The 106,695-nt window shown below is 61.5% G+C and carries 90 protein-coding genes and 2 pseudogenes; 49 read left to right on the forward strand and 43 right to left on the reverse strand.

Annotated features, from left to right (window positions below; translation table 11 throughout):
* Window positions 1-465: 465 nt before the first annotated feature.
* The gene (locus AC6H42_RS00695; RefSeq protein WP_497547144.1) at window positions 466-1,662 is read right to left on the reverse strand and encodes an IS256 family transposase; all 1,197 of its coding nucleotides are present in this window, start codon (window positions 1,660-1,662) and stop codon (window positions 466-468) included.
* Window positions 1,663-1,772: 110 nt separating this feature from the next.
* On the reverse strand, window positions 1,773-2,216 hold the full coding sequence (locus tag AC6H42_RS00700; RefSeq protein WP_497547145.1) for a hypothetical protein: 444 nt from the start codon (window positions 2,214-2,216) through the stop codon (window positions 1,773-1,775).
* A 161-nt stretch (window positions 2,217-2,377) separates the two neighbouring features.
* On the opposite strand from AC6H42_RS00700, the pseudogene AC6H42_RS00705 reads away from it, so the two are divergent.
* Window positions 2,378-3,945 (forward strand): annotated as a pseudogene (locus tag AC6H42_RS00705) (IS3 family transposase).
* 82 nt (window positions 3,946-4,027) lie between these two features.
* Here AC6H42_RS00705 and AC6H42_RS00710 read toward each other — a convergent pair.
* From AC6H42_RS00710 to AC6H42_RS00775, 14 genes are all read right to left on the reverse strand, one after another.
* On the reverse strand, window positions 4,028-4,603 hold the full coding sequence (locus AC6H42_RS00710; protein WP_497547146.1) for an Imm42 family immunity protein: 576 nt from the start codon (window positions 4,601-4,603) through the stop codon (window positions 4,028-4,030).
* A 301-nt stretch (window positions 4,604-4,904) separates the two neighbouring features.
* Window positions 4,905-5,390 (reverse strand): hypothetical protein, encoded by a 486-nt coding sequence (locus tag AC6H42_RS00715; protein WP_497547147.1) that lies wholly within the window; start codon window positions 5,388-5,390, stop codon window positions 4,905-4,907.
* Window positions 5,387-15,859: an LCCL domain-containing protein gene (locus AC6H42_RS00720; protein WP_497547148.1), complete on the reverse strand. Its 10,473-nt coding sequence runs from the start codon at window positions 15,857-15,859 to the stop codon at window positions 5,387-5,389. The genes AC6H42_RS00715 and AC6H42_RS00720 overlap by 4 nt, the downstream gene beginning before the upstream one ends.
* A gap of 89 nt (window positions 15,860-15,948) precedes the next feature.
* Window positions 15,949-16,461: a PilN domain-containing protein gene (locus AC6H42_RS00725; protein ID WP_497547149.1), complete on the reverse strand. Its 513-nt coding sequence runs from the start codon at window positions 16,459-16,461 to the stop codon at window positions 15,949-15,951.
* 87 nt (window positions 16,462-16,548) lie between these two features.
* Entirely contained in the window at window positions 16,549-17,307 is a 759-nt protein-coding gene (locus AC6H42_RS00730; protein ID WP_497547150.1) for a hypothetical protein, read from the reverse strand.
* Window positions 17,288-18,934: a GspE/PulE family protein gene (locus AC6H42_RS00735; protein ID WP_497547151.1), complete on the reverse strand. Its 1,647-nt coding sequence runs from the start codon at window positions 18,932-18,934 to the stop codon at window positions 17,288-17,290. The genes AC6H42_RS00730 and AC6H42_RS00735 overlap by 20 nt, the downstream gene beginning before the upstream one ends.
* A 12-nt stretch (window positions 18,935-18,946) precedes the next feature.
* Window positions 18,947-20,083 (reverse strand): type II secretion system F family protein, encoded by a 1,137-nt coding sequence (locus AC6H42_RS00740; protein WP_497547152.1) that lies wholly within the window; start codon window positions 20,081-20,083, stop codon window positions 18,947-18,949.
* Between the two features lie 57 nt (window positions 20,084-20,140).
* Complete coding sequence (gspG, locus tag AC6H42_RS00745) at window positions 20,141-20,554, reverse strand: type II secretion system major pseudopilin GspG (RefSeq protein ID WP_497547153.1); 414 nt, start codon at window positions 20,552-20,554, stop codon at window positions 20,141-20,143.
* 17 nt (window positions 20,555-20,571) lie between these two features.
* Window positions 20,572-21,060: a type II secretion system protein gene (locus AC6H42_RS00750; RefSeq protein WP_497547154.1), complete on the reverse strand. Its 489-nt coding sequence runs from the start codon at window positions 21,058-21,060 to the stop codon at window positions 20,572-20,574.
* Window positions 21,061-21,073: 13 nt separating this feature from the next.
* Window positions 21,074-21,451 carry a type II secretion system protein gene (locus AC6H42_RS00755; protein WP_497547155.1) on the reverse strand — a complete coding sequence of 126 codons (378 nt, stop codon included), beginning with the start codon at window positions 21,449-21,451 and terminating at the stop codon, window positions 21,074-21,076.
* Window positions 21,445-21,936, reverse strand: a complete 492-nt coding sequence (locus AC6H42_RS00760; protein WP_497547156.1) for a type II secretion system protein — start codon at window positions 21,934-21,936, stop codon at window positions 21,445-21,447. Before AC6H42_RS00760 ends, AC6H42_RS00755 begins: the two co-directional genes overlap by 7 nt.
* Window positions 21,933-24,242 (reverse strand): secretin GspD/PilQ domain-containing protein, encoded by a 2,310-nt coding sequence (locus AC6H42_RS00765; RefSeq protein WP_497547157.1) that lies wholly within the window; start codon window positions 24,240-24,242, stop codon window positions 21,933-21,935. Before AC6H42_RS00765 ends, AC6H42_RS00760 begins: the two co-directional genes overlap by 4 nt.
* A gap of 3 nt (window positions 24,243-24,245) precedes the next feature.
* Window positions 24,246-24,764 carry a hypothetical protein gene (locus AC6H42_RS00770; protein WP_497547158.1) on the reverse strand — a complete coding sequence of 173 codons (519 nt, stop codon included), beginning with the start codon at window positions 24,762-24,764 and terminating at the stop codon, window positions 24,246-24,248.
* Window positions 24,757-25,299: a hypothetical protein gene (locus tag AC6H42_RS00775; RefSeq protein WP_497547159.1), complete on the reverse strand. Its 543-nt coding sequence runs from the start codon at window positions 25,297-25,299 to the stop codon at window positions 24,757-24,759. Before AC6H42_RS00775 ends, AC6H42_RS00770 begins: the two co-directional genes overlap by 8 nt.
* Window positions 25,300-25,526: 227 nt before the next feature.
* Here AC6H42_RS00775 and AC6H42_RS00780 point away from each other — a divergent pair.
* Window positions 25,527-26,156, forward strand: a pseudogene (locus AC6H42_RS00780) (IS256 family transposase); the annotation flags it as partial.
* 232 nt (window positions 26,157-26,388) lie between these two features.
* Here the strand turns inward: AC6H42_RS00780 and AC6H42_RS00785 are convergent.
* Window positions 26,389-26,562, reverse strand: a complete 174-nt coding sequence (locus AC6H42_RS00785; protein WP_497547160.1) for a DUF3606 domain-containing protein — start codon at window positions 26,560-26,562, stop codon at window positions 26,389-26,391.
* Between the two features lie 110 nt (window positions 26,563-26,672).
* Entirely contained in the window at window positions 26,673-27,338 is a 666-nt protein-coding gene (locus AC6H42_RS00790) for an SOS response-associated peptidase (protein WP_497547161.1), read from the reverse strand.
* A 161-nt stretch (window positions 27,339-27,499) separates the two neighbouring features.
* On the opposite strand from AC6H42_RS00790, the gene imuA reads away from it, so the two are divergent.
* The 5 genes from imuA (at window position 27,500) to AC6H42_RS00815 (ending at window position 34,194) form a co-directional block, all read left to right on the forward strand.
* Entirely contained in the window at window positions 27,500-28,246 is a 747-nt protein-coding gene (gene imuA, locus AC6H42_RS00795) for a translesion DNA synthesis-associated protein ImuA (protein WP_497547162.1), read from the forward strand.
* Entirely contained in the window at window positions 28,179-29,648 is a 1,470-nt protein-coding gene (locus tag AC6H42_RS00800) for a Y-family DNA polymerase (protein WP_497547163.1), read from the forward strand. The genes imuA and AC6H42_RS00800 overlap by 68 nt, the downstream gene beginning before the upstream one ends.
* Window positions 29,649-29,650: 2 nt before the next feature.
* Complete coding sequence (locus AC6H42_RS00805) at window positions 29,651-32,797, forward strand: error-prone DNA polymerase (protein WP_497547164.1); 3,147 nt, start codon at window positions 29,651-29,653, stop codon at window positions 32,795-32,797.
* Between the two features lie 81 nt (window positions 32,798-32,878).
* Entirely contained in the window at window positions 32,879-33,703 is an 825-nt protein-coding gene (locus AC6H42_RS00810) for a hypothetical protein (RefSeq protein WP_497547165.1), read from the forward strand.
* A gap of 233 nt (window positions 33,704-33,936) precedes the next feature.
* The gene (locus tag AC6H42_RS00815; protein WP_497547166.1) at window positions 33,937-34,194 is read left to right on the forward strand and encodes a hypothetical protein; all 258 of its coding nucleotides are present in this window, start codon (window positions 33,937-33,939) and stop codon (window positions 34,192-34,194) included.
* Between the two features lie 196 nt (window positions 34,195-34,390).
* Here AC6H42_RS00815 and AC6H42_RS00820 read toward each other — a convergent pair whose 3' ends face one another.
* Window positions 34,391-34,603 carry a hypothetical protein gene (locus AC6H42_RS00820; protein WP_497547167.1) on the reverse strand — a complete coding sequence of 71 codons (213 nt, stop codon included), beginning with the start codon at window positions 34,601-34,603 and terminating at the stop codon, window positions 34,391-34,393.
* A 340-nt stretch (window positions 34,604-34,943) separates the two neighbouring features.
* On the opposite strand from AC6H42_RS00820, the gene AC6H42_RS00825 reads away from it, so the two are divergent.
* From AC6H42_RS00825 to AC6H42_RS00865, 9 genes are all read left to right on the forward strand, one after another.
* Window positions 34,944-35,930 carry a DNA/RNA non-specific endonuclease gene (locus tag AC6H42_RS00825; RefSeq protein ID WP_497547168.1) on the forward strand — a complete coding sequence of 329 codons (987 nt, stop codon included), beginning with the start codon at window positions 34,944-34,946 and terminating at the stop codon, window positions 35,928-35,930.
* A 4-nt stretch (window positions 35,931-35,934) separates the two neighbouring features.
* Window positions 35,935-37,143, forward strand: coding sequence for a trypsin-like serine peptidase (locus AC6H42_RS00830; protein ID WP_497547169.1), 1,209 nt, complete (start codon window positions 35,935-35,937; stop codon window positions 37,141-37,143).
* Window positions 37,144-37,249: 106 nt separating this feature from the next.
* A complete protein-coding gene (locus AC6H42_RS00835) occupies window positions 37,250-38,209 on the forward strand; it encodes a hypothetical protein (protein WP_497547170.1) in 960 nt (319 codons plus the stop codon).
* Window positions 38,210-38,417: 208 nt separating this feature from the next.
* Window positions 38,418-41,777, forward strand: coding sequence for a LodA/GoxA family CTQ-dependent oxidase (locus AC6H42_RS00840; protein WP_497547171.1), 3,360 nt, complete (start codon window positions 38,418-38,420; stop codon window positions 41,775-41,777).
* Entirely contained in the window at window positions 41,767-42,783 is a 1,017-nt protein-coding gene (locus AC6H42_RS00845) for an NAD(P)/FAD-dependent oxidoreductase (protein ID WP_497547172.1), read from the forward strand. Before AC6H42_RS00840 ends, AC6H42_RS00845 begins: the two co-directional genes overlap by 11 nt.
* Window positions 42,784-43,372: 589 nt before the next feature.
* Complete coding sequence (locus AC6H42_RS00850; RefSeq protein ID WP_497547173.1) at window positions 43,373-44,368, forward strand: tyrosine-type recombinase/integrase; 996 nt, start codon at window positions 43,373-43,375, stop codon at window positions 44,366-44,368.
* Window positions 44,365-45,699: a recombination directionality factor gene (locus AC6H42_RS00855; RefSeq protein ID WP_497547174.1), complete on the forward strand. Its 1,335-nt coding sequence runs from the start codon at window positions 44,365-44,367 to the stop codon at window positions 45,697-45,699. The genes AC6H42_RS00850 and AC6H42_RS00855 overlap by 4 nt, the downstream gene beginning before the upstream one ends.
* 9 nt (window positions 45,700-45,708) lie before the next feature.
* Window positions 45,709-47,004, forward strand: a complete 1,296-nt coding sequence (locus AC6H42_RS00860) for a metallophosphoesterase family protein (RefSeq protein WP_497547175.1) — start codon at window positions 45,709-45,711, stop codon at window positions 47,002-47,004.
* Window positions 47,005-47,015: 11 nt separating this feature from the next.
* Window positions 47,016-49,442: a DNA repair protein gene (locus AC6H42_RS00865; RefSeq protein WP_497547176.1), complete on the forward strand. Its 2,427-nt coding sequence runs from the start codon at window positions 47,016-47,018 to the stop codon at window positions 49,440-49,442.
* A 342-nt stretch (window positions 49,443-49,784) separates the two neighbouring features.
* Here the strand turns inward: AC6H42_RS00865 and AC6H42_RS00870 are convergent, their stop codons facing one another.
* Entirely contained in the window at window positions 49,785-50,264 is a 480-nt protein-coding gene (locus tag AC6H42_RS00870; protein WP_497547177.1) for a hypothetical protein, read from the reverse strand.
* Window positions 50,265-50,505: 241 nt separating this feature from the next.
* On the opposite strand from AC6H42_RS00870, the gene AC6H42_RS00875 reads away from it, so the two are divergent.
* Genes AC6H42_RS00875 through AC6H42_RS00900 form a run of 6 tightly spaced genes read left to right on the forward strand, consistent with a single transcriptional unit; the run spans window position 50,506 to window position 54,572 of the window.
* Complete coding sequence (locus AC6H42_RS00875) at window positions 50,506-50,952, forward strand: PRTRC system protein E (protein WP_497547178.1); 447 nt, start codon at window positions 50,506-50,508, stop codon at window positions 50,950-50,952.
* Between the two features lie 11 nt (window positions 50,953-50,963).
* The gene (locus tag AC6H42_RS00880) at window positions 50,964-51,389 is read left to right on the forward strand and encodes a PRTRC system protein C (protein ID WP_497547179.1); all 426 of its coding nucleotides are present in this window, start codon (window positions 50,964-50,966) and stop codon (window positions 51,387-51,389) included.
* The gene (locus AC6H42_RS00885) at window positions 51,368-52,405 is read left to right on the forward strand and encodes a PRTRC system protein F (RefSeq protein ID WP_497547180.1); all 1,038 of its coding nucleotides are present in this window, start codon (window positions 51,368-51,370) and stop codon (window positions 52,403-52,405) included. The genes AC6H42_RS00880 and AC6H42_RS00885 overlap by 22 nt, the downstream gene beginning before the upstream one ends.
* A 19-nt stretch (window positions 52,406-52,424) precedes the next feature.
* Window positions 52,425-53,156 (forward strand): PRTRC system protein B, encoded by a 732-nt coding sequence (locus AC6H42_RS00890; RefSeq protein WP_497547181.1) that lies wholly within the window; start codon window positions 52,425-52,427, stop codon window positions 53,154-53,156.
* Window positions 53,149-53,775 carry a PRTRC system protein A gene (locus AC6H42_RS00895; protein ID WP_497547182.1) on the forward strand — a complete coding sequence of 209 codons (627 nt, stop codon included), beginning with the start codon at window positions 53,149-53,151 and terminating at the stop codon, window positions 53,773-53,775. The genes AC6H42_RS00890 and AC6H42_RS00895 overlap by 8 nt, the downstream gene beginning before the upstream one ends.
* A gap of 11 nt (window positions 53,776-53,786) precedes the next feature.
* Window positions 53,787-54,572, forward strand: a complete 786-nt coding sequence (locus AC6H42_RS00900) for a PRTRC system ThiF family protein (protein ID WP_497547183.1) — start codon at window positions 53,787-53,789, stop codon at window positions 54,570-54,572.
* A gap of 516 nt (window positions 54,573-55,088) precedes the next feature.
* Here the strand turns inward: AC6H42_RS00900 and AC6H42_RS00905 are convergent.
* The 4 genes from AC6H42_RS00905 to AC6H42_RS00920 form a co-directional block, all read right to left on the reverse strand.
* Window positions 55,089-56,069 carry an HNH endonuclease gene (locus AC6H42_RS00905; RefSeq protein ID WP_497547184.1) on the reverse strand — a complete coding sequence of 327 codons (981 nt, stop codon included), beginning with the start codon at window positions 56,067-56,069 and terminating at the stop codon, window positions 55,089-55,091.
* A gap of 121 nt (window positions 56,070-56,190) precedes the next feature.
* Window positions 56,191-57,999, reverse strand: a complete 1,809-nt coding sequence (locus tag AC6H42_RS00910; protein ID WP_497547185.1) for an AAA family ATPase — start codon at window positions 57,997-57,999, stop codon at window positions 56,191-56,193.
* A gap of 312 nt (window positions 58,000-58,311) precedes the next feature.
* Entirely contained in the window at window positions 58,312-58,641 is a 330-nt protein-coding gene (locus AC6H42_RS00915; protein WP_497547186.1) for a hypothetical protein, read from the reverse strand.
* Window positions 58,625-58,906, reverse strand: a complete 282-nt coding sequence (locus AC6H42_RS00920; protein ID WP_497547187.1) for a hypothetical protein — start codon at window positions 58,904-58,906, stop codon at window positions 58,625-58,627. Before AC6H42_RS00920 ends, AC6H42_RS00915 begins: the two co-directional genes overlap by 17 nt.
* Before the next feature lie 165 nt (window positions 58,907-59,071).
* On the opposite strand from AC6H42_RS00920, the gene AC6H42_RS00925 reads away from it, so the two are divergent.
* On the forward strand, window positions 59,072-59,302 hold the full coding sequence (locus AC6H42_RS00925) for a hypothetical protein (RefSeq protein WP_497547188.1): 231 nt from the start codon (window positions 59,072-59,074) through the stop codon (window positions 59,300-59,302).
* Here AC6H42_RS00925 and AC6H42_RS00930 read toward each other — a convergent pair.
* Together AC6H42_RS00930 and AC6H42_RS00935 are read right to left on the reverse strand one after the other, a co-directional pair.
* The gene (locus tag AC6H42_RS00930) at window positions 59,288-59,740 is read right to left on the reverse strand and encodes a hypothetical protein (protein WP_497547189.1); all 453 of its coding nucleotides are present in this window, start codon (window positions 59,738-59,740) and stop codon (window positions 59,288-59,290) included. The two genes, AC6H42_RS00925 and AC6H42_RS00930, sit on opposite strands and share 15 nt — an antisense overlap.
* 115 nt (window positions 59,741-59,855) lie before the next feature.
* On the reverse strand, window positions 59,856-60,227 hold the full coding sequence (locus AC6H42_RS00935; RefSeq protein WP_497547190.1) for a hypothetical protein: 372 nt from the start codon (window positions 60,225-60,227) through the stop codon (window positions 59,856-59,858).
* A 563-nt stretch (window positions 60,228-60,790) separates the two neighbouring features.
* Between AC6H42_RS00935 and AC6H42_RS00940 the strand changes: the two genes are divergently transcribed.
* Window positions 60,791-60,967: a DUF3606 domain-containing protein gene (locus tag AC6H42_RS00940; RefSeq protein ID WP_497547191.1), complete on the forward strand. Its 177-nt coding sequence runs from the start codon at window positions 60,791-60,793 to the stop codon at window positions 60,965-60,967.
* Between the two features lie 297 nt (window positions 60,968-61,264).
* Here the strand turns inward: AC6H42_RS00940 and AC6H42_RS00945 are convergent, their stop codons facing one another.
* From AC6H42_RS00945 to AC6H42_RS00965, 5 genes are all read right to left on the reverse strand, one after another.
* A complete protein-coding gene (locus AC6H42_RS00945) occupies window positions 61,265-61,465 on the reverse strand; it encodes a hypothetical protein (protein WP_497547192.1) in 201 nt (66 codons plus the stop codon).
* Between the two features lie 56 nt (window positions 61,466-61,521).
* Window positions 61,522-62,247 (reverse strand): ABC transporter ATP-binding protein, encoded by a 726-nt coding sequence (locus AC6H42_RS00950; RefSeq protein ID WP_497547193.1) that lies wholly within the window; start codon window positions 62,245-62,247, stop codon window positions 61,522-61,524.
* Complete coding sequence (locus AC6H42_RS00955) at window positions 62,244-64,088, reverse strand: branched-chain amino acid ABC transporter ATP-binding protein/permease (RefSeq protein ID WP_497547194.1); 1,845 nt, start codon at window positions 64,086-64,088, stop codon at window positions 62,244-62,246. Before AC6H42_RS00955 ends, AC6H42_RS00950 begins: the two co-directional genes overlap by 4 nt.
* On the reverse strand, window positions 64,085-65,143 hold the full coding sequence (locus tag AC6H42_RS00960; RefSeq protein WP_497547195.1) for a branched-chain amino acid ABC transporter permease: 1,059 nt from the start codon (window positions 65,141-65,143) through the stop codon (window positions 64,085-64,087). Before AC6H42_RS00960 ends, AC6H42_RS00955 begins: the two co-directional genes overlap by 4 nt.
* 79 nt (window positions 65,144-65,222) lie before the next feature.
* A complete protein-coding gene (locus AC6H42_RS00965; protein WP_497547196.1) occupies window positions 65,223-65,633 on the reverse strand; it encodes a tautomerase family protein in 411 nt (136 codons plus the stop codon).
* A gap of 346 nt (window positions 65,634-65,979) precedes the next feature.
* On the opposite strand from AC6H42_RS00965, the gene AC6H42_RS00970 reads away from it, so the two are divergent.
* Complete coding sequence (locus tag AC6H42_RS00970) at window positions 65,980-67,035, forward strand: porin (protein ID WP_497547197.1); 1,056 nt, start codon at window positions 65,980-65,982, stop codon at window positions 67,033-67,035.
* Between the two features lie 21 nt (window positions 67,036-67,056).
* On the opposite strand, the gene AC6H42_RS00975 is transcribed toward AC6H42_RS00970, so the two are convergent.
* Window positions 67,057-67,980: a LysR family transcriptional regulator gene (locus tag AC6H42_RS00975; RefSeq protein ID WP_056390694.1), complete on the reverse strand. Its 924-nt coding sequence runs from the start codon at window positions 67,978-67,980 to the stop codon at window positions 67,057-67,059.
* A 126-nt stretch (window positions 67,981-68,106) separates the two neighbouring features.
* Here AC6H42_RS00975 and AC6H42_RS00980 point away from each other — a divergent pair, with 126 nt between their 5' ends.
* From AC6H42_RS00980 to pcaF, 13 genes are all read left to right on the forward strand, one after another.
* On the forward strand, window positions 68,107-69,066 hold the full coding sequence (locus AC6H42_RS00980; RefSeq protein ID WP_497547198.1) for a PDR/VanB family oxidoreductase: 960 nt from the start codon (window positions 68,107-68,109) through the stop codon (window positions 69,064-69,066).
* 33 nt (window positions 69,067-69,099) lie between these two features.
* A complete protein-coding gene (locus tag AC6H42_RS00985; protein ID WP_497547199.1) occupies window positions 69,100-70,242 on the forward strand; it encodes a muconate/chloromuconate family cycloisomerase in 1,143 nt (380 codons plus the stop codon).
* Between the two features lie 27 nt (window positions 70,243-70,269).
* Window positions 70,270-70,560 carry a muconolactone Delta-isomerase gene (catC, locus tag AC6H42_RS00990; protein WP_056390701.1) on the forward strand — a complete coding sequence of 97 codons (291 nt, stop codon included), beginning with the start codon at window positions 70,270-70,272 and terminating at the stop codon, window positions 70,558-70,560.
* A 43-nt stretch (window positions 70,561-70,603) separates the two neighbouring features.
* On the forward strand, window positions 70,604-71,515 hold the full coding sequence (catA, locus tag AC6H42_RS00995; RefSeq protein WP_497547200.1) for a catechol 1,2-dioxygenase: 912 nt from the start codon (window positions 70,604-70,606) through the stop codon (window positions 71,513-71,515).
* Window positions 71,505-72,329 carry a 3-oxoadipate enol-lactonase gene (gene pcaD, locus AC6H42_RS01000; RefSeq protein ID WP_497547201.1) on the forward strand — a complete coding sequence of 275 codons (825 nt, stop codon included), beginning with the start codon at window positions 71,505-71,507 and terminating at the stop codon, window positions 72,327-72,329. The genes catA and pcaD overlap by 11 nt, the downstream gene beginning before the upstream one ends.
* A gap of 99 nt (window positions 72,330-72,428) precedes the next feature.
* A complete protein-coding gene (locus AC6H42_RS01005; RefSeq protein ID WP_497547202.1) occupies window positions 72,429-72,950 on the forward strand; it encodes a nuclear transport factor 2 family protein in 522 nt (173 codons plus the stop codon).
* Window positions 72,947-74,104 carry an amidase gene (locus AC6H42_RS01010; protein ID WP_497547203.1) on the forward strand — a complete coding sequence of 386 codons (1,158 nt, stop codon included), beginning with the start codon at window positions 72,947-72,949 and terminating at the stop codon, window positions 74,102-74,104. The genes AC6H42_RS01005 and AC6H42_RS01010 overlap by 4 nt, the downstream gene beginning before the upstream one ends.
* A gap of 22 nt (window positions 74,105-74,126) precedes the next feature.
* Window positions 74,127-75,416, forward strand: coding sequence for an aromatic ring-hydroxylating oxygenase subunit alpha (locus tag AC6H42_RS01015; RefSeq protein WP_497547204.1), 1,290 nt, complete (start codon window positions 74,127-74,129; stop codon window positions 75,414-75,416).
* Window positions 75,409-75,912, forward strand: coding sequence for an aromatic-ring-hydroxylating dioxygenase subunit beta (locus AC6H42_RS01020; RefSeq protein ID WP_497547205.1), 504 nt, complete (start codon window positions 75,409-75,411; stop codon window positions 75,910-75,912). Before AC6H42_RS01015 ends, AC6H42_RS01020 begins: the two co-directional genes overlap by 8 nt.
* A 157-nt stretch (window positions 75,913-76,069) precedes the next feature.
* Entirely contained in the window at window positions 76,070-77,665 is a 1,596-nt protein-coding gene (locus tag AC6H42_RS01025) for a carboxylesterase/lipase family protein (RefSeq protein WP_497547206.1), read from the forward strand.
* A gap of 263 nt (window positions 77,666-77,928) precedes the next feature.
* On the forward strand, window positions 77,929-78,597 hold the full coding sequence (locus AC6H42_RS01030; RefSeq protein WP_497547207.1) for a 3-oxoacid CoA-transferase subunit A: 669 nt from the start codon (window positions 77,929-77,931) through the stop codon (window positions 78,595-78,597).
* Window positions 78,594-79,247 carry a 3-oxoacid CoA-transferase subunit B gene (locus tag AC6H42_RS01035; RefSeq protein WP_497547208.1) on the forward strand — a complete coding sequence of 218 codons (654 nt, stop codon included), beginning with the start codon at window positions 78,594-78,596 and terminating at the stop codon, window positions 79,245-79,247. The genes AC6H42_RS01030 and AC6H42_RS01035 overlap by 4 nt, the downstream gene beginning before the upstream one ends.
* Before the next feature lie 77 nt (window positions 79,248-79,324).
* Window positions 79,325-80,575, forward strand: coding sequence for a 3-oxoadipyl-CoA thiolase (pcaF, locus tag AC6H42_RS01040; protein ID WP_497547209.1), 1,251 nt, complete (start codon window positions 79,325-79,327; stop codon window positions 80,573-80,575).
* Between the two features lie 273 nt (window positions 80,576-80,848).
* Here the strand turns inward: pcaF and AC6H42_RS01045 are convergent, their stop codons facing one another.
* Entirely contained in the window at window positions 80,849-81,778 is a 930-nt protein-coding gene (locus AC6H42_RS01045; RefSeq protein WP_497547210.1) for a LysR family transcriptional regulator, read from the reverse strand.
* 152 nt (window positions 81,779-81,930) lie between these two features.
* On the opposite strand from AC6H42_RS01045, the gene AC6H42_RS01050 reads away from it, so the two are divergent.
* The 5 genes from AC6H42_RS01050 (at window position 81,931) to trpC (ending at window position 86,390) form a co-directional block, all read left to right on the forward strand.
* On the forward strand, window positions 81,931-82,443 hold the full coding sequence (locus AC6H42_RS01050) for a V4R domain-containing protein (protein ID WP_497547211.1): 513 nt from the start codon (window positions 81,931-81,933) through the stop codon (window positions 82,441-82,443).
* A 58-nt stretch (window positions 82,444-82,501) separates the two neighbouring features.
* Complete coding sequence (locus tag AC6H42_RS01055) at window positions 82,502-83,686, forward strand: acyl-CoA dehydrogenase family protein (RefSeq protein WP_497547212.1); 1,185 nt, start codon at window positions 82,502-82,504, stop codon at window positions 83,684-83,686.
* 7 nt (window positions 83,687-83,693) lie between these two features.
* The gene (gene hpaC / locus AC6H42_RS01060) at window positions 83,694-84,245 is read left to right on the forward strand and encodes a 4-hydroxyphenylacetate 3-monooxygenase, reductase component (RefSeq protein WP_497547213.1); all 552 of its coding nucleotides are present in this window, start codon (window positions 83,694-83,696) and stop codon (window positions 84,243-84,245) included.
* Between the two features lie 71 nt (window positions 84,246-84,316).
* On the forward strand, window positions 84,317-85,471 hold the full coding sequence (locus AC6H42_RS01065) for an ABC transporter substrate-binding protein (protein WP_497547214.1): 1,155 nt from the start codon (window positions 84,317-84,319) through the stop codon (window positions 85,469-85,471).
* A gap of 70 nt (window positions 85,472-85,541) precedes the next feature.
* Window positions 85,542-86,390 (forward strand): indole-3-glycerol phosphate synthase TrpC, encoded by an 849-nt coding sequence (gene trpC, locus AC6H42_RS01070; protein WP_497547215.1) that lies wholly within the window; start codon window positions 85,542-85,544, stop codon window positions 86,388-86,390.
* Window positions 86,391-87,374: 984 nt separating this feature from the next.
* On the opposite strand, the gene AC6H42_RS01075 is transcribed toward trpC, so the two are convergent.
* Both AC6H42_RS01075 and AC6H42_RS01080 read right to left on the reverse strand, forming a co-directional pair.
* Window positions 87,375-88,562 carry an LOG family protein gene (locus tag AC6H42_RS01075; protein WP_497547216.1) on the reverse strand — a complete coding sequence of 396 codons (1,188 nt, stop codon included), beginning with the start codon at window positions 88,560-88,562 and terminating at the stop codon, window positions 87,375-87,377.
* A 7-nt stretch (window positions 88,563-88,569) separates the two neighbouring features.
* Entirely contained in the window at window positions 88,570-89,739 is a 1,170-nt protein-coding gene (locus AC6H42_RS01080) for an endonuclease/exonuclease/phosphatase family protein (RefSeq protein ID WP_497547217.1), read from the reverse strand.
* A 327-nt stretch (window positions 89,740-90,066) separates the two neighbouring features.
* Between AC6H42_RS01080 and AC6H42_RS01085 the strand changes: the two genes are divergently transcribed.
* Together AC6H42_RS01085 and AC6H42_RS01090 are read left to right on the forward strand one after the other, a co-directional pair.
* Window positions 90,067-90,351 carry an H-NS histone family protein gene (locus AC6H42_RS01085; RefSeq protein WP_497547218.1) on the forward strand — a complete coding sequence of 95 codons (285 nt, stop codon included), beginning with the start codon at window positions 90,067-90,069 and terminating at the stop codon, window positions 90,349-90,351.
* Between the two features lie 156 nt (window positions 90,352-90,507).
* Complete coding sequence (locus tag AC6H42_RS01090) at window positions 90,508-92,094, forward strand: hypothetical protein (protein ID WP_497547219.1); 1,587 nt, start codon at window positions 90,508-90,510, stop codon at window positions 92,092-92,094.
* 135 nt (window positions 92,095-92,229) lie between these two features.
* Here AC6H42_RS01090 and AC6H42_RS01095 read toward each other — a convergent pair whose 3' ends face one another.
* The 4 genes from AC6H42_RS01095 to AC6H42_RS01110 form a co-directional block, all read right to left on the reverse strand.
* Window positions 92,230-92,649 (reverse strand): hypothetical protein, encoded by a 420-nt coding sequence (locus AC6H42_RS01095; protein WP_497547220.1) that lies wholly within the window; start codon window positions 92,647-92,649, stop codon window positions 92,230-92,232.
* Entirely contained in the window at window positions 92,646-95,003 is a 2,358-nt protein-coding gene (locus AC6H42_RS01100; RefSeq protein WP_497547221.1) for a hypothetical protein, read from the reverse strand. Before AC6H42_RS01100 ends, AC6H42_RS01095 begins: the two co-directional genes overlap by 4 nt.
* A gap of 349 nt (window positions 95,004-95,352) precedes the next feature.
* Complete coding sequence (locus AC6H42_RS01105; protein WP_497547222.1) at window positions 95,353-96,021, reverse strand: restriction endonuclease; 669 nt, start codon at window positions 96,019-96,021, stop codon at window positions 95,353-95,355.
* On the reverse strand, window positions 96,014-97,048 hold the full coding sequence (locus AC6H42_RS01110; protein WP_497547223.1) for an integrase domain-containing protein: 1,035 nt from the start codon (window positions 97,046-97,048) through the stop codon (window positions 96,014-96,016). Before AC6H42_RS01110 ends, AC6H42_RS01105 begins: the two co-directional genes overlap by 8 nt.
* A 445-nt stretch (window positions 97,049-97,493) precedes the next feature.
* Here AC6H42_RS01110 and AC6H42_RS01115 point away from each other — a divergent pair, with 445 nt between their 5' ends.
* From AC6H42_RS01115 to AC6H42_RS01125, 3 genes are all read left to right on the forward strand, one after another.
* Entirely contained in the window at window positions 97,494-97,619 is a 126-nt protein-coding gene (locus AC6H42_RS01115; protein WP_497547224.1) for a hypothetical protein, read from the forward strand.
* Between the two features lie 618 nt (window positions 97,620-98,237).
* A complete protein-coding gene (locus AC6H42_RS01120) occupies window positions 98,238-99,302 on the forward strand; it encodes a PRTRC system protein D (protein ID WP_497547225.1) in 1,065 nt (354 codons plus the stop codon).
* Between the two features lies 1 nt (window position 99,303).
* Window positions 99,304-99,564 (forward strand): hypothetical protein, encoded by a 261-nt coding sequence (locus AC6H42_RS01125; protein WP_497547226.1) that lies wholly within the window; start codon window positions 99,304-99,306, stop codon window positions 99,562-99,564.
* Between the two features lie 228 nt (window positions 99,565-99,792).
* Here the strand turns inward: AC6H42_RS01125 and AC6H42_RS01130 are convergent, their stop codons facing one another.
* Entirely contained in the window at window positions 99,793-100,689 is an 897-nt protein-coding gene (locus AC6H42_RS01130; protein WP_497547227.1) for a LysR family transcriptional regulator, read from the reverse strand.
* Between the two features lie 183 nt (window positions 100,690-100,872).
* Between AC6H42_RS01130 and AC6H42_RS01135 the strand changes: the two genes are divergently transcribed.
* Window positions 100,873-101,826, forward strand: coding sequence for an aromatic alcohol reductase (locus AC6H42_RS01135; protein ID WP_497547230.1), 954 nt, complete (start codon window positions 100,873-100,875; stop codon window positions 101,824-101,826).
* A gap of 137 nt (window positions 101,827-101,963) precedes the next feature.
* On the opposite strand, the gene AC6H42_RS01140 is transcribed toward AC6H42_RS01135, so the two are convergent.
* The 3 genes from AC6H42_RS01140 to AC6H42_RS01150 form a co-directional block, all read right to left on the reverse strand.
* On the reverse strand, window positions 101,964-102,959 hold the full coding sequence (locus AC6H42_RS01140; protein WP_497547228.1) for a S49 family peptidase: 996 nt from the start codon (window positions 102,957-102,959) through the stop codon (window positions 101,964-101,966).
* 11 nt (window positions 102,960-102,970) lie between these two features.
* A complete protein-coding gene (locus tag AC6H42_RS01145) occupies window positions 102,971-103,558 on the reverse strand; it encodes a hypothetical protein (RefSeq protein WP_497547229.1) in 588 nt (195 codons plus the stop codon).
* 329 nt (window positions 103,559-103,887) lie between these two features.
* Window positions 103,888-106,611 carry a conjugal transfer protein TraG N-terminal domain-containing protein gene (locus tag AC6H42_RS01150; protein WP_497547231.1) on the reverse strand — a complete coding sequence of 908 codons (2,724 nt, stop codon included), beginning with the start codon at window positions 106,609-106,611 and terminating at the stop codon, window positions 103,888-103,890.
* Between the last annotated feature and the right edge of the window lie 84 nt (window positions 106,612-106,695).

Below are 106,695 nucleotides of genomic sequence, written 5' to 3' on the forward strand. Positions count from 1 at the left end.
ACCGACTGCTGGAGCCAATCGGCCACATCCCGCCGGCTGAAGCTGAAATGAATTACTATCGTCAACTTTCGGGTCAAGCCGTCTCGGCCTGACTCAAACCACGGGGCCTCTCAAAATCCCGGTCCGGTTCATTGGTATGCACGATAAAGTCTATCGACGCGGAAACACTCCAGCGAATTTCAGCTCCCAGCCACTTATCAAATGGATCGTCCGCCTGGATCGCAGGGGGAGTTAATGATACGACGCGGGGACGGCTCGACTGCTCACCACCATTGATGCCAGCAAAACCGCCTACATCGAAATAGTTAAGGGCGGCCTTTAAATCTTTGGGAGCATGTGGCAATCCCAACGTCACAGCGCGTGGAGGCTTTGCTTTGGAAGAGAAATGTTCGCCAACCAATTCGATTTGATGGTGTCCCCAGGCGTGGTGTATGAGATGTAATTCTCAAGGGGCTGGGTCCCCGATCAGTTAATCACGGCAGAGAGCCGTGCAGATTGATTCTCGCTCAAGGAGCGCAATCCTTCAAGCTGCATGTATCGGCGCTGCAGCGACCACTCGTCATTTTGTTCCAGCATCAAGGCGCCGACCAGCCGGATGACGGCCTGGTCATTGGGGAAGATGCCAATCACATTGGTGCGCCTTTTCACCTCGGCGTTCAACCGCTCCAGTGGATTGGTGCTATGGATCTGGGTTCGATGCGCCTTCGGGAAATCCATAAAGGCCAGCACATCATGCTCGGCATCGTCCATCATGGCGGCGAGTTTGGGGAACTTGGGGCGCAGTTGGTCGGCCACAGTACGCCACTGGCCGCTGGCTGCTTCAGATGTTTCCTGCACAAAGATGGTGTTGATCATGGCGAGCACCGCTTGGCGCTGGCCTTTGCCTGCATGGGCCAAAGCGTTACGGATAAAGTGGACGCGGCAGCGTTGCCAGGTAGTCTTGAGCACCTTGCTGGCGGCCGCCTTGAGTCCTTCGTGGGAGTCGGAAATGACCAGCTTGACGCCGCGCAGGCCGCGCCGGGTCAGCCCTCGCAGAAAATCGGTCCAGAACGGTTCAGCTTCAGATGGGCCAGTCGCCACGCCCAAAATCTCACGCACGCCGTCGGTATTGACGGCCACGGCGATTATTACGGCCACCGATACCACGCGGCCGGCCTGACGTGATTTGACGTAAGTGGCGTCAATCCAGAGATAGGGCCAGTCGCCTTCAATGGGTCTCTTCAGGAAGGCCTGCACGCGCTCGTCGATTTCTTCGCATAGCCGTGAAACCTGGCTCTTGGATACGCCAGTCATGCCCATGGCCTTGACCAGTTCATCGACCGAGCGGGTCGAAATGCCTTGAATGTAGGCCTCCTGGATGACTGCCGTCAGTGCCTTTTCGGCCGTGCGCCGAGGTTCCAGAAAACCGGGGAAATAGCTGCCGCTGCGCAGCTTGGGGATCTTCAGGTCGACCTTGCCGGCCCGGGTTTCGTAGCCCCGGTCCCGGTAGCCGTTGCGGCTGTTGATGCGCTCTTCGCTGCGCTCGCCATAAGCGGCATGGCACAGTGCCTCGACGTCCATCTCCATGAGCCGTCGCAGCGCATGCTGCAGCGTTTGGCGGATGAAATCTGCGTCTGCCCCCTTTTCGGCGAGCTCGGATAATGCGATAGTGGCGGTGGTCATTGTGGTCTCCTAACGGTTGAGTTGAGTCTTCGCAAACCCAAATTTACCTTAAGAATCACAATGGCCGGCCCTTCAGGCAGCCTTCCTAAACGCCGACTCCGGCGAAGTCTTCATACACCACGTCGTGGGACACCATCCTCGATTTCCGTTTCTGCGCCATTCTCCGTTAGTTTCTTGAGCTGCTTATCGACTTGGTCCAAAGCAACCAACACCGAGCCACTTCGGCCTTGGGAACTCATATCAACCAAAGTCACCAACCTCCTTTCATCAAAGCCCTGACTCTGATGAAGTTGACGAGCCATTCCTCCAGACGTAGAAGCGGAGATCACTACTAGGTAGGGCTCAGATGGAGGAACAATCTTCTTTACGTCATCGTAAGAATGGAAGCTGAGTATTCGGGCCGAACTCCCCATAAACCTCAATGCCTCATGCACATAGTGATAGATGCTCATGGTATCGATGAACACCATGCTCAAATCGCTTCCAATATCATTGCCAAGCCGAGCAACAATTGATCGCCCAATGAAGCAGAGTTGAGGCTCGGACTTCGCCAATTCCCTTGCCTGGATGAAGATTTTGTTAATCGTCCCAGAAGGATGTTTGAAAACGTGTCCAGCAGGCGCGACTTGGACCACATCATTCCGGGCCCCCCGCTGTCAAAATAGTTGTCGCTCCGATAGATCTGAGAAAATGGGGGCGATAACAGGAGTTTGAAGTGGCACGGTACGGACAGGAATTTAAAGATAAGGCAGTAGCGCGTTTGCTGCCGCCGGAGAGCGCATCGCTCAAGGAGGTCGCCTTGTCGATTGGTGTGAGCGAGTCGACATTGGAGCGCTGGCGCAGCGAAGCGCTTGCCAATCCGACAGAACGCCGTGAATGGACGCCCGCCGCACGGTTTGAAGCGGTGCTGACGACGTCCATGATGGACGAAGCAAGCAAAGGCGCCTGGTGCCGCAGCAATGGCGTGTATCCGCACGAGCTGGCGGTGTGGCGCGAACAGGCAATCAATGCCCTGGCGCAGCCCGGCGAGAAACGCCTGAACGCCGCCGAGGCCAAGCAGGACAAGCGCCGCATCAAAGAGCTGGAACGCGAAGTCCGCCGCAAAGACAAAGCACTGGCTGAAACGGCTGCATTGCTGGTGCTAACAAAAAAAGCCGAGGCGATCTTCAGCAAGTACAGGGCCGAGGACGAATGATCGGACTCGAAGATCGCCAATCATTGGCCCGAGACATCAAGGATGCTTGCCAAGCCGGTGTCCGCCTGAAGGAAGCCTGTGCAGCCATCGGCCTCAGTGCACGCACGCTGCAGCGCTGGCAGGCCTACGGGGGACTGGAGAACGGCGACCGTCGCCCGACGGCGGCTCGCCCTATGCCGTCGCATGCGCTGACGGAGAAGGAACGCGCGGCCGTTCTGGCCGCCGCGAATGAACCACGCTTTGCCGACATGCCCCCGGCCCGCATTGTCCCCATGCTGGCCGACGAGGGCGTCTATCTGGCCAGCGAATCGACGTTCAGCCGTATCCTGCGCGCCCATGGTCAGACGCGCCATCGCGGCCGGGCCAAAGCGCCGCGTCAGCAGCGGCCACCGACCACACATATCGCCACTGCGCCCGGCCAGGTGTGGTGCTAGGATATGACCTAGTTGCCAGCTCGGGTGGCGGGCCGCTGGTTTTACCTGTACTTGATCCTGGATCTCTACAGCCGCAAGATCATCGGCTGGGAGGTGCATGCCGAGGATGATGCCGACTATGCCAGTCACCTGGTGCGCCGCACCGCCTTGGCCGAAGGCGTCGCTATGCACCGCAACAAGCCAGTGCTGCATGGCGATAACGGCGCTACACTGAAGGCGACCACGGTGTTGGCCATGCTGCATTGGCTGGGCATAAAGCCGTCCTACTCGCGCCCGCGCGTGAGCGATGACAACGCGTTCGCCGAGGCACTGTTCCGCACCGAGAAATACCGCCCCGAATTTCCAACGGGCGGCTTCGTCGATCTGGCCGCCACGCGCGACTGGGCCGCACGCTTTGTGCAGTGGTACAACGTCGAACATCGGCACAGCGGTATTCGCTATGTCAGCCCAGCGCAGCGCCATGCCGGGCAAGACAAGGCCATTCTGGCGGCGCGGCATCAGCTTTATCAGGCCGCCCAGGCGCGTCATCCGGCCCGCTGGTCGGGCAATACGCGCAACTGGGCACCCTGTGGCGCCGTCACCTTGAACCCGGAGCGCGATCACGTCGTTTCCACCGCTACGAAGGAGAGCAATACTCAGCAAATTGCTGCTTGAATCAGGCGACAACTACCTTGACACGCGCCGTCCCAATGCCAGACTTGGCCCCGTCGCCGCTTGGTCACCGGAGGTCGCAATTTCATTCCCTGAGGAGGATGGCCCGCTCGTGCTCAAACCGCTTCAGCCATTCAGCGAGGTGATCATAATAATCATCGCTGTCGATCCAAACCTCAGATATTGTGCTGATAACTTCAGCAAAATTGCTTGAGTTTGTAAACGCAATCAATCGAACTTTATCCCGTACGTCAAGCTGCAAGACATGACTGCCATCATCAAATGCTTCATCACCGTCAGGTGCCCAAACTAGTCCACTAGATATAAAAAGGTCTCCCAACGTGGTTGCGGTCATGCCGAAAAACATTTCACTTTCTCGACCGAGTTGTAGCCTTGCGGCGAGGTAGGCATCGACGATCTTGATGGGATCCGACTCGGCAGAAAATGGGCCTAAATGAAGTCCTCGGCGCTCAAGTCGTTCCTGCACCGCATCCACAGAACAGGCGAGCAGCGTTGCATCCAAACTTTTTACGCCGTAACACCGCCCCTTAACGTAAATAACAAAGTAGCCAATAGCTCGCTGAGAAGGCTTTTCGAAAGCCTTGGCAATTCCAGACTCAATGGCAAATATTGCTGGATCCCCTACCGTTATGGATGTCATCCTTTAACTCCAAAAAGTCTCTTAATTTCCGGCGGAACATTATCGAGCCGGATAGGCTTCGGCCCGCTCGTGGACCCATTCCAATGGGTCTCGCCGTTGCTTGGCTTGGAGAAGCGATGGAGCGTACCGTCAGCATCCTTCGCCCAACGGACTCCATTCTTATCGACAACCGAGTTTTCATAAAGTTTGTCAGCATTTTTCGGTTCCGGACTTTTAGAGTTCGGATGATGCTTTTCGTTGGTTACGCGCGTAGGTTCATCATCATCCGGCGGCGGACTGCCAGTTGCACTGTTTGTACCGTCTAATCGACACTAACGATTAAGTAAACTCCAGAGGCGAACTCCCATGCCTGTGCCATTGCCTCTTGGTCGCGGAATGAACGAAATACCGCTCGGAGCGGAACCTGAATTTCAACAGGAATAGAAATTGGCCGTCGATATTCCTCGGAATCATCATCGAATATCTGTGTATCACGCAAAAGATAAAGCGAGGGCGGCTCGTCGGCGCAATCTAACATTCTCCAAATTTCTGGGTTCCAAATTAAGAACTCGTCTGATATGCCAACAGGAAGAAACACCATCGCGTGCTTAATACGATGCTCATGTGTGAGGCTGCGAAGAAACAGTAAAACAGAAACTAAAATTGTATGAGCATAGCGAACAAGCTCCAGCCCTGACATCTGTTTTCCTCTGCTCTCGTTGAGACCATCAAAGTGAATGGTCTCGACATTTTGCTGACTAACTATGACGCGAGCCAGCCAGTCATTGAGATTTTCGGTCTTCTTCATTTTGGTAACTTCCATCCGTTGTCGATCAACCATTTCTGTGTCGAGCGCGACAAAGTCGATTCCCCATGTTTCCATGTGCCATCCTTGTTCAGCGCCGAGCCATCCTTGAAATGTGTATGAGTCTGTTCACCCTTTACCTTGCCAATGTCCACGCGCTCCACATCCTTGGGCGCTTTACCCTGCTTGATTTCCTTGTTTAGCTGATTCGGACTCTTGCCCTTCTTTTCCTCATCGCCATCATCAGGATCGCCTGGCGCTCCGCTGGAAGCGCTGTTTGTACCAGGAAAATCCCTCGATAGGCTAGGGGCACGGTCACCATTACCTGAATTAAAGAACGGGTCCGACAATGTTTTCAGCTGCTCCCGAACCCACTCAGCACATCCCGATGTAGCCATGCACATCGTTGAAACGATGAGCCCGCCGCCTACAGCGGCCATTGGCAGCGTCATCGCCTGCTGTCCATTGTTTGCCGACCGGAATCGAAATACCTTATGAGGCGATCCCATTTGGACGCCAGGCTTCTTGCGACTAGAAGTAAGAACCGCAACTAGCGAACCAGGGCCAGTATAAGGAAAAACGTCAAGCGTCGCAGTAAACGAACCATAGTCGGAATACATTTGACTGCCGCTGTCTGTCTTACTATCTTTCTGGCCTGCAATCACAACTTGCTGGGTAGGACTCTCCGAGGAAAACCCAGTTGGGTCTATCAAGTTGGTTGGATTGTTTAGTACATAACTATACCGGCTAAAGTTTTGGCTATTCGTGGGATCGTCAATCAACGGATCGCCCGAAAGGAACTGCGCTACTAACGGGTCATACACGCGACCATTCATATGAACTAAGTCGAGCTGATCCAACATTTCGTGCCCGGTGTATCCTGCATTATCCAGTTGGCCATTTAACGTATCGGGTGCTGCCTGACTCGTCAGCATCCTTCGTTTCCCCCATGCATCGTAAGCTAGTTTTTCCTCCAGAGTTCCATCAAGCTTGGAAATTGCTACCACGCTTCCCAAGCGGTCGGTATGCGTCCAGTAGAGCCGGGTCTGCGCTTCCTGTTCAATCTCCACACCAATTCCCAAGGGCCAGTAGGTCTTCACCTTAGAGGTCGACTTTCCATCGACACTTACAGTCTCAACCTCTTGCGCGCCAACATACGTGATGGTAGTACCGTCGCCGCGGGTCTGTACAATGCGCTGATGCTCTGCACCGTAGTTAAAGGAACTCGAATTCCCATTGCGCTTAATAGTCTTAGGCATATCGAAGCTTGTCCAGCCCAGTTCGTAGCCATTTCCGGCAATGCGATTACCGTTCAGGTCGTAACTAAACTCTCCCTGCAGCCCAGGGATACGCCTTACGGCATGTGGCTGGATGGTCCCCGGCCCGGGCTGCGGATAAACGTAATCCCCAGTCCCGACGCCGGTCTTGCTCTTGATTCGCCCGTCGGCAAAGTAAGTATAGCTCTGTAGCTCGCTATCGATCTTGCTCGATTCCAGACGGTTCTGACCATCGTAGTTAAAGTACTCTGTGAAGCCTTCATTTGCTTCGTTGTCCCAGTACTGGGTGCGCTCCTTGACATTGCCGATCTTGTCGTAGAGATAGCCCTCTTCAAGACGGCGGATCTGGCCACTAGCAACGAGCACACTGGAAGCCAATCTGCCTGAGCCCGTAAAGTACTCGTTGGTTTGTGTCAGCCCATTGCCAAGCGCCACTTTTCGCAGGCGGTTTGCAGCATCCTGCGCAACTACCTGCCACAGCGGGATGCCGTCACGCACGAGGTACGCTAAGTAGCCCATGCTGTTGTAACGTAGTTCATACGCCTTGTCAGTAGCCGGGTCCCCGCCTCGCTGATGAGTTTGCTTAGCAAGCCGATTCCATAGGTCAAATGAAGAAGCGGTGCTGTACTCCTTTCCGCCTACGAACTGCTTCGTCTCTGCAAGCCGACCCAGCGCGTCATATTTATGGAGGCGACGATAGTCCTTCGTTTCCGAATTGCCCGTGTATGCTTCCGCGAGTTTTCCAATGGCGTTTGCGCCAGAATCGTACACCCAATGGCTCTCCAGGTCGGGCTCATAGCGCGCTATCAAACGCCCTAGCGCGTCGTACTCGAACGTCGTCTTCTGTGCCGCCTTGGCCTGCTCGGGACTGATTTGCGCAAGTACCTGTCCGAGTGGATCCAGTTCATATTTTATTTCGCCTAGATCCGGATCCTTCAGACGAGTTCTGCGGCCAAGCTCATCGTAACTGACCACAATCTCATTTCCGCTCGGGTCGGTTGTTTTTCTTAGATTTCCGAATGCGTCATATTCGTAGGATATCTTGGCGCCTGCCGAGTCCGTGACCTCCCGAAGTTGTCCGATAACGTCTCGCCGCTCGGTCCTGCTCTGGGCCAGTCCGTTGGCCAACTTCAACGGACTGGTCGCCACACGTGTGTACCCGCTGTAGCTTGTGATGTATTCAATTTCAGCGTCAGTGTCGTCCAACTTTATGAGCTTGGTCACGCGGTTAAGCTCATCGTACAGCAGCCGACCAGTGATAGCCGGTGTCGACACGGAGTAATCAACTTGTTGCCCCATCCAGTCTAATCGCCCCATAGCGTCGTATACGCGCTCGACATAAGCCCAACCGCCATCGAAGCTTCTCGATTGTGAGCGTAGGGGCCGGCCCGAATTGTCCGCGTAAACCATGGTCGGCGTCGCAATACGATCATTGCCGTGGAATTGATCGGCAATAAACAACAACGATGCGTCAGTTTTCTGTGGACATAGCGTTGCAGAACATTGTTTATAGTAGCGCTTGGTTGAGTTTCCGTCTGCCCGCGTCTCGCTCTTAATATTGCCAAAGCCATCGAGGGTCCACGCAGTTGTGAGCCCATTGCTGTTGGCTATTGAGGTTGTCTCGCCACTGGCGGGATCGAAGACATGAGTCTCAGTATGTCCGAGTGCATTTTCCATCTTCCAGGGAAAACGACCATTAGCCCGATAGATCATCTTGGCAAGCAAACGCGACTTCAAACCGCAGCCCGATTTGCTTACTGGACAGGCCGGGTCTTCCCACTTTCGAGTAATCGAATTTACCAACCCGTAACCATTGTCGCCACGGTTAAAGGAGGTGCTGACCTGAAGTCGCGGATTACCAGGCTCAATGGTCTCGCTAATCGGTAGGCCCGTTCCGGCATCATACTCATACGCAATAGTACGAGTGATGCTGGCGGTATCAGGCGCTGTACGTGTCAGCTGCACCTTTTTCGGTAGAGCTAGAAGGTGCGCATCTTCCTGCGCTGCGCTAACGTATTCCGTATTGGCAACGGTTGTAAACGTCTCGCCGCCCCCCGTCGCCGTCACTGTGTGCGATTTTACGTTCCCAGAATCATCGTAATGATAATCCGTTTGAACGTTGCCCAACGGGCTGCAATCCAAATCCTTCGTTGTGGTGCTGATCCGTTCGATATAAGGGAAATGAATGCTCGTACTCCCAAGAGTCACGGGCATTTTTTGATCAAGCTTGTAGCTGGTATCGCTCAGCGTGCAAGAGGTACTGTTGGCTTGGCGCCGCTGCACCATCCCAACAAAGGGAAAGTCTTGCCTGAGGACGTTTTCTGTCGTTATCGCGGTTTGTGCATTCGAAATACGCACCAGTCCAAAACCCAATGGAACTCGGCGGTATGCATCTTGCAGCGCTCCTCCGTAATGATAGCTGGTGGTGTACAAATGCCCCAAACCAGTATCACGACGGACATGCTTGACCAGCGTACCAGGATCGATAGACAGCTGAGGGTAACTGGGCTTGCGAGCCGCTCCGTCTATGGTAGGGAGCCTGCTGTACACGCTCGCATCGTCCGCACGAGCGTACTCCAACTCTGTACGATTTCCCAATCCATTTACAACACTTGTAATCCGATCAAGGTGCGCGGAGCTAGTCAGAGTTACCAGCCAGCATTTTTTCGGTAGCGTAGTGTGATCGTTTCGACACACGAGCGAGCCCGGCTTGCCATTGGGTTGGGCGTAGAACTCTCTCGACGAGACTTCCATTCCCTTAATTTCGGCTAATGCGCCTTCAGAGCCAGGTTCAACCTGAATGGGGCTGCAACTCCAGCCTCCATTCTCCATGTGACAGAGCTTCCCCTTACCGGCGTCTTTGCCACTATAAAATTCTCCACCGTAAAAGTGCCCGAATCCATCCCCGAGCCAATCTTTAACGCCTTCAGTCAAGACCTGATTGCTTGCGAGAGTTACCTCACCGTTCGGCGCCGGCGCACATTGTGCAGCGCCCCCGGTACTCAAGCACAGGTACCCAACCAAAAGAAAGTCGGTTAGACCATCATTATTGAAATCACTTGATACGGCAGTCGGGCCGTATCTTCCCGACTCAGGCACTTCTTGAGTCTTGCAATTGAAGTGATCACCGCTATTAGAACATATCGTTACCCTAGGTTGGCCAACGAGGTCCCAAACCGCGTATAGATCTGTAAGGCCATCGCTATTCAACCCTATCGCCTGTAGTTTGTCGAAGGGGAAAGCCCCCCCTGCTCCTGGCGTAAGATTGGTCATCGAAACATCGCTGCAAACTATGCCCCCACTCTGCAGGTGACAATCCTTGGCGTTTCCTGCACCGTCGAATGGCGTAAGCACATGTACCCGGCCGTCGCGCTTCAGATCGACGACCAAGGGGACTTGATACGACGTATCAGTCAGCGCAGACGAGAACGCTCCCCCGACCTGGCATTCGGCGAACTGGCGTACCGTAGCGGTGGACAATGACAAGCAATAGATCCACTTGCCGTGCACCGGATCCATATAGATCAAGTCTTCTCTGCCATCTCCATCCAGATCGCCAGTCGCCATTTCGGTAAACGTACCCTTATCCTTGTAGCCGAGCAATTCGACATGGAAGGGTTGGTCGGACGCCGTGTATCCATCGATTTTGTTATCGAGCGTGGTTTCAAGGCATACGGAACCGCCGGTACAGCTAGCGTCGACTTCGGGGCCCGACCATGGGATCAGATAACTTGTAGTGCCACTGCCGTCTATGTCAGCCAAATAAGATAATGCGGACCTAATTTGAGTGGCGGGAAACACGCGTGGAGCAACCGAGGCGATGCGCATCGTCACGCCGACGTCCTTGCCCCAATTGAAACTGGTCTTGGGCAATGCCTGGCAAACGCCGCTGGAAGCATCACGCGCGCAAACTTGCACCCAATCGATCACGCTACGGCCGCTGCTCGGGCTCGTCTCATAATGCAGCTCGTAATCACGTACCAACGTTCCGCCGCTTCCATCCGCAGCAGTGTCTATGTAGGTTCGCAAATGTGCGAGCCTTTTCCGCAGGTCGTGCCGGGAGCCGGCGATGTATTGCAACTGTGCATCGCTGCGTTCTTCATACTCGAAACGAACGGCCAAATCAGTGGCTAAAGACTTAGCTGGATCGGCATTGGCGCCATTTTGCTGATAACCGCCATATCTGATCTGTCGTACTGTATGCTCACCGCGCTCGGCGTCTAGGCTGTAGTCAACTTCCATATAGTTGCCTGAACGGTCCTGCACCCTTCCTACCTCCCACGCCAAAACGGCCTGATCGGAGCGGCCTTGCGCAGCAATTGCGCTGGTGCCAGAGCCGTAGTAGAAAACCAGCCCGTTTGTCGGTTCAACTTTAAAGGCCGTACCTTCCAGAACACGAGTGACACGTGAAAAACTATTCAGCTCCGTGCGGAACTCTGCGCTAGGGGACCAATATTTCTCATCATCATCTTCAACACTGCTTGCGGCCGCCCCCTTTATTCTGACCAGTCGCTGACCATCTATGCAAAGCCGGTCTGACTTATCAAAATTAACACGACCAACTACACCGTCCTGAGCGACAGTCTTTGCACAACGCTGAATCGACGACAGCCCTTTCAATGACCAACCCAATCCAAGTAAGCCGTTGCGGCCATTGGATGAGTAGTTCAGGGACAAGCTGGGCTGCATGCCGGCGGTGCCAGGCGGGACCACGATCGGGATGGAATAGATAGCCGCGCCATCGTTCCCGACATCAAGCCCTCCCGGGAGGGTACCAGCATCCGGATTGTTCAAGTGCGGGGGAGCCTCCGCGATGGGCTCCAGCGCAGCAGTCTCGCTTTCTGCCATCACGGTAATCGTGACTACCGGTGAGTGGCTAATCCTTACGCCATTCGCATCCGCCGCGAGGGCCTGGATGGTATAGGCACCTACTGCCGGGGGAGTCCACCTGTAGGTCCATACGCCGGAATCATTCGCGCCCAATCCAATTAACTTCCCATTGACATGGAACGTCACACTATGAAGTCCAACCACATTTCCAACTGGCTGAGCTGACAGCCTGAACGGTTTTCCCAGGATTAGCTTCTGGTTTTGTTGAGGGCTGCGCAGGGTGATTGCAGTCTCAACATCCATGTAGAAGCGACGCTCCTCCGTCATCAACATGCCCTGCCCCATTTGCACACGCGCGAATGCGGAATACGGCGCCGCGCGCGCGGCCAAGCCGGTCTTCTGCACCGAGTAAGCACCGTTGCCCTCGGCAGTCGCTGCTATCCAGCTGCCATCCACGTTGAACTGCACTTCGCCAATCTCGCCGGTGTGTCCTGTAACGACCGCACGGAGGAACGCCGGATTGGGACTCTTGAACCGGTCTTCGTTCGAGGCAGTTGGTGAAGTCAGACCAATGCGTAGTGTGCCAGGCATGATGGTGCTGCCGTTCTCGTCCGGCAGCACTACCGGCGCGCCGCCCGTCGGCGGAACTACCTCGACATAAACAGCTTCGCCCGGATACTCGACCGTGCGCGCTTCCACATCGACGTCGATTTCACGCCGAACTGGTTGCTGCGCCGTGGCGCCGGTCGCTGTAGGCGCCGTCACTGTGCCGCTCGCGATCTCCACGCCACCAAAGGCGCGTGGCGCTTTTACGTAGACTTTGTACGCAAGTGCGGTACTGCCCGGGGTCACCATCACCCAGGCAGCCAGATGCGCCCGATTGGCAACCACCCGCATGCCGGTGACCGCTCCCGCCAGGCGCGAGTCGTTCACTGTTACGATTACAGGCGCCGAATCACCAGTGCGGCCATGCGCATCCGTCGCCCGCAGCATCAGCCGATGACTGCCATGGGGCAGCGCTACCGTGCGGTCCAGCGCGAGCGTCGCGGCTGCGCCTTCCGTGCTAGCTACCGCCTGCGTGCCGTAGCCCGCACCGCTGTCGAGGAACGCCTCGAGTTTGACCACTTGACTGGCAGGTTGTGAACCGCGCCCTTGGAGCGCAATGCTGGCGGACTCGCCGGCATGGACGCGTGCGTTTCGCGGCGTCGCGCTCAAGGTGGCCGTTGGGGCCACCGATGCGGCAACGGCGACTGTCACCACGGGGCTCGCGGCGCCGAATGCATTGCCGCCTACCTCTGCCATCTTCCATTGGAAGTTGTAATTGCCTGGTGTTGCCGGGGCAGTTACCTCAAAGGTGAACGTGGCGGAACTACCTGGCTCCACGGCGGAAGCCAGCGGCACGCGGCTTGGACTACGCCAGACTGTGTTGTCCGGCGGGTTATCGGCGCTGAGCGCGTACGCCTTTTGGCTGGAGGTCGTGCTTGGCTGCCACGTAGTGGTGCCGGTATTGCGCATCGTGACGGAGACTGAGTAGCGCTGGCCCGCCACCATGGTGGCAGGCACGGCTTGCTCTGCAAACTCGGCGTTATTGCTGCCTACCCGCACCAGGGCTTCAGCGGAGAGTCCGGTCGCGCCTTCATTGTCTGTGGCGCGCAGGCGCACCATATGAGGGCCATTGCTTAGCACAACGTTGAGTGCCAGCGTGTTGCCACTGGCTGTGGCAAGCACGTTCTCGCCTTCCAGCACTTCGATCTTGGAAATCGTGCGACCAACGCCGGGCGAAGCGGTACCGGCAAATGCCACGGCAGTCGTGGTGCCGCTCAAGGTCACGATAGCGCCATCGGTCGGGCTGGTCATGCTGACCACTGGTATTGCCACTGTCTGGATCACATTGACTACCACGTTGGTGCTGCTTGCGCCAAAGGGCACGCCGGCCGCGTCCGCCATGCGCCACTGGAAATTGTAGGTGCCAGGCAGCGCGGGTGCGCGCACATAGAACGTGGCGACGTAGGTCTGTCCGGGAGCAACGTCCTGGATCAGATCGATGCCGCTTTCGGCGATCCAGTTTTTGTTGTTCGCCGGGTTTTGCGGCACGAGCTTGAACGTGCCCTTGCTCCAAGTGGACATACCGGTGTTGGCCAGCGTGATCGTGACGGCGTAGCGTTCGCCGGTGGTGATCTTCGCTGGCAAGTATTGCGAGACGAAGCCCGCGTTGCTTGGCAGGACCACAGGGCCGCCCAGGGAAAGACGCATGCCGCATTTCGCTTGGGTCGAGCTGTAGGTGCTGACGCCGTTGGCGGTGGTGCCGCCAAAGGTGCTCAGTTGGCCCAGCTTCGTCACGGTGACGTTGGCGCTGGCGCCTGCAGGTACCAGGCCAGAATGGACCAGAGCCATTTCCATCACGGAATCCACCGAATAGCCGGTGCTGTTGTTCCCCCAGACCGATGCAGCAGACATGGCGGCGGTATAGGTCTTGCTCGGCGGAGTGACAAGATCGCACTCGTCCTGGCCTGGCAAGTAGGTTGTCATGGTTTCGACATGACGTGCTGTGCCACCGTAGCCAACAGCTGTCCACGTGCATGTTGACGGCTTTCCTACCCAGGCTGCGTTGGCAATTCCGTTTTCCGTGCCGGCAAAGTCCGGCATGGTCTGACTGCCAATGAACCCTCCAGGTAGCGCGTCGCAACTGCGTTGGATGTAGTTCGCATTGGCCGACGTCCACTTTACCTGATAGGCTTGACCTGCCACCGTTGGCGATGGTGTGCGTTGAACGCTAAGCGTTGGCGCCGGCATGTAACCGCTCTGCGTATAGAACGGTTCTTCCTGCTCTATCTTTGCACCTCCGTTGCCCGCAGCCATCCACTTACAGATGCGAGCTTTACCTACCCAACTCCACTCGGCAATCGGCCTGGAACTACCACTGATTGGCAACACTTCGTCTGAGATATCGCCAGGGGCTCCTTCTGTAACGCAACGGCGCACCAGGTTTGTCGCCCGGCTTGTGCTCCAGGTGAGAGTATAAGGCTGGCCTGCCGTTGGGTTCTCAGGCGAGCGCTGGAAAGTGATTACTGGCTCAGCGTTAGTGTAGCCGCCTTGAAGTAGTCTCATTCCGCAACCGCTGCCGGCGTAGTCTTTGGAGACTCCGTTACGCCCGACCCCGCCCTTGAAGTCGCTTTGCGTTCCCAATGGAATCACAACAATCTCGCCGTCGCTGAAGTATCCAGCGTGCTCCGCGGCCGCCCCTAGTTCAGAGCCGACGTGGTATCCCGTAACGTTATTCCCGACGACACGATCTGCGCTAGTGTTGTAAGTGTTTGACTTGTAGAAACCGCGGGGCGTCTGTGCAATGCAGTCTGCCGAAATGACCTCTGCAGGGCGGGTCGGAGGATTTATAACCTCCAGCTTCATACTGCATACTGGCGCCTGGACATTCCGCCAAGACTTTGAGGTTACCTGGTTTGCGGTACTCCCGACGAACTCGTACTGCTTCCCAGCCGAGATGAATCTCACCTCAGCTGTGTCTCCAGCCATAAGAAGCCCGGCATGCTGAAGGGCGGATGCGATCGGCGGATACGCATCCGTAATTGCGTAGCCATTGGTGTTGTCGCCGAAGAGGTAGTCCGGTGCCCAACCGGCAGTGTAGCGGCCATTGGCCGGGAGCGATGCAATGCATTGCTGCACCGTATGTGGCGAAGGCGCCAAGTCCTCTGGTGTTAGCGAAAACCGCACGGAACACTCCAAGTTCCGAGAAGATAGCGATGTCACACCATTGCGAGTCGACCCGAGATAATCTGCCCAGCGCCCGACAGAGAACACATAGATGGGCTTTGTCTCACCCGGCCTCAGCAATCCAGCATGAACTACTGCCGCATCTGGATCGCTGGACGTGGAGTATCCATACTCATTGTCGCCAACGACCGTACCGGACAACTTCCCAACAAATTGTCGCGGTGGATACTGCGTGTATTGTGATGGCAGCGAGCAACTTGCCCACTCCGTGCGATTGACGATGGGAGCGATCGCCAATCGAAACGCACACGTGTTGTTACCTATGCTGCCCGACGAAATGCCATTGGCCATCTCGCCTCGGACATTGCGAACAGAATCTAACGCCTCGACATAGACGAAAACTGTCTCGCCCGCTTTCGCCAACCCGCTGTGCACCAAAGCCACAGCGACATCGGACGTGTAGCTGTAGCCTTCGCGGCTATTGCCGTACAGCGAATAGATCGAATGCTTGGCTGTATACGTCCCACTCTTTGGTGTGGCGCCAGCGCAGTTGTAACTGACGCTGCCGGCATGTGCCGCAGTCACCATCAGGAAAGACATAAGCATCGCGAAGATCAGCCGCAAAACAGTTTTCATTACCGACTTTCTATAAAACGTATTCAAATTCCTAACCGCTTGCGTCTGCAAGCTGGGATACACACTGCACAGCATCTTGGTGGCGGAGGTCATGGTGAAAGCGATGCCTTAATTTCAAACCCGACCACTGTCAGCTGTCCCCTCGGCGCGTTCTTCTGATGGGTAAGGTGGACTTCGCTTAGCGCGGGCTGTGCCGCCAAACGCTCCAGGAACTCAAGCACTGCCATCGTGTCCCTGCCTTCTCCGCGCAACAGCACGGTCTTGTTTGTCTTGTCCGGCTGGAATCCCAGCAGTTCAATGTCTTCGTTCCCTGCGCGCTCCAGTGCCTTGAACAAGGGTGCCCAGGAGAATTCACGCTCGGTACGTAGCGCATCCCAACGCTTCTGCATGTCGGCTTCGGCGCGCGACAACTTGGGTGGCGGCGCGGCAGCCGCTGCAGCCCGCATCTCATCGGCCTGCTGGTGCGCCTCCAGCACAGCCTGCTGCTGCCCATAGGCTTGCAGTCCCAGCCATATGGCCGCCGCCAACAAAAGCAATGACGCGACCGGAAGCGCGACGGCGTATCGGGCACGTGGCCTTATGTAGCGAAGCAGTTCAGCCATAGCTCGCTCCTATCACACGGTTGGGAATACGGCGCTGACACAGGCCTGCCCCAGCGGGACGAAAAATTGATATCGACATGTTCATTGTTAACACCAAACCAGGCGCGGCAGGACTTGCTGTGCCACACCCGGAAAACATAGTTCCACCGCCGCCGACAGCGGCTCAAGCTCATCTGGATTCCATTCGTCCAGTTGATCCGGCACGCCGTGCGTCGCGGCGATTCGTTTTAGCAGCCTGTGCAGCGAGGTAATTTCGCTATTCGCGACCGGCTGGACGTCCACTCCACTCAGACGCCGGCCCTCATACACCAGTGCCATCTGCCGGCTGCGCTCACGCAGCAGCACTATCCGACGCCCTGACCCGGCTCCGGCGCCATGCCAATAGGCGGAAGCGGAAACCGGCAGGACTCTTTCGAGCTTCAAGCCACGCGCGTCCAGCACAGCCAACAGCTCTCGCATCCATGCTTCAGGTAACGCCCATGCCAAGCCCAGTCCGCCAAAATGGCGGAAGCCTGCATGCATCACCCAGCCGTCCCCAGCCTGAATTCCCCGCTGCTGGTAACACGCCAAGGCGTAGCCACGCTGTTCCTGCTCCGTTCTGAGCAAGTCCTGCCATGGAAGGGGTATGACGGCGGCCAGGCTGTCGGAAACCAACAGCTGCAAGCGGATGCGGCGCCGAAAGCGCTGCGGCTGCTCATCCAGCATCGATGCCAGCGCTGCCAGCAACTGCGGCGGCGTGGCATGCGTGTCCGTGAGCTGGCTAGCCAGTTCGGCGCCGCCACGCCGAATCCAGCAGCTGCCCGGAAACAGACCGACGGATACAGACTCAGGCGACAAAAGTGACACGGTTCACCTCCTGCAAAGTCGTATGGCCGTCCTTCACGAGTTGCAGCGCCACGTCGCGCAGGAAACGCGTGCCTTCGCGACGCGCCTGCTCCTTCAGGGCCCGGATAGAGGCGCGCGCGATGATCATCTCGCGAATCTCGTCGGTCAAGCGCAGCACCTCGGCCACGGCTCGTCGGCCCTTGTAGCCGGTATTGCGGCACTGCGGACAGCCGCGGCCAGCGTGGAAGCGGTAGTTCTCGGGATCGACAATGCCCGACTCGGCAAGCAACACGGCATCTACTTCGGCCGGTGCGTTGCAATGCGGGCAGTTTTGCCGCAGCAGGCGCTGCGCCACTACACCGGTGAGCGACGACACGAAGTTGTACGGGTCCACACCCATATGCATGAAGCGGCCGATCACGTCGAAAGTGTTGTTGGCGTGCACCGATGTGAACACCATGTGGCCGGTCAGGGCTGACTGCACCGCGATCTGCGCGGTTTCCGGGTCGCGGATCTCGCCTACCAGAATCTTGTCCGGGTCGTGCCGCAAGATGGACCGCAGGCCAACCGCGAAGGTGAGCCCCTTCTTTTCGTTAACCGGAATTTGCAGCACGCCCGGCAGCTGGTATTCCACAGGATCTTCAATGGTGATGAACTTGTCTTCGCCATGATTGATCTCGGTCAGCGCCGCGTACAGGGTGGTGGTTTTGCCGCTGCCGGTGGGGCCGGTCACCAACATCATGCCGTAGGGCTCTGCGGCCAGGCGGCGCAGCAGGTGCACGGTCTGGCTGTCGAAGCCCAGCGTGTCCAGGGTCAGGCGCTGCACACTGTCGATCAACGCCTTCTTGTCGAGCACGCGCAGCACGGCATCCTCGCCGTGGATGCTGGGCATGATGGAAACGCGGATGTCGATGTCGCGGCCCTTGCTGGCAACACGGAAGCGGCCATCTTGCGGAATACGCTTTTCGCCGATGTCCAGCTCCGCCAGCACCTTGATGCGCGCGATAGCCTGTTCGGCGAGTGCCGGATTGTTAACCGCCGCAATATGGTTGAGCACGCCGTCGATACGAAACTTGATTACCAGGCCCTGCGGCAGGGACTCCAGATGGATATCGCTCGCTTCCAGGCGCAGCGCATCGAATACGGTGGAATTGATCAGGCGTACCGCCGGGCTGGATTCGCCCTGGATGGAACTTAGCGTCAGGTCCGCGCTGCCATCGCGCTCGATTTCGCTGATCTCGTCACCGCGTACCGCATCGGCCACGGCACTGAAGCTGGACTCGTACGACTCCAGCTTGTCCTTGATGGCAACCGGGTCGCCGATGTACAGGTCCGCCAGCGGCAGGCGGGCCAGCCAGACGCCGGATGCGCTGTCCAGCGGCAATCCAAGCACGGCCACCAGCGCACCCTGCGCGTCCTGTCCAACGATCAGCAGGCGTTCCAGCATGTCGCCATAGCTGGCACGCGCAAAGTCCGGTTCCATGGCGGCGACGGCATCATTGCCGTACGCGCTGTAGGCGAGCTCGCCGGCGGCTTGTTCAAGAGCGGCGTCCCGCGGCAAGTCGAGCTTTGTGGCCAGCAAGTCCAGCCATTGGCTGGCCGGCTGGGCCTGGCGGCGGACTTCATCGAGTAACTGGAGTGTCGGCATGGCTGGTCTCGTTCAGGCGATATTGGCCAGATCAAAAATCGGGCTGTACAGCATCAGGACGATGGCGCCCACCACCAGGCCTATGCCCAGCATCAGGGCGGGTTCGATTACGCGTCCTGCCATGTCGATCCAGATGCCGGTTTCCTGGTCATAAAAATCGGCAATGCGTTCCATCATCTCGTCGAGGTTGCCGGAGGACTCCCCCGCAACCAGAAGCCGCTCCGCCACTTCCGTACTCAGTCCGTTCGCGCTTAGCGCCATGGACATGGCTTTGCCTTCGCTTACGGCACGCGCCGCACCGGCGAAACTGGCTTGCATAGCCAGCGGCAGCGACGCCTGCGTCATGCGCATCGCGGATAGCACGCTGACGCCGCTGTGCAGCAGCATGCCGAGCGTCCGGTACAGGCGGGCCAACTGCAGGATGCGCATTCTTTCTCCCACCCAGCTCGACGCCAGCAGCTTGCGGTGCAGCCACGCACGCACGGCCGAATGCAGCACCAGCGTCGCGACGGCAGCGCACACGGAGGCCATCGCCGACCAGGCCAGCACCGTGTTGTCGCGCACAAAGCCGCCCCATAATTGAACGAAGCCGCCGCGCGCCTGGTTGGGGCCGGCGTCGTCGTACACGGCACTGAAGCTGGGTAGCACATACAACATCAGGAAGGCAATTACCAGGAAACCCACGCCCAGCAGGATGGCCGGGTAAGTGGCGGCCGCGGTCAGCTTGCCGCGTATCTCGTCCACCTGGCGCTGGTACTGCATAAAGCGGCGGATTGCAGCGCGGGCGGTACCGGTGGTTTCGCTGGACTTCACCATGGCCACGTACAACAACGGGAATACGGAAGGCAGCGATGCCATCGCGTCGGACAACTGGTTGCCCTGCTGGAGGCTTTGCAGCAAAGTCGCATACACGGCGCGGTGCCGCTCGCGCTTGTCGTTCTTGCCGAGTATTTCGATCGCGTCAACCACCGTCTGCCCCGCTTCCAGCAGCGAATGCAACTGCTGGTTGAACACCGGCAGGTTGAACGGGCGGCCACCCGCGGAACGGTTCCACCCCGCGCGCAGGGGCTGCAAGTCCAGCAGGCTGGAGTCGGAAGACGCAACGATACGGCGTGCCTCGTCCTCGCCCGCCGCGTCAATCTCCATCATCTGAACCAGTTGAGTGCCCGTAAGCACCTTTGCGCGAAACCGCATTGCCGTCTATCCTCAGTTCCAGCTATTGATGTCCGCGTCTTCGCCGCTGCCACCCTGCTGGCCATCCCCGCCATAGGAGACGATCTCGAATTCCCGTCCGTCCGATCCCGGCATCTTGTAGACGTAGGCTTTACCCCACGGATCGGTAGGTATGCCCTTTTTCAGGTAGGCGCCCCGCCACTGCGCTTCATTGGCCGGCTGGACGAACAGCGCGAACAGGCCAGCCTGCGTGGACGGGTAGTGGCCGGTGTCGATGCGGTACTGGTCGAGGGCCTTGTCGAACGATTCGATCTGGGCCTTGGCGATTTGCGCCTTGGACTTGCCAACCTGGCCAAAATACTTCGGCGCCACGAAAGCCGACAGCAGTCCGATGATGACGATCACCACCAGCAATTCCAGCAGCGTGAAGCCGTCTTGGCGCGGCATCTTTCTTGGCATGTCTATTAGCACTTCTCTACTCCTTTGGTGGGATCCGCCCGGTACATGAAGTGCCAGTCGCTATAACTTTTTGCCTTGCTAAAATCCGTCAGTTCAACGGGAAAGCCTGCCCGCTTGAGCGGCTGCCGGGCAGACAGCGAATACACGCCGACGATCTGCTTGGTGGTGCCGCCCTGCAGGCAAATCAGGCCCCAGTCCTTGCTGCCGGTGATCGGGTCCCTATACAACCTGCGCAGCGGTCGTTGGTCACGCGACCAGCGGGTATCCCGCAACAGTTCCTTCAGGTCGGAGGGATAAATCCTCGCCGAACCAAGCGCATTTTCGTAGTAATACTGAATACCGTTTCGGTAGGCCATCCCGGTTGCCAGCAGATCCGCTTCCTTCTCGCGCCGCTCAGCAGTCAGCGTATTCTGCAACGCGCGCGCCGCCGCCAGCGACAACACCGCCACCAGAAACATCACGATCACGTAGCTAAATCCCCGCTCATTGCCCATGCTTTTCCAGTGCCTACCATTCAACGAACGGAACGCCATTGCGTCCTTTGTTCGGGGCGCCGCTGCGCACGTTCGCGACCTCGCCCAGCGTGGCGTCTTCCGGCGGCACCAGGATCCAGCTTTGAGCGCTGCTGGTAATCGGGTCCACGGGAATGCCACGCAGGTACTTCTCTTTTACCAGCTCGGCCAGCGTGGCCGGATAGACGTTTCGGTCTGCATAGAACTTGTCGATCGCATCGCGCAGGATGAACAGATCCTCGCGCAGGACGTCTTCCCGCGCGCGGTCGATATTGCTGAAATAGCGGGGTGCCGCCAGCGTCAGGATCAGGCCGACAATGGCAAGTGCCACCAGCAGTTCGATCATCGTGAATCCGCGAGTCCGCACTACCACTCCCTGTACGGCACGCCGTTCAAGCCGACTTGCTTCGATGTTGAGTAGACGTCGAACACATCGTCGCCCTCCACCGGCTTGTCCTCGTCTGACGCGTAGCTGCGCAGTCCCCAACTCTTGATCGCCGGGACACTGCTGTCCGTATTGAACGGGTCGCGTGGAATGCGCCGAATAAAATACATCTTGCGATGCGCTGGGTCCTGCTCGTCCACCACGCCGCTGGCCAGGTCGGCCAGGCTGGCGGGATAGCCGCTTTTGGCTTGGTCCAGCGTGATGCGCTTGCTGGCCGTAGCCTGCTTGTAAGCATCCAGCGCCTGCCGAATGTCGCGCAGCGCAAGGCGCAGTGCCTGCTCCTTCTGCCGCCTCATGGTGGTTTCGACGAACGGAACGGCAACGCTGGCCAGCAGGCCTATGATCGCGGCGGCCGCCAGCAGTTCGATCAGGCTGAATCCTGCGGCCGGCGCGCTCGCGCTCCGCAGCGTCACGGGGTCACCGTCACTCGGTGCACCAGCGGCAACGCGGGGCGGCTGACGGCGCGCTGGGCGCCAATCGGCATCATGCTGATCAGGCTGATCTCTCCGTCCTGCACGCCGGTCAGTGCTTTCAGCGCCACGCTCAACACGCGGCCCTGGCCCTTGTTGCCGGAGCTGTCACCAGCGCTGGCACCTACCGAAGCACGGCCACCCGGCTGGTCCACGGTCTTGCTGAAGCTTCCTTTGCTGTCCTTGCCGAAGTAGCCGCCATCTTGTATCGACACCACTTCGAACTCGGCCGGGTTGAACGCCAATTGCAGCGACGCCGCCCGCAGTGCTTCCAGGCTGGTCATGGCCAGGTTCAGCGTGAAGATTTCACCCTTCGCTATCTTGGCCGGCCCCTCCCACATCAGCAGCGGCGAATCCGGCGCGGCGGCTGCTGGAGGACGGGGGGCTTTTTCCGGCCCGGACCTGCCAGGCGCGACGGCAGGCGCGTTGCCTTGCTGGCCACCGGCGCCGGCTGGCCGTAGCCGCAGTGGCTTGCTGTTCAGGTTGGATTCGGTGCCGGACCAGAATGCCTCAGCGGCCGCATCCTTGCGCTGGATGTTGCGCACCAGGCGCGGCGTGATGGACAGCACGATTTCCGTTTTTTGGCGTTGGTCATTCTGGCTGCCGAACAGGCGGCCCAGCACGGGCAGGTCTCCCACCAGCGGAATACGGCTGGCGGAAGACCTGTCCTCGTCGTTGATCAGACCGCCCAGGATCTGCGTTTCGCCATCCTTCAGGCGCAGCGCGCTGCTGAAGTTGCGGGTGCCGATCTGATAGGCCTGCGAGCCGTTCGAGGTCTTGATGGCAGACACCAGGGAGCTTACTTCCAGGCTGAGCTTGAGCCCGATCTCGTCGCGCAAATGAATGTCCGGCTCGACTTCCAGCTTGAGCCCAACGTCAAGATATTGAATGTTCTCCGATACAAAGTTGCCGTTGCTGGTGGTGGTAACCACAGGCACCTTGTCACCGATCAGGATCTTCGCCTTCTCGCGGTCGCGCACGCGGATGCGCGGGTTCGCCAGCAGATTGGTGTCGCCATCGGTCTTGGTGAGGTTGATGGTGGCGCTCGGCACAGTGATGCCGATACCCGTCGAGGTGAGCGCTTTCAGGTCGCTGAGCTTCATCACCGCGCCACTTGAACCGGCCCCGGTGCCTCCTCCGCCCGTGTTGCTGTTTCCGTTACTCAGCGGCGCAACCGTGAACTGGCTGGTCCACTGTACCCCAAGGTTCAGCAAGCGCGAGCGGTTTATCTCCAGCACCTCCACCTCCAGCATGACCTCTGGTTCCTCCAGGTCGTGCAGGGCCACAAGCTTGCCTGCCAGCGCGATAGTTTCCGGATTCTCGCGCAACACGAGCATGTTGTACTTGTCGTCGACGAAAATGTCCTTCAGCTTCAGCACCGTGCGCAGCATGTTGGCGCTTTGCTTCGCTTCCACATTGGTTAGATAAAACGCCTTGACCACGAGGTCCTGGTATTCCTTGTTCTTGGTGGCAGTGTTCGGGTAAATGAGCACGCTGGTGGCGTTGAGGATTTTCTTGTCCAGCTGGGAAGTCGACAGGATGACGTCGATCGCGTCGTCCAGCGTGGTCTGCTTCAGCGACAGCGTCGTGCGCTGCTCCGTCTTGACGTCCCGGTCGAAGATGAAGTTGATGCCGGTGGTCCGGGACAGCGCATCGAAGACGAATTTCAAGCTGGAGTCACGGAACTCCAAGTTGATGGGCTTCTTGTAGACCGCGCTCAGACTGGGCGATGCCATCACGTCCTCAGCCTGCAAGGCGTCTATATCGCGGCGGACTGCGCGCGCCTCGGCATTGTCCGGCTGCACCTTCATCACGCGCGCGGCAAGGTCTGCCGCCAGGGCCAACTCGCCGCGCTTGAACGCGTCACGTGCTTTGACGGCGTCGGTGGCGGCCCGCGCCATTTCGGCCATCGATTCCAGGCCGGCCAGCGCTCTGGCGTTCTCCCTGTCGAACTTGAGTATGGAGCGGTAGTGCGCTTCCGCCTCAGCACTTTTGCCTTCAATTCGCGCCGTGGCGGCGGCGGCCAGCAGCTTGTCCGTTGCGGCCTCCCGCGCGCGCAACCAATCGCGGCGATAAGCCATATCACGGGGCTCCTGCTCCGTTGCCTGCGACAGTTCGTGGACGGCCAGCACGTAGTCCTGACGCTCAAGGGCCTTGATGCCCGAGCGATGATGCATGGCCGCGCCGCAGCCTGCCAGCGTCAAGCTTGCAAGCAGGCATAGCGGAAAGTAGACCTTGCGGCAAAGCATGGGTCAGTGCTCCTGTACAGGGATGGAAAGAGCCTGCTTCTGCCCAGTCGGCAGATGCTCGAACTCGATTTGGCTGGCATTGATGCCGACGATCTTGTAGTTATTCTCCAGAACGTCACCATTCCGGGCTATCAATGCCGTCTCGCCACGTGCCAGGTAGATCACCTGGTCATCGCCATCATTCATGCGGCCGGCGAACTTGAAAGGGAGCGCCGGAGGCCCTTGCGGCAACTCGATCGCAACCACTTCCCGCGTTGGCGCACCCGGCTTGACGGGCTCTGGCGCCGGCGCTGGCGGCAACCAATTCCGGGGCGCAAACGGATCGCCTGCGGCGTCTTCATCATCAACTTGCATAGCGACAGCAGAGGACGCCACAACGCTAATCAGCGGCTGCTGCTGAAATTCAGGCGTTGGCGCAGACTGATACGCTTGGGTATCGTCAGGCATCAAAAAGGATGCATACAGCGCACCCAGCAGAGCTGACGCCAGTATTGCCTTGCGCAGGAACGCCGGGTTAGCCACGCTTACCCCGCTGATAGAACGCCGAAAAGGCCAGCTCGCAAGCCAAAGGAACGGTCGCTGTATCGGCTCGCGTGCAGCTGATTGAATCCATAGAAACATTTGGCAATGCAGCTATAAGCTGCATGCCGAAATTCCGGATAGCCGTGTATTCCGCAGATAATTTAAGCGTTATGCGATATCGGAGATATGGAGAGGCTTCGCTGCTATCGAGCGAATATCCAACATCCACGGCCGGAACGCGTGTTTCCACCGCCACTTCATTGAGGGCTTGGACCAATTCAACGCTGTCGAAAACCGGAAGCTGGTGCGCGGGTTTTAAGGCCTGCCTATTATCTGTAGTGGACAGTTTTGCGTCGAAAGCCGCTTTGCGCATGCTTTGCAATTCTCGTTGAGCGTCAACAAGAAGCTGGCGCTGCTGAAAATAGAATCCAGCCGACAAAATCGCACCAACGGCACTAACAATTACCAGCAGGAACGACGTTCGCTGCGTATTATATAAACGCCCCCCATAGAAGCGAAGGTACGGCAAAACCATAGATGCATCCCTCGCCCGAATGAGTAAGAAAAGACGGACGAAATCCGCAACGAGCGAAATTATATATCAAAAACGAAACTAGTGATGATTTTTTGCAACTTTCAAAAATGAACCCTGTGTATTCCACGCCGGGCAAATACTCACGCAATGTCACAATGGCCTCTGCAAAAATCGAGGCTTGAACTGATATTTCATACTTGCCGTTGGTCGATAGGCTGTAAATGCCTATGGCCACGACGGCCTTGTCCAAGAGCCAGGTTTCACGGCTATGCGAGGAAATCGACGAGCGCGTGCAGGCCTTCCTGAAGCGGCCCATTGAAGGCAACTGGCCTTATCTATGGATCGACGTCATTTATGACAAATCACGTCAGGCCGGCCGCGTGGTGTCGGTGGCATTAATAATCGCCGTGGCCGTCAATACCGACGGCGTGCGTGAAATTTTGGGCACGGCGACTGGCCCATCTGACGCTGAACCGTTCTGGGCCGATTTTCTGCGAGGACTGACCCGGCGCGGCCTGCGCGGCGTCATGCTGGTCATTGCCGGCTACCACGAAGGACTCACGGCGGCCGCCAGCAATGTCTCAAGACTACTTGGCAGCGCTGCCGCATCCACTTCATCCGCAACGCTTTTGCCCATACAGGCAAATGCCACCGCCAGGCGGTGCTCGCCATGATCGACCAGCTTCGTGCAGGAAAACACCTAAAGCAGCCAGCTGCCAGTGGCGTACCGTGGGCGACCAGTTGGGCCCCAGGCCCCCAACCTAACCGCCATGATGGACGATGCCGACCATGATGTGCCGACCTTTATGGATTTCCCGAAGGCGCATCGAACAGAGATCCACAGCAACAATATAATTGGCGTTTTACCCAATGAGCAAGCCGTCATCCGCCAGTCGACATCCTGATGTTCAGAAAAGATACGCGTGGTCGCCGCAGCGCCGATACCGGCAGCTCGAAGGATTGCGCTCCTTGAGCGAGAGTCAATCTGCACGGCTCTCCCCCGTGATTAACTGATCGGGGTCCAAGCCCCTCAAGGATCAACTCTTATACACCACGCTCGGGGACACCATCCGTCGGCGGCAAGCGACGCTATGCGGCAGTCGGCCGCCACCAGCTACTTTTCAGGTACTCCCGCACGGCTGCTGCGATGCGGCCCACCTGCGCCACAGCGCGCACCAGCTCGTCCTTGGTGACGCCGAAACCCTCGTCCCAGTAGGCGACCTCGTGCCGCTCCTCCAGGCTGATCAGATTGCGATCCTGCACGCCGCGATTTTTCAGTTCGTCCGACATATGGGCTGCCGGGTTTTCGATGCCTCCAACATATCGGAGCCAGCCCGGCCATCTCGGTGCTGTGTCTCAGCAAACGGCCAGGCTCAGAACAACCCGAGTTGATTGATCTCGGGCACCGACTTTGGCGCTGGCGTCGCGCTCATCAGTTCAGCCGGGTACAGGGTCAGGAACGCGCGCGCCTGCGCCGGATCCTTGCACTGCAGCCAGTCATCGTATCGGGCAGCTGGTACCACCACCAGCGACCGTTTCTCGTCCCCCCACTTGTGGAACTGCCCCATTAGCGCGTGAAGGTCGGCATTGACCGTCAACTGGGTGAACGAGAAGCTGAGCTGCGCGTCGGCTTCCTCCCACGCCCGCCATAGCCCGGCCACAGCGAACGGCGCGCCGTCGGCCATGCCGATGCCCCAGCGGGAAGACACCGTTCGCGCTTCGTACTTCGGTTCGAAGAATCGCTCCAGCGGCACCAGGCAGAGCTGGCCGGCACGCCAGGCATCGGAGAACGCATATTTTTCGCCGACCGTTTCGGCGCGGGCGTTGACCGTGTTGCGTTTGGCTGCGGGCGTCTCGTAGCAGCGCTGCGGGATGATGCCGTAGTTGGCCAGCAGCGCGCGCCGCATGCCGCTCCGGGTGCCGACGATGATCGGCGCGGGATAGTCCTGCCACGTCTCGTCGGGCCAGTCCGCCTCCGGCGAACGCACCTTGAAATGCTCCAATCCCTGCCGCTTAACCGGCACATAGTTCACGCACATTCCGCCTCTCCCGCGCACAAAGGACCCAGTATAAATCGACGCCCATACTACGCCAAGCCGGGGGAATCAAGGGCAATAATTGCCGTGCGACATAAAAATCCTGCTGCAATCGGCACCTGTTTCCCTTATACTGTACAAACATACAGTAGTTAAGAAAACCCATGTTATCCGCCTCCGTTCCCCACAATCCGCTACCGCTCACCGGCATAGACCCGGCCACGCTGCCCGACGTATGGCGCGGCAGCGAGCTGGCGCGTTCACGGGCGCATGTCGGCGCCAGCGGCCATGCAAGCCTGGACCTGGAACTGCCGGGCGGCGGCTGGCCGCGCTCGACCTTGGTGGAATTGCTGCTCCAGCAGCCCGGCATCGGCGAACTGCAGCTGCTCAAACCGATGCTGGCGCGGCTGGCGAAGAACCAGCGCATTGCGCTGGTACAGCCGCCCTACATCCCGCACGCCACCGCCGCCAGGACATGGGGCATCGACCCGGCGCGCCTGCTGTGGGTCCGGGCGAACTTCACCGCCGACGCGCTGTGGTCGACGGAACAGATACTGAAGAACGGCAGCTGCGGCGCGGTGCTGCTGTGGCAAACCAATGTCCGCAGCGAATCGCTGCGCCGGCTGAACCTGGCGGCGCAAACGGCGGAGACCTGGTTCTGGCTGCTGCGGCCCATGGCGTGCGCCAGCGAGCCGTCTCCGGCCGCCCTGCGGCTCGGGCTGCGGCCGTGCCACGGCGGTGTGGTCGTCGAGATGCTCAAGCGCCGCGGGCCCGCCAGCGACGCGCCCCTGTTCCTCCCTCTGGACGATATGCCAGACCGCCGCCACCTTCACGAGTTCGACCATGCACCTCTTGTTCAGCCTGTACCTGCCGTTGCTGCCGCTCGAAGCGCTACGCCCCTGCTGGTCTGAACCGGGTCCGTATGTCGTCATGCATGATGGGCAGGCGCACGTGGTGTCGGCCATGGCGGCCGGCCTGGGCGTGCGCACCGGAATGCGCAGCGGCGGCATCGTGTCGGTGGCGCCCGGCGCGGTGCTGCTGGAGCGCGACGACGTCAAAGAACGGGCGGCCATGCAGGCCATCACGATGGCGCTTTTCCGCTTTACACCGGACATCATGGTCGAATCCGACTTCGGCATCCTGCTCGACGTGGGCGCCAGCATGAAGCTGTTCGGCGGCGCCGCGCAGCTCTCGAGGGCCATCCGCAGCTGCCTGGCCGCGATGGGTTTCACGGCCACGCTGGGCGCCGCGCCGACGGCCGCCGGCGCCTGGCTGCTGGCGCGCCGGCGGCGCGACAAGCACCTGGCACTGACCCGCCGCCACCTGCGCATGGAGCACCTCGCGCGCGTGCTCAACGGCCTGCCGTGCACGCTCCTGCCCGCCGCGCAACCTTACGCCGAATGGCTGACCGGCGTGGGGGCGAAGGACCTCGGCGCCTTGCGCCGCCTGCCGCGCGCGGGCCTGGTGCGAAGGACCAGCACGCAGCTGGCGGACGCGCTGGACAGGGCCTATGGCGACCGTCCCGAACTGTTCCGCTGGATCAGCATCCCGGCCACCTTCTCCGCGCACATCGAAACCCACGAACGGGTCGAACACGCCGACGCCTTGCTGGACGGCGCGACCGGTCTGATCCTGCAGATGACCGGCTGGCTGACGGCGATGCAACTGGCCGTATCAGTCTTTGTGCTGCTGCTCGAACACGAGCGGGGACGCGCGGCAGTGCCGCCCACACCGCTGGAAATCGCGCTCGCGGAGCCCGCGTGGAAGGCCGATCACCTGCTGCGGCTGCTGCGCGAACGCCTGGCCAAGCTGGAACTGGCCGGGCCCGTCATCGGCCTGCGGCTGCAGACGTTGTCGCTGGCCCCAATGGAGCCGCCGAACGCATCGCTGTTCCCGGAACCGGGCGGCTCTCCCGCCGACATGCTGCGGCTGATGGAGCTGCTCACCGCCCGCCTCGGTCCCGAAAACGTCCTGGTCCCCATCCCCTGCGCCGACCACCGGCCGGAGGTCTGCAACGCATGGGGACCCGCCACCGACAAGTTCCGGAAAGTCAGCGACGAGTATGAAGACCTGGCGCGCCCCTTCTGGCTGCTGTCCAAGCCCGTCAAGCTGCTGCTGCGCAACGAGCGGCCCTTCTACGGCAGCCCGCTGGTCCTGATCCGCGGACCGGAGCGCATCGAGGCCGGCTGGTGGAACGACCAGACCGCCGCGCGCGACTACTATATCGCCCAGGGCGCCGACGCCAGCTGTTTCTGGATCTACCGCGAACGCAGCGGCGAGATGCAGTGGTACCTGCACGGCCTGTTCGCGTGACCATGAACCGGCCCGTCTCTCCCCTCCCCGACTACGCTGAACTGCAGTGCGTGTCGCACTATACGTTTCTGCGCGGCGCCTCGTCTCCCGAGGAGCTGGTGGAGCGCGCCCAGGCGCTCGGCTACCGGGCCCTGGCCATCGCCGACGAATGCACGCTTGCCGGCGCCGTCAAAGCCCACGTGGCGGCGAAGGAGCGCGGCATACCCCTCTTGATCGGCAGCCAGATGGTGGTGACACCCGAGGATGACCAACCGCCGTTCAGTCTGCTTGTGCTGGCGATGACCAGGGATGGCTATGGCAACCTGAGCGAATTGATCACCGTCGCCCGCCGGCGCGCCGACAAGGGCGCGTACCTGGTCCGTCCCGGCGACATCGCCGCACCGCCGCCAGAGCTGGCCGAACTACGCGGCATGCCTGGTTGCCAGCTGATCCTGCTGCCCAGGTACGGCGATGCCGCGGACGACATCGCCAGGTCGGCCGCCTGGCTGCTGCGGGTCGCGCCTGGACGCGCCAGGATTGCCCTGACCCTGCACCACCGCTCGAAGGACGAGCAGCACCGCCGGACGGTGCTGGCGGTGGCCGAGGCATACGGACTGCCGGTGGTGGCAACCGGCGACGTGTGCATGCACGTGCGCTCATGCAAACCGGTGCAGGACACCATGACCGCGATTCGCCACGGCATCCCGGTGGCGAAATGCGGCTTCCGCCTGGCCTCCAACGCGGAGCAGCATCTGCGCTCGCGGGTCAGGCTGGGCAACCTCTACCCGCGCGCCGCGCTGGACGAGACGGTGAGATTGGCAAACCAGTGCCGCTTCTCGCTGGACGAGCTGCGCTACGAATACCCCCACGAACTGGTGCCGGAGGGAGAGACCGCCACCACCTATTTGCGCCAGCAGGCCTACCTCGGCGCCTACTGGCGCTACCCGAACGGGGTGCCCGGCAATGTGCAGGATCTGCTGGAGCGCGAGCTCGCGCTGATTGCGGAGATGGCCTACGAGAGCTACTTCCTCACCGTCTACGACATCGTGCGCTTCGCGCGGGCCAACAAGATCCTGTGCCAGGGGCGCGGGTCCGCGGCCAATTCGGCGGTGTGCTTCTGCCTCGGCGTGACCGAGGTGGATCCAGCGCGCGGAACGCTGCTGTTCGAGCGCTTCATCTCCAAGGAGCGCAACGAGCCGCCCGACATCGACATCGACTTCGAGCACCAGCGGCGGGAGGAAGTCATCCAGTACATCTACCGCAAGTACGGACGGACCCGCGCGGCCCTGACCGCCGTGGTCATTAGCTACCGACCAAAGAGCGTGATTCGCGACGTCGGGACCGCGCTCGGCATCGACCTGTCCATCGTGGACAAGGTGGCCAAGGCCGGGCACAGCTGGGGTGCGACCAGCGAGCTGCAACAGCGCATGAGCAGCTGCGGCCTCGATCCGGGTTCGGCGCTGGCCGAAAAATGGGCATGGCTGACCGAGCGCTTGATGCGCTTTCCCCGCCACATGAGCCAGCATCCGGGCGGCTTCGTCATCTCCCATTCAAAACTGTCCCGTCTGGTTCCGGTGGAAAACGCGTCCATGGACGACCGGACCATCGTCCAATGGGACAAGGACGACCTGGACGCCGTGGGACTGCTCAAGATCGACATCCTGGCGCTGGGCATGCTCAGCTGCATCCGCCGCGCGCTCTCTCTCGTGTCCGACTGGCGCGGCATGCCGTTCGAGCTGGGCGACGTGCCGCACGAGGACGCCGCCACTTATGACATGATCTGCCAGGCCGACACGGTGGGCGTGTTCCAGATCGAGAGCCGGGCGCAGATGTCGATGCTGCCGCGCCTGAAGCCGCGCAGGTTTTACGACCTGGTGATCGAAGTGGCCATCATCCGCCCCGGGCCGATCCAGGGCGGCATGATCCATCCCTATCTGCGCCGGCGCGAGGGCAAAGACCCCGTGACGTACCCCAGCCCGGAGATGGAGGCGGTGCTGTCGCGCACGCTCGGCATCCCGATTTTCCAGGAACAGGTCATGCAGATCGCGATGGTCGCCGCCGGCTTCACGGCCGGCGAGGCGGACCGGTTGCGGCGGGCCATGGCGGCCTGGAAGCGCAAAGGGGGCCTGGAGCAGTTCGAGGAAAAGCTGATGACGGGCATGGCCGAACGCGGCTATACCGCCGAGTTCGCCATCGGCATCGTCGGGCAGATCAGGGGCTTTGCCGAGTATGGTTTCCCGGAGTCGCACGCGGCCAGCTTCGCCCTGCTCGCCTACGCGTCGAGCTGGCTCAAATGCCACGAGCCGGAAGCTTTTCTGGCCGCCCTCCTCAACAGCTTGCCCATGGGGTTCTACAGCGCTTCGCAGCTGGTGCAGGATGCGCGCCGTCACCACGTGGAAGTCCGCCCGGTGGATGTGACCATCAGCGGCTGGGAGGCCAGTCTTGAGCCGTCGGACAGCGGGCGGCCGGCGGTGCGCCTCGGGCTCAATCTTGTGCGCGGATTGAAACGGGACGCCGGCTGGCGGGTCGAAGAGGCGCGGCTGATCGTCCCCTTCGCCAGCGTCAGCGACCTGGCGCTGCGCGCGCAGCTCGACGCGCAGGATTTAAAATTGCTGGCCAGCGCCAGCGCGTTGGCGTCGCTGTCCGGCAACCGGCGCGAAGCCATGTGGGTTGCGGCGGGAAGCGCGCCGTCCAAGGGCCTGCTGCGCGAAGCCGTCATCGAGGAGGTAGCCCTGTCGCTGCCGGCCCCCTCGGACGCAGAGGAGGTGCTGGCCGACTACCGGCACCTCGGCCTGACCCTCGGCAAGCATCCATTGACGTTCCTGAGAAAAAGGCTGCACGCGATGCGCTTCATGCCCGCCGAAGTGCTGAACCACTACGACAACAGGCGCCTCGCGCGCGGCTGCGGCATCGTCACGGTGCGCCAGCGCCCGGAAACGGCGAAGGGCACCGTTTTTATTACGCTGGAGGACGAAACCGGCAACGTGAACGTCATCGTGTGGCCGGGGCTGGTTGACGCCCAGCGGCGGGAAGTGATGGGCGCGACGCTGCTCGGCGTGTACGGCCAGTGGCAGACGGCGAACAATGTGCGCCACCTTGTGGCGAACCGGCTGGTGGACTTGTCCCACCTGCTCGGCGAACTCGATACGCGCAGCCGGAATTTCCATTGACCGGGGCCAGCGCATCGGAACCGGGCCGTAGCGGGCAACCGGCCTATACTAAAAAATGCAACCTTAGCTAAAAATTACAACATGCCAATACCAATTATCGACCCCGGCTGGGCGGACAGCCAGGCCACGAAGCCTCAACTGCAGGTGCTGGAAGTGCGCAGCCGAACCAATCCCTCCGTTGCACCGATCTGCCACATTGTCGTGCAACGCGTGGAACAGTACGAGCGGGATCCCCGCGACGGATTGGTGCACAAGGCCGCCATTGAATTGCACTACCGGCTGGCGTTGCCGAAGTATGAGAGAACCGATCAGCGCACCGGAGATTTCACCGCCAGCTACCGCCGGCACTTCGACGGCACCCAGAGCGTCTCCCTCACGTCAACGACGGATATGCCGGGCGCGGTTTTCCTCGACCTGCCGGGGTACGAGGGCAATCGTATCGGCACCTATCTGATGAACGAAATCGTCAATTGGGCGCGGCAGTGGCCGGAGGCGATTGTCAATAGCGTGGAACTGGCCAGCCATCAGGGGACGGCAACGAACAAGCTGCGCCGAAATCGCTTTTATGAACAGTTCGGACTGGTGTTCGATTACAGCGACGCCGAGCAGCGCGGCGGCGTGTCGCGCCCCATGCCCGGCGCGCACCTGCGCTGCGTCGACTCCTGGCGGGCCAACATCCGCGAGCACCATGTTCTCGACCTTCTCGCCGCCACGCTGGACGAGAACAAGCGCCATTCCGGGACAATCAGCCATCAGGCGCGCTACATCGAGCAGATGCACCAATTGAAAAACGCAGCGGAGAAGCGCCCAATCCGATGGCTCGTGCAAGTCGTCTGGGAACGCAACCGTGAAAAAATCGTGCTGGCCACATTCGCTATCGGAATAGCGGTCCTGGCCCACTGGTGAACTCGCGATGAAACTTCCGGCGTCAACCCGGAGACAAATGCGCAGGGCACCAGGTGGCCGAGCCAACCCGGGAATTGGCCTGCGGACTTGAAAGGACGACGCCTTGCCACTCGGCTATGCCCGCGTTGAAATCTAACTTCGCGGAAAGTTTAATTGTTGCCTCGTAGCGTGCTGCAGCTCAGCGGCATTCCGCATAAGCTCTTCCACATGTTAAATGCGCAGCGAGGCCGTGAATGCTGAACCTGACCGACGAGCGGCGCCGCGAGTTGCTCAACCGAGGCGCCTTGACGGTGGACGCGGACGGCGACGAGATTCTCGTTGGACTTACGCTCGCGGAGACCCATGTCTATCTCCTGTTCGAAGAGAACCCATTGCGAGTCCACACGAGCGGTGAGCTGTCGATGTTCTACCAACTAAAGCACAAACATCTCTGCGCCCGCGGTGCCGAGATCATGAGCCGGACCGCTGCCTTGTTTGACCAACACAGGTAGGCTGCGGCCGCGGCAGGCGGTTTCTAAGCGGCTCTGCGCGGGCCGCAGAGGGCCGCCGAGGGCCGCATTCGATGCGCGTCATCAGGCACGTGGGCAGCGACGGTTCTGGAAGCTGATACGCGTCCACCGGACTGCGCTACGCTACGCCCAGGTCGCTCACTACTGTCGATGACCGACGTCAAGTCCATCTCGATCATCACACCAACACAGCCCCAAACGCCTGAATGCCGCCGTCAAAAGGTGAACCGAGGTCATCGGCATCTTCCCCAATGACCGTGCCATCATCCGCGTGGTCGACGTCCTGATACCGGAACAAAACGACGAATGGTTGCAGCAGCGGCGATACATGTAGTTGGAAGGACTCCAATCCTTGAGCGAAAATCCAATCTGCAAGGATCACCGTCGTCACTAGCTGATCAGGTACCCATCTCCTCAGGAATCACTCTGGTACACCGCGCTGTAGGCCACCATCACGTCCTCGCAAGCCCGTAGGCAGAGCAGACTTCCGGGCCGACCTTTTCCCCCAACGGCGGATTCAGATGGCGAATACATACCGGCCCCGGAGCCGTAGTGGCGCCCGTACGCGCACCGCCTGAAGCGGATCGACTGCAAAACCTGCGTATAGGCTAGCAACAATCAAGTTTCCAAAAAGTCATTTCAAAATGAAAATATTTAGATTGACAGTTTACCAACTTTGCCGGATATTTCTCTTGCTTCTACCGATCAATTTTTCACTTCACGGAGTGTTCATGAGTACGATCCAGCTGCAAGTGCCCCTCACGATTACGGTATCCCTCGGCGGCAACGCCGCCATCAGCACTGCGGCCCACCTGCCCGCCGGTGCCGGCCCGGCGCCAGCAGTAACCGGCCTCGAACGGGTTGAGATCGACCCTGACTACGCAAGCCGCAAGGGCTACCAGGTGGACTTCCTAGGCGTGCCCGTGGACCACCCCGTCCTGAGCGAAGACCAGCGACGCAACGCTGCCAAGAACGCCCAGGCCCAACCAGGCCAGGATGCAGCCGTCTTGCCCTACCACCACTTTTCCATCGTGATCAACCGCCGCCGGCAACTAGCCTACTATACGGCCGTCAATATTGACGGTGCCCAGGCGAAGCAGCCCAAGCGCGACCGCGACACCTGGTATTTCGATCCTCGCATCGCCCAATCGGAACAGATCGGCGAAGATTTGTATGCCCGCAATGCGCTCGACCGTGGCCATCTGGTGCGGCGACTCGATCCCGCTTGGGGCTCGGATGCCCTGAAGGCCAACAACGACACCTTCCACTTCACCAACTGCTCGCCACAACACGCCGACTTCAACCAGAACGACGAAACTTGGCAGGGTATCGAGAACTACCTGCTGGGAATGGCCACGGGCACCAACCGCCTGCTGACAATTTTCACCGGACCCGTGCTGACAGACGAGGACCCGCTGTATCGCGGTGTGCGCCTGCCGCGGCACTTCTGGAAGATTGCCGCCTACGTGACCGACCAGCACCAACTGACCGTATCGGCCTATCTGCTGGGTCAGGAAGATTTACTGGGCGGTCTCGAAAGTTTCAATCCGGCTACCTGGCAAGTCAGCGTCCAGGAAATTATCGACCGTACCGGGCTCGATTTCTCGCATCTGATCCCGTCGGAAGTGGCGGTCGAATCTCACCCCGGCCTGGAAGCAACCTTACAGGGGCCAGGCCGGCGCCGCCTGGAATCGGTTAGCGACATCATCGCCCTCTAACGTCATGCTCGATCTCCATCCCATCTACGCCGCCGCAAGCGAGCGTCTCGACCGCAAGGACGACGCGGTCGCCAACACGTACGCCCATATTGCCGCCGGAACCGTTCGCCTGATCGACCCCGCTATCGCGACCATCCGTGCGCACCGGCTGGTCAGCTCGCCACTGGCCGAAAAGATGTTCGCACCGGAAATTGCGCGGGAAATCCGCGCCCAGCCAGACATCCGGCAACTTAGCGACCAAGCACAGAACCAGTTGGAGCGGGTGGTCGGCCAAGCCGACTTCTTGCCGGCCTGGTTCCTGCAGCGTGGCGCAGACCTGCGCCATACTGTTGCGAAGATACGCGCGCGCTCGGCGGCTGGGAGGGAGATCGGCGGTACCGGCTTCCTGGTCGGTCCAGGCCTGTTGCTGACCAACGCCCACGTACTGGACTGGTCGGATCAAAACGGCCCGCCGCTGACCGAGATCGCCCCGCACTCGTGGGCCCTGTTCGACTACGAAGAACGCTACGATGGCACGCTCGGCGCCAGTGTCACCTTCGCGCTCGATCCCGACACGCTGCTGCTGAGCAGTCCCTGGAATCTGTTGGACTACGTGCTGGTAGCGGTTAAGCCGCTGAGCGTTGACAGTCAATCCCGCATCAGCGACTACGGCTACAACCGGCTGACAGCCGAACTGGGCAAGATCGCGGTCGGCGAGCCTGTCTTTATCATCCAGCATCCGCTGGGTGAACTGAAGCAAGTCGTCATCAACGACAATCGGCTCGTGGAACGCGACGAAGCATCGTCCTACCTAGTCTACGAAGCGGACACCAACGCCGGCTCGTCCGGCGCTCCCGTCTTCAATCGCCAATGGGAAGTGGTCGGCCTACACCATTCGACTCAGATTGCGCGCGATGCCACTGGCGCCATCTTGGACATCGACGGCGGCCAATGGACGCCCGGACGCGGTATCAGCAAAGTCAAATTCCTGAACTTAAACGAGGGGGTGCGAATAAGCAAGATTCTGCACCACCTCAGCGTGACACTGCAAGCCAACGATGCAGGCACGTCACCGCCCGATTTTCAAGTCTTATCCACAAAGGGAGCCGAGTTACTTAGGGAACTGTTGATGACCAAGCAAGCGCAAGCGCCTACAGCGCTGGTCCGTCCGGTGCCGGTGGCCGCCGGCAGTCCTCAGGCCTCTGCCGGGCCTCGCTTTGCGAGGCCCGAATAGGCGGCAAGACCAGCAGCCACAGCCTCGCAACTTGCCTCCGCACAAAGCGAATCGAGCGTTCAACCGAACAGAAATGTATCCGACCACTCCTCTTTAAGGAAACAGAATGACTGCACTGGAAAAAGTCCTCGACTGGAAAGTCCGCGAGCTTGTTGCACCGGTCACAAAAGAAATCACTGATCTGCAGAAGGAGCGGCATTATATTTATTCCCTGTTGCTTCTGTCCTTGGCGGCGCACTATTTTTGCCCGAACAAGCCAACCAAGCCAGAGGAAAAAATCGACAGAGCGACGCTCGGAGACACTGATGCCCATAATGCCATATTGCCTGCAGACCACTGGGCGGGAAAGCGCGGCACGTTCCTGAATAGCAACTATTTGGGTCACAATATCGCCGCTTTCGCTATCGACCGCAACGGTTATATCATTGACTTCGACTTTAACCACAATGAAGTTTTCAGCAGTTCCATCGAGCACGCGGAAGCACGATTATTGAACAGGCTTTTTAAGCTCACCAATATCCACGACTCGTGGAATGTCGGCGATCGGCAGGTGGATGCGCCTACCAAACGTCCAGCCCGCTATAGCAATATGCTGGAGGGGGTGACTGTTTACACCACGCTGGAGTCCTGCGCCCAATGCTCGGGAATCATGACGCTCGGCAACGTGAAGGAAGTGGTGTATCTACAAGACGATCCGGGCCAGTACAAGATCGGCAATATCATGTACCAGCTGACCAATCCGTTCGATGACGACAAAAAGCACACGGCTCCCTTGCCGACTGCGGGGTCCACTTTCGGCTTTCCCTACTTTGACCAACTGAATGCGGAATTCAGTAAGTTCACAGCTGCGCTGGGAAGCACCAACCTGACGTCGTTCCTGTGCACGAAGCCGGTTTACCAGATATTTTTGGCCGCCGAGGTGCATTTGAGCGAATTCAAGATCGCCGCGCCCACCGGGAAGCTCGTCTCCGACGATGGCATGCTGACGAACGAGGGCGTATTGGCGGAATGCCTGAGTTTCTACCGCTACGCCGTAGAGAAGGGTCTGCGCGGGACCCCGCATTGATGCGGCTTATCGTTTCCGCATGCCTGGTTCACTAGGAAATCGGCAGGCCGTCCGATCTGCTTAGTCTGCGTGCAAATAATGCACGGATATATGTCCGTCGCCCTCCATAAGCGGCTGGGCGCGGCTGCGTCATGAAGCGAACGCTGTCGAGCAGGACAGCGCTCGCTGAAATCCGGATTGCTTAAATAGTCAGTCGAAAGGGAAACCAATGATCGTCAGCTGCGCCATTCATCCAGCCATCGGCATCGCTCGCGTCGGCAACAGCCCAAGCGGCTATTTTATCGGCCCGGAAACTCCGGGAATGCCCGCCCGGCCACTCGACGGATACAAGGATGCTGGCAGCAAAGACAGGGTAAAACGGCAGGCCGCGAGATTCCGGGTCTTCGGATACGACGTGAATGGTCAGTTAGTCGGAGAAATAACCGCTGCGGAAGCGAACGTCACATGGACTGTGGAGCTTGCAAACACTAAGGCGGAGTGGGACCGCTTCGATGGCCGCAAAGGGGAAGAGCTCTTGCTGACGGATCGCAGGCCCATAGAAGAGTGGCGCAACAACGATATCGCCGAGAGGGACAAGCTGATTATTCGCCCACGAGCCGCTGAGCTTACAGGTGCCGGGCAACGGCACCTGTTCGACGATGGGCAGTTCTTCGATGTTCCCGTCATGCTGGGCGAGGCCCGTACCGATGCCGTTGGCCGGCTACTGGTATTGGCGGGTCCCGGCAAGAGCGGGACGGTCGAGGAAGGCCGATTGATTTCCCATTATGCCAACAACGATCGCTGGTACGACGATATCGCGGACGGACCTGTGCAAGCCTTGGTCACGCTGCCGGATGGCCGGCAACTGCGGGCGAAGCCGGCCTGGGTCTTGACAGCGCCGCCCGACTTTGCGCCCGATCTGGTCAATGTGGTGACACTGTACGATGTCGCCGAAAACACGGCCATCGAATCAGGGCAGCTGACCGCCCCTGCAAGGCCTTCCTTTACCCGGCATATTTATCCCATTTTGGATCGGGCGCTCCAAGCCGGATGGACGAACGAGCGCGCGCACAGCGCACATGAACGTTGGGCGAGGAACTTCGATATGGCGACCTTGTCGAGCAAAGGCGCGGAAGCCAAGGAGGCCAGAACGGCCTTTTTCCGTGTGCTCAGGAATCCCGCCGCGACTGGCGAAGCCGCCAAGCAGCAGGCGAATGCGCGGTTCATGCCGGCATTGGCTGGAGACGACGGCGATTGTGAGGACGCCGCACCAGGCAAATGGCTGGCGCTAACTCGTACCCAGTATCGTCTTCTGGAGCACTGGGCGGCCGGTGATTTCGAGAGCGATTGGGGCACAGCCCCGCTGCCGGCTGACCGGATCACCCCCGAGGGACTCGACCGCGCAGCGCTGGAAGCCTGTACCGGCGGCGCTTTCTACCCGGGTATCGAAGGCGGCTGGATTTTCCGCAAGCAAGAGGCCTATCTGGAGCCCTTTCGTCTCGACCCTGACGCGCTGCAGGCGGGCGACATAACCAAGCGTATGGCATTGCCTTGGCAGGCTGACTTTTTCGAATGCAACACGCATTGGTGGCCCTCGCAACGACCGGACGAGGTGCTGCCTTTGGCGGCCTACCGTCGCCTGCGGCAAATCGAAGCCGAGCTCGAAAATCCGGAGTTGGGTGACACCGGCTCCGACCATGCAGTGCGTACCGAGCTCGAACGCGAACACGAGACGCTGCTGAAGCGCCGCATTCCCTGGGCACGCGGCTTGCCCGGCACTGATGCCGGACACGACGGCGACAACGCCATGGTCCAGCACTGGCCGAAACTGGGCTTCGTGACAGCGTCAGGGCCCGACGGCGAAACATACCACGTGCTCGGCGCGCCTGTGAAAATTGAATCGGAAGCGAGCGAGCCGCTGGAATCCAATTGGGCGGACGCCTTCCACAAACTGATCAATATTGAACACTATCCGGAATACAGGCCGATCGCGTTCGATGCGGCGAGAAAATTCTTTGCCAAGGCGAACTTTACCGAACCGACTTACCACCCCTTCCTTTATTCGGTTGATGCGTTCCGCGCGCGGATGGACTTGATCTACAACCAGTTCGTTGCGGCAATCGATACCCCTCACTGGCTGGAAGATTTTCCGAAGGCCGCCGTCGTCGAGAATTTGCGCCAGAAAGCGCCGATGAACCTCACCGATGGTGCATGGTTACAAAACATCCTGGCTGCAGGTCCGGTGGATGAAATACGCGCGAAATTATTCGCCATCTGGGCCGACGAAGCAGGAAACGGTGAAAGCGAGTTGAACCATTCGAACGTGTACGACACCTTGTTACGCAGCCTGGATGTGTATCTCCCCCCCATCCGGTCACGGGCTTTCACCGAACTGGATTTGCTGCCGGCTGCTTATGAGAACCCCGTTTTTCAACTGTGCGTGGGCCTCTTTCCCGACGCGTTTTTCCCCGAACTGCTCGGCATGACGCTTTACCTCGAATGGGAAGCCACCCCAACCATGTTGCCGGTCGTGCGCATGTTGAAGCACCATGACATCGATCCGCAATACTACGCCATGCACGCGGCAATCGACAACGTCACGGCCGGGCACGGAGCCATGGCGCGCGAAGCCATTGAGCTCTACCTCGATCAAGTCAAGAGCACAGGCGGCGAGCAGGCCGTGCAGGAAAAATGGCTGCGCATATGGAACGGCTATGTGACGTGGGCTTCGATCGGATCGCTGGGCAAGGTCTTATACGAGTTGATCTCGGAGCGATACGGCGAGCGGTCGACCGGACACCAGGCAAAAGAGCGAATGATCCAGATCATCCGATGCAAGGCACCGTATGCGCGGACTGCCCACGGACACGTCACGCTCGGGGACGAAACCCTTGCTGCGCTGTTCGCCGACCCGGACCGCCTGTTGGACGCCTTACACCAGCAGGGATGGGTCGATCCTGCGCAACCGCACAACAGCAAGTTCGTCCGGCAGTTGCTCGGATTCCGGGGTCCCATGTATAAAGTGTTCTCCGTCGATGAACAGGCCGCGCTGTTTGATTGGATTGCCAGCCTGGCCAGCTTGCCGCCACCTGTACCGCTCAGCATCGCGGACCAGATTTATGCAACCCTGAGGGCGATGGCCGAGCGTGCCGCTGCGGAATCCGGCCACAACCGCCACACCATCTCGGCAGACGGCGGCCGCACCATTTCGATTGCCGACTTGTTTGCACATGCCGACGCCAAGGACATCATGCGGACACTGGCCGCCAGCGAATACGTGGTACCCGGAGAGCCGAACAGCAGCACACTGATCACGCACGTGTTCGAGCGACTCATGCCTGATGTATTAACCCCTGCGCAGGTCGTCGCGTTCAAAGAGTGGATCGAACAGCGCTGCCCCATGCCAGGCGAAACGGTCTCGCCCTTGGAAGCGCGGAATGAAATCCGAATGGGCTTGCAAGTGCTCGGTTTGGAAAGAGCCGAACCTATCGCCCCTGCTCCGCGCACGGCCGCTGCCGCCGCCCAACTTCTGGATGTGAGCACGTTCGCGGCAAGGCGCCAGCTGATCGGAGCCGGCAGTGTCCACTAAGTGGACTTCCGCCTGTGTCATCGGTAACGGTGTGGCTGGGTGCCTGTCTGCGATCGCGCTCAAAACCAGCATGCCGGACGTGACGCTGACTGGCAAGGCACCCGGATTGCTGGCCAACTATTGCATGACCGTTGGGCCGGCATTTGTCCGGCATCTAGAGGCGCTTGGCTTGGGGTCGGCTTGGCGCGAATGGAAGGGGAAATGCGAGCGTACCGCGCATTGGTCGGCTTGGGGCACGGACACTTGGGATGGTCGTGACTCGCTGTTCAATCCGTCCGGTCCCTGCTATATAGTTCAACGCGCGGAGCTGGAACGCTTTCTGCTGGCGCAGGCATTGTTGCAGGGCGTCAGGCATCATACCGCCGTCATCGGACCGGCCGCGTCTCCGGCTCCATGCACGCTCATCGTCGACGCAACCGGGCGCGCGGCTTTGGTGGCTCGGCGCTCAGGGGCCGTGCGCCGAAGCCTTCGGCCGTTGGTCGCGCTGCACGGACAAGGGCCGGCCACTTCGCAGGACAGCGGCACGACCACCCTCGTCAGCGGGCCCGACGGTTGGTGGTTTTCTGCGACGACAGGGCAAACAACCTCCATCTGTCTTATCACGGGGGCGCACGTCCAGCGCCGCCATGGCGGCAACTGGCGGGACGCATGGCGTGCTGCGTTGCCGCCTAAGCCGGCGCTGCGTCAGTCCGCCTTCCTCCCCGAAGGGATTGGCGGCCCAGTGCTTGCCGGCAGTTCCTGGCTCGAGACTGCGGCAGGTCCGGGATGGTTCGCTGTCGGCGACGCAGCGCTGGCCATGGATCCCCTATCTAGCGGCGGAGCGGAATTCGCGGCTTATTCGGCCTGCCTGCTTCGGGAAGTCGCCCCCCTGCCCGGTGCCGCCAGCGTTTACACCCGGGAGATACTCGCCCGCGTTGGCCAATACCGGGTCGCCCGCCAGCGCTTGTACCTAAATTGCAGCGAGCACCACCGGACAGATTTTTGGGAAGCGCAATGCGCGCTATAGTGCTCGGAACATGCGAAACGATGGGGAACGCCTCCTCCCGCAGCATACATCTGCGAAGCGCCCAGGAAGCGCCTGACGACGGAAGCCAACATGCCAGCTGGGCAGCACCGGTAGTGCATCGACCGCACGATCAGATAGCCGGACGCATCCCAGACCGATACCGGGCAATGTCTGCATATATACATTCGGTCATCACGTTCGCCGTTCGGTTCGCTTGAGGTCGTCCAGCTAGACCAGCCCTCGTTCATCTTGAAGCTAACAATGCCCAGATCCTCTCTGGCCTTTTGGTCGGCTTGGCGTCTTTGATGCGCTGGGCATTTCCCGGCCGGCCGCGCTGTTCGGCAACAAGTGCGACACGACGCCCGGAAACAGTGCGCAAAACACGGGGTATCCAATTGACGCACTCCGGTCCTCTCGACAAATGCGCCGACAGGTCGTCTGGCCTTGCCAAACGTTCCGCGCTGCTTGCAGCCTGCCATCCTGTCAAATCCCGTGCACGGGAAAGACGCCGCTTTTGCACCGATTTCCCACTGGCTTGACACCCCGCGAGTTCGGAAGATGGTGGAGAACTCAATCTACGGGAGGCATCATGGAATCACGGGATCTAATCAGCTCGACGGCTATGCTGCGGGCGGTGGCCGCCGGTATCGACTACGACCATATCGCAGCGGCGCACGGCGTCACGAAATCGACCGTGTCGACGCGCGTGCGGCGGCTAGCGCAGGCGCTGCAGCGAATCGTCGGCGTGATCGACGTGGACGAAGACGCGTCGCCGACGGCCACCCTGCTGCGCCACCACCGCCAAGCCTACATGGAAGCGCTGGAGCATTTTCATCCCGGCGCGGCGCCCGCCCTGAACCGTCCCCCTGCTTCCGTGACGCCGGCGCAAATCGACATGCTGCTGCAGAAGATCGACCGCCATAGCCATGCTCCGCTGCGCGACCGCGCGCTGCTGCTGGTACTTTTTTCAACGGGCGCCAAGCCCCTCGAGATCGCGCAGTTGGCCGTGCACGACTACCTGGACCTGGCCGGGCACGTCAGGCGCGCGTCGCTGCTGCGCGCCGCGATCGCCAGCAACGGCGCCGCCCGCCCATTGCCCTTCCTTTGCGATAGCACCAACGCCGCCATCGACAACTACCTCGAAGAACGGCAGGCCAACGACTGGGGTACCAGCGGCACCAGCGGCTATCGCGGTCTTGATCCCGCCGGCAGGCTGTTCCTGTCGCGCGACGGGCGTCCGATGCTCATTGCCTACCCCGAAGGCCGACAGGTGATCTGCAAGGAGATACACGACATCTACCGGCGCATCTTCATGCACGGCGGCCTGACGGGCGTGAACACGATGTGCGCGCGCCGCATGGCGGCGCTGCGACTGTGGCAAAGCGGCGCAACCACCCGGGAGATCGGACTGGCGCTGGGGCTGCGGCAAGCGGCCGTCATCAAATTGCTCAAGCCCACGCTCGAGGAGCGGGCCACTGGCCGCCCGGCTCGGACAGAACGCTCAGGGTACGCGGGACTTGCAAGCGCGCCGGCCGATGGGAACATGGAATCGACATCCATTCCCTACCGCAGGAGGCTAGCATGAACAGCAGCGACATAGCGACATCGACCCCGGGCCACCGCCCCGCCACCATTCTCGGGCGGCCGCAGCCCAGGATACCGACTGCCGGCAAAATCCGGGCGGGCATCAAGGTGCTGACCAAATCGGCCGCCGCCAACCCCGAGATCCGGGCGCTGTACCAGGACGGGCTGGCGCAGAACGCGACGTTCGAGCAGATCGAGCGAAAAATCGCCGAGCGCTTCCCCGGCGTCAAAAATCCCCTGGCACCGAAGAACGTGGCGTGGTTCACGGTGCGGCCCGACGACTTCCCCAACCCGGCACTGGCCGGCCAGATCCTGCAGGCCTATGGGGAGGACCGGGGAGATGGGCAGTTGCGCCTGTACCGCTTTCCCGTCATTTTTCCGGCGGACGCGTGGCAAAGCGTCATGCCGCACGAGCTGGCCTGCTGGTCCCGCAACGAGAAGCGCTACTGGAGCGAATACTCGCCCGACGGGCAGACGCGCCGCTGCATGATGTTCGCCCCGGCGAAAATCGACGCGCGCAGCCAGCGGACGTTGAGGACCTTCGGTGGCCGGGCAACACAGCCGCGCCAGGAAAACGGCGGACTGTGCGATCCCGAGCGCTGCCCGGAATTCCAGAGCCGCCAGTGTAACCTGTCGGGCCGGTTCGTCTTCTACATCCCCGGTATCCGTTCGCTCGACGCGTTCGAACTGCACACCAACAGTTTTTATGCGCTCTCCCGCGCCATCGAGCGGTTCGAGGCGATTTCCTTCATGCGGGGCGGCCGCCTGGCCGGATTCCTGGACCGGCAACGGACGCCCTTTTATCTCACCAAGAAGCTGCGCCAGGTGTCCCACCTCGACGCCGCCACCGGGCAGCCGGTGCGCAGCGCGCATTGGATCATCGAGCTGGAGGCGCCGGTGGACGTGGCGGCCCTGCTCGCCAAGCAGGACGACGATGCAACGCTGCGCATGGCCGACGCCTGCGCGCAGGCCCTGCAAGGCGAGCCGCAGCATCTGCGCGAAATCGAACCCGAAGCGCCTGCGGCGGACGACGATACACCCGCCGCCGCGCCGCACGCCCCGGCGCAGGCGGCAGTCCGGCAAGCAGCAAGTTCCGCTTCCGCACCGCCCTCCCCGCTTGAGGCCGATGGGGCCGACGCGGTGTACGCGCTGGGAGATAAACTGGGAGTCGGGCGCGCCAGGATGGACGCCTACCTGGATTGGGCATGGGGTGTCGGCTGGCGCCGCAACGCGCAGGGCGTCAAGCGCGTGCTGACCGACCTCCAGCGTTACGAGGACGATGCCGCCGGACTGGCCGCGCTGATCGACACCGAAATCGGCCCGGCGCAATGAGGTGCCGCAATGATCACCATCGCCCATTTCTCGGATTTGCACTACGCCGACGACACCCTGACCGAGGTCGACACCTGCTTCGAATACGCGGTGAATGAGGCCATCAGGCGCCGTGCCGAGGTCGCCGTCATCTCCGGCGACGCCACCGACCATGCGCTGCCCGCGCATTCCCCGGCGTTCGCCGCGCTGGCGCAACGGATACGCCGGCTGGCGGACCACTGCCCCGTGCTGCTCCTGCAGGGCACCTACAGCCACGAGCCGCCCGGCATGCTCAAGCTGTTCCCGCTGCTTGGGGGCCGCTTTCCCGTGCACGTGGCGGACCGTATCGAGCAAGTGGCGCTGTTGAAAAACGGAGACTGGTCGGCATCGCAGGGCTGGCGTTTCGACGGCTGTCCATCAGACGCGCGGTTGCTGTGCAGCTGCGTGCCCACGCTGAACAAGGCGGCGCTGGCGGCAACTGTCGGCGCCGGCGACGCCGCCAGCGCGATGGGGGAACACCTGAACTACCTGCTGGCCGGTCTGGCGCCGTCGCACGACGACGCGCGCGCCCAGTGCGTTCCCAGCATCGGTGTCTCGCACGGCACGGTGCGCGGGTGCACGACCGAACACGGCGTACCCATGGCGGGCCAGGACCATGAGTTCACCACCGGGGCGCTATTCTCAGCGCGCGCCGACGGCTTCCTTCTCGGCCACATTCACAAGCACCAGAGCTGGTCCGAGGATGGCAGGATGATCGCCTATCCCGGGTCCATAGGGCGCTTGCACTACGGCGAGCAAGGTGATAAGGGTTTCCTGATGTGGAACGTCGACGCGCACCACGCCGCCGCGACGCTGGTACCGACGCCCGCCCGGCGTACGCATGAACTGGTATTCTCAGGTGCGCCTGACCTGGCTGCGCTGTCAGGCTTCGCGGCGGAGCATGAGCTGGCCGGCGCCTGGGTCAAGGTGAGCTGGTGCGTTGCCGAAGAGGAGGGGCACCAGGTGGACCGCGACGCGATCACCGCCGCGCTCGTCGGCGCGGCCGGGGTCAAACTGGAAGGACGCGTGCTGCCGGTGTCGCGCTCCCGTTCGGCCGGCATCGCCCGCGCCGCCGACATGCGCGCCCAGTTGCGGGCATGGGCGGCGGCGGCACAGGTCGACGCCGAGCCCCTGCTGTCCTGCCTTCAGGAGTTGGACAACCTGCTGCCCGAGGCCATTGCCCAACGGCTGCTCGCGCCGCCAGCGCAAGACGGCGCCTTGACCGCGCTCGCGGCGGCGAGATCATGGGATCCGGAAGCGCAGGCACCCGCCTTCTCCCTGGAGTGAAGGACAGCACCATGATTCCCCTGTCGTTGACCTTGACCGGCTTTCGCGGCATCCGCGACGGCATGGGCCGTGAAAGCATCACGATCGACTTCGAACGCGAGGCCGGCGGCGCCGCGCTGGTGGCGCTGACCGGCCGCAACGGGCGCGGCAAGAGCACGATACTGGACAACATGACGCCCTACCCCGTCATGCCGTCGCGCGCCGGGACCGACGGACTGGGCGCGTTCTCGTACTACGACGAGGTGTACCTGCCGGAAAACCACAAGGAGCTGGAGTGGTCGATGGCGGGGGTTCGGTACCGCAGCCATCTTGTCATCCGCACCGGCGGCAAGCGCCGGACCGAAGCCTACCTGCACCGGCTGGCCGAACACGGCTGGACGCCGGCGGGCCTGCCCGATGGAACGGTATCGGACGGCAAGATGGACACCTACGTCCGCTGCGTAGAAGGCATTGCGGGATCTGCCACGACGTTTTTCAGCACCGCATTTTCAGCCCAACAGCGGCGCCAGCTATCTAGCTACCGCAACGGGGAGATCAAGAGTCTGCTGACGGACCTGTTGCGCCTGGACGCCGTGCGGTCAAAAGGCGAGCAGGCGGCGGAGGTCATGCGCCTCCTGCGCGCGGGCCTCCTGAGCGCCAGGCAGCAACTGCAGGTCCAGAACAAGCGGCTGGCCGAGCTGGGCGCCGAACGCGACGCCCTGGGCGACACCCGCGAGAAGGCGGCTCTTGCGCAGCGCAGCCGGGAGGTGGCCGCCGCCAGATTGGACGCCAAACGTACCGCGCTGGCTGCTTTGCGCATCGTGCAGGCGATGGCCGCCGGCCACGAGACGAGGCGCGCCCAGCTGCTGGCCGAGCGCGACACGGCGACGGATGCGCACCGACGGACGCTCGAGATGCTCGAGGCCGAATGCCGGCGCGAGGAAGCCGCATTCGACGGCCTGGCCGAGCGCCTGGCGCAGCGCGCGACGCGACGGGAGACCACCCTGGCGTCACTGCGCGCGCAGCAAACGACGCTGCAGGCTTCGCTGCAGCAAGCCGACCGGGCCCAGCGCGCGGCGAAACGGCTACCTGCGGCGCAAACGGTCGCCGCGCGGCGCGAAGCCACGCTGCGGGCGAAACAAGCGGAACTGCATGCCGGCGAAAGCGCGGCGGCGCAGATGGCGCTCACAAGGTCTCAGCAGGCGGCGCTGGAACGCGAAGCAGGCCAGGCGGCCTTGAAGGCGCAGGAACTGCGGCGCCGCTTCGGCCTGACCGGCGAAGTTCCGTGCTCCGGAATGGCGCTGCAGGGTGAATGCAAGCTCCTGGCGGACGCCCACACGGCAAAAGCAATGCTCCCCGACGCCGGCGCCGTGGTGGCGCGTCTGAACGCGGCGCACGCCAAGCTCGAAAGCGAGATCGCCGCATTGCGCCCACGAGCGGACGCCTTAAAACAGTTTCGCGTTTCGGTGCGTGAAGCGGAAGCGAAACTGGCGCGCAGTCAGAACCGCGTGGCCCGTTACCAGCGGCAAGCCGCGACGTGCGAGCTCCTGGCACGGCAAGGCGTCATGCTGACAGACGTCGAGCTCCGCCTGACCTCGCACGACGGGAATAGCGCCATTGAACAGGCCGAGGACGAGAAAGAATACCGCGCCCAGCGTCGCAGGATCGTGGAATTGAACGAACGGCTGCGGCTTGCCGCCCAACCGAGTGCAGCCGTGCAAAGCATCGACAAGCTGTTGGCCGAATTGCCCCCGGCGTTCGACAAACACGCCGTCGGCGTGGCCGAGCGGGAGTGCGAACAGGCAGGCGCGCATGTAAAGGCTGCCGAGCAGGCGCAGTTGGCCGCTCTGCGTGAACATGATCGTGCGGAGGACCTGGAAAGGCGCCACGCCACCGAGCGGGAAGCTTGCGAACATCTTGAACAACGCCTTAGGGTACTGGAGCGCCGCATGGAGGATTGGTCGTTGCTGACCAAGGCTTTGGGCAACGACGGCATCATCGCGCTGGCCATCGACGACGCCGGGCCGGAGCTGTCGATGCTCGCCAACCAGCTGCTGCTGGCCTGCTACGGCCCGCGCTTTTCCGTCTCCATCAAAACCCAGCTGGCCTCCGCCAAAGGAGAATTGCGCGAAGGCTTCGACATCGCCGTCCACGACGCCAACAGCGACTCCATCAAAAGCGTCGGCAGGATGAGCGGCGGCGAGCGGATCTGGATCAACGAGTGCCTCAGGCGCGCCATGGCGCTGCACCTTGCGCAGGCGGGCGGCCAGCGCAGCGCGACGCTGTTCTCGGACGAGGCCGACGGCGCGTTCGACAATCAACACAAGCGGCGGTTTATGGCGATGAAAAGAGAGGTTTTGCGCGCCGGCGGGTACGCGCATGAGTACTTCATCTCGCATACGCCGGAACTGGCGGACATGGCCGACTCGGTGATCGACTTGGAACGGTACGCGACGTAGGCTAGCAAAGGGGTTCGATCCCCGTCCAAGAGACAGCTAAATACACGCAATCTTGTCATCCCGGTAGCACCATAGAGAACCGGAAGCACGCCTGCTCCCCATGCTAAAAAGTCCTGGGGTTGAATCCGAACAAACTGATGCGGACGCGAAGGGACGACGCCCGTCCGACCTGCTGGACGAAGGCGACGTTCTGACGGTCGTGGCGCTGTTCGAGACGCGCTTGGCGATCAAGCTAAGCACCGCATGCATGGCACGGGCGCGTCGGGTTGCACCTGCCGAGCGAGGATATTTGGGAAGCGTCGATAGCCGGAGAATCGGCAAGTCCGTGCATGGAAGCATCCGCTAAGACTCACCCTCCGCGTCAAGCGTCACAAACACAGCCGAATCTCGCGATGGAGCACCAAAAATCTGGGCCGGATGCTGTCGCCGCCATGCCGTCTCTATGCATGAAAGGTTCTCGAAAATGAAGTAACAGGCAAATGTGGCGCCATGAGTCTGCGCCAATACCTGCACCAGGTGACGCATCGCCGCAATTTTTGACGTATCCATAAACATCCCGTTACTTCTGTTAGCAGAGGTCTCCAGCCTATTGCTAATTTCCTGTTGTAAATTGATATTTATCAACAATGACGTCGATTTCGTTTCCGCCCGACGCATCCGGCCGGAAGAGCGATATGGCCCAATTTGCCGTTTGACCAGGGTGCAGAGATTGGAAAATGCGGCCGCTGTACCAATGCCCTCGTTCTCGGCGCGGGCCAACCGAGCGGGCGGGTTTGCCGACATTGCGGGGAACGGGTGCTCCGCCTGAAAGGCGGACGCCATCAGAAGATCATCTGCCGAGTACCGGACGCTGACAGCGGCCGTAGCGCGCCCTCTAAATCAGCGTCAGCTTGGTCGATAGCGCAGAAAGCCTGGCCGGATTGTCAGCCATGTGGGACGACTCCGGCCATGCGTCGGCAACGCCATCCACCGATGCGCCCGCCGACAGTGATTCCGATGGCGGCACTAGACCTGCGCGATGCCGCCGGTACCATAGGTTATCGACCATCAAAGGAGACACACCATGGGAACGTTCACAGAGCTCTACCCCATCGCCACCAGCACGCACCTGGCCATGCTGATCAGCGCGGACCCCGGGCGCGGCGTGATGACGGTATCGGTGATGCCGCGCCCGGCGAAGGGCACTGCCTCGTCGCCGTCGCGGGATCTGACCTTGACCGCCACGCCAGAGGAACTCGACACCGGATTCGCGGCCGCGCTTGCCAGCTACACGCCGAAACTTGTACCGCTACTTGAACAGGTCGACGCCGCCACCAAAGCGCTTGACGCGGCGCAGGCGGCCGGCCCGAAGCCCGCCAAGGCCGGACCCAGGACGATCGCCAAAGCGAAGCTCCCGCCCACCTGCGAGACGCAGCGGTGCCCCGCCGTCGCGGAGACTGGCGACAATAAAAACCCGAACGACGACCCCGACCGGGACTGGATGAAGAACCGCCAGCCCGAACTTTTCTGACTGGAAAAAGCATGTCCATTGCGATCGAAGAAATCCGGCGCGTCTACCGCTACAACGGCATCGAGCTGCCCGCGCCGCCCGGCATGGCCCCGCGCGATGTGCGCGACCTGCACAGCGCCATCTATCCCGAACTGATCAGCGCGGAAATTGTCGTGGGTGAAGAGCTGGTCAACGGCGCGCAGGAGATCACCTTCCGGCGCGCGGTGGGAACCAAGGGGGCGATGAGCTGGCGCCAGTTCAACGAACTGACGGCCGCCATGGCCGAGGGCCGCGCGGAGGCTGGCGCCGCAGCGATCAACCGCGCGCTGGACAAACAGGCGCTGGTCCACACCGCATGTTGCTGGCAGCGTTTCACCGCCGCCTGCGCGAGGCACTCGCCGGAAACTCGCCCTGCTTCCCAAAGCGTTCCCTCAACATGGCTGCCGCCGCTCCCCTAGCCATCATGGCCCAGCCGGCGCTGGGTCAAGGTATCCCGACATCGATCATGCCGGCCGCAGGCCAGCGCGTCGCGGGCATGATCGCGGCCTACCTCGCAAGCGGCAAGGCGGTCACACCCGGTCACTTCCCGCTGGCCACCAACGATCCGCTCGACGCCTGCGCCATCGCGCTCTCGTCCTGGCTGCATCGGCACATCGGAGAAACAAAGTGTCTGGAACCGGTGTTCCTGCTGGAGCCGGTGCCGGTGGGTACGGTCGATGAACTTGAGACGGACAGATCAGCACTGAACGCATCGGACGCACAGGCTTTGCGCGGCGTGCACATCAGCTGGTACGAGCGCAACGTCTGCCATTGGACCGTCGGCCCGGGCCTGCAACGGCTGGAAGATGCGGTGCCGGGATTGGGCGCGACGGTGCTATGCGTCATGGAGGACAGCAGCGTCCAATCCTGCCCGCTGTTCTCCCCTTCGGTCGTGCTGGACGAGGCCAGCAACCAGTATTGGTTCGGAGAGTCCGACGAAACAGAATTCCTTGACGCGGAATGCGGCGACGACGCGCAAGCGAGGGAGGCGATGCGCGCTGATATGGTCACGCGCGCCGATATCGAATCCGCGTTTCCCCGCTGGGCGCTGCACCGACCACGCAAACTGCTCGCGCGCAAGGCGTTGCGGGACATCGCGACCAGCCACAACGACAAATATGTGCGCCAGGCCACTACGCTAGCGTACTCCTTGGCGAACATCATCTTGACATCCGACTTCGCGGCCATCAGGGACGGCCAGTTCACGGGCTACTCGGCGGTGCTGTGCTGGCGGGACGAGGATATCGCGGTCAGGGTATCGGATGACTATGCGCACTGGGCGTGGCAAGGCGATTCCTTCGACGAGATCGGAGAGGTGATCCTGCCCATCGACGGTCCGGCAACTTTGGCGCATTGGATGCGCGCCATGACGCCGCACCTGCGCGCCATCGGCCTAGTCGACCGCTTGCTGTCGCACCTCACCGAGGGATACTGAACGCACAGGAGGACAAACCATGCGAGCTCAATTCCAGATTCAGGCGCCGCGCGCCACAAGTCTCATATTATCAGAGGCCGTGCTGATCTACCGCGACACCGGCGCGCGGCAAACCCGCGCTTACGCCAGCGTCCATCAAGTCGAAGTGGCCGATGGAAGGCCGGTAGTCCTCGCGGGCAAACCCCTCTCGCCCCGCCACGCCCGGCGGCTGGCTGCGGAGCTGTGCCGCCAGAGTCCCGTCGGCGCGCCGTTCCTCGATGGCAGGACACTGTACAGCGGGCCGGGTTTACTCGCATGGTGGCTGCCGGCCGCTCGACGGCATATGGCGTTCCGCTGCGAAGCGCTCGGCGAGCGCGGAGAAACCTTGCCGCATCCGTCGCTGGTATTCGCGGTCAGCGGCAAAGGCTGGTGGGTGTGGGCGCTCAAATCGGATGAACGTCCGGGTCCGGACACCAAGCTCTATCGCGCCCCTTTTTTCAACGTCGGCGACGACGGCGCGATCTGCCAGGGCAGCACCGTCATGCCCACCGGCGACGCGTGCCAGCGAATCGATGCCTGGACCGACGCATTCTTCGGTTCGTTCTTCTCGCACCCGAGCGGGACGAAAATCGTGCGGCACCCCGGCGGCGCGCACGCATTCTGGAAAAGCCTACTGGACAGCGCACCCGCACGCTTTCCCGCCCGCGTGCTCGTGCCCGCCAACGCCACGCTGGCCGACACCGTTTCAAGCATTGGAGGCTATCATGAGTGACCCGCGCGACGTGGCACTGATGGCCGCCTGCCCCGTCATCGCAGCACCCAGATTCTGTGCATTGCCCGCCATGGCGCGCGGCCAGCGCATCGTCATGGCCGCGAACGGCGTGTTCGTGGAGATAAGGCTGCCATGGATGACGTGCATACAGCAGTGCGGCAGCATCGATCCCGGCCTTGCGCTGCCGTACGGCTTCTTGGCGCCGTCGTTGACCTTCCCTTTCGGCGCGATCCCAGCCCGGCTGCTGCGCGGCTTTCTTGCGCAGGCGCGCCGGGCCGCTCCCATCGAAACGGCCGCCGTGATCGTTCATTGCGAGCGCACGAACGCCCTGCGGCTGGCGGCGTGCGAGACGGTGGAGGCCGACACTGATCACATCGTCTACCGGCGTCCGCCGCTGGCCGCCACCGAGCATCTCGCCGTTGACTTGCATTCGCACGGTGACGAGCCTGCATTCTTCTCGGCACAGGACGACGCCGACGATCAGGCCATCAGGATCTGCGGGGTGTTCGGCCGGGTGCGCGAGCGCCAACCCGACGTCTGTTTCAGGCTGGCGATGAACGGCATGTTCATCGGCTTGCGCGACCGCTGGCCCGCGTATTTCGGTCTGAAGCAAAACTAAGGAGAGCAAAGATGGACAGCCTTCCCCACCGGATTCCGAGCGAACTGCTCGCACGGCGCGTCACCATCCATCTGGCGGGTGTCGGCGGCAACGGCGCGCAAATGGCGGGCTGCCTGGCGCGGCTCGACATCGCGATGCGCGCGCTTGGGCACCCCGGCGGGTTGCACGTGCACGCGTTCGACCCGGACATCGTCTCCGAAGCCAACGTGGGCCGCCAGCTCTACAGCCAAGCCGATGTCGGGTCGCACAAATCGGTGGTCACCATCTCCCGCCTGAACCATTTTTACGGCCTCGACTGGAACGCGAGCGTGCGCCGCATCGAAGCGTCATGGCGCGGGGGACACGGATTTTCGCGGGGCGACGCGGACATCCTGATCAGCTGCGTCGACACGGGCGCGGCCCGGCGCACGATGCATACACACCTGTTCGGCGAGTGGCGGTACCTCTACTGGCTTGACCTGGGCAACCGCGTGCATGACGGGCAGGTGGTACTGGGGCAGCCGCCCAGTCGCGCCATGCCCGCCGACGCGCCGGAGCGTCTGTGCTGTGTCACGGAACGGTACCCGGAGCTGCTCGATGAAACGGTACCCGAGGACGATACCCCCTCTTGCTCTGTGCGCATGTCGCTCGCGCGCCAGGGCCTGTTCATCAATGACTTCACCGCCCGCCATGCCGCGCAGATGCTGTTTGAACTATTCTCCACCGGCGGTCTGGAATCGCAGGGCGTCGTGCTCAACCTGCAAACAAAGCGGACGGCGCCGATCCCGATCCAGCATCCCGAAGCCAACGCCCGATGAGCGCCTACCGCGCTCGCCGGTGTTTCAGGCACTATCCCCGTTCCGGGGGAACTCGCGCGTCAACTCTTCGATGGTGGGCAGGGCTTGCTGAAGCGTTGGATGGTGCGCGGAGGAAAGGCGATATATATTTCGGGTTTCGGGCTGACACCCCGGTCACTTCGGAAAACTGGCTCGAAACAATAAATTCGGTCGCGAAAGTCGACGATATGTCGGTGAATTTGCTAACCAGCTCAACCAGGAAAAGTCAATCGGGACACGTCGATCTTGCTAAGCGGTGGCTACTAAAACACTAAAGTCGGTCGGTGCGTCAATCTGCTAGCGCAGCCGGGCGCAGATGTTGGGATGGCTCGGCGCACGCCTTTTGTTGCACTGACGATAAAAATAAATTCCTTGTTAGATGTTCTGAATTTTGTGTGACTGACGCGCTTAAACCCCGCATTTGACGGCGGCCCTGCGGCGCTCCAACTGCACAAACGTTGTGGTCCGACAAGACGGAGAGATACCAAGGCAACCCTCTTAATAAATATAATCCCGCGCCTTGCGATGGAGGCGTGTTTTGACCACCTGAGGCACAGCGGTCGAGACCAGCATCAGTGGCTGCGGTTTCGGGAGCGCGGAGGCAGCGACGAGTCGTGCGATTGCGCTTGGATTGCTCAGTAGGGCTTCCAGGCACTTCGCTTCGATCGGGTTCGCGATGCCGGTTTCCTCCTTCACGCTTTCCAGCCTGAATTTGAGGTGCTTCACGATCTCGCTCGTCGTGAAATGCTTTCCGGACGTCACTTTTACGAAAGCCCGATAGCGACGCCTGATGATGCCGCGCGCCCTGTCCTTCACCTTCAGCTTCGCTAGGTGGAAGGCGACGAGGGCGCGTTGCGCCTTCGTCAGATGTGGCTTCCATCGGAAGCGATTAATCTCAGGACTATCACCCGCCCACGCCAGGTCGACATCAAAAGCGCTTCGATTCAGGAAATGGTCGAAATAAGGATGGATGCATCGCCGAGTTTCCCGGAGCCGCCCCACTTTCATTGGTCGCAGGGGCGTGGCTCCGCGGACCCGCAACGACTGAGGTAGTTGGGCATTGCTCCGGCGTGCCATGCGGATATCGGCCTGCTTGTCGCTGCTACGTTTTAGGCGTTGTTGATGCCTGCGAGCTTTCGCAGGCGTACGTGCGCTGGCGGACTTATCAGGATAAAAGCTGTTCTTGGAACCTTGGCAATCTGAACAGGCAGGTACCAAGTTAAGAGAGAGGAATGAAAGGTGCGGGAACGCCTTGTGCGCCCTCGGTAAGTAATGGTCGACAGTGATGTTCTTCGACAGGCCGCAGTACGGGCAAGCGCCAATCTTTTCCGGGTCACGCAGCGCTTCGATGTACTTGAACGGTTTGGCCGTAGAGCCGTACAGGTCGTACAGAAAGCCTCCTAGGCCACGCAGTTTGGCTGGAAACAAGCGCCGTGGCGTCTGGAAATACTTGCCGTAGTTGAGGAAGGGTTCTTTCAAGCCCCTGTAAGCGTGTGACGCCTTCCTGACCCGCTCCTGCCAGCCCTTGCCCCTGTACGTGCGTGCATATAGGCCGAGCGCACTGAGGTCGTCCTCAGCGGTTCTAGAATGACGAATGGCGCTAGGCATCGGCGGAGGTGCGTGTGACGGCGTCGGAACGCTCGATCAAGTAACTCACCGCGTCTTCTCCCAGGCTCGCGGCAAAGCTATTAAGTTTGCCTTCGTCTAAGGTTCCCTGGAATTGCTGGACGCGGATGAGATGGTCAATGCTTTCCTGAAAACCTTTGCGGATGTGCTCATCTTCGAAGACATAATCAGAAATCATGGCGACGTCTGCCCCCAGTGTCTGCAAAGATGGCTGAAACATTTCAGGCACGCCTTCAGCCGACGTCTTCAGCACCTTGACCGTGCTGCGTTCGAATTCGCGAACCACGAATGGCGAATGGGTAACGACGAGTGCGCGTGAGCCGGTAGCCTGCAATGTCCGCGCAAGCGTCTGCACCAAGAGTGTGATGAAGCGAGGATGGAGGTGATTCTCGGGCTCGTCGATCAGCACCAATGCGCTGTCACGCGAGGCGATGATCAGCCGTGCACAGAACAGCACCAAGCTGCGCTCTCCCGAACTGAGGGTGTAATCTCGTCCGTCTTTGCTCCGCATGAAAGGGCCGTTACCTCGGTCGAGTCGGGCGACGAAATCGCTGCGCGAGTCGAAGGACGATGTCAGGTCTTCCAGCGAAATCTGAAGGTCGTCTTCGCGATCGATTAGCTGCGAGCGCAAGGCGGCAGGCTTCGCCGAGTGTAATGGAAGCCGCAACGCACGCACATCGATAAATCCTGACAGAATTTCCTTCAGCAAGCGCAGATCGCGGAGACCAGCCCGACGCTCGGTCCTTGACGACAGTAGCTCGTAGATCACCTGTGTCAGCGTGCGCCAATCGCTTGCGCGGACTCCCTGTTCATAGACCGACACTCCCTTACGGCGAAGACTTGCCCACATGGCTCGCTCGTAGGTAAAAACGGCAACCTGAACCGGTGCCGATCGCTGATAATCTTGGTCGACGTCGTGCCTGAAATCATCCGATTCGTTGCGCTCCATTTCCGCGCATTTGTTGAGTACGCATTTGGCGAGTCCCAACAAAAGGTTGGTCTTGCCAGAACCGTTGGGACCGATGACGACGTTCTGCAGCTGGCGTTGTCCCAGCACCACCGGGAAGTTTAGCCGCAGGGGTAGCACGAAACGCCCACCCCATAAAGGAACCTCGGCGGCGAGCGATTCGACGTGGTCGAGGCTGGCCACTCGCGTCTTCATTGAATCCATACTGCGCCGGAAATCGATGAGCGCGAAACGTTCCTCGTCCTCCCGCAAAAACTGAGACCATAGATCATGGGGCGATGTCCGCACTTCGCGCAACATGCGCGAGCCCGGGCGTAATTCGTTCAGGGCGGCGAGGTCATTGACCAACAGCAGCAGCCGCACGACGACTTCGCGCGGCAGCCTGTTGAACAGCTCGCCGTAAGCCCGTCGATCGCCGATGTACAGGACGGGGACGCCGAAACACGACCGGAAGTTTGCCAAGGTTACCCAGCCCCTTTTGTCCGGGACGATGTCGGGTGCCCGATCCTGCCTCGGTGATTCATTGAACCCGTCCAGTAGAACGATTTTTGCAGCGACGCCCACATTCGGTGAATAGGGCGACATCGCGATGAGGGTACACGGCTGTACTTCGTTACGTCTGATGTAAGCAGATTCTTTCCATGCGTGTAGTTTGATAAACAAACCGCTGCCTCCCTCCGGCTCGGGGGGCAGCAGGGCATCTTGCGACCAGGTCACCCAGACTTTAGGCTGGGAGCTTTCATTCGAGGACTTATTCATTCGGGCGGACGACTTTGAAAAGGGCAAGCGAACTTGGCGCAGCACGCGGGTAGCCATTCTTACACGTAAGCAATCATGTGTATAGGCCTGGCTTTGGCGTCCACCCCACGAGATTGAGCGACGGAAGCTCATGAGAATTGGTGGTGGCGGTGATGAGAATCCTCACCATACAACGTGGAAACGTTAGTCAGGATGCTCACGACGTGACGATCCCCAGCCGCGCGTCAACTCGGAAAACGCGCCGATGCCCTATTCGGTCATTGTCTTCTCCGCTCCCACCGCACCGTCGATCCCACTCAAGCGGACGGAAGGACGGCGAAAAATCACCGTCTTTTCCCCACTCACATTCGAAGCAAAGCATAGCTCGCTTCATTTGCCACCATTGCGAAGCACACCAGCATCCGCATCGAGCCGCGCGTTGGCAAAGCCGGCCTGCCACATCGACGCTAACGCGCTATCGCAGGCGAACAGCACCGGCATCACCCGTTCGCCGGCCAGATACGCGGCATAGCCTCGCCGCATCACGCGCTGAAACAGGTCCTTCAACTCCCCGGTTCCAATCATCGGGTCGGGGTGAGGCCGCCAGCTAGCGCGCCAACGTTCCATCTCCACCCACTCGGTTATCCCTGGCGCCGACTCGTCCTCCCCATGCGACAGCTGGCTTGGCCAGGCGCGGCCTATGTCATTCGTACCATCCATAATCGATCTCCTCGACCACGTTCAACTCGTCAGTCGCCACGCCGCCGTTGCAGCGGCAAATATCCCTGGCGGAACACAATGAACCGTCCCGCAGGTTGCAGAAGCAGATGCAGGTGCGGTTGATGCGCATGAACGGTGTCCCGTCCCGCGCACGCAGCCGCCTACCCGGCTTCATCCCATCCAACCACTTCAGCAGCGACGCGCACAACGCGTCATCCTGAGCGTCCGCGCTTTGCCGACCCCCATTCCATTCCATGCGTTTCATGATCACCTCCCTCTTCGCATGATTGCTGTTCGCGGAAATTCGTCGATCCACTCGCGCCGCGGTTGAACGCGCCTGGATCCATGCCTAATATGCTCACACCGACTTGGGCACGCGCAAGCGCGCCTGCACCGAAATTCCATCCCCAATAACCGTACGGCGAATCCCATGCTGCGACTAGGACCACACATCCGCCTGACCCGCGCCGAGATTGAACAACTGACCTTCATCACGGGTATCGCCCCGGGGCCGATCCGGTGCCACGCCGATTTGAAACGCTATATCGGCAAGTGCAAGCGCTACTACTGGGGAACATCCAGGGCAACCCGCGAGCTGCATCGCCTCATCGACGACGCCTATCGCGAGTGCCTGGAAGGACATCCCCTAGCGGCACTCTGAGCCGGACGCTTTTGCCCCTTCATCGGCCGGCTCCGGCTTAGCCGCGTGGACGGGCCGCTTGCCAAGCTTGCGCAGCTGGCCCGCCGCCGGTTCGTCGCGCCCTGAAAAGAACGCAACGCTTACGGCGGCGCAAAATGCCCCACACCGCTTCATTGCGCCAATCGGCCAGGCCAACGACGCGGCCAGGCCGCGCAGGGCCCTGCCAACCGCTTTCGCGCGATCCTGGCGCTTTTTTGCCAGGCGCAGCGACTGACGGCAGCGCAGGTATAGCCCGGAATGCAGCGCTTTCGCCTGCGGATCCTGGTCCATGTGCGCGATCAGTTCAGCCGCGACCATGGGATCGCCGGCCTGGCGATAAAAACCCGACCAAACCCTTTCTTCCTCACGGCCGATGAGGCGAGTACGCCTGTCTCCGCGATCATCCCTACTGTTGCCCATGGTGACCTCCAAAAAAGCGAGGCGCCATGCCCCAGCGGGACATCGACGCCCCGCAGGTTTAATAAACATCTTTATCACAGCTACCGGCCGCAGCCGGGGCTTTGAAAGCCGCCCATCAGCCGTGCACCTGGCAGGGATTGCCTGCTCCATCCCGGCATCCTGCGCAGTTGCACATGCACACCCGTTCCAACTCGAACACCCGACCCCAGCGCCACGGCCGGAGCAGATGCCACTCCTCTCCGGCGAACATCAAGGGCGGCTGGTCAATGCCCTCCTTCGTGTCGTCGATGCCCTGCAACTGCGCTTGAAACGCCACCTCGAAGCACATGTCCTCCGCTGCCTGCGTGTCCAACAAAGCCATCACCCGCGCTTGCGCCAATAGAACCCGTGCATCCAGTCCCCGCACGCACACCTCGGACAGCCGTTCCTTATCGCTGATAAATACCGTTCCGCAGACCGGCAATTGACCGCTGTCAGCAATACCCATGACCCCCTCCTTGAAAAAAGAGGACACGGCTCCCGCGCGGGGAACCAAGTCCCCGCCGTGTACGCCGACCAAGCGACACCAGGTTGGACCCGCGTGAGCGAGCGAAAAAACGAGGCCGATGGTTCTTGCGAACCAGGGCCTCAACCAAGGAAACGTATGAACCGTTTCCGGCAGCGCAAGCAAACAATGCCGGCGCCAATCCATTGAAAAACTCAGAAGCTATCGACCGCGAGGAGCGGACGAGCATGCCGCAACAAATGCCCGGCAACATGATGACGGGTGACGACCGCAACGCCTTTGGCAAGCAAAGGTCCCGGCACAGACCGCGATGGACGGCGACGGGAGCGACGTAGGAACGATTCCCACAGTGAGCTTTTCCATCATTGCATCGCTGCGCGCCGATTTCAAGGAAGGCGCTCGCAGCGTGCACCGGAATAGAGTTAGCAACCGAAGCAAGCTCACGGGACTCTCGGCCAAGGAGCAGCTATGCCCAACTTTCCGGTGGCAAACGAACTGCAGAGCTGCAGGTTCTCTATAGTTTCACTTTTCTGAAGGAGGGAGCCATGGCAGACAATCTAGAAAACCGAGGACCGCAGGACCGTTCGAAAATCAGCTTGACCGAAGAGTGGGAGGTCGCCTATCGGACGAAGGCGCTAGGGGTAACGAAAGAGCAGCTCGAGTCCGCCATTCGGAGTGTGGGCAATGGGGTGGAAGTCGTGAAGAAGTCACTGGGAATATAGTGCCAGCACTAAAGTATATTTATCGCAATGACCAGATCAACTGCGACAAACGGCAATAGGCAAGCCGAATTTAAGGTGATAATGCCGGTTGGAAATCAATGCACGGATGACGAAAATCCGTCGTGCTATGGGATAGCTTCGTCGAGTTCTGGTCGGGTGGGGTGGCATTTCCCCGACGCATATATGCGGCGGATGAACGCATGGGGCATCGCTTTGCCGGCACCGGTTGCCATCGCGGCCCGGACAGCGTGGCGCGGAGAGCAATCAACAGCACCGTTCCGGGAAAGGCGCTGCCGGTCAGCGCCGGTCATATCGCCCGCACGGGCAGGACAACGCTTCGGCAAGCCAGTCCGGCTTCGATACTTTGACGGCCAGCACGGCGGCAGGCACGGGAGCCGGTTCCGCCTTCTGGTCCGATGCCGCCACAGCGGGCGGCCTCAAACTGCCCAGCTGTCCGGCGAACAGCCCGGCGGGCGCGTCGTGAATCCCTTTTCGCATGAGGTGCTCCAGAGCTCGTCGTGGCGGGCCGGCCACTGGCGCCGGCCCGCGCTGTTTCAGTCGTCCGTGCCGCCGCCAAGGTAGGTGGCATGCACCCGCGCGTCGCGGGCCAGCTCGCGGGAGGCCCCGGCCAACGACACCTGCCCCAGTTCCAGCACCACTCCCCGGTCGGAACTGCGCAGGGCCGCCAGCGCATTCTGCTCGACCAGGATGATCGAGATGCCATCGTCGCGCAGCGCACGCACGATAGCCAGAATCTCCGTGACAATCTTCGGCGCCAGGCCGAGGCTTGGCTCATCGAGCATCAAGACGCGCGGCTCGGCCATCAGCGCGCGGCCCAGCGCCAGCATCTGGCGTTCGCCGCCGGAGAGCGTGTTGGAGCGCTGGGTGCGCCGCTCAGCCAACCGGGGGAAGCGGTGGTAGACGCCGTCGAGCTTGCGCCGGCGTGCCGCCGAGGAATCCCTCTTGCTGTAGCTGCCCAGCAGCAGGTTGTCCAGCACCGACATGTCGCCGAACAGTTCGCGCTGTTCCGGCACCAGGCACAGGCCGCGGCGGACGCGCTCTTCGACGTCGACCCCGTCCAGCGACTCGCCGTCCATCCGCACGGCGCCGCGCGCGGGCAGCAGGCCGATGGCGGCCGCCAGCAGCGATGTCTTGCCGGCGCCGTTCGGTCCGATGACGGACACGATTTCCCTGGGCATCAGCTTCAGCGAGATGCCGCGCACCGCCTCGACCTGCCCGTAGTTCACCTGCAAGTTCTCTATTTCCAGAATCGGGTTCACGCTGCATCTCCCATGTACGCTGCCTGCTTATTGTCGTCGCATTGGTCGTCGGCCAGGTCGCCGCCCAGGTAGGCCGCCTGCACGCTGGCGTCGCGCCGCACCGCGGCGGGAGCGCCCTCCATCAGTTTGCTGCCGAAGTTCATCACGACCAGGCGATCAACCAGCTTCATCACAAAGTCCATGTCGTGTTCGACGATCATGATCGTCACTCCCTGGCGGCGCAGTTGCTTCAGCAGTTCGGCCAGTTCTTGCTTTTCGCCATGGCGCAGGCCAGCCGCCGGCTCGTCCAGCACCAGCATCACCGGGTCGGCCATCAGCGCGCGGGCGATCTCCAGCAGGCGCTGCGTACCGAGCGGCAGCGCGCCCGCCAGTTCATGCTCGCGACCGGCCAGGCCGATGCGCGCCAGCTGCGTGCGCGCCTCGACGAAGATCTGCGCTTCCTCGCGCTGGTCCAGGCCCAGGCCCGCAGCGAGCACGCCGCTGCGGGTACGTCCATGGGCTCCCAGCGCGACGTTGTCGAGCAGACTCATTTGGGGGCGCAGCTTGACGTGCTGGAAGGTGCGTCCCATGCCGAGCTGGGCGATGTCGCGCTGGGACAGCTTGGTCACGTCGCGGCCCATGAAGGACACCGCGCCGGAACTGAGCCCAATGGCGCCAGTTAGCAGGTTAAACATGGTCGACTTGCCTGCTCCGTTCGGCCCGATCAGGCCCACGATCTCGCCGGCGGCGATGTCGAAGCTGACGTCGTTGACGGCCACCAGGCCGCCGAAGCGCCTGGTCACGTTGCGGGCACTGAGAATGGCCCTGCCGGGGGGCGGCTGGCTGCGCCGGGACAGCGGCGGCAGATCGCCGCCCCCAGGCGCGCTGGCGGCGCCCGGCGCCCGACGGTACTTGGCGGCCAGTTTCACCGCATAGCCGCACACGCCTGCCCGGGCACGGTGCAGCAGCAACAGGAAGAGCAGGCTGAAGGCGATGACTTCCAGCTGGGTGCCGCGACTAGACAGTAGCGGCAGCACATCCTGCAGGGTATTGCGCAGCAGGATAACGATGGCCGAGCCGACAATGGCGCCCGGCAGCTGCAGCAAGCCGCCAACCACCGCCATCAGCAGGTAATTGATGCTGCCATGGACATCGAACGTCGACGGGCTGATGTAGCGGCTGTTGTGCGCGTAAAGCCAGCCGGCCAGGCCAGCCAACAACGCCGAATAGACGAACAGTTTCAAGCGCAGGCGGTAGCCGTCCGCTCCCACGCTTGCCAACAGGCTGTTGCCTCCCCGCAGGCTGCGCATGGCGCGGCCCTGGCGCGAGCGCAGCAGATTGCTGCTGAACAGGTACGCCAGGCCCAGCATGCCCCAGATCAGGTAGTACATGGCACCCGACGACGCGAGCGAAAGGCCGGCGATGCGGATCGGGGCGATGTCGCTCATGCCCGTATGGCTGCCCAACGCCTCGATATTGCTCAGAACGAGCGGAACCGACAGGCCCCAGGCAATCGTGCTGATCGGCAGGTAGTGGCTGCCGAGCCGCAAAGTCAGCATGCCGATGACCAATGCCGCGCCGCCCGTCATGAGCAACGCGAACAACAGGCCCAGCCAGGGCGACAGGGCATGCGCCGAGGTCAGCCACGCGGTCGAATAGGCGGCGATGCCGACGAAGGCTGCCTGGCCGAACGACGTCACGCCGCCGACGCCGGTCAGCATCACCAGCCCCAGCGCAACCAGGGCGCCAATGCCGATATCGTTCATCAGCCCGATGCCGAAATTGCCGAGTGCCAGCGGCAGCAGCAACAGCGCAGCAACGACCGCCAGCGGCGCGTGGCGGTGGAAGAAAAAGCTGCTCATTGGTTGATCTCCTCGATTTCATCTTCGGAATGGACGGCGTAGTACGAGCGCACCAGCAAAACCGGAATCAAAACGCTGAACACGATCACGTCCTTCAGGGCGCCGCTCCAGAAGGCCCCGAAACTCTCCAGGATGCCGACCGCGACCGCGCCCAGCGCGGTCAGCGGGTAGCTGGTGAGGCCGCCGATGATGGCCGCGACAAAGGCCTTCAGGCCAATGGTGAAGCCCGAGTCGTAGTACAGGGTCGTAATGGGCGCGATCAGTACACCGATCAGACCGGCGAGCAGCGAGGCGCACAGGTAGGCCATCAGCGCGGTGCGCGCCGGGCGCACGCCGACCAGGCGGGCGCCAACGCGGTTGACGGCGGTCGCCCGCAATGCCTTGCCGACCAGGGTGTATTCGAAGAACAGGAAGAACATCAGCCCCAGCAAGCCGGCTGCGCCCACCATCAGGATGGTTTGCATGGACACGGCAAAAGTCGCGCCCATGTCCCATGTGCCGTCCAGCAGTACCTGCGTGCGGTGGCCTTCGGGACCAAAGAACATCAGGCCCAGGCCGGCGAACAGGAAATGCATGACCAGCGCGGCCATCAGCAAGACCAGCGAGGAGGCATCGGCAATCGGCTGCAGCAGGATGCGCGCCGCCAGCGGAGCGACCGGCACCACCAAAAGGATGGCGCACAGCACCTTTAAGGCCGCAGGCGCCTGGGTTCCCGCCAACGTCCAGGCGGCCACACAAGGCAAGGCGGGCAGGATGCCCCAGCCAAGCACGGCAGCCGGTATCTTGCCATACTCGTGCGCCCTGATCAGCCGCAGCACTTCCAGCCCCACCGCGATGGCGGCCAGCAGCGCCACCATCCACACCGTGGGCGGCAAGCGGCCGCTTTCAAAAGCCGCCAGGCTCAGCGCGGCGAACACGGCCACGTCGCCGAACGGCACGAACACTACCCGGGTCACGGAAAACACCAGCACCATGCCGATGCCGGCCAGCAGGTAGATCGCGCCATTGGCGACGCCATCCGTTAAAAGTATCAATATCACATCGCTATCCATCATGTCTCCACGTCTGCTCTCTGCTCTTCATTGTTGTTAAGGCCGGTCCGGGTTGCAAGCTGCATGCCTGCCTGCGCGCCTGTCAACGCGCTGCGGCCGCCATGGCGCTGCGGTCGATGCCTCTGCCTAGCGATTGGGCCGTCTGGCCGGCGATGCCGAAATCCGTATTGGGGATGTCCTTGATGATGATACGGACGCCGCCGCTGTCGACGCCGGGCAGTGCCGCCATCACAACGGTGAGCCCCGCTATCAGGCGGCGCTTCTGCTCAATACTTCGGCCGGCGATCAGGAAAGCCTGGACGACGCTGATCGCCGCGCCCGTCTTGCCGCCAATGCCCGCGTCATGGGTTCCCACTTCGTTCAGGATGACCCTGATCGAATCGATGGGAGCGTCGATCGCGTCCACGACTGCGTGAGTCATGGCCTCGATAAGGTCGTGCTTTTGCCGGTGGCTGTATCCCTCGGCGATAAATGCTTCTATGGTCGGCATCATGTATTCCTGGAGTTAAAAACAGACATGCCAGCGGGCGCAAACGGCCGTTGAACCTGCGGCATCTGAGGAATACTATGCGGGGCATCCGGATAAATCAAATTTATACCGTTGATGATATTGATTAACCTGGCTTATTCACCGTAATGGTGCATCAGGGTCGGCGATGCACCAGATTCCACCTTGCAGCAACGCTTTGGTGCATGAGTTCCATGGATGGGAATCATATTCCCCATCGATTGGATTAATCCGCTTATCACTTTTACCATTCCCTTGCTTCAACATTCATACGCCCGTGCCATGCCGCGGGCGGCCCCCCATTGTTAGTTGCGTCAGGAGATAGCTGAACATGAATAAGACTTTGCGCGCGCTGTGCGCCGCCCCGCTTTGCACGGCCACGCTGGCCCATGCGGACCCGGTTACGATCTACGGCCTCATCGATGCGGGCCTGACCCGCTATTCGGACAGTGCTGTCGGCACCGGCGGACCGCGCCCGCTGACCAAGATGGATACCGGTGTCGCCAACGCAAACCGCATCGGCTTCAAGGGCACGGAACAGCTGGGCGATGGCGTGAGCGCGTTCTTCACGCTGGAGACCGGCTACACGCTGGACGACGGCGCGCTGGGCCAGGGCGGACTGATCTTCGGCCGCCAGGCATTCGTCGGCATCGCCAACAAGGTCGGCAGTGTCAGTGTGGGGCGCCACTACGACTTCATGATCAACCAGAACGCCTATTCCACCGGCGCGGCGACAGTGGCCGGACTGCTCGCTTTTGGCCTGCACGCGAGCCCGCGCACGGCCGGGGTGCTGAACGACCGCATCTACGCGGGGGACCGGGTCAACAATTCGGTCAAATTCCAGAGCCAGAGCTTCGGCGGCTGGAGCGTCGGCGCGCTGTATGGTTTGGGTGAAGTGCCGGGCAACAGCGCGGCGGGACGCACCTGGAGCATGCGCCTCGCTTATGACGCCGGCCCGGCCAGCGCCGGCTTTGCGGTCACGGACCTGCGCGACGCGGCGGGCGTCTATACGACGCGCATCTACGGCCTGGGCGGCAGCTACAAAGTGGGCAGCGTGCGCGCCTTCAGCCTGCTGACGCGGGTTACCAATAATAGCGGACGCCAGCTCGAAGCGAACAATGCGGAGATCGGCGCCACCTGGTCCACCTCGCCCACGGTCGACCTTTCCGCCGGCGTGCAGCGTCAATCGCGCAACAACGCCATCCGCAGCGCAAACCAGCTCACCCTGGTAGCGAACTACAAGCTGTCGACCCGCACCAACGTGTACGCCGTAGGCGCATTCCTGCGCGACCGCGGCTTCCCCGCCCAGACCACCGCGGCGGTCGGCGTACCGGATGCGGACGGCACCCAGAACGCCCTGCGCATCGGCGTGCGCCACTTGTTCTGAGCGCGCGGCCACCCCGCCCTGTCAGCCCTGGCGGCCGTATTCCTGCAGCAGGTCGACAATGGCCTGCCGCATCCAGCGGTTGCCGGCGTCGCCTTCGAAGTCCTGGTGCCAGTGCAGCGTCACCTCGACTTCCGGAATCGCAACCGGCAACCCGTACAGCGAAAACTGTTCCTGCGCGTTGAACAGCCGCGCGATCCGGTACGGCAGGGTCACCGCCAGGTCGGAACGGGCCAGGATGCTGGGCAGGACCGAGAAATGGGGAATATCGAGCGCGATGGGACGGTCGATGCCGTTGGCACGGAACACCTCCTCCAGCTGGTGGTGGCTGCTCTCGGCCGATTGCACCTGCACGTGGGACAGGCCGAGGAATTCCTCCACCCCGAGCGCCGGCCCGGCCGGCAGGCCAGGCCGCCTGCGCGTCAGGCAAACATAGGTTTCCCTGAACAGCAGCGTATGGCGCGTCATCGATTTGAGCAGCGGCAGGTTGCCGATGGCGAAGTCGAGCTGCCCCGTGCGCAACGATTCCTCGATCGCGCTCTTGCGCACCTGCTCGACATGGATGCGCGCCAACGGCGCGTGTGCCCGCATGTATTCGCACAGCGGCGGCAGAAAGAACATCTCGGCGGCATCGGTCATCGACAGCGTGAATGTGCGCGTGCTCAGCGCCGGCACGAACTGCTCGGCATAGCTGAGCGCATCCTGCACCGCCTGTAGCGCGCGGGTGATCGGCTTGGCCAGTTCCAGCGCCGCGGGCGTGGGCTGCATACCGGTTTTGGTGCGGATAAACAGCGGGTCGTTGAAGATCGTGCGCAGGCGCCGCAGCGCATAGCTGACCGCTGGCTGGGACAGGTGCAAGCGGTCGCCCGCCAGCGTCAGGCTGCGCTCATCTGAAATAGCCTGGAATACGCGCAGCAAATTCAAATCCATGTTGTTGAAGGTTGTCATACCAAAATCCATGCCGTTTATGCGAATAATATTTTACATCAATTTGATAAATCTTCACCCGGTCCATAAAATGAATTCATCGTTGCAACAGGCTGGCGGCGCCGGCTTTCTACCGTAGGTGATTGCATGAAAATGATTGTTGAAAAAATCGTGGATGAAACCGCGGAAGTACGCTCGTTTCGCCTGGTGCGGGCAGATGGTGCGCGGCTGGAAGCGTATGAGCCGGGGGCGCATGTCGACGTGACAGCGCCCGGCGGCGTCACGCGGCAATATTCGCTCTGCGGCGCGCCCGGCGACAATCGCGCCTACACCATCGCGGTCAAAAAAGAGCCGCAATCGCGCGGCGGCTCGCGCGCACTGCACGAGGCGGTCACGGTCGGCAGTGAACTGGAAGTGGGCACGGCGCGCAACCTGTTCGCGCTCGACCCGGCCGCTACCGAGCACGTGCTCTTCGCGGCGGGCATCGGCATCACGCCGCTGCTGGCGATGGCGTACCGGCTGGTCGAGCGCAGCCACGCATTCACGCTGCACTACTTCGTGCGCAGCCCCGAGTACGCGGCGTTCGCCGACCTGCTCGCCGCGCCGCCATTCGCCCACCACGTGCGCTTCCACTATGGCGTGGCGCGCGCGGACATGCCCCGTTACATCGACGCCTGCATGAACGCGGCCAGCCCGCAGGCCCACGTCTATACGTGCGGCCCGGGCCCGTTCATGGACGCCGTGGTTGCCTGTGCGGTCCGCTCGCGCGGCGAGGAAGCGGTGCACCTCGAGCATTTCCAGGCCGCCGCGCCGGCCGCGAACGCGTCCGCCACCGGCGACGCCGCCTTCGAAGTGGCGATCGCCAGTTCCGGCCAAGTCCTGCCGGTGCCGGCCGGCAGCACGATAGTCGATGTGCTGGCAGGCGCAGGCATCGTGATCGATACCTCCTGTCGCGAAGGCATCTGCGGAACCTGCGTGGTCCCGCTGCTCGGCGGCACGCCCGACCATCGCGACAACTGCCTGTCAAAAAAGGAGAAGGCCGCCAACGACCAGATCTGCCTGTGCGTTTCCCGCGCCTGCTCGCCAAGGCTGGTGCTCGATCTCTAGCCGGCGCCCTCCCCCCCGACCACGAAAGAACCCATGAGCTATACACCTATTCCCATCGACAGCGTCGACGTCCTGCTGCTCGACCTGCCTACGATCCGGCCGCACCAGTTGTCGGTCACCACGATGCGCCGGCAAAAGCTTGTGCTGGTGCGCGTACGGGCCGCCGACGGCGTGACCGGCTGGGGCGAAGCGACCACGATCGGCGGACTTGCCTATGGCGAGGAAAGCCCGGAGAGCATGCGCGTCAATATCGACACCTATATGGCGCCATTGCTGCTTGGCGCGGACGCCGCCAGCCCGGGCGCGCGCATGCGGGATTTGCGCGCCCACCTGCAAGGCAACCGGTTTTCGCTGTGCGCCATCGAAACCGCGCTGTACGACGCGCAGGCGCGCCGGCTGGGCGTGCCCCTGAGCAGCTTGTTCGGCGGCCGCGTACGCGACAGCCTGCCGGTCGCCTGGACGCTGGCCAGCGGCGACACCGAGCGCGACATCGCCGAAGCCGAACGCATGCTGGAACAAAAGCGCCACCGCATCTTCAAGTTGAAGATCGGCGCGCGCGACGTGCGCGCCGACGTGGCACACGTGGCGGCCATCAAGCGCGCGCTGGGCGACCATGCCAGCGTGCGCGTCGACGTCAACCAGGCCTGGTCCGAAACCGACGCCATGCTGGGCATGGGCATGCTGGAACAGGCCGGGGTGGATCTCGTCGAACAGCCCATCGCCGCCGGCAACGACGCAGGCATGCGCCGCCTGCGCCGAATGAACCGCATCCCGCTGATGGCGGACGAAGCGCTGCACGGACCGGCCGACGCCTTCCGGCTCGCCGAGCGCCGCGCCAGCGACGTGTTCGCGATCAAGATCACCCAGTCCGGCGGCCTGCGCGGTGCCCAGCAGGTGGCCGCGATCGCCGAAGCGGCCAATGTCGGCCTGTATGGCGGCACCATGCTGGAAGGCGCGGTAGGCACGGTCGCCTCGGCCCAGCTGTTCTCCACGTTCACGGAACTGGCCTGGGGCACCGAGCTGTTCGGACCGCTGCTGCTGACCGAGGACATTCTGCGCACGCCGCTGGACTACCGCGATTTCTCGCTGCACCTGCCTTCCGGCCCCGGCCTGGGCATCGACATCGATGAGGAAAAGGTCGCCTTCCTGCAGCGCCGTTCCGGCCGTGGCGCCTGATCAAATACCACAACAAAGGACAAGCCGATGTTATTCAAAGTGAGCATGACCGTCCGCCTGCCGCACACCATGCCGGCCGACGAAGCCGACCGCCTGAAAGCCAGCGAGCGGGCCGTCGCCGAAGCGCTGCAGCGCAGCGGCAAGTGGCGCCACCTGTGGCGCGTGGCCGGCCGCTACGCCAACGTCAGCATCTTCGACGTCGCCGGCAACGCCGAGCTGCACGACCTGCTGCTGACGCTGCCGCTCTTCCCGTACATGGACATCGAGGTGCAAGCGCTGTGCCGCCACCCGTCGTCGATCCATGACGACGACCGCTGATTACACCACCCCGCACGACAACCCAGACCAAAGGAGACAACCCATGGACCATCATGCCATTGACGCACTGCTGCGCAAGATCGAGAGCACCGAGACCGGCAAAGGCAATCCCCGCGTGCAGGCCGCCGTCAACCGCATCGTGCGCGACCTGTTCGTCACGATCGAAGAGCTGGACATCCAGCCGCACGAATTCTGGAGTGCCGTCAGCTACCTGACCGAGGCTGGCCGCTCCGGCGAGTACGGCCTGATTGCAGCCGGCCTGGGCTTCGAACATTTCCTCGACCTGCGCATCGACGAGGAAGAAGCCCGCAAGGGCATCAGCGGCGGCACGCCGCGCACCATCGAGGGGCCGCTGTACGTGGCAGGCGCGCCGGAGTCGCTGGGCAGCGCACGCCTGGACCAGGATCCGCAGCCAGGCGAGGTGCTGTTCATGCAGGGCACCGTGCGCGGCGCCGGCGGCCAGCCGCTGCCGGGCGCGCTGGTGGAGGTGTGGCACGCCAACCACCTGGGCGGCTATTCGTTCTTCGACCCGGCCCAGAGCCCCTACAACCTGCGGCGCACCATCCGCACCGATGCGCATGGCCGCTACCGCTTCCGCAGCAGGGTGCCGGTCGGCTATAGCGTGCCGCCGGGCGGCGCCACCGACAAGCTGCTCACCCTGCTGGGCCGCCACGGCACCCGCCCGGCCCATATCCACTTTTTCGTGACGGCGCCGGGGCACCGCAAGCTGACCACGCAGATCAACATCGAAGGCGACCCATACCTGTGGGACGACTTTGCGTTTGCCACCCGCGACGGCCTGGTCCCGGCGATGACCAAGGTCACCGACCCGGCCGCACTGCAAGCGAGCGAAGTGGACGCGCCGTTCTATTCGATCGACTTCGATTTCGACCTGCATGCCCAGCGCGTAGGCCTGCCGGCCGACCAGATCGAGCGAGCGCACTTTGTCGCCTGATTGCCTTCCAGCCGCGCGCATCCTGGCACCGGGCCCGGACCAGATCGCATACCGCCTGCAGGGGCCGACGGGCGCGCCCGTGCTGGTGCTATCGAACTCACTGGGCACCACGATGTCCATGTGGGATGCCCAGGCCGACGCGCTGTCCCGCCATTTCCGCGTGCTGCGCTACGACACCCGTGGCCACGGCGGCTCCGGTGCCGGCACGGATCCGGCGTCGGGCTACACGCTGGACCAGCTCGGCAATGACGTGCTGCGCCTGATGGACGGCCTCGGCATCGCCAGGGCTGCCTTTTGCGGGATCTCCATGGGCGGCATCACAGGACTGTGGCTGGCCATCCACGCGCCCGGCCGCTTCGAGCGTTTGGTGGTCGCCAACAGCGCGGCGCGCATCGGCACCGCGGCTGGCTGGCGCGAGCGCGCAGCGCACGTCGCCTCGCGCGGCATGGACGCGGTCGCCGAGGGCGCCGCAGGGCGCTGGTTCACATCCGGGTTCGTGCACCGCGAACCGGCGCTGGCCGGCAGCATGATCCACGGCTTGCGGCGCACCCCGCCCGCCGGCTACGCCGCCTGCTGCCTGGCGCTGGCAGAGGCGGACGTTCGCGAATCGCTGGCGACAATCGGCATTCCCACGCTGCTGCTGGCAGGCGCACACGATGCCGTCACCACCGTCGCGGACACCGATTTGATACGCGAACGGATTGCCGGCGCCGCCAGCACGACCCTCGACGCTTCACACCTGTCGAACATCGAAGCGGCCGCCGCTTTCACCGGACAGCTGCGCAATTTCCTTGGCTGCCCACCGGCGACGTGAATCCGTGAGATTCATGCACGGCATCCAAACCATCAATTTGATGAATGCACCCCGCAATTCTAGAATCATCCACACCCTGCAATCACTTGAAAGATCCGCATGACATCCGCTGAAACAACTGCCACGGCCAGCGCCCTGGCCAGCCGGCTCGACAGGCTGGAGAGTGCCCAGGCCGTCCACACCGTCCTGGCCCGCTACATGCTGCTATGCGACCAGCCCTGCGCCGACCGGAATTTTCCGCAGCTGCCCGACCTGTTCGCAGACGACGCGGTGTGGGAGGGCGTGGGCCGGCACTACCAAGGCGCCTTTGGCCGCCACCATGGCCGCGCGGCCATCGTCGCCTTCGTCGGCAGCTATCTGGCGCCCTCTCCCCACTTCGCGCGCAATCTGCATTTCCTCACGTCCGACCAGGTAAGCGTGGCGGACGATGGGGCCACGGCGCGCGGACAATGGCTGATGCTGCAGCTGTCCACGTACGGCGGCGGCGGATCGGAAGCGATCACGGCGCGGCTGGACGTGGACTTCCAGCGCGCCGGCGACGGCTGCTGGCGCATCGCGCATTTCCGCACGGAGCGGCTCGAATGCATGCCGTGGGGCGTGGGCAAGGAGGCCTCCGCATGAGCGCCTGGGTAGAACGGCTCGATCGCGGCGCGGGTGGCCCGACGATCGCCATCAAGGACTGCATCGACATCGCCGGCGTGCCCACGCGCGCCGGCTGCGCCGCGCTCGCCGATGCGCCGCCGGCCGAACGCGATGCCGACGTGGTAGCCGCGCTGCTGCAGGCGGGCTGGCATATTACGGGCAAGACCGCCATGCACGAACTGGCGTACGGCATGAGCGGCATCAACGCCTGGGGCGGCACGCCGCTCAATCCCCAGGATCCGCTACGTATTCCCGGCGGCTCGTCGAGCGGTTCGGCCGCCGTGGTCAGCAACGGCGAGGCCGACGCCGCGCTGGGCAGCGATACCGGCGGCTCGATCCGGCTGCCGGCGGCCTGCTGCGGCGTGATCGGCCTGAAGCCGACCTTCGGCCGGGTCAGCAGGCACGGCGCCTGGCCACGCACCAGCAGTCTCGATTGCGTCGGGCCGTTCGCGCGCGACGTGCCGATCCTGATTCGTGCCATGGCCGCCATCGCCGGAGGCTTCGATACCGCAGCCGCCACGGCGTCCATGGCCGGTGCGCGGGTCGGCCTGGTCGCCACCGCGAGCGACGACGCTGTGCAGGCGGCGCTGGCGGCGGCGCTGCAGGCGAGCGGCTGGTCCGCGCTGCCACGCGCGCTGCCTGGCATGCAGGCGGCCTTCGACGCCGCGATTGCCGTCATCAACAAGGAAACCTGGGATGCGTTCGGCAGCCTGGCCGGCGACAGCCGGCTCGGCGCGGACGTCGCGCAGCGCCTGGCCGCAGCCGGCGCGACGACGCAGCGCGAACTTGCTCACGCGGAACAGGTGCGCGAACGCTTCGCCGCCGAAGTCGAGCGGGCACTGGACGGTGTCGACGCCCTGCTGCTGCCGACCCTGCCCGCGCTGCCGCCCACGCTGGCCGAGGTGGCCGCCGGCAAGCCGGTGGTCGCATTGAGCGCACTGATCCGGCCTTTCAATCTCAGCGGACATCCCGCGCTGAGCTACCCGATACCCGTACCCGCCGCAGCCGCGGCCGTCCCGGCGAACCGCCTGGTCAAGGCGGGACTGCAACTCGTCGGCCGGCACGGCGACGACGAGCGCCTCTGCGCCCTGGCGCTGCACCTGGAACACGCGCTGTGCGCATCGGACCGATAACTTATCCCACCTGGAGCATCACATGAACGCCCCCTTACGCTTTTATCCGCGCACTGCGGATTCCCCCTACGGCAGCCTGGTACAGGATGGCGCCGTCGACCCTGCCTTGTACACCGACGCGAAGATCTTCGACGCTGAAATGGAACGGATCTTTGCCCGCACCTGGGTGTGGGTGGCCCACGTCAGCGAGCTGCCCAAACCCGGCGACTTCCGCGCCACCTTCGTGGGCCGCAACCCGGTGATTGTCGTGCGCGACCGCCAGGACACCATCCACGTCCTGGAGAACCGCTGCCGGCACCGCGGCGCCACGGTCTGCGAAAAGACCAAGGGCAACGCCACCGGCTTCACCTGCCCTTACCACAGCTGGTCGTACGGGCTGGATGGCAAGCTGCGCGGCCTGCCCTACTCGGACGGCTACGAAGACGTGATCGACAAGGCCGACATGCCGCTCCGGAGTTTGCGCGTGGGCGTGTACGCCGGCATGATCTTCGCCAGCTACAACCAGGACATCGAGCCGCTCGAGGACTTTCTCGGCAACGCGCGCCACTGGATCGACCTGTTCATGAAACAGGGCGCCGGCTTCCCTGTCAAGACGCAGGGCGAGCACAAGTTCACCTTTAAAGGCAACTGGAAAATCCAGCTCGAGAACACCACCGACGGCTACCACTTCCCGGTGGTGCATAAGACGTTCCTGCAATCGGTGGATGCCGAAACGTCGGAGATGCTGTCCTTCATGACGGACGAGGAAGCGATCACCCGCTCCCTGGGCAACGGTCATAGCGTGATGGTGATGGTGCCGGAACACGTGGACCTGGATGTCGACGACGGCACCGAACAGCTGCAGGAGCGCTTCCAGCATGTGATCGAGGCATTGTCGAAAGACTACCCGGCCGAACAGGTGCGCCGCATTGTCCGCTCGCTGCACGGCGCCGGCTTCAACCTGAACCTGTTCCCCAACGTGGCGATGTCGATGTCGTTCTTCCGCGTGCTGCGCCCGGTCGCGGTGGACGAGACCGAGATCCGCCACATCGCGCTGGGCATGGACGGCGGTCCCGAGATTGCCAACCGCGAGCGCTTGCGCATCCATGAACATTTCCAGGGACCGTTCGGCTTCGGCAGCCCCGACGACGCGGAAGCGTGGGAACGGGTGCAAAGCGGCGCGCGCGCCGGACGGGACGTCCCCATTCTGGTCAATCGCGGCCTGAACCGTGAATGGACGGACAGCAACGGCGACAAGGTGTCGCATTCGACAGATGAAACCGGCATGCGCGAAGCCTATGCCATGTGGAAAAGGATGATGAGCAATGACTGAATCGACACTCCCCGTCGCCGATCTGACAACGCCGCTGGGCCGCGCGATCGCGTTCATCTGGCGCGAAGCCGAGCTGCTGGATAACAAGGACTACGACGCCTGGGGCGCCCTGTGGGCCGAGGACGGCCGCTACGTGGTGCCGATCGATCCCGACACGGACGACTTCGAGAGCCAGCTGAATTACGCCTACGACGATGCCCGCATGCGCCGGCTGCGCATCGAGCGCTTCACGTCCGGCTATTCGATGTCGGCCGCCGACTCGGCCAGGACGGTCAGGACGGTGTCGCGCTTTTCGCTGGCGGGACTCGACCACGACATAGTCGAAGTGCGGTCGGCCCAGTTGCTGGCGGCGCACAAACGCGGCGCGACCACGCTGTTCGCGGCGAACCTGACGCACCGGGTGCGCCTGCTGCCAGACGGCGCCCTGCTGGACCGGAAAGTGGTCCGGCTGATCAATTCACAGGAGGCGCTGAACGCGCTGGGTTTCCTGCTGTAGTACCCGCCCGGGCAGCCCTCGCAAGGGCCGCCCGTTGTTCCAACAAGGCCCTGCACCTGGACCTCTCATCACTATAACAATCGAAGGGTTAGAAATGAGCATGAGCACGAGCACGAGCAGAACAATGAAGCGGCACTGCGCTGGTATCGGATCCACGTTGAGGCGCTGGCCCATGTCGCTGTGGCTGGCCGGGTCAACCGCGCTGATGGCCGGCTGCGGCAGCCCGTCCGGCGACCGCACGCTTGTGACCGTTGAAAGCGGTATCGTCCAGGGCGCGGAGGCTGATGGCGTACTGTCGTTCAAGGGCATCCCCTACGCGGCGCCCCCGGTGGGCAACCTGCGCTGGCGCCCCACGCAGCCGGCCACGGCCTGGACCGGGACCCGTCCGGCCATCAGCTTCGGCCGCGACTGCATGCAGCAGGTCTATCCGGGCGACGCGCTGATGATCGCGACCGCGCCGTCTGAAGACTGCCTGTTCGTAAACGTGTGGCGCCCCACCAGCGAGGTGCCCGCCCGCGACAAGCTGCCGGTGCTGGTGTACATCCATGGTGGCGCCTATACGACCGGAGGCAGCTCGTCGCCTGTGGTTGACGGCAAGCAGTTCGCCAAGGAAGGCGTGATGCTGGTGACCTTCAATTACCGTCTCGGCAGGTTCGGCTTTTTCGCCCACCCGGCCCTGACCGCCGAGCAGCCAAATGAACTGCAGGGCAACTACGCCTACATGGACCAGGTCGCGGCACTGAAATGGATACAACGTAATATCGCCGCCTTTGGCGGCGATCCGGCCAACGTCACCGTGTCGGGGGAATCGGCCGGCGGCGAGTCGGTGCACTCGCTGCTGACCACACCGCTGGCCAAAGGACTGTTCCGGAAAGCGATCGTCCAATCCGGCAATGGCCGCGAGAACCAGGTGTACCGGCTGTACCTGCGCCGCGACGCCAGGGGCATCGGCGCCTCCGGCGAGGAAATCGGGGTAACGTTTGCAAAGACCATGGGGATCAGCGATACCGGCGCCGCCGGTCTGGCCGCGTTGCGCGCGCTGTCCGCCGACCAGGTGCAGGCCAACCTCTTCCTCGGCTACAACTACGCCGGCGGCCCCATGATCGAGGGCAAGATGGTGCTGGACGAACCGGGCGTGCTGTACGCCAAGGGACAGTTCAACCCCGCTGCGATTCTGATCGGCAGCAACGACCTGGATCTCGGCTTTCCCGCACCGGCCGCGACCAAAGATGAAGCGTACGCAGTCTTCGGCGCGCAAAACCTGCAGGCCGCACGCGCCGCCTTCGATCCGCAGGGTACGGCGAGTGTCGATGCGGTGCGGGGCCAGATCGCGCGCGTGCAGCTAATGGACGAGCCGGCGCGCTTCGTGGCACGGATCTTCGCGGCCCAGGGACTGCCCGCCTACGTGTATCGCTTCTCCTATGTGGCGCAGTCGATCCGCGACAAGGTGCCCGGCGCGGTGCATGCGGCTGAAATGCCTTACGTGTTCGGGACCCTGCCCGTCACGTACGGCTCCGCCGTGACCAGCCAGGACACAACGCTGTCGAGGCTGACCACGAGTTACTGGGCGCAGTTCGTCAAGTCCGGCAATCCGAACGGTGCCGATCTTGCCGCCTGGCCAGCTATCGTTGGCGGAACGAACGGCCTGCTGGAGTTCACTGCTGCCGGCATCGCCAAGCCGTTCGAAACCGATCCGCTGAAAACCCAGCTCGACCTGGTACAGGCGGTCAGCGACCGGAAAGCCTCTCAATAGCCCTGTCGTATTGAGGCTCCGCACGCGTTGGCGCGCGTCTGCCGAAAGGGCACTGCAATGAGCGAACTGATGCTGCACATCCAGATTCCGGCCGCTGGCCGAATGAATGGCGGCGCGCCTTGCTGCAGCCGCGCCAGCAAGGCCCGCAGCCCGCACGCCGCACCTTCGCGTCCGGCCTGCACTTGCGCCTGAACAGGCCTCGACACACTGATTTGATAGCAAGTTAATACACACGTTCAACCATCGCACAACCGGAATACACCATGATCAACAAAATATCACCCTCGCTGCAGGTGGCCGTGGCCGACATCAGCGACGGCGCCACCATCATGATAGGCGGCTTCGGCAACGCCGGTATGCCGTCCGCGCTCATCGAAGCACTGATCGAACAGGGTGCGCGCGAGCTCACCATCGTCAACAACAACGCCGGCAACGGTGACGCCGGCCTGGCCGCGCTCTTGGCGGCGGGCCGCGTACGCAAGATCATCTGCTCGTTCCCGCGCCAGGCGGATTCGCATCACTTCGACGCGCTCTACCGCGCGGGCAAGATCGAGCTCGAACTGACTCCGCAGGGCAACCTGGCCGAACGCATACGCGCGGCCGGGGCCGGCATAGGCGGCTCCTTCACGCCGACCGGGTACGGCACGCTCCTCGCCGAGGGCAAGGAATCGCGCCTCATCGATGGCCGCCACTATGTGCTGGAGTCGCCCATCCACGCCGACTTCGCCCTGATCAAAGCGCAGCGCGGCGACCGCTGGGGCAACCTGGTGTACCGCAAGGCCGCCCGTAATTTCGGCCCCATCATGGCGATGGCGGCCACGACCACGATCGCCCAGGTGCGCGACGTGGTGGCTCTGGGCGAACTTGATCCCGAAGTCATCATCACGCCCGGCATCTTCGTCCAGCGCGTGGTCCAGGAGGCCGCACAATGAAAATCGGCATCGAACACCGTTATAGCCGAGAGCAGATCGCCGCCCGCGTGGCGCGCGACATCCCGGAAGGCGCATACGTCAACCTGGGCATCGGCCTGCCTACCAAGGTGGCCAACTACCTGCCGGTCGAGCGCGAAGTCTTCCTGCACAGCGAGAACGGCCTGCTGGGCATGGGCCCCGCGCCGGTCCCCGGAGAAGAGGACGAGGATTTGATCAACGCCGGCAAGCAGGCCGTGACGCTGCTGGCGGGCGGCGCCTATTTCCACCACGGCGACTCCTTCGCGATGATGCGCGGCGGCCATCTGGACATTTGCGTGCTGGGCGCCTTCCAGGTGTCGGCCAACGGCGATCTCGCCAACTGGCACACGGGCGCCCCGGACGCGATACCGGCCGTCGGCGGCGCCATGGATCTGGCCATCGGCGCCAAGCAGGTGTTTGTGATGATGGACCACCAAACCAAGAGCGGCGAGAGCAAGATCGTCGAGCGCTGCGTTTATCCCCTGACCGGCGTCGCCTGCGTCGACCGCATCTACACCGACCTGGCCGTGCTGGACGTGACGCCGCAAGGGTTGCGCGTGCGGGAGATGGCACCCGGCCTGACCCTGGACGCGCTGCGGGCGGCCACTGATGCGCCGCTGCTGGCCGGCTGAGACCGCGCCGACCGGCATTGACCGAAGGAATGGGACAGACGATGAATGAAACTTTCAATAAATCAATGAAGCAGACAATGAACCCGACGATGACAGCGATGGACGCATGGATCTGCGACGCCGTGCGTACGCCGATAGGCCGCTACGGCGGCGCGCTGAAGGATGTGCGCGCGGACGACCTGGGCGCCCTGCCCATCCGCGAGTTGATGCGTCGTCACCCCGGCCTGCCGTGGGACCAAGTCGACGACGTGATCTACGGCTGCGCCAACCAGGCCGGCGAGGACAACCGCAACGTGGCCCGCATGTCGGCGCTGCTGGCCGGACTGCCGCCGTCGGTGCCCGGCACCACCGTCAACCGCCTGTGCGGATCCGGCATGGACGCCGTCGGCACGGCGGCCCGCGCCATCATGGCCGGCGAGGCGGAACTGATGATCGCCGGGGGCGTCGAGTCGATGACCCGCGCGCCCTTCGTCATGGGCAAAGCCGATATGGCTTACGCGCGCGGTGCCACGCTGCAGGATACGACCATGGGCTGGCGCTTCATCAACCAGGCGCTGCAAGAAGTCTACGGCGCCGAGACCATGCCGGAGACGGCGGAAAACGTCGCCGTCGACTTCGGCATCAGCCGCGCCGACCAGGACGCGTTTGCGCTGGCCAGCCAGCGCAAGGCCGCCGCCGCCATCGCCGCGAACGTGTTCGCGCGCGAAATTGTGTCCGTGTCGCTGCCTCAGAAAAAGGGCGCTCCGGTCGTCTTCAGCCAGGACGAGCATCCACGCGCCACCACGCTGGAGGCGCTGGCGAAACTGAAAGGCGTGGTCAGGATGGACGGCAGCGTCACCGCAGGCAACGCCTCCGGCATCAACGACGGCGCCTGCGCGCTGCTGATCGCGGGCACGGACGCGGCGCGGCGACTCGGCCTGACGGCGCTGGCGCGCATTGTCGGCATGGCCGCCGTCGGCGTGGCGCCGCGCTTGATGGGCATGGGCCCGGTGCCGGCCATAAATAAATTGCTGCGCCAAACCGGCCTGTCGCTGGAACAGATGGACCTGATCGAACTCAACGAAGCCTTTGCGGCGCAGGGCTTGGCGGTACTACGGCAGCTCGGCCTGCGCGACGACGACCCGCGCGTCAATCCCAACGGCGGCGCCATCGCGCTGGGCCATCCGCTGGGCATGAGCGGCGCGCGGCTGGTGACGACGGCGGCTTACCAACTGCGGCAATCCGGTGGCCGCTATGCGCTGTGCAGCATGTGCATCGGCGTCGGCCAGGGTATCGCAGTCGTCATCGAAGCGGATGCCGGGCATGGCTCAGGCGGCGCCCGGTACTGAGATCCCCCCGCCCTACAGGGCAGCCGAATTTTCCGGCCGCCCTTACCTACACGGGGTCGCGGCACGAATTTCCCGCCAGGTGCCCCTGCCCGCCCGGCATCGAAAGTGACAGCCGCCGAAAACCGGAACCGGCGGCCGGCAACAGCTCCCCGATGGGCCCGCACGCATATTCAGCCGCACGGCGCAATCCGGGGACGGCGGCCTGGCCAGCCCGGACGCCCGACTCTACCGCCCCATGCAGAATGGCGAACGCCGACACCGTCCCGGATACGCTCATCGTCCCCTGCCACCGGCCGCGCAGAACTTCTCCTCAATCGTCGCTCGCAGCCAGGCAATGCCGGCGTCCGCCGCGAACCGCTGGTGCACGTGCAGCTTGACTTCTATCGGGGGTAAGTCGAAGGGCAGTGGCAGCAATCGATAGGCCCGTCCGCGGTTGAAGCGCTCCGCTATGCTGCGAGGAAAGATCAGGGCCAGATCGGTGCTGCGCACGGTCTCCGGGGCGGCAATGAAATGCGGCAGCTTGAGCACCACATTGCGCTCGATATTCAACTGGCCCAGCCATTTCTCGGTCAGACCATGGCCGGTCGCGCCGCTGTCGGTGACCACGTACCGCAACCGCCCCAGCGCTTCGCGGGTCAATGCGCGTTTGCCGAGCGGATGCCCCGATCGCAGCATGCACACGTACTCGTCATGGAACAATGTCTGCGACTGACAGTCGCCGGACAGGCCAGGCACATAGCCCAGCGCCAGATCGATCTCACCCGAGCGCATCCCGCTTTCGACGTTGGCCAGGGGGATCGGTACGATCTCGAGCGCGATGCCCGGCGCGGTGTCCTGGAAAGCCGACAGCAGCGGCGGCAGGAAGTAAAACGCGGACATGTCCGACATCGAAATGCGGAACCGCCGGGTCGACGCCCCGGCATCGAAGCCGGCATGGCGCTGCATCGCCCCATAAAGCATATCGAGCGCCCGGTCGATCGGACCATGCAGGCGCATGGCCGCTTCCGTCGGCTGCATGCCCTCCGCGGTGCGTACAAAGAGCGGGTCGCCAAACGCATCGCGCAAACGCCGCAAGCCGTGGCTGACGGCAGGCTGGGACAGCGCAAGACGGTCCGCGGCAAGGGTCAGGCTGTGCGTCTCCCATACCGCCAGAAAAACCCGCATCAAGTTCAAGTCCACGGTACCAGTATTCATTTTCTGCATAGTGCCCATTCCCGATCTTCAGTTGACGATAAATTGCCGGAACGCCTATCGTTCCTTATCGAGTCACCGTTCTGTCATAAAACGCACAGCCGGTTATCGGACTGCCTGACCCGCAGTAGAACCAGATAATTTTAATCGACCGGGAGCACAACATGAGCGCATTTTGGGACCGCATCCGCATCGGCGATCCAGCCGGCAGCATCTTCGATGGTGATCGCCGCTACCTGATGATGCGCACCGACGTGCTGATGGGTATGGTGCACGAAATGCCGGCCGCGCTGCGCGGCCAGGTTCTCGACGCGCTGGCGGCATCGGCGTACCTGCACGGCGGCCAGAGCGTGCGAGCCTACCGGAACGCCGGCGGCCTTGACGGCCTGGCGTCTACGGTGATCGAAGGCGCCGCCGCTTTCGGGTGGGGCACCTGGCACTTCACCGTAGGCCAGCGGCAGGCCGAACTCGAAGTCGAGAACAGCCCGTTTGCAGCGGGATACGGCCAATCCGAGATTCCCGTCTGCGCACCGATACGCGGCATCTTCCACAGCCTTGCGCAAACCGTGCTGGGCAGCGACGTGGAAGTGGCCGAAACACAGTGCGCCGCGCAGCACGGCGGCCGCTGCCGCTTCGTCGCACGGCGTACCGCTCACATCAACGCGCCGCTTTCCTGACCCCTACCCGGCGCAGCCTTTCAATCCACGAAAACCGCAGAACGACAAAGGAGACATCATGTCCGCATCCACCCTGTACCATCCCGCCACGCCGACCCAAGCGGCACCCTTTGTGCAGCATATGCCCGGCGCGGCGCCGGCGGCGCTTGACAAGGTACTGGCCGCAGTGGCCGAGCGCAGGGAAGAATTCACCGCACTCGGCCATGTGCCGGACGACGTGGTCGAAAGCTTCAAGCAAGCCGGCATCTATCGCGCCGGCACGCCACGCTGCTTTGGCGGCGATGCCATGCCCCCGGCACAGTTCCTGCGCATTGTCGAGCGCATCGCGGCCGTCGACGGTTCGGCAGCCTGGGTCGCCAGCTTCGGCTCTGCGAACACCTACCTGGCCGCGCTTCCCAAAGCAACCCAGGCGCTAATCTATGCGAGCGGCCCAGACCAGGTGTTCGCGGGCGCACTGTATCCGCCGCAGCCGGCGGTGCGCATGCACGACGGCTGGGAAGTCACCGGCCAGTGGAAGTTCGCCAGCGGGTGCATGGGCGCCAACTGGCTCGGCGTGGGCATCGGCGGCGGCCCGGGCATCAAGCCGCTGGCAGCGATCCTGCCGGCCGAACGGGTCGAAATCGTCGAGAACTGGGACGTGGTGGGATTGGAAGGGACCGGCAGCCACGACCTGCGCGTCAGCGGCCAGTTCGTGGCGGACGACTGGACATTCCAGCGCGGTACCGGCGCCGTCATCGATGAACCACTGTACCGCTACCCCGCCACCTGTTACCAAGCGCAGGTGCACGCGGCCGTCAATATCGGCCTAGCGCGCTCGGCACTGGCGATCGTCAACGATATGTCGGCCGGCAAAGTCACCACCACGGGCGCGCCGCGCATGGCGGACCGGGCCTATTTTCGCATCGAACTGGCCAGGGCGCAGGCGCAGTTCGACAGCGCGCGGGCGTACTTCTACGAATCGGCCGAAGCGGTCTACGACGCCATCGTCGCCGGCAACGACGCCTCGCCGGAACAAGTAGCCACCCTGAAATTGAGTGCGACGCATGCCGCGCAAACCGCCGCCGACGTGGTGCGCGATGCCTACCGCCTGGGCGGCATGGCTTCCATCTACAGCAAGCATCCCTTGCAGCGGATCGTGCGCGATTCGATGGTCGTCACGCAGCACGCCTTCCTCAGCAGCGGCAACTACGATGGCGCCGGCGCGGTACTGGTCGGTGTTCCCCCCTTCCCCGGTTTCCTGTGAGACAGCCATGAACCCCGTTACCGCACCAACCCCGGCGCAAGATTCCGGTCCCGACGCCCTGCGCCTTCGCTTCCGTGAAGCGATGGCCAATCTGCCGGCGGCCGTCAACATCGTGACCACCGCCGGCCCGGCCGGGCGCTGCGGCATCACCGCCACGGCGGTCTGCTCGGTCAGCGATACGCCGCCCACGCTGCTGTTCTGCATCAACCGCAACAGCACCACGCTCTCGGCATTCGAGCAAAACCGGCAACTGTGCATCAACGTGCTGCCGGCCGAATGCGACGAGCTGGCCAGGCACTTCGCCGGCATGAGCGGACTGTCGATGGAAGAGCGGTTCCAGGCCGCGAACTGGATCGCCGACGGCGCTGCCGTGCCGCGCCTGGAGCACGCCCTGGTCAGTCTGGCCGGCCGGGTGGTCGATGTGGCGCAGGTCGGCACCCACGCGGTCATTTTCGCCCAGATCGACGACATCGCCATCCGCCAGCAGGCCGACGCGCTGGTGTATTTCGATCGCACTTTCCGCCGTGTTACGCGGCAAGCAGAAGCCCAACCGGCGTGACGGCCCCGGCAGCATCGGGGCATTCGCCGTCATCATAACGATAAGATCCACTAACTTCAGGAGTCCGCACCATGAAAAACCGCTCTCTCATCCGAACCGCCGTGCTGGCTGCGGTCTTGTCCTCTCCATTGCTCGGCTGGGCCGCAGACCTCAAGCTGGGCTTCATCACCTCGCTGTCGGGTCCCTCATCCTCGCTGGGAATTCCCTACTCGAAGGGCTTGCAGGCGGGCGTGACGTTTCGGCCCGATATCGACGGCAAGAAGGTGCAGGTCGTGCAGCTCGACGACGCGTCCGATCCGACCACGGCGGCGCGCAACGCCCGCAAACTAATTGTGGAAGACAATGTCGACGCGCTGATCGGCACCGCCGGCACGCCTTCCGGCATCGCGATCGCCGGCGTGGCACGGGAACTGAAAGTTCCTTTCATATCGGTCGCGCAGGTCAAGCCGGACGCCGGTGCGGGCGGCTGGATGGTCAACGTGCCGCAAGCCACGCCGCTGATGGTCGATACCCTCGTCGCGCACATGCAGCGTTCCGGCGTCAAGACAGTCGCCTACATCGGCTTCTCTGATGCGTGGGGCGATATCGTCTACGACGCCCTGCTTGCCGCCGCGAAGAAGAACAACATCAAGGTCGTGACCAATGAGCGATATGCACGCAACGACAGCTCGGTGACGGGCCAGGCGTTGAAGATCGTCGCGGCCAAGCCGGATGCGGTGCTGAGCGGCACCTCCGGGACGCCCGGCGCACTAGCCTACCTCGGACTGGCCGCGCGCGGCTATCGCGGCAAGATCTACGGCACCCATGGCATCATCAATCCCGACTTCATCCGTGTCGGCGGTCCGTCGCTGGACAACCTGTACGCGCCCACGGGACCGGTGGTGGTGGCCGACCAGCTGCCCGCCAACCACCCCTCGCGCAAGATCTCGCTCGATTTCCGCAACGCGTACAAGAAGACGTTCCAGGCCGAGGCGACCGATGCATTCGCACCCTACGCGTTCGATGCCTGGCTGATCTTCCTGGATGCCGCACAACGTACGATGGCGCAGAAGCAGCCCGGCACACCGGAGTTCCGCGCGGCGCTGCTCAACTCACTCCTGTCAACCAACGAGCTGGTCGGCACGCAAGGGGTCTACAACTTCCGGCCGGAAAATATCTTCAATACCGACCCGCGTTCGGTCGTCATGGTCAGGCTCGACAAAGGCAAGTGGCAATACCTGCCTTAATCCTCTACACACAGCGTTTCAAAGTCCGGCCGCGCAAGCGGCCGTTCCCACTTAAGTGAGACCCATCACCATGCCCGACTTATTGAATCGGATCCTCGCGGTCAAGCGCGCGGAAATTTCAGAGGCCCGTCGCCGCCAGGATTTGGCCAGTTTACGCCGCGAGGTGGAATCAGCACCCGCCGAACAGCGCCGCACACGCGGCTTCCACGACAGCCTGCGCAAGAAAACCGCAGCCGGCCAACCCGGCGTCATCGCCGAAATCAAGCGAACTGCCCCATCGGCCGGCCTCCTGCGGCCCGATTTTCAGCCTGATGCGCTCGCCGCCGGCTATTCCGGCCACGGCGCCGCCTGCCTGTCGGTGCTCACCGATGCGCAGTTCTTCGGCGGCACGCCGGACGACCTGCGCAGGGCGCGCGGCGCCTGTGCGCTACCCGTGCTGCGCAAGGACTTCATCATCAGCCCCTATCAGGTGTACCAAGCGCGCGCATGGGGCGCCGACTGCATCCTGCTGATCGTCGCAGCGCTCGATCCGGCACTGATGGCCGACCTGGAGTGCCAGGCCCACACGCTGGGGATGGACGTGCTGGTCGAAGCGCATGACCAGCGCGAACTGGATGCGGCCTTACGGCTCCGTACGCGGCTGGTCGGCATCAACAATCGCAACCTGCGCACACTCGCCACCAGCCTGCAGACAACCATCGACCTGCACGCGAGCATTCCCCCGGACAGGTTGCTGGTCACCGAATCCGGTATCCGCACCCCCGGCGATGTCTCGCTGCTGCGCAAGGCCGGCATTCACGCATTCCTGGTTGGCGAGGCCTTCCTGCGCAGCCCGGATCCGGGTGCGGAAATGGCCAGGCTTTTCGGTTCCTCTGTCGACCCCGAACCATCGGCAATGCCGGGGCTGGCACGTGTTTGAAGACATGGCCCGATCGCCGGCGAGGATGGCATTCAGACCAGCCAAAATTGCCGGGATTACGGTCTTCCCGCACGCTACGCCACAGAACCGTCGCCCCCGGCGCGGGGATTAATTTCTTGCCGACACTAGTTCCGCTCCCATACGAAAAAAAAATCCCCAACTCGTAGCGAATGCGGCGACCTGCATACAGAGCCGGGCCGCTTGCCGCAGCGGCCCTCGGCTGCCAATTGCCGGGAGAGGATGTATTTCAACGGTGCGCCGTATTCGAAACTCTCGAGATAGCTTCGCGATGTCGGCTCTGAAACCTCTGCCGATCTATACAAGCCGGCGATTCGACGAAGGTCTAGAGGGCGCAGCGGAATTTCCTGTCGCAGGTGATACCTATACGTCAGAGTCCGAGGCCGGCTCGACCGCCACCTCCGGTCACCCTCAGTAAATTGCCTGCCCCTGCATCGAACTCCGGATCCAACCCGGCACCGCTGCGGCCGGGGGGAATAAACAAGCCACCGTCGTATCGTCTCCTGGCGACAGCCTCTGCAAAGCTGCCGAAATGCACCGGAAACATGGTGGATGCAGCACCTGGAAGGCACCGCGTGCCACCCATTATCGCGTGCTGCCTGGACGAACCAAATTCGGTTAAAAGAGCGTCGATCCAGTATGAGCAATCGTAGTGAAATGCGGCTCGGGTAACTCGAATGCGGAAAGCAAGCCGAATGGTGTTAGCGAGGACGGCTCGTAGCTCAACGAGTCGTCACCCAGCGCCGAGCCTGTTGCCTCACGCCGCCAACAGCCTCCGACGATTACAGGTAGGAACCATTCCCACAGTGACCCTTTCCACCATTGCATCGCTGCGCGCCGATTTCAAAGAAGGCGCACGCAGCGTGCACCGAAAAAAAATGAGAGCAGCCAGGAAGAGAGGCAACGAGCCGTACTTGTCACGCTGGCAACCGTGGCCTCTGATATTGGCGTCATTGTTGGCCTTGCTCAGGGCGCGGGTGGGTGGTTAACAATAAAGTTAATGGTTTCGTCGGCGCTGTCGGTAATGTGGACACAATCAAAAAAACCCTTCTCGGTGGCGAGCTTTTTGAGTAGCGGAAAAACTTTCTTGCGCTTGTCGGTCTTGGGTTTGTCGAACACCATTTCGTCCGGGTTCCAGTAGTCGCTGCCGAACAGCACCATGGGGCTCTTGGACTTGCCATAGTTGCGGTAATAGTTCTGGCAGGCGTCCTGAAAGATCTCCTGCACCGTACCTCCATTGCCTTCCGCGTAGATCACGCCTGCCCGCGCAATCCCCAGCAGGCCCTCCTCGCGGACGCTGTTCTCGAAGTACTTGGCGATGTCCGTGGAAAACACGTTGGGAGGCTCGTGACCGTAGAACCAGGTGGGGATCCCCAGGCTGCGCGACTTGGCCTGGTCAGCCGGCTTGCCCATCGCCTTCCACACCGTGTAGCATTCCTTTAGCCAAACGTCCCACTGCGGGGCTATCGGATCAAAGCTGCCCAGCGCAAGTGCATCAAGGGTCCGGGCCAGCGTTTCATCCGGATCGGCAAAGCCGGCGCAATAAGCGCCCAGATTACCCGCCTCCATCAGCCCGGGACCGCCTCCGGTCGCGATCGTATAGCCCGCTTGGCTCAGGGTCAGAGCCATCCGCGCCACTTGCGAGTAAATAGCGTCCTTGCGCGAGCGATCGTGACCGCCCATGATGGCCACGATCTTGTCGCCGTGTTGCTCGACGATCGGTTCCAGCGCCGCGCCGACGGTCGCGTCGTGCAACCGCCTGAGCAGCATTACGTCGAACGGCACTGCCAGGATTTGCTTGCTGGCGTCCATGTATGTGAGATAGACCCGGCGGTCGAAATACGTTTCCCCGGTTGCCGGATCGTGCGGGTCGTAGCCGCTGTACAGCTCCTCGGGCGTGTATAGCGCGATGGTATAGGGGTCGAAGGGAGCGGCGTCCAAGCGGGGCAACGGCGGCAGGATCACGCAACCGGCTGCGGCCGCCTTGCCGGTAAGGTCCGCATCCATCATGCAACCGATAAACGCGCAGCCTGCGAGCGGAGCCACCGCGACCTGTGCCGAGTCCGCCAGCAAGTCGACCTTTAAAAACACCGCCGGCTGTGGATCGGCCAGCCAGCTCACAAGCTGTTCACGGGTGAGGATATTTAGTTTCATGCGCGCCTCACAGATTGATGGTCATGACGATGGGGCAGTGATCGGATACCGCGAGCAGGGGATCGGGCTTGCCTTCGATCGGCCCCTTGCTGGCGCCAAGCTTGCCCAGCGGGATCTTCTCTGCAGACACAACTTTTGTTGCAAGTGCACTGGAGACTACGAAATGATCCAGGCCGATGGGGTTGCGGCACCCCAGCGCAAGCGGAGCGGACAGCGCCTTCCCCTCCTCCTTGGTTAAAAGCCTGGTCTTCGACGCGTCGCACAGGCTCTGGATAGCCGGGTCCGCGCTGCAACGCAAGTGAATCAGCTTGACGGAGCCGCCTGGCGCGGCGTCGAACACTTCGCGGAAGAGATTGCGGCTTGTAACCCCCTGCGCCATTACCTTGGATAAATCTCGTTCACCGTCCGAGCGGATTGCTTCGGCGCCCTCTACCGTGTTTTGGTCATGCCACAGATTGCGGTTGTAGTCGCCCAGCACGACGAACTGCGCGCCGCCGGCCGACAGATCCTCCACTGCCGCCTCCAACGGCCGCAGTTGCTTTTGGAGCGTCACACACGCGTCCAGGCTGGCGTCATCGAGCTTGCCGCGATGCAGCCCACTGACGCAGGAGGATTTGAGGTGCACCGTCATGAACCTGACCAACTGACCTCCCAGGCGAAGGCCCACCGTCAGGGCTGGGCGCACCTGATTGTCGGCGTCTAGCTCAGGGAGAGATAGGGGCGCGAACACCTTGCATGGCTCAGCCGGAGCACCGAGGGTTTTACGCCAGGCAAATGCAAGCCGCTGCACCTTGTGCTGGTCGTCGAATGAACAGATGTGGTACTCGCCGGCGTTTTTACCAAGGGCCTCACGCACGGCAGCGGTACCCGAAACCTCCTGAAAAGCGATCACGTCGGGCTTGACCGCGTCGTTGATGATACCGTCGATCTGGCGCAGGCGGTTGGCGAACGCCGGCGCCGTGACCGCAATCCCCTCGTAGGCGCCGTTTTGGTAAACACCGCACGGCGGCATGACGGATAAGCCCACCCCTTCGAGACTCGCGCGCGACTCCTTGATCATCCACCCGATTGTCCCTACGGCGCCGGCCGGGGCGAGATCCCATCGCTTGGTGCCCGGATTCTTAACGTACGACCGCGCGCACTTGTCTATCCAGTTGGGTAGTTCGGCGGTTGCCACGTGCCAGCCAAGGTTCCAGCTGGCCACCCGCAGGGGTTGCGCTGACACCAGCGAGCAGAGGCTTACCAGTAGCAAGCAAGTCAAGTATCGGCGCATTATTCCTCCTGTTAAAGGTTTTACAAGAGTAACTCGGTATAGATCCCGCGTCCACAATTTGTTGTCCTATTTTTAACTAGCCTTTTATGGTCCGCAACCTGCGCCAAAGCGCTCGAAACCTGTTGCCTTGCGACGCCGGCAGCATCCAACGATTTATCAAAATTGCACATGAAGCAACTGCTATGGTAAATTGTTGCAATAGCCCATTTCGCCACTCACCAAGGAAAAACCGTGCCCTCATATTCCCAAATTCAAGCACAAATCGCTGAACTGCAAAAGCAAGCCGAAGCTGTCCGCTCCAAGGAAATTTCAGCTGCTAAGGCTCAGATAGCTGAATTGATGAAGGTACATGGACTTACTCTAGCTGACTTGACGGGCAAATCGAAGCCTGCAAAGACGACCAACCCTGTAGCAGCGAAATACAAGGATTCTGTGTCGGGAGCGACTTGGACGGGCCGTGGGCGAGCTCCTCTCTGGTTAAATGGTCAGGACAAGACGACGTTCTTGATTAAATGATGTTTTGGGCATACTACCCCTCGTTAACAAAGCCAAACCGCTCCGACAAGCGAAACCATCCTAAGAGTCGAGGTACCCCCTCGTTGTCATTAAATACAACCATCACACGGTTCGAATAAGAACAAAAATACTTAATGTTTAAGGCTGGAATTGAGCATGGTCACAAGAGATCTAGGCAGGATGGGGGAAAGTGCTTTTAGTTTGTGGTGCTCCAGTGTTGGAGTTACTGCAAATCCATCTAGTGTAGACAGAGATGGTTGGGATTTTCTCATGGAGTTCGAGGGGTTCAAAGACGATGGGTCGATGCTATCCGATATTCACGAAGCCGCATTTACTTGCAAGGCGCAAGTTAAGTCGACGGACGGCCGTGATCGGAAGCTGGCAATCAAACTCTCCAACTTGCACCGGCTGGCAACAACGCCCATGCCTTCCTTCTACGTGTTTATTGAGTTTGACGGAAAAGAGTCAGCGCAAAGAGTCTTTCTGCGCCATGTTGATGAACCAATGATTCGTAAGATTCTAAGCCGGGTGAATGACGTCGAGCAGAAAGGTCAACGCCACCTCCTGCATAAAAAGACCATCACAGTCCATTATGATGACAGCCACCTGTTGCCCGAGGTATCTGGAGAGGTACTTTTCTCTAGAATGCGAAAGTATGTAGGAAATGGCATGGCTGAGTATGTCGCAAAAAAGAATTCGTATCTGAGGATGGTTGGTTTCGAAGACGGATTTGCGGATATTGTCATCACTGCGGAAGGCCCAGAGAACATAGCTAAGTTAGTGGATATGTCCTTGGGCTTAGCAGAGGCAGCGGATATTTCGGAATTCGTTACCTATAAGAAGAGATTTGGGAAAAGAAGCCCTACACCCTATCGACGTGATCGGCATGTCAAACTTGAAATGCCAGATCTAAAACCTGTTTGCGAAGGCACTTTGAGATGCAAGACCGATAGGCTCGGGCCATCGTTTGTATTTCCCGTGAAGATGTTCTCTTCTCCCTTTAACGGATGGGTTAACAAAGAGCAAAGAAAAGCCAGGATCGTCAGTGACTTCTTTGATCTAGTTTTCAATCCCTTCGATTTAACTCAAGGACTTCAACTAACTAACGCGCCAGGATTAACGCTCCACGGAAAAAAGAGCGAGCTTCGGGAACTGAGTCGTCACCTCAAATTCTTAGCACTGGTATCCACCCAGGGACAGCGGACTTATATTGATTTCGTAGTCGATTGCAAATCCTTGCTTTCGCTCGAAATGATTAGCCCTGGAATGACCTTTCAACTAAAAAATGAGCAAGAGGCGATCGAAGCTGGACTTAGGATTCTTGCGCTTCTCGACATCCAAAATTCCGTAGAGATCTCATTGGAGCAAGCCTCACACTACTCTTCTCGCATGATCGAAATGGATCGCGTTCTGAGCTCAGAGCCAAGTGCTTTTAAGATAATCATTCCACGCAGTGAAAAGCTGCCTAACCTTGTTAGGGAATGGGCATGTTTGAATTTCCTCACCACACCGGTAGGAGATATGTGGGTTGGGGTCTTTATGATCATCTTTGGCAGGCCAATTTTGTCGCCAGACGGCAGTTACACGTTATATTCAACTCAGAAAAAGCTTGCAGGGACTGTGATACGACTTAATGGGGAGGTGATGTCGCACGAAGACCTTCTCGCGGCAATTGACGAAATCGAGAGCGACTACGAAAATGAATTCGATGTAGTTCTCGCCTTTGATAAGAACAAAGTGTGAGCCATCTACAGCACCACTCCTAGGGACACCATCTTTCCAAATCCTCCAAGTTTGAGTTCGATGACACTAGATTGTTTTTGATATTGTTTAATTAACGCCTCGGCCTCACCCTTTAAGAACCAACGACAGAACCATTCAGACAGGACTGGATTCCAGGGTACTCAGTATACGATGCCCTTGCCGCGTCGGTCTCCGCCGTGCTAATGCATAGGCTTGGGCTAGCCGCTCTTCCGGGGCAATCTCGTGCCGCGCCAGCACCCCAGCAATCGCATCCGGCAATGGATCCTCGCCCTGCTGGCATCCGACCTGCAACAGCAAACGGATGTACAGGTTACAGCAACGTTCGCTGGTCAGGTTCAGCTCTAATGCGTGGGTCAGGGCCGCGCGCACGAAAGCGAACGCCTCGTCCCCCTCGTGGGCATGTTGGACTGTATCCGTCGCAGTAAAGCGCGCCGGGTAATCGCACCGCAACTGGGCGGCCATGCGCTCGATGAACACGTTACGCGCGCGGGCGCGGAATACCTGAATCTGCGCGTCGCGAATTATTAGCGTCATGCCAAGTCTCCTTCGTCGCCGTCCCATGCATGATTACCCACCCACAGCTTGGCTTTCGGCGACCGCCAGTCCTTATGCTTTGCTCCGCAGTATGTCCAGTCAGCATGGTTCGAAAAGACAAGGCCTTCCAATTCCAGCCATTGGTCGAACTGCATGCGGGTCTTGCAAACAATAGCCGCGCCATCAAGCTCCATGCTGGGCGCATCGCACAGATAAAGTTTGCCTAGCAGCGTCGGCTGGTTGTTATACATTCTAGTATTCGGTTCAGGCTGATCGTTACGATTCAGTCTGATATCGCGGGCATCGACATGGTTATCCCGCTCAGTCCACTCATCCGGGATGGTCCTGCGCATTTTCCACTGCGCCGATTTGACTTGGCGCACCTCCGCCGGTTGCAGAGCCGCAATGGCAACCATCCGGCCGACCGCGCAACCCCGCTTTGCCAGAACGCCCAGCTGGCGCAACTCGTCAGTTGGCGGGGTCGCCTTGGCGTGCTTGAAATCGATATCCTGCGGGCAGTCTGCCGGCAGCGTCCCGGTGATTTGTATCTTCATTTGCGCCCACACCACCCACACAACCACGCTGGAAGTTTCGGCTCCGAGCGAAGCCACAAGTTCGAGGCGCGCCGCCGCCGCTCGTGGGACCTCAGCGCTAACGCCAACCCCAGCCGGCCGGCCATCAACCTGCCACTTGACCGCCCCAAGATCGCCGCCGCCCGACTTGACGGCGCGCGCGACCACGGCAACACCCAGCTGCGGCACGATGAAATGCAGGGTGCCGTCCACCCAGTACCCCTCGCTGGGGTTGTTGTCGCACATGACCTCGATTCGCAATCTGTCTAATTGCTGTTCCAACGCGGCTTCAGTTAAATCCGCCGAGCCGTCGCGTGGCTGTCCAGGGCCGGAATACGGAATATGCCCTTTGCCCGGATGCCAAATACCACCGGCGCGCGATGTACCTGCGCCATCGGTCGGCAGATGCACAACCAGGGGCCGGCAACTATGGTCGGCCGCCAGCACTTCCGGCACGGCATGGCCCTTGTATGTCAAATAACGCCAGGTGTCGCCGTCAAACTTAATGAACGGTTTGTGCTGTTTGGCTTCCGCCAGCGTGTTGTACCAGCGCACCGGCGGCACGCTCATGGTCGAATCGTAGCACCAATCCACCCTGGCGAACTGGACGCAAAGTAAGCCATGTACGGAATAACCCTTCATCATGTGGCGGATTGTCGTGGTGCCGTTGTGCACGGTATATATCCGCTCCAAATCGATTACTTCGCCCGTTTTGAAGCCCAGCGTGCCGAGCACATCCAGATACAATGTGGCAAGCTGGTTGCACTGGGCGCCGACACGCCCACCATCGGGATTGTCAAGCACGTTCCATCCTTCATTACGTACGTCGTAGCTCGGCGCGGCGACGTCGTCGGTGGGGTACGGTATCGGCTGAATCTTTTTCTGCGAGTGAAACAGCGCAGGCATGTAGCCATACTTCCAGCGGCCGTGGTACTCCCGTACGTTCTGGACAATCTGGTATACCAGCCCGTGCGGCGAATCGATATCCGCTTGAGACGACTGATTCGCCCACAGGCAGGCGTGCAGCAAGTGCCGGTACGATGCGAACGGAACGAATCGCGGCACGCCGTTCAGAGGCAACAAATCTTGGTTCGGCACGTCGACCAGGCGCAGCAGGGCCACGCGCAGCTCCCGGTCTAGCGCCACTACGCGCGCAATCCGCGCATCACCAGCCTCGTTCGCCTTTTGCCGCTTGTTCGGCTGCTCGCACGGCATCATCGGGTCATCGACCCCGTGGCCGCCCGAAGGGCCTCCTACCGGGCCCTGCCACGTGAACTGGCACAGGCTCACAAAGACCACCCCGATCTTTTCCGTCCATCTGGCCTCCAGCGTAACCTCGCAAGTCATCACCTGTCCGGCGACACTTAATACCCGGGTCGGCAGCTGGAGATCCAGTGCGTCGCAGAAGGTGTCGTTTTGCTCGGCGGGTCTGCGCACCTTTGCGCCGGAATTTGGCGCGCCGTTGACTGTGGAGGTCTTGATGCGGAGTGTTTCGACTGTACAGTGCAATGAAATTTCACTATCCACCGCTGGCGGCGGAATTCTCGCCGACAGGTCCGGCAAATACAGGACAATTTCCAGTTGAATGTTCGTGGCGGCCGTCACATACACCGCACAATAGTCCGGTTCATCTGCAATGCCCACGTCGACCAGGTTGCATTCGGGCGGGAACGCAAGTTCCTGGACATGATGGATGTGCCCGCCAGCCAGATCAGCGGTAATCTGGCGGCGCCAGACTGGGTCCATGTCTGCCATTGCGACGTTCGCGTTGAAATTGTACATCACCGCCTCTTGTTTTAGATCCGTACCGGTGCCGCCTGACTTGAAGGTGTACGGTTGCCGCACGATAACCGGTCCGCATTGAAATGAACAGATATTTTTTTGTCATGCAAGCGTCTGTGGAACGCTGTGATAGGGCGTGGCACGCGCTCCGACAAGTGCAACACCCTGAGGGCCAATGGAATCTGTGCATTGGAGCGAAGGGGATGATCGGCTGACCTCCCTGGCACTGCACTTTTGACCACGCTCTTGGTGTAACGGGCCGATCGCGAACCCGAACGCTGGCAGAGAAGGAGCGATCCAAACCAGCCGCATCGGTCTTACCTTCATACGGCCTACCAGCCCTCACGTTTCAGTTTCCACCCCGAACTCGATACTCCAGTACTCGAGACAGCATCAGCCGCAGCAACCGATCCCCGCTCAGCAAACCGATATAGCAGGCGTCCAATTGAGGATACAGGCCACCGCCGCTTCGGCCGGTGTGGACAAACAACCCGCCGTCATACTCCCCTCTCGCAACTGCGTAGCCGAACGCACTGACATGCGCGAGGCAAATGCGCCCCCGGTAGCGCTTGCACTGCACCGCATGCCAGCCAAGGCCCGGCAGCCATACCGCACCATCGACACCGCCGTCGCCGCTGTACCGTTTGCCGCGCAACACCATCAGACCCGCGTCCTCCAGCGCCGACATCACCACCTCCTCGAATACCAGCGGATCAACCGCCCGCAAGTACGCCAAGCTGCGCGCATGGGAGTCGGGCTCCTTGAAGCCCCGCACTGTGCGAAGTACCTTCCGCGAGCGGCGGACGTTTCGCATATGACCCGGCATATGAAATAACCGTGCGGCATTCACAAGGCGCGACAGGCAGCGAACCGCCAGTCTCCCGAGCGCGGCGCCCCAGCGCCTAAAGCGCGCCGCCCATGCCGCGTCCCAGCCGATCCGGCGCCGGTGGCCCCGACGGTACGCCTTGCCGCCCAGCCGCTGGCGCGCGCTATTCCCTTTCCATGCGTCGTCACGCATCGTTCCTCCCTCCTCTCGTGCGTACCGATCCAAGATAAGCGGTGCTGATCTGCGGCCGGTGGTGCCCAAGTTGTTCGGCGACCTGGCGATAGGCGTCGCGGCGCACGGCAGGGTCTAGGGACGGATCGCCGCCACGCACCGGGGAACGAACCTGCGCCAGCTCGAAGTACAAGTCGTTGGCGAACTGGTGACGCAAGCCGTGCGCGGTCACGCCTAGATCATTGCGCGTCAGGCCAGCGCTGCGCACCACATTGGAAAAGCGGTCCAGCGACTGCTTCAGCGACAGGCCAGGCGCACCGATGTGGCCGCAGCGCTTGCGCACCATCGACCGCGCTTCCTCCAGCGCCTGCCGTTGCTCGTCGCTGCGCACCGCCGTGTAGCGAAGGCGCCCACCCTTCGTGCCGCGCTTAACGCGCAGGAAGCTGACGAAGCGTAGCGCGGCCGGGTGGCCCTCGGGGAGCGCGTAGGAAGGCACCTCTGCCATATGCGGCCAGAACATCACCGCTTCCTTGCGGCGCATGCCAAAGGCCAGCATGAGCCGCAGCTGCAGGCCAACATGCCGGTCAATCACCGCCACCCGATCGATCAAGGTGCACGGATCCACGGCGCCGCCTTCCCAGCTGCGATCGGACGCGGCCGCGTATCTCCTGGCCACCAAACCCGGATCGCTCACATAAGCCTGCGCCTCGTGGACCAGGCCGCACTTGCCGACCCAGCCGGCATATACCCGCAGAATGGACAGCTGCTGCTGGATGTAGGCGGCGCTGCATGGCTGCGGACGCAGCCGTCCGCCCTCCTCCCCGTCGGCGCACCAATACCGGACCAAGGCGGCGACATGACGCTCGCCCAAGTTGTCCGGCGAGGCCGTGTAGCCGAGCCGGCGCAGCAGACCGAACATCCGGAACAGCGCCTGGCGGCGCGCTTCGCGCGTGCTGTGCGCGACGACCTTGTTGCGGAACGCGTGCATTTCGTTGTGCCGGTCGATGATCGCGGCAAGACGACCACGCCAGTCGTCAGTCTTTCCCATGTGCCGTTACCTCCTGCTTCTTGCGAATCCTGCCTGACGAAAGCGCCTCCATTGCCGGCTGGCGCCCCATGCGGCCCGCACACCCATCCTGCCGCACGGGCCATGCGCGGCAAGTCCCGGATTTTCAAAGACCATGCGCGGCCGGTCCCGCCGCATGGAGTTGGATAACTACGGTGTCGTAAAAATGAGCATGTACATGGACAGCGGATTTCGCCTTCTGCCTCATGTCCCGCCTCCTGGGCGGACGGTGCCGCGCAGTGCGCAGCAAGGACATCACGTGGCGGGCATCGCCGCATAAAACACGCCGCACCACCTCGCACGGTTATCCCCGGCCCTACCACCAGGCCGCTTCGTGCTGCCGTACGTACCGGGTTGTCCGTCGCTTCTCGCGGCGGCGTCACAACAAGGCACCGCCTGCGCGGTGGCCGTACGAGCCAAGGGGTGTATGGAGAATCCGGAAGACGGCATCGCCGCTCCCATGCAGCCGGACTTGCCGGTGCTGTTCGGACACGTCCGCATGGACGTGCTGCGCGAGGCGGGCCTCGAAGCCGGACCACGCATTCCTGGGTGAAGTCACCCGTATTTACAAGAAAATGGACAGAGAGAACAGCGGCGTCCCTGCCTCATTGAGGCAGCAACGAACCGCAATCAGCGCATCGATGCGCGAACATGACATCGGCATCGCCGAGTAGACGGGTAACGACCGCAACGGACCGTATCGCAAGCCAGCGCCGCATTCAGAACTCGATGTTCACGGAAGCGGGTCCGGACAGTGCTGGCAGAATAGGAGGCGGATGCACGGTTGTCAAGGGCTGCGGAGGGATCGAAAAATTGTCGATTTATGCGCAAAATATTTTGTAAGCATCGCAAAAGAAGATCCTGCCCCGGAAGGATGCCGCCTGGTCGATCGCCTCTGATTGTAAAGTTGGGATGACGACTGCCGGAAAAGACCCGCCGGGCGCGTCGCGGCCCATTCCCCACCGCGAGCCGGGAACTGGCCGGCACGCTTTGCGAGCGCGGAGCATAGCGGCGTTCATCGGCGATCCTGCTGCACGACTCGCCCACCCGATGCCGAAACCCTGCCCTTCCGCTTCCGACGGCAAAAGGCCCAACAAAAGCGGCCGTTTCCACGTGGACGAGAAATTCGTCAGTCCATATTCTTGTTTCAAAACACGGATTGAGGAAAATCATGGAACCCATCGTACGAGCCGTGGATGTCGGGCGCGGCAACACCAAATTCGTCGCCGCAGTCAGAAATGGAGACCTGCGCTGCGAGATGTTCCCTTCGCAGGCGCATCCGTCGGAGGGCGCGCTGGAAGCCGAAGCGTGGGGCACTCGCCGCAAAACCATCGGCATTCCTGCGGGAGGGCTGGTGTACGAGGTAGGGCCGGACGTGCACCTGGCGGCCGACGTCTTCAATGCGAACGTGCTGCAACACGACCGCTACTGCGACACGCCGGAATACCTGGCGCTGCTGCTGGGCGCCCTGCACTACATGCACGTCGAGCACATCGACCTTCTCGTCGTCGGCCTTCCCGTGGCCACCTTCAAGATCAAAGCCCTGGTCAGCGCCCTGGAGCGCCGGCTAACCGGCGAACACGAACTGGTCAAAGGCCGGCGCGTTCGCGTGGCGCGCGTGAAGGCAATCGCGCAGCCTGCCGGAGCCCTGATGTACTACGGGCTGACGCACAGCAAGGTCGCCCAGCTGCGCAAGGAGCGAAGTCTGATTGTCGACCCTGGCCGGCGCACGTTCGACTGGCTGGTCACCCAGGGCATGCAGCAGATCGACAAGCGGAGCAACTCGGTCCCGCGCGGAATGCAGGATGTCCTCCAGACGATCATTGAAGGGATCAGCCGCAACACGGGATCGCACTTCCGAGAATTCGAGATCGTGGACGCGGCGCTACGGACTGGAAAAAAACCGGTGGTCTTCCAGCAGGAATACGACCTTACCCGACACCTGCCGCTGGCGCAGAAAATACCGCAGCAGGCTGTCGCGGAGATGCTGCACTACGTCGGCGACGCCAGCGACATCAGGAACATCATCTTGGTGGGCGGCGGCGCGTTTTTCTACAAGCCGGCATTGAAAGCAGCGTTCCCGCGCCACACGATCCATGAGCTGAAGGACCCGATCTTTGCCAATGTCAAAGGTTTTCAGTACGCCGGGATGGACCTGGCCAATGCGCTGGCCGCCGGCACGGAAGTCCATGTCGGCGGCGCTGAGCAAACCGGCGATGTAGGCACCGGAGAATGACATGGCCAAGGCACTGCGAATCAACTTCGAACTCGACCGCGCGGACAACCCTCCCCTGTATGACGAGCTGATGCAATTCGCCAAAGGGGTCAAACGGGTAAGCAGGCTCCGAACGCTCGCCTACGCAGGCCTATTATCGCAGAGTCGGCGTGACAGCTCCCCATTCTACGAAGGGCAGCTGAACCCAACCGAAGGTTCGCAGTCGAATCCCAACGAAATCGCGGCGTCACTTGAACTTTTTGGCCCGTCTGCGGACGCGTGACGTACCACCGCCTGTTTCCTACCAGTCTCGATTCGGCAGTCTCGGGCTCGATGCTGGGCAGGTGTAGTGGTGAATGTTGTGCTGCGCAAGCGGTGTGTCTGCATCCACTGTGGAGCCGAGTACCAGGCGTAGCCCGTAGTTTTCTGGTTGAACCGCAGCTGTGGATCGTCGGAGGCCTGATCGCTAAAGCACAACTCGCCATCGAGTACAATCGGCAGAGATCGGCCACTAGCAGACATTGCTGAAAAGCTCGGCGGTCCAATCGGCGAACGCTTGCATGGCCGGCGAGAGAAAGCGGTGATGAGGGTAGATCAGCGACACCGGCACGGGTTCCGGTCGCATGTTGGCCAGTACCTCGACTAAGTCTCCGCTGCGCAAATGGTTGGCCACCAAAATCTCAGCCAATTGCATCAGGCCGCCTCCGGCTAGGCCCAGTTTGATGTACAGCCCAGTCTCGTTAACAGCAACCGTGCCGGCAACCGGCACAGCAACCCTGTCTCCGCCCTCCGCGAAATGCAGCTCACCCGTCCGCCGAGTCGTGCTGGAAAAGTAGTGAACCGCGCGGTGGCGTTGCAAATCCTCCAGACTTTCGGGAATGCCCTGTTGATTTAGATAGGATGGTGTCGCGCAGGTGATCCAGCGCAACTCGCCTAGGCGGCGCGCGACCAGCGTCGAGTCGTGGAGGCTACCTGTACGGATCACGCAATCGACGCCATCCTGTATCAAGTCCACCTGACGATCATTTATGCCGATCATTAGATAGATATCCGGATACCGCGCCTGGAATTGCGCCAACTGGGAAAGGACCACGGCATGCGCGATTCCGCCAGGCATATCCACTCGCACTCTCCCTTGCGGGTGCTCAGCGCAGCCGTGCAGGCTGGATTCCGTGTCGTCAATCAGGTCAAGTATCTCGCGGCAGCGGTGAAAGTATCGCTCGCCCTCTGGTGTCAAGCTAAGGTTTCTGGTGGAGCGGTTGAGCAGACGTGCCCGCAAATGTTTTTCCAGCCGTTTGATGATGCCGGTCACTGATGACGCCGGTAAGCCTAGCGTCCCCGCTGCACGAATAAAACTTCCGCTTTCGACCACGCGAAGAAATACCTGCATTGCTTGTACGCGGTCCATGTGTTGCCCTCATGCGATTAGCGAAAATGGAACTATAACTCATGATTATTCGGATTTTTCGAATGTTGAAAACCTCCAGTGCTACTTTTTCTGCATCGCGGCAATCGCTACAGTGAAGCTATCAAATTCACAGGAGAATCAATAATGTCCGATCAAGTCCGCCAACAGCTTGTACCACTTATGATGAACCCAGCAGATCCTGACGCCATGTCTCAAAACATTCTCGTGCTCGGCGCCGGTGAACTCGGCCTGCCGGTGCTGCGCAGTCTCGCGAACCGCGCGAAGTCGATCAGTGGGGTGAAGGTCAGCGTCCTGCTGCGTGCAAGTGCCGTTGAGTCAAACTACGAGGACAAGCAGCGTGATATCGCGGAGATTCGGGATCTTGGGATTGAGATCGTCCTAGGCGATCTGGTCAAGAGCTCCATCGATGAGCTCGCCGTGCTATTCGCGCGCTATGACACCGTCGTAGGTTGCGCTGGCTACGCGGCTGGCGTCGACACGCCAATGAAGTTGGCGCGCGCTGCCTTGCAGGCGGGAATTCCAACGTATTTTCCATGGCAGTTCGGCGTCGATTTTGACGTGATCGGACGGGGGAGTCCGCAGGACATTTTCGACGCACAGTTGGACGTGCGTGAGCTTTTGCGCAGTCAGCACGTGACCGAGTGGGTCATTATCTCAACCGGCATGTTTATGAGCTATCTGTTCGAGCCCGAATTCGGCGTTGTAGACCTGCAAAGAAATTTAGTCCATGCACTGGGCAGCCTAGACACCGCTGTGACGCTAACAACTCCCGATGATATTGGAGCGCTGACTGCCGAGGTGCTGTTCGCTATACCTCGAATCCGGAATGAGATTGTCTTCCTGGCCGGCGACACCGTGACTTATGGCGAAGTTGCGGACAAACTGGAGTCCTCCCTAGGCCGCCCCTTTGGCCGATCGGTTTGGAGCGAAGAGTATTTGCTGGACGAACTCGCACGCGATCCGAACAATATGATGCGCAAGTATCGTGCAGCCTTCGCTCAAGGTCGGGGTGTCGCTTGGGACAAGCGTGGCACGTTCAATAGCCAACGCGGCTTCGCGGTTACGGACGTGGTATCGTGGATCAATACGAACCTGATTTCCGGCCGCAGCAAGTAATTGTTGTCAATGGGCCAGGTGAAGGCATTGACGGCTGTTGTCAGCGTTCTGATGACTATCTGCTTTGGGGCGGCTGCTGCGGGTCGCCAGTCGCCAGTCGGACATCGCGTGCTAGGTCAAGTATGAACCAGTTCACCTCATCGAAGCTGCCAACCGGCAGTTCGTCCGGAGTCGACGACTGTTTCGGCTATCGATCTTCCGAGAGCAGTGGCGAAGTGCGTCATGGACGGCTCACGTGGTCCGAAGTCAAATTGCCTCAGACCGGGCGCTGTCTTCAGCAAATCCTCCAGACTGCCGATCTCGTCGACGAGCCCGATCTTTTTCGCTTCGATACCACTCCACACTTCGCCAGTGCCGTAGTCGGTCCCCGCTTTGAGATGATGCCCACGGCGCGCCTTCAACTCGCCAACGAACACGGCGCCCACGTCGTTCACAAGCCTCCAGGCTTTCGCGTCGGACTCTTTCGACAGCGGGGTAAAAGGATTGAGGAACGCTTTCAACTTGCCGGATGCGTACACCCGCTGGCTGACGTGTATCTGGGCGATCGCTCGGTCCAGCTGCCATGGTGCAATGATGGCGCCGATGGACCCCACCAGACTGTACTTCCCCGCCAGTATGCGATCCGCCTGCATGGCGTTCATGTAGGCGGCCGAAGCGCCGACGTTTCCGATCACCGCAGTGACCGGTTTGGGGTATTTCTGCTTCAGTAGCGCGATCGCCGAATTGATCCTCTCAGCCTCGGCGGGCGAGCCGCCAGGGCTATCGATCGCGAGCACCACATGCTTCACACGCTTGTTAGTAAAGGCGTCCTCCAAAGCAGGCACCACTTTGTCGGCCGCCGCGAGCGCGCCTTGGGCGATCTCTCCTTTGATGTGCACAACGCCAACCGCATCGTTGAACGGACCGAACGACACACCGGAATAGCCGGCCAGGAAGACAGCGCCTGCCGCGATCGGCCCCAGCACCAGCACGGTCTTAAACCCGAGATTCCAGCGCCGTTCTGATCTGCGTTCGCGCGCCAGCGCGCGCTGCTCTTCCCTCAGCGCCAGTTGTTGGGCATGCAGATCCATACACATCTGCATGAACAAGGCCTGCGTATCTGCGGGCATCCCCGTCGGTTTTTGCTCGTCCATTCTGCTCTCCACTAGTCACGTCCGCAGTTTCCGCCCATCCCGAACAGGACCTGGCCAACGGTAAGCTTCTTCGGACACTCGTTTTTCCCGTCCTGCTGAAGTCCACTGTCCGATTGCCTATCTGACTCGATCCATGGCGAGCGGGTGCGGATCATCTCGTCCACGGATTGCTTCGCTTCGGCTGCGGCAAGTCGGTCTTTGGCATCTTGCATTTTCTGGATCCGGCATTTAATCTGAAACGAATGCGGATAGTCGGATGTCGGCGTCGGTTCGCGTTGGACATCGGAGATATTGCAGAGCTCATGGCTGACTTGGCGAAATGCGCTGTCGTCGTCTGCTCTGCCGTACTCCGTGTGTAGTATGAGGAGCTGCCCATTCTTGCATTCAGTGGTAACAAATTGAAGCGCGAGACGAGCGTAAATTTCACCCGCGCCGCGCGTCCTAGCTGGCACGAACACCTTACGGGTCAGCCGATAATTGGTCATGGGGGAAAGATCGCACACGCTCTCGTCTGTGGCTCGGCCGGCCAGCGACACAGCGTGAGCATCGGGCCAGAACGAAAAGCTAGCAGCAATCAATGCAACAGGTAGAATCCGCATTTTCGGCCTCCAAGAGGTAGTGACATGAACATCCTAAGACACCTATTCCTACTTTCAAGTTGCGGCATGGTAGGAGGTTGGCTCCTCGTCCAGACGGGCCTGGCTACTCGTGCACTCATCGCTGGAACAGTCGTTACATCCGTCTTGATCATTCTGTACCTCATTCTCCGCTGCATCGACTGGATGCTTAGCCATCCGCCCTCTTTGCCCGACGAACGTGCCGCCAAGTTCGATGCCAATAGCTGGGACGACTGGCACCCTTCGCGCGCGTTTGACTCCCACGGGCGGCTTCAACTCCACCGAAATCGCCACATTCGCAGATAGCAGGCTTACTTCAATTTCTGCTCGACCTTTTCCAGGAGCTCTTTAGTCTTTCTCGCTACCACATCCGGGTCCGCTTTAACCTGAGCATTTGCTTTTTCAAGCAAAGACGACTCTGCGGATACGTGGTTCTCCGCCGTCCTTCCAACCTTTTCATTGTCGAAGCGTTCTTCACGCTCGCTCGCCTTTTGAGCCAGTTCGCTGCCCTTGCGAGCGATCTCTTCCCGCACACCCACGCTATCACCACCCTTATCCTGATTGCCCTGGCGTTGTGTTCCCGTACGAGGCTCGGATTTGACGCGCTGTCGATATTCGACCATCGCCTCACTTACATCCCCCCCACCCTTGCGCTGCGCCCTAGCCTTCAAATACTCATCACTAACGTCACTAAACGACGCAGGTAGGCCACCAGGGCTAGTTATCCGAGCCGGCGTCCGGGCGACATTGCCAAGGAACGATTCGAGCTTGATTAGACCAGCCGTGCTATCCGAACGTTCGCCTTGCAGGAGCTGTTCGAACAGGTCGATGTTCTGCGGATCTTTTGCCAGATCTTTGCTAATGGACTCACCCCGCTGGTACGCAGCTGAGAGACTTTCCGAGAACTCCGTCTGCTCTCGCAGACTTGCTTCGGCCCGCTCACTACGTGCCACGCTCTCCGCCAGACGGGCAGATATTTCGTTTCCGTTTCGGTGGTCGCTAAGCACTGACGCTACAGTGCTGGTGCTTCTGGTGGCCATGTCAGCAAATTCCTTGAATTTCGCCTTGTCCTCACTACCGAGCGTGCTCTCTATCCGTTGATCCTGCTTTTGGGCGGATGCAGAATAGTCCTTGCCAGCATCGGCGAAAATCCGCCCGCCAACGTCCACTGGTGATAGGCCCTTCACGGCGCCGGGCAACCCCACACCCAAGTGGGACGTCCCGCCAAATGCCACTGACGCCACTTGCTGCTCGCTCGCCCCAGTCGAAGCGGCGACTAACTTAGCAATCTGCATCAGTTCTCCAATCTTTTCACCGACTCGTTCGCTGCTCGATGTCGAACTTCCATCAGTCCGGCTTTGCGACTGCACCCTGGAATTCGCACTTACCAAAACATCGCTCAATGCCGCAGCTTTCTCTTGTGACGCAGCGACCGTCTCCGCCTTCGCGGCCGCAACCGAGCGCGACGACGCCTCGACATGCTGCTGCGAGATCTTCGTGTCAATGACACGCGAAACGGGGCCTTCATTCGCCAGTGCTTTCGCTGCCGTTAGGCCACTCAGTACGCTCGAGGTATAAGTGTTACCGGTAGCGCTGTCCTGCCAACTGCGGAAGAATGCGGAAGTCCGATTAGGAGCCAGCGACACCTGGTCCATGCTGGTATTGCCCATTGAGACGTTCCCGGTAGCCGCCGCTGAAGAGCTACTGCTGACCGAGGATAGCAATCCATGGACACCCGAAACGAGGGCAGTACCCAGTGTTTCCATCCGCTTCAATGCCGCCCACGCGATAAACGGAATACTCATGGTCATGTAGCCGACAATGGCCTCGCCGGATATCGCGCTGGAGTAAATCGAAGAGGACGTGAGCAAGGACAGTGCACCCGCGCCGCTGCCCACCGCTGCTGCCGCCGCCAAATCGCGCGCGGCGTACACCATCGCCATGTAGTTCAGAATCGCATACAGCGGGGGCCAGAGCTGGATCCAGATCAGAATGGACACGTAATTCTTAAGCCCCGTCATGGTTTCCCGACCGCTGGTCAGCAACAGCAACAGGACCACAATCACGAAGATGGCGTAGGTTATGGCTTCGACGGTGTTGCGAATGACGGGCAGCGCCTGTTCAGCTACCTTGCCGTTGTTGATCCACGCAGCATTGGTTTGTGCGACGGCCTGCGCCCTGCCAACGGCCAGAAGAATAGACGCGGGGTCATTGATCTTCTGCCCTGCCATCAACGAGGTATCGTTTAGCGCATTGATCAACGCGTTCTGACGGATGATGGCGGTAGCACTGGCGGCTGCGTCCGCGATGCCGTTCTTGATATAGGCTTGTTGAATCTGGCCGGCAATCACCGCAGCAGCGGCGGCGCCCGATAGCGTTGGGTTCATTCGCCTGGCTAAGATACCCTCAAGGAGGTTTACCTGAACGGGTATGCGGCCGTTCAAATTTGCATAGGCCTCTGTGCAGGGCATCACTGTCATTGTGCCCGACGCGTCGGAGATCGTCGTGAACCTGGCAGGGTTTGGCGATCCCATTTCCGCCCACACGTCGTCGGAGGACGCAAACGCTTCCGGAGATAGGTGGCCGGATGCAAGATCGTACATCGTGCAATTCCCAATAAAGTTGATCATGTCCATTCGGAATGCGGGATTCTGAAACACGACCTTGCTCGCCTCACGGATCAATCGATTCCCGAACAACAAGCCATTACGTTGGTAGGCCAGTTCTGACGGCAGTCCGGCGGCTCCTGGCAATGCCTGCATAGCGGTCTCGTAAAGCTCGGTCAAAGTATTCCCCACTCTGCTGGTCAACGAGCCAAGCGCTGCAAGTCCGAACGGCACGTTGTCAACCACTGTTACCGCCCCCGCTCCTGTCTTGTCCACGATACCCACCGTCACTTTGGGCACAAAAAGCACTGACAGCACTAACGTAATCGATGCCAGCCAGTACCAGCCCTGCAGCTTGTCCGGCGCGATAGCGTAGGCAAGTAACGCCGCGAAGAAGCCGCAGAATGCGACTGAACCGGACCGGGATATTGAGAGGCGCCTCGGTTTGAGTCATGCCGGGATGGCTTGACTCGATAGTTGACGATAGTAGTTCATTTCAGCTTCGGCCGGTGG

The organism is Massilia sp. NBRC 108631 (assembly GCF_059704565.1).

Coding starts and splice junctions, on each gene's coding strand:
- AC6H42_RS00850 (WP_497547173.1), top strand. CDS start 43,373: ATGGAATCACGGGATCTAATCAGCTCGACGGCTATGCTGCGGGCGGTG.
- AC6H42_RS00840 (WP_497547171.1), top strand. CDS start 38,418: ATGATCGTCAGCTGCGCCATTCATCCAGCCATCGGCATCGCTCGCGTC.
- AC6H42_RS00740 (WP_497547152.1), bottom strand. CDS start 20,083: ATGATGGAGATTGACGCGGCGGGCGAGGACGAGGCACGCCGTATCGTT.
- AC6H42_RS01105 (WP_497547222.1), bottom strand. CDS start 96,021: ATGCGTGACGACGCATGGAAAGGGAATAGCGCGCGCCAGCGGCTGGGC.
- AC6H42_RS00980 (WP_497547198.1), top strand. CDS start 68,107: ATGAAAATGATTGTTGAAAAAATCGTGGATGAAACCGCGGAAGTACGC.
- catC (WP_056390701.1), top strand. CDS start 70,270: ATGTTATTCAAAGTGAGCATGACCGTCCGCCTGCCGCACACCATGCCG.
- AC6H42_RS00900 (WP_497547183.1), top strand. CDS start 53,787: ATGGACAGCCTTCCCCACCGGATTCCGAGCGAACTGCTCGCACGGCGC.
- AC6H42_RS00920 (WP_497547187.1), bottom strand. CDS start 58,906: ATGAAACGCATGGAATGGAATGGGGGTCGGCAAAGCGCGGACGCTCAG.
- catA (WP_497547200.1), top strand. CDS start 70,604: ATGGACCATCATGCCATTGACGCACTGCTGCGCAAGATCGAGAGCACC.
- AC6H42_RS00955 (WP_497547194.1), bottom strand. CDS start 64,088: ATGAGCAGCTTTTTCTTCCACCGCCACGCGCCGCTGGCGGTCGTTGCT.
- AC6H42_RS00880 (WP_497547179.1), top strand. CDS start 50,964: ATGTCCATTGCGATCGAAGAAATCCGGCGCGTCTACCGCTACAACGGC.
- AC6H42_RS00800 (WP_497547163.1), top strand. CDS start 28,179: ATGCACCTCTTGTTCAGCCTGTACCTGCCGTTGCTGCCGCTCGAAGCG.
- AC6H42_RS00890 (WP_497547181.1), top strand. CDS start 52,425: ATGCGAGCTCAATTCCAGATTCAGGCGCCGCGCGCCACAAGTCTCATA.
- AC6H42_RS00925 (WP_497547188.1), top strand. CDS start 59,072: ATGCTGCGACTAGGACCACACATCCGCCTGACCCGCGCCGAGATTGAA.
- AC6H42_RS00695 (WP_497547144.1), bottom strand. CDS start 1,662: ATGACCACCGCCACTATCGCATTATCCGAGCTCGCCGAAAAGGGGGCA.
- AC6H42_RS01115 (WP_497547224.1), top strand. CDS start 97,494: ATGGAGAATCCGGAAGACGGCATCGCCGCTCCCATGCAGCCGGACTTG.
- AC6H42_RS01055 (WP_497547212.1), top strand. CDS start 82,502: ATGTCCGCATCCACCCTGTACCATCCCGCCACGCCGACCCAAGCGGCA.
- AC6H42_RS00930 (WP_497547189.1), bottom strand. CDS start 59,740: ATGGGCAACAGTAGGGATGATCGCGGAGACAGGCGTACTCGCCTCATC.
- AC6H42_RS00710 (WP_497547146.1), bottom strand. CDS start 4,603: ATGACATCCATAACGGTAGGGGATCCAGCAATATTTGCCATTGAGTCT.
- AC6H42_RS00885 (WP_497547180.1), top strand. CDS start 51,368: ATGGCTGCCGCCGCTCCCCTAGCCATCATGGCCCAGCCGGCGCTGGGT.
- AC6H42_RS01135 (WP_497547230.1), top strand. CDS start 100,873: ATGAACCCAGCAGATCCTGACGCCATGTCTCAAAACATTCTCGTGCTC.
- AC6H42_RS00725 (WP_497547149.1), bottom strand. CDS start 16,461: ATGGCTGAACTGCTTCGCTACATAAGGCCACGTGCCCGATACGCCGTC.
- AC6H42_RS00910 (WP_497547185.1), bottom strand. CDS start 57,999: ATGGCTACCCGCGTGCTGCGCCAAGTTCGCTTGCCCTTTTCAAAGTCG.
- AC6H42_RS00735 (WP_497547151.1), bottom strand. CDS start 18,934: ATGCCGACACTCCAGTTACTCGATGAAGTCCGCCGCCAGGCCCAGCCG.
- AC6H42_RS00860 (WP_497547175.1), top strand. CDS start 45,709: ATGATCACCATCGCCCATTTCTCGGATTTGCACTACGCCGACGACACC.
- AC6H42_RS01095 (WP_497547220.1), bottom strand. CDS start 92,649: ATGACGCTAATAATTCGCGACGCGCAGATTCAGGTATTCCGCGCCCGC.
- AC6H42_RS01130 (WP_497547227.1), bottom strand. CDS start 100,689: ATGGACCGCGTACAAGCAATGCAGGTATTTCTTCGCGTGGTCGAAAGC.
- AC6H42_RS01015 (WP_497547204.1), top strand. CDS start 74,127: ATGAACGCCCCCTTACGCTTTTATCCGCGCACTGCGGATTCCCCCTAC.
- AC6H42_RS01110 (WP_497547223.1), bottom strand. CDS start 97,048: ATGGGAAAGACTGACGACTGGCGTGGTCGTCTTGCCGCGATCATCGAC.
- AC6H42_RS01090 (WP_497547219.1), top strand. CDS start 90,508: ATGGTCACAAGAGATCTAGGCAGGATGGGGGAAAGTGCTTTTAGTTTG.
- gspG (WP_497547153.1), bottom strand. CDS start 20,554: ATGCCGCGCCAAGACGGCTTCACGCTGCTGGAATTGCTGGTGGTGATC.
- AC6H42_RS01005 (WP_497547202.1), top strand. CDS start 72,429: ATGACATCCGCTGAAACAACTGCCACGGCCAGCGCCCTGGCCAGCCGG.
- AC6H42_RS01020 (WP_497547205.1), top strand. CDS start 75,409: ATGACTGAATCGACACTCCCCGTCGCCGATCTGACAACGCCGCTGGGC.
- AC6H42_RS01030 (WP_497547207.1), top strand. CDS start 77,929: ATGATCAACAAAATATCACCCTCGCTGCAGGTGGCCGTGGCCGACATC.
- AC6H42_RS01035 (WP_497547208.1), top strand. CDS start 78,594: ATGAAAATCGGCATCGAACACCGTTATAGCCGAGAGCAGATCGCCGCC.
- AC6H42_RS00720 (WP_497547148.1), bottom strand. CDS start 15,859: ATGAAAACTGTTTTGCGGCTGATCTTCGCGATGCTTATGTCTTTCCTG.
- AC6H42_RS00945 (WP_497547192.1), bottom strand. CDS start 61,465: ATGCGAAAAGGGATTCACGACGCGCCCGCCGGGCTGTTCGCCGGACAG.
- hpaC (WP_497547213.1), top strand. CDS start 83,694: ATGAACCCCGTTACCGCACCAACCCCGGCGCAAGATTCCGGTCCCGAC.
- AC6H42_RS01100 (WP_497547221.1), bottom strand. CDS start 95,003: ATGTACAATTTCAACGCGAACGTCGCAATGGCAGACATGGACCCAGTC.
- trpC (WP_497547215.1), top strand. CDS start 85,542: ATGCCCGACTTATTGAATCGGATCCTCGCGGTCAAGCGCGCGGAAATT.
- AC6H42_RS01140 (WP_497547228.1), bottom strand. CDS start 102,959: ATGGACGAGCAAAAACCGACGGGGATGCCCGCAGATACGCAGGCCTTG.
- AC6H42_RS01125 (WP_497547226.1), top strand. CDS start 99,304: ATGGCCAAGGCACTGCGAATCAACTTCGAACTCGACCGCGCGGACAAC.
- AC6H42_RS00825 (WP_497547168.1), top strand. CDS start 34,944: ATGAGTACGATCCAGCTGCAAGTGCCCCTCACGATTACGGTATCCCTC.
- AC6H42_RS01050 (WP_497547211.1), top strand. CDS start 81,931: ATGAGCGCATTTTGGGACCGCATCCGCATCGGCGATCCAGCCGGCAGC.
- AC6H42_RS00965 (WP_497547196.1), bottom strand. CDS start 65,633: ATGATGCCGACCATAGAAGCATTTATCGCCGAGGGATACAGCCACCGG.
- AC6H42_RS01120 (WP_497547225.1), top strand. CDS start 98,238: ATGGAACCCATCGTACGAGCCGTGGATGTCGGGCGCGGCAACACCAAA.
- AC6H42_RS00940 (WP_497547191.1), top strand. CDS start 60,791: ATGGCAGACAATCTAGAAAACCGAGGACCGCAGGACCGTTCGAAAATC.
- imuA (WP_497547162.1), top strand. CDS start 27,500: ATGTTATCCGCCTCCGTTCCCCACAATCCGCTACCGCTCACCGGCATA.
- AC6H42_RS00775 (WP_497547159.1), bottom strand. CDS start 25,299: ATGGTTTTGCCGTACCTTCGCTTCTATGGGGGGCGTTTATATAATACG.
- AC6H42_RS01065 (WP_497547214.1), top strand. CDS start 84,317: ATGAAAAACCGCTCTCTCATCCGAACCGCCGTGCTGGCTGCGGTCTTG.
- AC6H42_RS00855 (WP_497547174.1), top strand. CDS start 44,365: ATGAACAGCAGCGACATAGCGACATCGACCCCGGGCCACCGCCCCGCC.
- AC6H42_RS00970 (WP_497547197.1), top strand. CDS start 65,980: ATGAATAAGACTTTGCGCGCGCTGTGCGCCGCCCCGCTTTGCACGGCC.
- AC6H42_RS00810 (WP_497547165.1), top strand. CDS start 32,879: ATGCCAATACCAATTATCGACCCCGGCTGGGCGGACAGCCAGGCCACG.
- AC6H42_RS01010 (WP_497547203.1), top strand. CDS start 72,947: ATGAGCGCCTGGGTAGAACGGCTCGATCGCGGCGCGGGTGGCCCGACG.
- AC6H42_RS00875 (WP_497547178.1), top strand. CDS start 50,506: ATGGGAACGTTCACAGAGCTCTACCCCATCGCCACCAGCACGCACCTG.
- AC6H42_RS00790 (WP_497547161.1), bottom strand. CDS start 27,338: ATGTGCGTGAACTATGTGCCGGTTAAGCGGCAGGGATTGGAGCATTTC.
- AC6H42_RS00715 (WP_497547147.1), bottom strand. CDS start 5,390: ATGAAGAAGACCGAAAATCTCAATGACTGGCTGGCTCGCGTCATAGTT.
- AC6H42_RS00870 (WP_497547177.1), bottom strand. CDS start 50,264: ATGGCGTCCGCCTTTCAGGCGGAGCACCCGTTCCCCGCAATGTCGGCA.
- AC6H42_RS00960 (WP_497547195.1), bottom strand. CDS start 65,143: ATGATGGATAGCGATGTGATATTGATACTTTTAACGGATGGCGTCGCC.
- AC6H42_RS00815 (WP_497547166.1), top strand. CDS start 33,937: ATGCTGAACCTGACCGACGAGCGGCGCCGCGAGTTGCTCAACCGAGGC.
- AC6H42_RS01145 (WP_497547229.1), bottom strand. CDS start 103,558: ATGCGGATTCTACCTGTTGCATTGATTGCTGCTAGCTTTTCGTTCTGG.
- AC6H42_RS00750 (WP_497547154.1), bottom strand. CDS start 21,060: ATGGGCAATGAGCGGGGATTTAGCTACGTGATCGTGATGTTTCTGGTG.
- AC6H42_RS00765 (WP_497547157.1), bottom strand. CDS start 24,242: ATGCTTTGCCGCAAGGTCTACTTTCCGCTATGCCTGCTTGCAAGCTTG.
- AC6H42_RS00895 (WP_497547182.1), top strand. CDS start 53,149: ATGAGTGACCCGCGCGACGTGGCACTGATGGCCGCCTGCCCCGTCATC.
- AC6H42_RS01075 (WP_497547216.1), bottom strand. CDS start 88,562: ATGAAACTAAATATCCTCACCCGTGAACAGCTTGTGAGCTGGCTGGCC.
- AC6H42_RS01045 (WP_497547210.1), bottom strand. CDS start 81,778: ATGCAGAAAATGAATACTGGTACCGTGGACTTGAACTTGATGCGGGTT.
- AC6H42_RS00835 (WP_497547170.1), top strand. CDS start 37,250: ATGACTGCACTGGAAAAAGTCCTCGACTGGAAAGTCCGCGAGCTTGTT.
- AC6H42_RS00975 (WP_056390694.1), bottom strand. CDS start 67,980: ATGACAACCTTCAACAACATGGATTTGAATTTGCTGCGCGTATTCCAG.
- pcaF (WP_497547209.1), top strand. CDS start 79,325: ATGAACCCGACGATGACAGCGATGGACGCATGGATCTGCGACGCCGTG.
- AC6H42_RS00935 (WP_497547190.1), bottom strand. CDS start 60,227: ATGGGTATTGCTGACAGCGGTCAATTGCCGGTCTGCGGAACGGTATTT.
- AC6H42_RS00830 (WP_497547169.1), top strand. CDS start 35,935: ATGCTCGATCTCCATCCCATCTACGCCGCCGCAAGCGAGCGTCTCGAC.
- AC6H42_RS00805 (WP_497547164.1), top strand. CDS start 29,651: ATGAACCGGCCCGTCTCTCCCCTCCCCGACTACGCTGAACTGCAGTGC.
- AC6H42_RS00915 (WP_497547186.1), bottom strand. CDS start 58,641: ATGGATGGTACGAATGACATAGGCCGCGCCTGGCCAAGCCAGCTGTCG.
- AC6H42_RS00865 (WP_497547176.1), top strand. CDS start 47,016: ATGATTCCCCTGTCGTTGACCTTGACCGGCTTTCGCGGCATCCGCGAC.
- AC6H42_RS00985 (WP_497547199.1), top strand. CDS start 69,100: ATGAGCTATACACCTATTCCCATCGACAGCGTCGACGTCCTGCTGCTC.